Genomic DNA, 113,971 nt, shown 5'->3' on the forward strand with positions numbered 1-113,971 from the left:
TGCAGAGTATTCATAATAAATTTTAAATGGTGTTATATGAGCAATATAGAGTATCCCAAAGGATTGAAAGGAACAATTGATATCCTGTCTCAGGAAAAATCGTATCAATCTGTTTGTCATCGGCATTATCCGGATCAACCGATGCCTTCTGTTTATATTATGGAGGAAATTGTTGATCTTATCCGGGAAATAATCTTTCCCGGGTACTTTGGCAATTCCCCCACCGTCCGGGAAGTGTTCAGTATTACATAGGTGTGAATGTTGAGCTGCTTTATGAAAAACTAAGGCAGCAAATTTATGCCGGTTTGTGCTTTGGATGTTCGGATGCGGATAAGTTTGAAATGATAGAAGCCAAACAGAAAGCAGCTCAGTTGGCGGTAAAATTTATCGATCAATTACCGGATATTCGTTATCAACTTTCGACAGATGTAGAAGCAGCCTTTTTGGGAGATCCCGCTGCACAGAGTAGGGCCGAGGTGATTTTTTGTTATCCGGCTATTAAAGCTATAACCAATTATCGTATTGCCCATGCTCTCCTTCAATTAGGAGTCCCGTTGATCCCCCGGATAATCGCTGAAATGGCCCATTCAGAAACGGGTATTGATATCCATCCAAGGGCCGTGATTGGTAATAGTTTTACCATTGATCACGGAACCGGAGTGGTGATTGGAGCTACTTCCATAATCGGAACCAATGTGAAAATTTATCAGGGCGTTACTTTGGGTGCCAAGAGTTTTCCGTTGGATGACAAGGGCAATCCGATTAAAGGCATAGCCCGTCATCCCATCGTTGAGGACAATGTCATTATTTATGCCCAAGCTACTATTTTGGGGCGAATCACGATTGGTGCCAACTCCATAATAGGGGGAAACGTTTGGATAACATCAGATGTAGCCGCAAATAGTAAGGTGATTCAGGAAAAGTTTAGGTTTGGTGGCTTTGTGGGAGGGGACGGTATTTAATTTAATCCGTTAAAATACTATGTTGATCGTCTGTAATGCTGCGTTAGCCAAATATAGCCCTCCTTTTTGGTGTGATTTGCGTATTAAGGGTAATATTCGTAGACCACAATGATAGGTCATTCTATAAAATTTTTATCTTTGTGATAGTAATGATAAACAGGAAAGATGGGCTTTGATATCGATAAATGGTATTCACAGAAGATGCAGGGGGAGGTAATTCTCAGGTATATGGGGGAGGTAAGCGCCGATAAAATTACTGAGGCTCTCGATGGTATCGAATCAAGTCTTAACCTTAAGAATGAAAAGAATAAGACCAGAAAGAAAGTTTACAACGTCTTTGTGGAATGTATTCAGAATCTTTTTCATCACGTTGATACACCACCGGCAACGGCCAGTGTAGATTTAGTTCCAAAATTTGGTGTAATAATACTTGCCCGGGATAGCTCTTTTTACCGTATATCTACAGGTAATTTTGTTAGATTGGAAAAAGTGAGCATTATTAGAGATCGAATTGATCAGGTCAATTCTTTATCAGATGAAGAACTAAGGTCTATATATCGGGATATTCTTGGTAATGAGGGTATTACCCTGAAAGGTGGTGGTGGTTTGGGCATGTTGGATATTGTTCGTAAAACAGGAAATAAATTAGAGTATGCCCTTTACCCGCATGATGATGAGTATGTTTTTTTCTCAATGGATGTCTATATTAGCTAAATAACTTGGTTTACTACCGATATGGAAACAATAATTCGTGAAGGAAGTCCAAAGACTCCCTATGTAAAATTAGATAGTGAAAAAGGATTAATTGAAATTAAGGGGCGTTCAATTCCTGAAAACTCTGTGGAATTTTATAAGCCTTTGATTGATTGGTTGGATAAGTATGGGACTAGTCCTTTAAACTCTACCAGTGTGAATGTTCAGCTTGAATATTTTAATACCAGTTCGTCAAAATGCATTCTGGATATATTTAAAAAATTGGAACTTATTTATAAAAAAGGAAGCAAAGTTCAAATTAACTGGTATTATGAGGAGGATGATGAAGATATGTTTGAAGCAGGTGAAGATTATCAGTCCATCATCAACATTCCTTTTACCATGATTGAAATGGAGGAGTAAATGAAATGGGTATTGGGTTTAATTAGGATTATTCAAAGAATCGAATCATCTATTCAATCGCTGCTGGAAATCTGATTATCAGAATTTTTATTGGTATAGCGCATGGTAAGAAACTTCTTAAGTGCACCCATATAAAGGAGTATAAATAGTAGCGCATTTAGCACCCAAATAATAATAAGGTTAACAAAGAAAGTGTTGTAGGATTTCTGACCTATGTTTTTGACAGGTGCCAAAAAATGGGCCTTTATAAATGGATGACTGGGTATCATGTAAATAGGATCGAACTTTTGAACCAGCTCATCCTCCAGAACTAAAAGCCTGTCAATAAAAAGATCATTACTTCTACGGACAAATCGTTCCAGGCTTTCATTGAAATAAGTCTCTTTCAATTCCATTAGGTAAGCTTCTCCTTTATCGGCCATCATCTCTTTTTTTCGTGCTTCTATGGCCTCATCGGCTTTGTTGAAGAGTTTAATATAGAAGGTTTTCAAGGTCTTTAGATGGTCTTGTAATCCATTGAAATCTTGTTTTTTAAAACTTTGAGCATCCATTTGTATTTCAACGGGCGTTTCTGTTGAAGCGTATTTTTTATATTTGACCAATTCGTTGAAAATAAGCTGGTCAATGTCTTTTTTCTCATCCGGATCGGTTGTTTGCTCTCGTTTGTTTAGTTGGTTGGTCATCTCAGGAACCCAATAGTCTTTAATGTAGGTGGCTTGACTTTTTATGCGCTCAAAAGTATAAAACTCCTTTTGGTAGGCGTTGTTTGTAAACTGATCAACCGCGATGGCTTCAAAGGCCCATCTGGCTGCAATTAGTTCGCCATACCAGGGAATACCCTTAGTGGAGGATAGCTTAGGATTCAATTGGTCGAAATTGACAAAAACGCCACTTAATATTAATTGAGGAATGATGAGAAATGGAATCAGGATATAAATATTTACCGTCTTTTTAAAACTGTCTGATATATTTAAACCCAGAAGATTGGCAAATACCGAAGATGAAAAAAGTATTAACCAATAATGCCATCCCAGACCCTGAATCTCCATAATTGAATTTCCTACCAAAACAAACAGGGCTGTTTGTACCGCAGAAATGACAGCCAGAAGAATGAATTTGGAGCTTAAATAACTCAAACGACTCAGATTCAGAAATGATTCTCTTTTTAATATTTTACGATCATTGATTATTTCTTCAGCACTCACTGAAAGACCTATGAAAATGGCAATGATGACAGATATGATGATGTAAATAGTGAGATTGGGATTTTGACTGAAAACGTACCCATCTGAGCCTCCTGCGCCTGTTTCAAAATACAAAATCAGGGAGGCTAAAATAAAGGCCAGTAGTGGTGATTCTAACAGGTTGATGATCAAGTATTGGGCATTCGACAGCTTGGCGTGAACGTCTCTTTTAATGAAGATGTAAGCTTGTTTAAGCTTACCCGGAATCTGGAAATTTATCTCGGGCAACTGATCGGGAAGGAATTTTTGCTCTACGCGCTCTGGTTTGGGCGATTGATGAAACATTTCATACCATTCCCTGGCATTAATTCTTCTTTCCCCGGTGGGGTTTCCATACTCATCCAGCATATTACTGCCTACAATGGTCAGGATTTGTTCCGGGCTTACGTTGCCACATACCGGGCATTCACTTTCCTCTCTATTGATATAATTGACACAGTTTTTGAAATGGTTAATGCTTCAACGGCATCGCCATCATAAATAAGGTAGCCACCCGTATCAAGTACCAAGAGTTGGTCAAACATTTTAAAAATATCGGACGATGGCTGGTGGATCACTACAAAGATGAGTTTGCCCTTTAGCGCTAATTCTTTCAATAAATCCATGATGTTTTCCGAGTCTCTGGACGATAGACCAGAGGTAGGCTCATCCATAAACATGACGGCTGGTTCCCTGATGAGTTCCAGGGCTATGTTGAGGCGTTTGCGCTGTCCTCCGCTGATTTTCTTATTCAGTGGATTACCCACTTTCATATCTTTTATATCATATAAACCTAAGGCTTTTAACAAAGAGAGAACTTTTCGTTTAATGTTGGACTTAGAAATATGATCAAAGCAGAGCGTTGCGTTATAATATAGATTTTGATAGACGGTTAAGTCCTCTATGAGTAAATCATCTTGCGAAACATAGCCTATCAGACCCTTTACTTTCTGTGGATTGTTGTGGATGTTTGCGCCATTGATGGTAATTGAGCCCGATTTGGGCTTTAAAATACCTGTTAAAAGGTTAATCAGGGTAGTCTTTCCAGCTCCCGAATCCCCCATAATACCCACCAGGCTACCAGAACCGGAAGAGAAATTCATGGGGTGAAGTCCCACGGCACTTTTGGCATAATTGAAAGAAATATCTTTCGCTTGAAAATGAATGGGTTCTTTTTGCTGACTCTTATAAAACTGGCTGGCAATGGTGGTGTAGGTGATGGGGGTAGAGCGACGATGTCTCAATGAACTTCCCGGCCGCATGAAGTGAATTTTGCCAGGCTGAATAATTTGTCCATTAATGGTTAAATCGCTTGATTTTTTTGATTTAAGCAACATGACGTTGCCCGAATGAATGTTAAGTATGCGGAGTTCGTTCTGTAAATGCTCTCGATAAAGGTAACCCTGTTTCTTCTTATGTTCTTTATCTCCGCTTATTATCAATAGGTTATTGCCGGGCGACTGGTTTTTGAAATTGTCAGTAATAAAAGCATAGATTTCAAGATACTCTTTACTGTTGATGTTAAAGGTCTCGGCAATGGTATTGGCAAACTCAATTTCAATGGCGGAAATTCCCCGGCTACCTGAATTCAGGAACTCGAGTAACTGAATAATAACAATCAGTTTTTGGTAATGGGTGAGTTCCTCATTGATGGCCGTTGCTATTCTGAGAATTTTTACGCTGCTGGCTGCATAACGCTTTTTAAGTTTTGAAGTTTCCCGTAGCTTTATTTCCTGCTCATGAATATATAGATCGAATAAAGACAAATGCTCATCCACCCGTTGCGAATTGAGCTGTAGCGAAAGGTAATTTCGGACCACATTTCTCCGATTCTCTTCATTCTGATTTGGTGATGATACCAAAGCAAAAAGCTGCATTAGTGCTTTAAGGATCTCTTCACTCATCTTTTTGGGGCCGTTTTGGTGGGCGAAATAGAATTGCCTAATTGGTGTCTATTTGCTATCACTGCTTTTAAAACCAATTAAAAGCATAGCCATGCCGGATTCTGCTATTTCATTGTTTAACCGGGCTTCTATAATGCACTCCATGGAGCCCTCCATTTTAAAATCCCATGAACCGGAAGCGCCATATTCGGAACTGGTATATAGCAGGTTTCGGTTGGTGTCATACAAGGAAAATTCGATGAGTCCCTCCTGGTGGCTACATAAAACAATGCGGTAAGTATTACCATTAAATAATGTTGTTCTAAATTCAGCAATCTCCTCTCCTGTTAAAAAGGCTTTTTGTGAACGATCTCCTGCTACAAAGGGTGATTTTAAAGATGTCAAACAATCGTTGACTAATTGTTCTTCCTGAGAGTTTATTCCGGATGGCATAAAAAAGCTAATACAGAATAATGCCGATAGAATGATACCTTTTTTGTTCATCTGTCAAAAATTTGTTTAATTCATAGGTTTGGGTTTGCTGCTTAACTGGTAAAACCCGCTTCACCAAAGTTATTCAAAACCGTTCACAATATAAACATGAGAAGGCATTTTTTTTCTAAAAAGCCGCTTTTATCCGTTAAAGTTAAACCGATGACTTTTGACTGCTTTATGGTTTTGAAGGATTTTGATGATCCCCTTCCGATATAAAGTGTCACTTTGGCGCGTGATTGGATCGGCTTTCTGTCAAATTGACGGTATTTTAAGCATGGCAGTCAATTTGAAGTATGGATGATCTAAACATCTAATAATTTTTACCATGAATTTGAATCAATTTACCATAAAGGCACAAGAGGCGGTTCAGCAAGCCTTTCAGGTGGCTTCCGGACTAAATAATCAAGCCATCGAACCTGGGCATCTTTTGAAAGGAGTGGTGCAGGTCGAAGAGGGCTTAACCCGCTTTATCTTTAATAAGTTGGGCATTGGCAATGTTCTGCCGGTACTTGATAAAATAGTCGAATCCTATCCTAAGGTGAGCGGAGGAGAACCTTATTTGGGACGTGCTGCCAATGATGCCCTTCAAAAGGCTTTGTCAAAAGCCAAAGAGATGGGAGACAGTTTTGCTTCCATTGAGCATCTTTTGATTGGTGTTTTGGCGGGACGGGATGAAGTCGCTAAAATGCTTAAAGATGCAGGTGCTTCGGAGTCTGGAATGCTTCATGCTGTTATGGAGTTACGTAAAGGGAGTAAGGTGGACAGTCAGACAGCCGAGGATAGCTATAATGCCCTCAGTCGATTTGCCATCAATTTGAATGATAGAGCCAGGTCAGGCAAACTCGATCCTGTTATTGGCCGTGATGAGGAGATCCGGCGCATACTGCAAATTTTATCTCGCAGAACAAAAAATAATCCCATATTGATTGGTGAGCCTGGTGTTGGAAAAACGGCCATTGCCGAAGGTTTGGCCCACAGGATTATTAATGGGGATGTCCCGGAGAACTTAAAGAGCAAACAGATTTTTTCTTTGGATATGGGCGCCCTGATTGCAGGGGCCAAATATAAAGGAGAATTTGAGGAGCGCTTAAAGGCTGTTGTTAAGGAAGTTATTGGGAGTGATGGCGAAATTGTTCTATTTATTGATGAAATTCATACCCTGGTTGGAGCTGGAAAGGGGGAAGGAGCTATGGATGCTGCCAACATATTAAAGCCGGCTCTTGCCAGAGGAGAATTAAGGGCCATTGGGGCTACCACCTTGAATGAGTATCAAAAGTTTTTTGAGAAGGATAAAGCTTTGGAACGTCGCTTTCAGTTAGTGATGGTGGATGAACCCGATATCGTATCCTCCATATCCATTCTGAGGGGGTTAAAAGAAAGGTATGAATCGCATCACAAAGTTCGTATCCGGGATGAGGCCATTATTTCTGCTGTTGAATTATCCAAAAGATATATCTCCGATCGCTTTTTGCCGGATAAGGCGATTGATTTAATTGATGAAGCCGCATCGAGGTTAAGGTTGGAGATGAATTCTGTACCGGAAGAAATTGATGAAATTGAACGACGCATTAAGCAGTTGGAAATTGAGCGGGAAGCTATTAAACGCGAGGGGGATAAACTTAAACTCTCTACTTTATCGCGCGAAATTGCTGAACTCAAAGACCAACGGTCTGTTATGCGGTCGAAATGGGAGGAAGAAAGATCCATTATTGAGGAGATTCAAAGGCAAAAATCTGATATTGAAACCTTTAAATTTGAGGCAGATAAAGCGGAACGCGAAGGTTTGTATGAAAAAGTAGCTGAATTACGTTACGGGAAAATAAAAAATGCCGAACAATCGATTGAAGCCTTAAAGGTTAAGTTACAGCAAAAGCAATCAGACCAGCCCATGATTAAGGAGGAAGTTGATGCGGAAGATGTGGCACAGGTGGTGAGCAAGTGGACAGGCATACCGGTCAACAGGATGTTGAGAAGTGAACGCCAGAAATTATTGTCGATAGAAGGTGAGTTGCATAACAGAGTCGTTGGTCAGGATGAAGCAATTTCTGCTGTGGCCAATGCGATCAGAAGGAGCAGGGCCGGATTACAGGATGTCAGAAGACCCATTGGTTCGTTTATTTTTCTGGGCTCTACGGGTGTCGGAAAAACAGAATTGGCAAAGGCCCTGGCCGGGTTTCTGTTTGATGATGAAAATCTGATGACCCGGATTGATATGTCCGAATACCAGGAGCGACACTCGGTATCCCGCTTAGTAGGGGCACCTCCCGGCTATGTGGGCTATGATGAGGGCGGACAGTTAACGGAGGCTGTTCGAAGAAAACCTTACTCCGTTGTGCTTCTCGATGAAATTGAAAAGGCACACCCCGATGTGTTTAATATTTTGCTTCAAGTGCTGGATGATGGTCGCCTGACTGATAACAAAGGTCGATTGGTGGATTTTAAAAACACCATTATCATCATGACTTCAAATCTGGGTTCTTCCATTTTACAGCAAAATATTGAATCGGCCATTGATGGAAATACAGAAATAAGCCGGAAGCCCGTGAGCAGGTAATGGTACTGTTAAAGCAGTCGATAAGGCCAGAATTCATAAATAGGATCGATGAAATTATTATTTTTACGCCTTTGAGTAAAAACGAAATACGAGAGGTCGTGCGCTTACAGTTTAACGGTATTGCCAGAATGCTGTCAGATCAGGGCTTAGAATTGAAAATAACAGATGATGCCATCGATTGGCTGGCTTCAGCAGGGTTTGACCCGGCCTATGGTGCTCGTCCCATTAAAAGGGCCATTCAAAGGTATGTCCTGAATCACCTGTCAGAACTGATTTTGTCTGAAAAAGTTTCCAATGATCAAGCCATTATGGTAGATGTAGAAGCGGATCAATTGACTTTTAGTAACTAAATTTAAGGCTGCCTTAAGGGGCAGCTTAATGATTAACAGGTATCAAAATTTTGTTGAAATAATTGACAAAAAGAAAGCCCCAATTTTTGGGAGGGCTATAACTACTGGTAACAAAAAAAAACATCAGAAAATGGCTCAGCCATTTTCCAAATCATCAAATGCCACCAAAGTCAGTGATCATTAATCCATTTTGAAATCAAAAACTTTATCCAGCTTCATCAAAGTAAGCAGACTGTAAACATCTTTATTGACATTCTGCAAAACAAAAGCGCCTTTGTTTTCGCGAGCGGTTTTAAGGGCTGAAATCAGAACCCCAATACCAGTACTGTCAATGAATCGGATGTTTTGAAGACAAAGGGTAAGGTTGTATCCACTTTTGACCAATTGTTCAGCTAATTCATCTTTAACAACCGCTGCGATGGATGCATTAAGTCTGTCAGTCCCCTCAATCGTTGTCAAATAACGGTTATCTTCTATTTTTTCTGTTTTCAACATGGCAATTAATTTTCTAGTACTGTCTTAAGTTCAACACAGGCAACATTGCAAGCATTTATGAATTTTTCTATGATCAATTCCATGGTTTCCTGAGTGCTGTTTTCTCTTAACCACATCTGTTTTTCATCCGGATAGTTGTTGAGATTTCTCTGAAGGGCATTCAGTTCTTCCTCTTTATTAATATCAAGGCTGCCGGACTTTTCCAGCTCTTTTAATCTAAAGGTTTTGGCGATTAACTCAAGGTTCTTTAAATCAATATTGCCCAATTCATTCATTCCCATGGATAATACGGATGATTTGGCTTTGTGCGCCAAAGCGGCCAATCTTTTCCAATCTTTTTGACTATAGTAAAGTTTAAATCCTTCGGTAAATTCAGAAACCTGGTCCAGGAATATGGTAATCAATTCATTAATGATGCCCTGGTCTCCATCGGCAATGCTTTCCAAATAGGAGAGATCTATTTCCTGATGACTTGATAACATACTATTGGCTTTTGTTTACTGGATGTAAAATTAATGCAAATCTAATACTTTTCACATCATTTTTCAGAAAAAGATGGTTTCCGGTATTTTGATTGATTAAACAAAAATAATATAATCATTGGCTATTCATAACAAATAACAGCTAAATGCGCCATTTATTTTCTTAAATTTACAAATAGAAAACTTTTTGTGTGAATGCTTTTGAATTAAAAGTGAAACAATTTCATCTGGATACGATCATACCTATGCAAAAAACAAGACTTTACGAGGAGCATTTGTCGCTGGGGGCAAAAATGGTTTCCTATTCCGGGTTTCTGATGCCCGTTGAATATTCTGGAATTACAGCCGAGCACATGGCCGTGCGCCATTCGGCGGGGATGTTTGATGTGTCCCATATGGGTGAGTTCTGGGTAAAAGGTCCGGGAGCCTTTGCCTTTTTGCAAAAAATTACCAGCAACAATGTGGCAAAATTAAGCCCGGGAAAGGCACAATATTCATGTTTTCCAAATGGAAAAGGTGGCATTGTGGATGATTTACTGGTCTATCAGTACAGTGAGGAGAAGTATTTACTGGTAGTAAATGCTGGAAACATAAAAAAAGATTGGGATTGGTGCGTCCAAAATAATGACGAAGGTGCAGAATTGGAAAATGCCAGTGACCGGATGTCTTTATTGGCCGTTCAGGGACCTTATGCAGCGGCCATTCTACAAAACCTGACACCCGTTATTCTTGCGGATATACCTTCCTTCAGTTTTGTCACCGGGACGCTGGCAGGGATAGATCAGGTGATGATTTCACATACGGGTTATACCGGTGCGGGCGGATTTGAGTTGTATGTAAATAACGAGGATGCACCGGTTTTATGGCGTAAAATATTGGAGGCCGGTCGTTCGGACGGATTAATACCTGCCGGTTTGGGGGCCAGAGATACCTTGCGCTTAGAGATGGGGTTTTGCCTGTATGGCAACGATATCGATGAAAGCACTTCTCCCATAGAAGCTGGTCTGGGATGGATCACATCCTTTAAGGATAATAAGGTTTTCATTGATAAAGAAAGGTTGTGGAATCAGAAGCAGGCTGGTGTTGAGCGACAATTGAAAGGTTTTGTTTTGCAGGAAAAGGGGATTCCCAGAAATGGGTACGATATAGTGGATGCCAATGGGCATACTATTGGCAAGGTCACTTCAGGAACCATGTCACCCGTGCTAAAGAGAGGCATTGGACTCGGTTATGTGTCTGAAAACCATTGGAAGTCGGGTTCAGAAATTTTTATTCGTATTCGTAATAAGGATATAAGGGCTCAAATTGTGAGGCCGCCATTTATTTGATGCAAGTTAGTTTTGGCATTTTTAAAAAACCGTTTTTAACTTTTTATTTTATTAACCACATAATTTATGTCAGTTTGTAATCAGAAATATCTATTTTTCTTTTAATTTTGTGCATTCAACGACCCATTTGGAGTCTGCTTTCTTTTTTTAATCATTCGCAGGTCTTTATAAAGGTTTTATAATGGCTTGAATTTAAATGAAAAAAGCAGGAAATTGCCAATGGGATGTTCTGAGCATAATTCGAAAAACAGCAAACAAATAAATTCTCATGAAGAAGCACAATTTTTCCGCCGGGCCATCAATTCTTCCCGATTTTACCATTAAAAATACAGCTGAAGCAGTTGTTAATTTTGCCGGAACCGGCTTATCAGTTATGGAAGTATCACATCGTGATAAGGAATTCATGGCTGTTATGGATCAGGCCACTACATTGTTTAAAGAGTTGCTGGATATTCCTTCTGGATATCAGGTTGTATTTTTAGGCGGTGGTGCCAGTATGCAATTTTGCATGGTTCCGTACAATTTGCTTAATAAAAAGGCGGCCTATTTAAATACCGGAACATGGGCTTCCAAGGCCATTAAAGAGGCCAAATTTTTTGGAGATGTTGTTGAAGTAGGATCCTCTAAAGATGAGAATTACTCCTATATCCCCAAAGGCTATACCATTCCTGCAGATGCAGATTACTTTCATATTACCACCAATAATACCATTTTCGGCACTGAGATTCGTGAAGATTTGGACGTGAATGTGCCTTTGGTGGCTGATATGTCATCGGATATTTTTTCCCGCCCCATTGATGTTTCTAAATATGGAATTATTTATGGTGGTGCTCAGAAAAACCTGGCACCTTCAGGGGTTGCTTTTGCCATTGTTAAGGAAGATATCCTTGGCAAAACAGACCGGCCTATTCCTACTATGCTGAATTATAAAACACATATTGATAACGATTCCATGTTTAACACACCACCTGTCTTGCCTGTGTTTTCAGCCTTGCAGACCCTTATATGGCTGAAAGATCAGGGGGGTGTTGCTGCTATGGAAAAACGCAATATTCGAAAGGCGAATATGCTTTACTCCGAAATTGAAAGGAATAAATTATTTAAAGCTACTGTTAAGCATGAAGAAGATCGCTCCGTAATGAATATCTGTTTTGTGATGAATGAGGAATATAAGGAACTGGAAACAGCTTTTAGGGAGTATGCGATATCATTAGGATGATAGGTATAAAAGGCCACCGCTCGGTGGGTGGATTTAGAGCTTCATGTTACAATGCCTTGCCTGAAGAAAGTGTAAAAGCATTGATTGATGCCATGCAGGAGTTTGAGAAAAAGCATTAAAAGTTTATATTTGAAACAAGAAAGGGAGCGAGTGGGGAAGCAATTCACAACCTCCCTTTTTCTATTTTTCGAGATTGGAATGGCCGGTTTCACAATTAATAACAATAAACTGAAATAAAATATGAAGAAAGTTTTGGTAGCTACTGAAAAACCCTTTTCACAAGTAGCAGTAGATGAGATTAGGATCATTGTTGAAGAAGCGGGTTATAAACTTGAACTTCTGGAAAAATACACCTCAGAAGCTGAATTGCTGGATGCTGTTGCTCATGCAGAAGCCCTTATTGTTCGGTCTGATAAGGTTACTTCCAAAGTGTTGGAAGCCGCCAAGGATTTAAAAATTGTAGTCAGGGCAGGAGCAGGTTACGATAATCTGGATTTGGATGCCTGTAATGAGAAGGGTGTAGTGGCTATGAATACGCCGGGACAAAATTCCAATGCCGTTGCAGAGCTGGTATTTGGCATGATGATTTATGGTATCCGTAAACAGTTCAGCGGTGCATCAGGCACGGAATTACGCGGAAAATCATTGGGCATTCATGCCTATGGTAACGTTGGTTACTATGTGGGAAAAATTGCCGAAGGTTTCGGTATGAAGGTATATGGATATGATCCCTATGTAGGTGCTGATCGTATGCAGGCGCATGGTGTTGAACCCCTTTCTTCGGTTGAGGAACTTTACAGGACCTGCGAATTTGTATCCTTGCATATTCCGGCCAATGATATAACCAAAAATTCCATTAACAAGGCTTTGCTTTCTATGATGCCACAAGGTGCCGTATTGATCAATACAGCCCGTAAGGAGGTTATTGCTGAGGATGAGTTGCTTGAAGTAATGGAAGAGCGTCCTGACTTCATGTACCTGTCGGACATTGCCCCTTCAAATGCCCAGGTTATTGCCGAAAAGTTTCCCGATCGCTTTTTCTTTACACCTAAGAAAATGGGTGCTCAAACCGAGGAGGCCAATGTGAATGCAGGAATGGCAGCTGCTCGTCAGATTGTTAGCTACTTTTTGACTGGGGACGAAACCCATCGGGTCAATCGATAACGATTGCCCCGGTATTATCTCATCCTTTTTGGATCAAAAAATGAAACAACCCAAATTATATGGCTATAGTTAAACCTTTCAGAGGTCTTCGTCCTCCCAAAGAAATTGCAAAGGATTTATCCTGTTTACCCTATGATGTGATGAACAGTGAGGAAGCTGCCCAAATGGCAGTGGGAAAACCGCAATCATTGTTGCACATTACCCGTTCTGAAATTGATTGTAAAAGTGATGTGGATGTTCATTCACAAGAAGTGTATGATAAATCTGTTGAGAACTTCAGGTCTTTTAAAGAAAAAGGTTGGTTGGCACCTGACGAGGAGGATCGCTTCTATATTTATGCACAAACCATGGATGGGCGGACGCAATATGGGATTGTGGGTTGTGCCGCCTGTCAGGATTATTTTAATGGTGTGATTAAAAAGCATGAATTAACCAGACCCGAGAAGGAGGAGGACCGAATGGCACATATCCGTATTAATGATGCCAATTTGGAGCCCGTCTTTTTTAGTTATAAGGCGGTTCCCGAGATAGATCAAATGGTGGAAGGGATTGTTGAGAGCCAGGATGCTGAGTATGATTTTGTCAGTGAGGATGGATTTCGTCATCAATTTTGGGTTATATGGGATGCCGGCACCAATTCACGTTTGGAACAACTGTTTGCCGACAAGGTGCCCTGTACCTATGTGGCAGATGGTCACCACCGTACCGCTGCTGCTGCCCGCATTGGTGAAGAGCGAAAAGTAGGGAATCCTGGTCATACCGGCGAGGAGGCCTACAACTATTTTATGGCTGTACATTTTCCGGATAACCAATTGTCAATAATTGATTATAACAGGGTAGTCAAAGACTTGAATGGTTTAAGCGACTCTGATTTCCTGATTGCTCTGGGGCGAAGTTTTGAGGTGACACCCTTGGGGAGGATGCCTACAGGCCTTCCCAATTGCATGAATTTAGTCTCTATCTCTCGGGGAAATGGTACAAATTGGTTGCCCGAAAAGACACCTATAATGACAACGACCCAATTGGCGTGCTGGATGTCACTGTTTTATCCAACTGTGTGTTGGATAAGATATTGAACATTAAAGATCTAAGAACCTCTAAACGAATTGATTTTATTGGAGGTATAAGGGGTTTGGACGAATTAAAAAGAAGGGTTGATTCCGGGGAAATGAAAGCTGCTTTTGCACTATATCCGGTTTCCATGCAACAACTCATTGACATAGCCGATACAGGGAATATTATGCCGCCAAAAACCACCTGGTTTGAACCTAAGTTGCGGTCTGGTTTGGTGATACACGAGTTGGATTAATTCAGTTTTTTTAATTTTTTGAAATTAGTCATACAAAAAGTCGGCAAAGCCGGCTTTTTGCATGACTAACCGAGGCAGTGTGGATAGGGATAACACGCTTTTTTCGTATATTTCGGCCAGAATCAATAAATTTGCACGGAGAACTTGTCAGGCAAATAGTACGCTGAAAAATATTTATTTTTTATTTGAATGAATTATGTCAATAACTGAGAGATTTGAAAGTGTCAAGCAAAACATTCCTGGAAATGTTCTATTAATTGCCGTGACCAAAACACATCCAGTTGAATTGATACAGTCATCATATGATTATGGTTACCGTCACTTTGGAGAGAACAAGGTTCAGGAACTCATCGCCAAAAAAGAGGCTTTGCCAGATGATATTGTATGGCATATGATTGGACATTTACAGTCAAATAAGGTCAAGCTAATAGCTCCTTTTGTCGGGCTTATTCATGGAGTAGATTCTTTAAAGTTGCTTAAAACCATTGATAAAGAAGGGAAAAAAAATCACCGGGTTATTCCTTGCCTTTTACAAATCCATATTGCTGAAGAGCAAACCAAGTTTGGGTTTTCACCGGATGAAATAAGAGCCCTTTTTGAGACCCATCCGTTAAAAGAATTTGAAAATATTGAGATCAGGGGATTGATGGGAATGGCCACCTTTACCGAGGACAAGAATCAGGTTCGACGGGAATTTAAAATATTAAAAACTATTTTTGAAGAGTTGAAACAAACCTGGTTTCTAAACACCCCATATTTCAAAGAACTGAGCATGGGGATGTCGGATGATTATCAGGTGGCCATAGAAGAGGGGTCTACCATGGTCAGAGTGGGTAGTGCTTTATTTGGTGAGCGCGACTACCTTTCTGGTCAGGGTAAATGAAAATTGGAACCATATAACGAACTGTTGACACAAATAAAACTAAGAATATGACGAATCTGGAAACCACTTATTTGGGATTGAAATTGAAAAACCCCATTATTGTTGGAAGTTCGGGGCTTACCAATAGCGTTGAGAAAATCAGGAAACTTCATCAGGCCGGAGCCGGAGCTGTAGTTCTTAAATCATTGTTCGAAGAACAGATCAATCATGATGTCGATCGGACCATCTATCAAGGGGCAGGGATGGATTATCCGGAAGCCATGGACTATATAAAAGCCTATTCGAGAAATAACTCCGTTACCGAGTATCTGGATTTAATTAAAGAAGCTAAAGCCGCCGTTGATATTCCGGTCATTGCCAGTATTAATTGCTATTCTTCAGATGAGTGGATTGATTTTGCTCAACAGATTGAAAAGGCTGGTGCTGATGCTTTGGAATTGAATCTTTTTGTGGTCAATTCCGACAAAAACAGCAACCCTTCAGATTATGAAGAGATGTACTATAAAATAGCCAAAACAGTGAGTCAGGTGATTTCTATCCCTATTGCCATGAAATTGGGACTCTATTTTTCAAACTTGGTGGCAGTCGTGGATAAACTTTCCGTATCAGGTGCCAAAGGAGTGGTGTTGTTCAACCGTTTTTATGAACCGGATATTGATATCAACAACATGACGCTGACAGCTGCCGAGGTATTTAGTTCTCCCGCTGACATAAGACGGTCATTAAGATGGGTGGCCATCGTCAGTGATAAGATCAACAATATTGATGTGGCTGCTTCCACCGGTGTGCATGATGGCGATGCCGTTATTAAGCAATTACTGGCGGGAGCCCGTGCGGTGCAGGTTTGTTCTGCTGTTTACAAGCAGGGACCGGAAATTGTAACCCGTATGCTTGAAAAGCTGGAATCATGGATGAAGGAACAGAAATTTGAGAACATAGACCAGTTCAGAGGGCAAATGAGTTATGGTAAAATGAAGAATCCTGCTGTGTATGAGCGGGCCCAGTTTATGAAATATTTTTCAAAGTTTGAATAATAAAAGATTTAAAGCCGGCTTTGGCCGGCTTTTTTTCTTAACAGACCATTATCCGGAAGGATAAATTTGTCCTTTTGATTTTTTTTTATGAATTTTGTTGGTCTTGTGAAAGTATTATAAAAGATATGATTACTTTTGAGATCATTGCCTTTCTTTAATTAGCCTGATTATGAAACAAATTACCCAAAAGTCCTCTTTGCTATTATTACCTGTATTGGTTTTTATCTTCTCTTTTGGCTGCACCTGTCAACAACAAAAGAGTGAAAAGTCTGCGGAGGATGAGATTGTCCGGTCGGTTACCATCGACGATCAACTACTGGAGGATTTTAATAAATCGAAACTGATATTCTATTCCTTGCCCTCTCCACTTGAAACAGCCATGCTCATTAAGCGGTCGGGAGCCAATTATAATCCGGGGTTATTAAATGATTTGGCCAATGGCTCAAGGTACAACACCAATATGAAAATGGCATTGAATCTTGGTGTCTACAGTGCTGATATGAGTTACTCCAGTTTGTTTGATCAAACCCAAAGCACCATTAACTATATGGGAGGTGCTCGTCAATTGGCCGAGCGTTTGGGTATAATGGAGGCCATTGATGAAGAAACGATCCGACGACTGGAACAGAATATGAACAACCGCGAAGTGGTTATGGATATTATTTCAGAGACATTCATGAATTCCAATGCCTATTTGACCGAGCAGGACCGGCCGGCCATTGCTGTGATGGTTTTGGTTGGCGGCTGGATGGAAGGCCTCTATATTGCGACTCAGTTAACGGAAGGCTCAATGGAAACAAATCCTAAATTGATTGACCGGATTGTTTATCAAAAGCTGGCTTTGCAAACGGTCATTAATTTAATGGAGTCGCACAAAAGCAATGCAGATATCAGTTTTTTAATGGAGCGGTTAAATGAATTGAAGGCCATTTTTGATGAAATTAAAATTGTGACAACTTCTGACGTGGAAGCAGAAACGCATCCCGAACAAAAAATGACTATTTTACGGTCAGAAGCGGAAACCTTTATAACTCAAGATACCTTTGAAAGATTAGTGAAAAAAGTGAGTGAAATTAGAGCCGAATTTGTCTCCTGAGTAATATAATCATAACTAGATGAAGTTAATTGTTCCTTTCCGTTTGATATTGTTTTTCCTTTTTTTGTTTTTGATGATGGGAAGTGTTTCCGGGCAATGTATCAGTTTTGCCCGGAATATTGCTAAACCTCTTTTGGAAGACTATATTCATGACGGAAACTACAATGCTACTTATATGGAGGAGGGAGAAAGTGCAGAGCTTTATAAAACCTTTTTCCAAGATGAAGAGTATCGCTTAGTTGTCTCGGGTGTAGAGAGTTTACCTCAAATACATATTCGCCTATTGGATGATCAGCGTAATGTGATTTTTGACAATGCCAATCATGATTTTGCCCAGGTTTGGGACTTTAAGGCAGAGACTACCGGAACCCTGATTGTCTATTTAAAGATCCCTGATAGTGAGGAGGGAACCCAGATAACAGGCGGATGTATTGCCATTTTATTCGGGGTAGAATCTACCGGGCGCCGTAATTAGATTCACATACAACTCCATGCCGAAGGGATAGCTTTCTTCTGTTGAGAAGGCATTTACCTTTTTAAGATAAATAAGGCATCAGATATTTCCCGGTATAGGATTTGGGTTCTTTGATCAACTTTTCAGGTGTGCCTTCAAATACCAAATAACCGCCCTCATTGCCTCCTTCCGGTCCAAGGTCAATCAGGTGATCTGCCGATTTTATAATTTCCATATTATGCTCCACTACTATTATGGAATGTCCTTTGTCAATCAATGCATTGAAAGCCTTTAACAGTTTATTTATATCGTGAAAGTGCAGGCCGGTTGTAGGTTCATCAAAAATAAACAAGGTGGGTTCGCTCTTTTCTAAAGCTAGAAATGAGGCCAGTTTAACCCGCTGACTCTCCCCTCCACTCAGTGTGCTGGAAGATTGCCCCATATGAACATATCCCAAACCAACATCTGCCAATGGTTTTAGTTTGTTAACTATGCGTTTGGCCGTTGTTGATTCACTTTCCGAGAAGAAGTTGATCGCTTCTTCAATGGTCATTTCAAGAATCTCAAAAACATTTTTATGGCGGTGTCTGATATCTAAAACTTCATTTTTGAAGCGTTTTCCATGGCAACTCTCACAGGTCAATACCAAATCTGCCATGAATTGCATCTCCACTTTTATGGAACCTTCTCCCTGACATTCGTCGCAGCGACCACCATCCACATTGAAGGAGAAGTGGGCCGGTTTGAAGCCTTCCAGTTTGGCCTGCTTTTCATCGGACATGAGTTTTCTGACTTCATCCCAGGCTTTAAGGTAGGTGGCCGGGTTTGAACGGGATGACTTTCCTATTGGATTTTGGTCAATAAACTCTACATCCTTTATCACGTCCAGGTCGCCTCGTAACAAGTCAAAACTACCTGTTTTATCGGCAAAGCTCCCTTTAACTTTTTTAAGGCAGGGTACAGTACTTTTTTAACCAACGATGATTTCCCTGACCCGCTGACACCCGTTATCACCGTCAGGATGTTCAGCGGAAACCGAACAGTCACATTTTTTAAATTGTTTTCTTTAACGCCAGTTACCTCAATGTAAGAGGAGTGCGATCGCCTGCTTTTAGTCACCGGAATAGCTGCCGTACCGGTCAGGTATTGGGTGGTGAGACTTTCAGGGACCGATTTTAGCTTTGAAAATTCTCCCTGAAAAACCACTTCTCCGCCATGTTGGCCAGCCCCTGGTCCGATATCAATTATTTCATCACAGGCCCTGATGATATCCTCGTCGTGCTCAACCACCACTACGGTATTGCCAAGGTGTTGTAGTTTTTTTAATACCCCTATGAGCAGTTCCGTATCCCTGGAATGTAAGCCGATGCTTGGTTCATCTAAAATGTAGAGCGATCCTACCAGGCTGCTTCCCAGGGAGGTAGCCAGGTTTATGCGTTGACTTTCACCGCCCGAAAGTCGAACTCAAACGATTTAAAGTCAGGTAGCCCAACCCAACCTTGTTCAGAAATTCTAATCGGCTGGTTATTTCTATCAGTAAACGTACAGCCACTTTTTGCTCATGGTCTTCTAACTGGAGTGATTTGAAAAAATCGTAAAGTTGATCAACCGGCAAAGTGACCAGTTCATGAATACTTTTATGGCGGACTTTTACCCAGGCAGCCTCCTTTCGTAAGCGTGCTCCATTACATTCAGGGCAGGTTGTTTTGCCCCTGTAGCGGGCCAGCATTACCCTGTTTTGAATTTTGTACAGCTTTTCTTCCAGGTGGCTGAAGAAGTCATCTAATCCTCTGAAAAAAGAATTCCCGGTCCACAGCAAGCGACGCTCTTCCTGGGTCAATTCGTAATAGGGCTTGTGAACCGGAAAGTCAAATTTATGTGCATGACGTACCAAGAGGTTTTTCCATTCACTTAATTTTTCACCTTTCCAGCAGGCAATGGCATCCTCGTATATGGATAAGTTCTTATTGGGAACCACCAGATCCTCGTCAATCCCTATAACACTGCCAAATCCTTCGCATTTAGGGCAAGCGCCCAAGGGACTGTTAAAGGCGAAAAGATGCTCTGTTGGCTCCTCAAAAACAATTCCGTCCGCTTCGAACTTATTGGAGAACACCGAAACGGTGGTTGAGTTTTCCTGAAATACTTTGACGATGCATTCACCACATCCCTCGTAAAAGGCAGTTTGGATGGAGTCCGCCATCCTTGATGCGTTGTCGGCATCATTTGGGTTGACCACTACCCGGTCAATTAAAAGATTTAATTCCGGACAACTGGTGGAAGCATCCTTAAAGGCCTTTAAAAAGTCTTCAATGGATACAAATTCGTTGTTGGATTCAATGCGGCTAAATCCTTGTTTGGCCAGCAGGTCCAGGTGCTCCGAACAATTTCTTCCTTCGGGAGTGAAAATTGGTGCCAAAACTGCTACGCGCGTATTTTCAGGGTGGCTGTTAATAAAGTTGACAACATCTTTAACCTGATGGCGCTTAACTTCCTGACCGGACACCGGAGAAAGCGTTTTCCCAATTCGGGCAAAAAGCAGTTTTAAATAGTCGTATATTTCAGTGGAAGTACCGACTGTTGATCTGGGATTACGGGTATTAACCTTTTGCTCAATGGCTATGGCAGGAGGGATGCCCTTGATGAAATCAACCTCGGGCTTGTCAATTCGCCCCAAAAATTGTCTGGCATACGAACTTAAACTTTCCACATATCGCGTTGCCCCTCCGCATAAAGAGTGTCAAAGGCCAAGGAGCTTTTACCTGAGCCGGATACCCCGGTAATCACGATGAAGCGGTTGCGTGGAATGTTTAAGGAAATGTTCTTCAAGTTGTGTACACGCGCCCCTTTAATTAATATATGGGATTGAGCGTCGACTTTAGATACTGCCATAAGTAAAAAAATGCAAATACAATTATTTATCGATGACAAAGATACCAAACAATATTAACTTGTGATACCATTTTAACAGTCCTTTGGGTTATTTTAAGGAGTTGATAACCAGAAGAATGTGTTTTGATTAACGGTGTGTATAACATCTTATAAATTAATGCTTTGCAGGATTAGAAACCCGTTTTTTAATTTTCATGACAAATGATGAGCATGAGATGCGACAATAAAACGGTTGCAGTGTTAAAAAAGACGAAAAATATTTGGATTTATTGACAATTTTTTATTTATTCGCTGTCTCAACTTTTAAAAACAGGTGCCTATAGAAACATATTTACAAGTTATCCAATAAATATTTGTTATGACAGATTTATTAAACCTGTCGGACGAAGAGCTTGTAAAAAGTTTCGTATCCGGTAATCAAAAATGTTTTGATGTTCTCTTAGAACGTCACAAGCAAAAAGTTTTCTCTTATATTTTTCTGATGGTTCGTAAGCAAGAGTTGGCTGAAGATATTTTTCAGGATGCTTTTCTTAAGGTGTATCATACGATCATGGAGGGCAGATACGCAGAATCAGGACGTTTTGCCTCCTGGGTTATGCGCATTGCTCATAATTTGATTATTGATCATTTCAGAAGACAAAAGCACTTTCCAATGGTGTATAACGACGATCATCCAAAGGATCTTTTTAATCATCCAAGATATTCGGATAGCAATATTGAAGAACAATTGGTCTTTGAAGAGGTGCTGAAAGATGTTTCTGAGTTGGTGGAGCTTTTACCCGACAATCAAAAGGAAGTCGTTAAAATGCGCCATTATTTGGGTTTAAGTTTTAAGGAAATTGCGGAAGAAACCAATGTGAGTATTAATACCGCATTGGGACGTATGCGCTATGCTTTGATTAACTTAAGAAGAATGATGGAGGAGCGTCAACTGACATTAACGGCTTCCTGATGGAAATCAAAAATTTATTGTTTTCTTAATAAAAAGTAGGTTTTCATATACTAAATAGTCTGGTTGGTCGTTTAAAAAGTAAGATTATTGCCAGACTTCATGAGAAATTACACCAATAGGCACATAGCCCTTCTTAACAGAAAAGGGAAACAGTACAGAAAGATGATTCTGCAAATGTCCGATGAGGAGTTGCTGAAAATGTTTCCTGCTCCTTCTGAGAAGGTTTTGATTCAACTAAGACGAAAAGTTGTAAAAACCAACCGTTTGTGGCCAGCTCAGAATTAAAACGCCGGAGGACTACTTGTAGAAATTTTCGTGAAAGGCATGAAATTCCTTTTTTCCAAGTAACTTTCTGGAAATGACCGCTTCAAAAAATCCAAGTCCGTAACCAAAAGTCTGTGTAAAAGCAGCAGGAACCGCCCAAAAGGCGGTTTTTAGCTCTTTGGTTACATGGTGCGCATGAAAGAATAAAACAGTCGGTATAAACATCAGAAGTAAAAGGAACCAGGGATTAAAAAATGCCCCTATCACAATGAGAATATGTCCCAGAACAAACAGAGAGGGAATCCAGTGAACCGGCTTAAGGGTTCCTTTATGCCTTATTTCCAGGTTTATTCGGGCAATTCCTGAATTGTAAACCTGTTTGAAAAAGGAGCGGAAATTATTTCTACGTTTATGAAAGACAAAAGCTTTTTTTATCAGGCGCGTAGAGTATCCTTTTTTGAGCAGACGCATACTAAAGTCCAGGTCTTCACCAAAGCGCATATTTGTAAATCCTTTAAGCGAATTAAATACACTGTTTCGTACGCCCAAATTGTAGCTGCGCGGGTAAAAGATGTCTAAATTTTCTTTGGCACCCCTGATCCCTCCAGTTGTCAATACACTGCTCATGGCATAACCAATGGCTTTTTGAATGGTATTAAAGTCTGGATGAGGCCTGTCTGGTCCACCAAAACAATCAAATTCTTCGCAATCAACTTCCTGGCTGATAATATTTAAGTAGTCATTAGGAAGAATACAATCGGAATCTAAAAAAATCAGCCAACGCCCCTTTGCTTGCTGTGCCCCGGTATTGCGGGCGGGACCAGGTCCCTGATTGGTCTGGTACAAATAATTGATGTGAAACTGCTGCTTATATTGAAAGGTTAACTGCTCACTTTTCATTTCAGACCCATCCTCTACTATAATTACCTCGAAGTCCCTGCATATTTGTCCGGCAACACTATCCAACAGCTCTTTGAGTTCATCCGGCCGGTTGTATACCGGTATAATAATTGAAAAAGTAGGCATATTTTCCATCTGTTTTATATTTCACCAAAGATACAAAAAAGCTGGCACATCCCGAATGGCTTAATTAGAGGATGAAAAGATGGATGTATCCTGCTCCAGTTCAAATATTAAATATTAGTTGGATTAATATTTCAATTTGTAATAATTAAGACTTCAATTTTTTAACTTTGAAAAAATATTCTCAAATTTGCAATTTAATTATAGCATGGGGTTTTAAGAGAAGATTCTTTCCGCTTAATATAGTATCAATTAATAAATACATACATATTTAAAACATCTATCAATGTTAAAAAGTCCACTTCAAATTGCACGGGAAAGCTATGTTCCCAAAATGCCAAAATCACTGAAAGGCATTGTTAAAATCGTAGAAGGGAACAAAACTCAATCCGTTGCCGATCAGGCAGATATTGAAAAAATATTTCCCAATACTTATGGCATGCCCGTTATCACATTTGAAACTGGTAGTGAAGCCAAGCAGTATCCTGTTTATAAAGTAGGGGTGATTCTTTCCGGCGGACAGGCCCCCGGTGGTCATAATGTGATATCAGGTTTGTTTGACGGATTAAAAGCATGTAACCAGGAAAATAAATTATATGGTTTTCAAGGGGCCCCAGTGGCTTAGTCGATAATCAGTTTATCGAGTTGTCCCGTGAAGTTGTTTTGGAGTATCGCAATACAGGAGGTTTCGACATTATTGGCTCGGGACGAACCAAGTTGGAGGAAGAAGCTCAATTCGACAAGGTGATTGAAAATTGTCAAAAGCTGGGCATTAAAGCCCTGGTTGTGATAGGTGGTGATGACTCCAATACCAATGCTTGTGTTTTAGCGGAGTATTTTGCCCAAAAGAAATCCGGTATTCAGGTAATCGGCGTTCCCAAAACCATTGATGGTGATTTGAAAAATGAAGTAGTTGAGACTTCATTTGGTTTTGATACAGCATGCAAAACCTATAGTGAATTGATTGGTAACATCCAGCGGGATGCCAACTCTGCCAAAAAATATTATCACTTTATTCGTCTGATGGGACGTTCCGCTTCGCACATTTGTCTGGAATGCGCTTTGGAAACCCAGCCCAATGTGACCATTATTTCTGAAGAAGTAGAGCAAAAAGGAATGACCTTGGATGATCTGGTAACGGAAATAGCCGATGTGGTCATGAAAAGGGCTGAAAACGGATATAACTTTGGTACCGTTCTTATTCCAGAAGGTGTGGTAGAGTTTGTTCCTGCTATGAAAAAATTGATTGCCTCTTTGAATGATATTTTGGCGAAGTACGAAGCTGAAGTGGCCGTTTTAGAGACTAACCGGGACCGTCGTGATTTTGTTTCCACAAAATTAGATGAGGAATCTGCAGAAGTGTTTACCAGTTTGCCCAATGCTTTTGCCAATCAGTTAATGTTGGATCGTGATCCGCATGGCAATGTGCAGGTATCAATGATTGAGACTGAGAAATTGCTGATAGATATGGTGAAAGCCAAACTAAAGAAACGCAAAAAGGCTGGTGAGTTCAACGGTAAGTTTTCCGGTCAGTCTCACTTCTTTGGCTACGAAGGTCGTTGTGCGACTCCTTCTAACTTTGATGCTGATTATTGCTTTACGCTTGGATATACGGCTTCTTTGCTTATCTCGGAGGGCAAGACAGGTTACATGGCTTCGGTAAAGAACCTAACAGCCCCTGCTGATCAATGGATTCCGGGTGGAGCCCCCATCACCATGATGATGAACATGGAGAGACGTCATGGGGAAATGAAGCCGGTGATTCAAAAAGCTTTGGTGGACTTGAAGGGGCGTCCGTTCTTGAAATTGGTTGAAAACCGCGAAGATTGGGCCATGAATACGCGCTATTTGTATCCGGGTCCCATTCAGTACTTTGGCCCGGCCTCAGTAAGCGATATAACTACTTTTACTTTGCAATTAGAACAAGCAAAATAATCTGCTTATCAGGTCTTTTTAAACAAGAGGTTGTCAAGGTTGGCAGCCTCTTGTTCTGATTTGGCTTTTTCGTATATTTGTCGTTTAATTTTGGTAATCCAATCATTTATAATTTTTTATGTCGAATATAGTAGCCTTGTCGGAAGCAGCATCTATCGGTCTTCACAGTATGGTTTTAATTGCCCGTTCCAACGATACACTAAATGTTGGACAGATTGCCGAAAAAATTCTAAGTTCTCGTCATCACGTGGCTAAAATTCTTCAGCGTTTGGCCAAAAATGGATTTATTTCTTCGAACCGGGGACCTTCCGGGGGATTTATGCTACGCAAAAATCCGGATGAAATTACCCTACTGGATATTTACGAAGCCATTGAAGGCAAATTTCAGGTTCAAAGTTGTCCGGGGGATAAACCAACCTGTCCATTCGGGACCTGCTTGTTGGGTGATATGTCCCACAAAGTGTCGACTGAAATTCGTGATTATTTGGTCAATAAGCGTTTAAGCGACTACTTATAAGAGGTGATTTACCCCTCATTGATTAAGCGCACAATATGACAGGCTGCTATGGCTGCTGTCTCGGTTCTCAACCTTTTTGTCCCCAGCGAGACTGGCTTAAACCCCTGTTCAATGGCCAAGGCTACTTCCTCCTGCTAAAATCGCCTTCTGGTCCAATTAACACAAGTGCATTACGCCCTTTTTGAAGGACGTTTTTCAAATGGGGTTCATGTCCGTTATGGCAATGGGCAATGAATTTATCACCATCGAAGGGTGTTTTTATAAACTCATTAAACGGGGTTAGCCCCTTAAGTGTTGGTCGCCAGTAGCTTCCCGATTGTTTGATGGCTGATGTGATTACTTTCTCCAGTCGGGGCGGTTTAATGGTTTTTCTTTCAGAATTCTTGACAACAATCGGTGTGATCCATTCGATACCTATTTCGGTGCTTTTTTCCAGGAACCATTCCGTGCGGTCAATGTTTTTAGTGGGGGCAATAGCAATGTGGCATTGCACGGATGCCGGTGATTGACTTTTCTGTCCGTTTATTTTAACCGAACAGGCCTTCGGCGAGGCGACGACTATGGTACCTTCAAAAAGATGTCCTTTGCCATCCATAATTTGTATGGAATCACCTGAATGATGCCTCAATACCCGAATGCAGTGCGCCGATTCTTCCGGACTAAGAAGTCCGCCATTGGTAAGAATATCTGGTTCGTAGAAGAGTTGCATAAGTGGCATTTTTAAATTTGAAACAAAAGTAGGAAATTGATTAAAAAAAAGCGCATTAGACGTACATCAAATCAAAAAATGTTGTTCATTTGGTGCATTCAGAATGCCCCATCCTATTTTGAAGGCTGATAGGTTGAAGTGTTTATAAATCAATACGATAAAACAATGAAACTTCACAATTTTGTTCAGATACTACCACAGCCGGACGACATAACTTGTGGTCCAACCAGCTTGCATGCCGTTTACCGGTATTTTGGAATGGAATTGGCGCTGGAAGAAGTAATAGGCACAGTGAAATCTTTGGAAGGGGGTGGGACCCTGGCTGTGATGTTAGGGGTTGATGCCTTGAAACGAGGTTTCGATGCCACCATATACAGTTATAATCTGAAAATGTTTGATCCTTCCTGGAAAAATGATGACAATGACACACTCATTAATAATCTGGAACATCAACTGCAATACAAATCCGGTAAAAAATTTGTTCAGGCCACCAGAGCCTATCAATCGTTTTTGCATTTGGGGGGCCGTATTAAATTTGAAGATTTGCACCGTGATTTGCTAAAGCGTTATCTGGTTCAGAACATCCCCATTCTTACGGGATTAAGCGCCACTTATTTATATGATTCCACCAGAGAGTATACCAATCGCAAGAACCAATCGGTATTTGATCCGATAAAAGGGGAGCCCGTAGGGCATTTTGTTGTATTGTGTGGTATCAAAGGAGCCACGGTCTACGTGGCCGACCCCTATAAGGAAAATCCTTATCGGGAAAAAATTATTACGATGTAGGGCTTAACCGTTTAATGAATGCCATTCTCCTGGGGAGTGTTACATATGATGCCAATTTGTTGATGGTTTTACCCAAAAAAGAGACCTCTTGAAATGGTCCCTCAGGAAGAACAGAAATTTTAAATAAAAACCAAATCGCTCTTTTTTGAAGTAGAATGAAAAAACTAATTGTCATTAACCATCCGCAAAAGTGGACCATCGATATACCTGGTGTTAAAGTTATTTCACCCAAGGTTTATCTTGAAGATGAAGAATACGCCAATATGAAGAATGTGCGTGTTTTCAACCTTTGTTACGATTATGCCTACCAAACTCGGGGCTATTACGTCTCACTTTTGGCCGAGGCACGTGGACAAAAGGTCATACCTTCGGTTAAACACATTTTGGATTTAAAAGCGCATGCCATTGTAAAATCGATTTCTGAAGCGCAGGACGCACTTATTCAGAAAGCTATGAAGCATATAAAGTCTTCAGAATTCATAATGAGCATCTATTTTGGACACAATGTATCGCCGCAGTATGATAAGCTGGCACGTGAATTATATCGCTTGTTTCAAGCCCCCTTGTTACGCGCCCGTTTTGTGCATGATGGCAAAAAATGGGAACTTTCATCGGTAAAAACCATTCCGTACAAAGAAATTCCGGAGCATCACATTCCCTTTGTCAACGGATTTGCCGAAAACTACTTTATGCAAAAGCGTTACGATAACGTCAAAGTGGACAAGTACAAGTATGATCTGGCCATTTTAGTCAATCCGGAAGAAAAGTCTCCGCCATCCAACAAAAAAGCCATTGCCAACTTTGTGGAGGCCGCCGAAAAGCAAGGATGTTATGTCGAATTGATTACCAAAGAGGATTATAGCCGTTTGGGAGAGTTTGATGCTTTATTCATCCGTGAAACAACGGCAGTCAATCACCATACCTACCGCATGTCGCGCAGGGCGCAAAGGGAAGGACTGGCGGTTATTGATTCTCCTGAGTCTATTCTCAAGTGCGCCAATAAAGTCTATTTGGCCGAGATATTAACCTTATCGCGCATTCCCACCCCCAAAACCATTACCATTCATACCGAAAATGTAAAAGGTGTTGAAAACAAGCTGGGTTTTCCCTGTGTACTGAAATTGCCGGATTCTTCGTTTTCACAAGGTGTGGTCAAGGTTTCTTCTCCTGAAGAAATGCGCCTCAAGGTGCGTGAAATGATGAGAATATCTGATCTGATTATTGCTCAGGAATTTCTTCCCACGGCATTTGACTGGCGTGTGGGTATCCTTAATAATGAGGTGCTATTTGTTTGTAAATACTATATGGCCAAAGATCACTGGCAAATCTACAATTGGGGGAGTCAAAAGAAATCGGACGTGACCGGCCATTTTGATATTTTCAAATTGGATGAAGTACCCCCTTACATCATTGAAACCGCCTTAAAAGCCACCCGATTGATTGGAAATGGGCTATATGGGGTGGATGTGAAAGATTTGGATGGTAAAGCCTCGGTGATTGAAATCAATGATAATCCCAACATCGATGCCGGTGTTGAAGATTCCTTGATGGGTGAAAAGCTCTACGCCAGAATTATTTCGCATTTATTGAGTTTGGTTAATCGATGAAAGGCCGGATTGTGGACATAACGAAAGCTGTTTTTAATGACTGGAAATGCCATGAATAGTAAAGAAAAGCGCTATGCGCTTTTTGAAGTGACCGGTGTTGAACTGGAATATATGATTGTAGATGCTGACACACTGGACGTTAAACCTTTGTGTGATGCCATCATGAAAGAGGTTGCCGGTGAAATGGCCAGTGAATACGAAAATGGCGGCATTGCCTGGTCCAATGAATTGGTGAATCATGTGCTTGAACTTAAAACCAACGGACCTGCCATTTCATTAAAAGGTCTGAGCTCCTCTTTTTTTGAAAATGTACAAGCCATCAATCGCTTGTTGTCAAAACACAAGGCTGTTTTGATGCCTACGGGTGCTCATCCCTGGATGGATCCTTTCACAGAGACGGTTTTGTGGCCCCATGAAAACAATGAGATTTATGCCCTCTATAACCGGATTTTTGATTGCAGGGGGCACGGGTGGAGTAATCTGCAAAGTACACACATCAACCTGCCATTTGGCAATGATGCAGAGTTCGGACGCTTACATGCTGCCATTCGCTTATTGTTGCCCCTGTTGCCGGCTATCGCTGCCAGCACACCGCTTTTGGACGGCAGGCCGACCGGCTTTAGTGATAGCCGTCTGGAGACTTATCGCTTTAATCAAAGGAAGATACCATCCATTGCAGGGCAAATAATACCGGAGGCGGTTTTTAGCGAAGCTGAATACCACCGGGTCATTTTTAATCCCATCATTAAGGATATTCGGCCCTATGATGAAGCAGGTGTATTATCCCACCACTTTTTAAATTCACGCGGGGCCATTGCACGGTTTGACCGGGGGGCTGTTGAAATCCGGTTACTGGACATTCAGGAGAGTTCTAAAGCTGATTTGGCCATCGTAGAATTAATTGTGGCCGTATTGCAAAACATGGTGGGCGGGCGCTTCATTTCTTATTGCCAGCAACAGGAATGGCCGGAAGAATTACTTTTTGATATTTTACAAGCCAACATCGTAGGGGGTGAAAAAGCCCTTATTGCCAATAGAAGTTACCTGCAGATGTGGGGCTTAGATAAACCTTCGGCTACAGGAAGCGAGTTGTGGAAACATATTTTCGGGCAGGTAAAGGAAGTATTAAGTGAGGAGTCAAGGGCGGTCATTGAGCACATTCTGGAAGAAGGCACCTTAAGTACACGCATTTTAAACGCTTTAGAGGGTGATTTTTCACGAGCAAATTTGCGACAGGTTTATGGCAGACTTTCAGGAGTGCTCAATAATAATGAATTGTTTTAAGTAGCTATGGTCAAGCTGTTTTTGTCCTGCGAGCATGGTGGTCATCAATTACCACCGCACTACCAACATCTCTTTGTTGGCAGTCGGGAAGTCCTTGAAAGTCACCGGGGCTGGGACATTGGTGCCCTTCCTTTATTTCATGCTTTGAACCGACTACCGGTTCACTTTTCGCTCTACAGTGAAGTGTCCCGCTTATTGGTTGATTTAAACCGTTCGCTGCACAAGCGTTCTCTGTTTTCTGACTATACAAAAGGATTGTCGGATGAGATGAAGCGAAAAATCTTAAACGAATTTTATTTTCCTTTCAGATCCACATTTGCCAAAAAGGTGGAGGAGGTTGTTGACAACAAGCATGAGGTCTTCCATGTCTCTGTGCACTCCTTTACGCCAATTTTGAATGGTGAAGTTAGAAATGCCGATATAGGGCTGTTGTTTAATCCGTCCCATGCAAGGGAGAAGGAAATGGCCCTTAAATGGAAGGCTGTTTTGAATGAAAAATGTCCCTATCTCAAGGTTCGGTTCAATTATCCTTATTTGGGAAAAACCGATGGGCATGTAGCTCCCCTGCGCCAAATATTTGGCAAGGCCTATTCAGGGATTGAATTGGAAATGAACAACAAGCATGCTGAAAAAGTTAAAGTGATGAATGATATCCTCCTGTCATATAGAATCTTAATAGATTCGATGTAACAAAGGCGAGAGCTGTTTTTTATGCACCCGCCAATCACAAGGACCTTTTGAAGTTAAAGTTATGTCTGGCATAACATTAAATAATTGCTCCTCCTAAAATGGCTGTTGTTTAGGCAGGATGGTCAATTATTATAGATTACCATTATCTTTGCCCAAAAATTTTTGGCATGACATTTCCCTGGGGGCACGATCAACGATACAATGATTTTGGCAGATATATGCGACAGCGTTTTAAGGGGCGGGTTCAAAAACTATCTCTGAATGCCGGTTTTACCTGTCCAAACAGAGATGGTAGTAAAGGCACAGGAGGTTGCAGTTTTTGTAACAATGATACCTTTAAACCTGCTTATTGTCAGCCAATAATGTCCGTTTCAGATCAAATTAGAAAAGGCATTGATCTCTTTCGCGTCCGATATCCGGATATCCGGTTTTTGGCTTATTTTCAAGCCTATACGAATACCTACGCGGAGCTTTCTCAACTTAAAAAACTGTATGAAGAAGCACTGGCCATCCCTGATGTGATGGGCCTAATCGTAGGTACCCGGCCCGATTGTCTGCCAGAGCCCTTGCTGGACTATTTTGAAGAATTGCAAAAGCGGGTGTACGTTACTGTAGAGCTGGGCATTGAATCTACCAAGGATTTAACCCTGGAACGGGTTAATCGGGGCCATGATTTTGCCTGCACGCAGGATGCTGTAAGTCGGCTGGCAGATCGGAACATTCTGGTTGGTGCCCATTTAATTCTGGGTTTACCGGGAGAAACCAGAGAAGACATGCTCACCCATGCCGACAAGCTGTCACAGTTGCCCATCCATTATTTGAAAGTCCACCAATTGCAATATGTCCGGGGCTCGGTCATGGGACAGGATTATCTCAACCATCCTGAAAAATACCAGGTGTTTGAATTGGAAGCGTATCTAGATCTGGTGGTTGATTTCATTGAAAGAGTGCGGCCAGATATTGTTCTGGAACGTTTTGCCAGTCAGGCCCCCTTCGAATTACTGCTCGCTCCCAAGTGGGGCGTTAAAAATTTTGAAGTCAGCCGAATGGTTGAAAAGCGATTGGCCGAAAGAAACAGCTGGCAAGGGAAGCTATGGAAGCAGGCACCATGACGTAAAAAAGAGAAGGCCGGTAAAAAAGCCTTCTCTTTTTTGATGCTGATTTTAGCGTTTCCAAATGGTCGATGATCTGCCTGTAAATCTGAAATACAGAGTGCCTGCCAATTTGTTTATTGACCAAAAACGGTATTGAGCAAATCCGTGCCACGGGCTGCCGGATTGGTCCGAATCTGGATCTCCTCTTCGGCAATTTTTAAAAACAGGCCATCCAGCGCCTTATCGGTCAGGTAACCATCCAGTTGCGTGTTCACTGGTTGTAACCCCGCCATTTGTCCCACCAGTGTGTTGGCCACACTATTGAACTGGCCAACCAGGGTTGCCCATAAGCTATTGGTCGAGACATTACCTATCAACTTTTTATCCAGAGAAGCCTGCAATTTGGGTTGATACAAACCAAAAAGCTCCGTGTAGGTGCTGTTCCTTAGGTAGGTAGTAGCCGCATCATTGTCGCCATTTAGAATGGTAAGACCATCCACAATGCTCATGTCCGTAATGGCATTTATGAAAATGGGCGCCGCTTCCCTGGCAGCATCTTCTGCTGAACGGTTGATGCCTAACAATATTTGCTCGATCAATAAATTACCACCCGGGACGAGCGATATGTTATCAACGATGATGTCTGCTTCGGGTGGCAGCATTATCTTTACGGCTTCATCTGCAAAATAACCATCGGCCATTGATAATTGACCGGAAGCAGAATGGGTGCCCAAAACCAACATTTCTTTAAGCCCCTTCACAATGGTTCCATTCGACAGGAAACCGTTCTCTTCATCAAATAATTCATCACAACTGCTAAATAACAAAGTTGAAAGCAGTAATGCCATACGCCACTTTTTCATAATTCTAATTTTGAAGATTATTAATTTTACTTACCAAACACCCGTCGTAAAAGATCTGTCACACGGGCGTTGGCATCGGTTCGTATTTTTTGTTCTTCCACGGCCAGTTTTAAAAACAAGCCTCGAGCGCTTTATCGGTCAGATAGGTATCCAGCTCTACTTCGACCTTGTTTAAACCAGCTACCTGACCGGCCAGACTTCCGGCTAACCGGTTCCACTGAGTGGTGAGGGTTTCCCATGATTGATTGGTGGAGACACCGGCGATCAGTTTTTTATCCAGAGAGGTTTTCAATTTGGGTTGGTACAGGTTGAATAGTTGCTGGTAGGTATTGTTTTTCAAGTAGGAGGTAGCGGCATCCTGTTCTCCGCGCAAAATGCCAAATCCATCCTGAATGCTCATTTGGGTAATGGCCCGATAAAAAACCGGTCCCGCTTCTCTGGCCGCATCTTCTGCCGAACGGTTGATACGTAATATCAGGTCCTCCAGCATTTTTTCTCCACCGGGCAGACGGTGCACATTGTTAACAATAACAGCGGCTTCAGGCGGCAATAGAATTTTGACCGCCTGATCGCCATAGTAGCCATTTTGGCGGGCCAGGCGGGAAGCAGCCGAATCCGTTCCAATCTTTAAGGCTTCCTTCAAACCGCTAACGACCTCTGTTTGTGTGAGCGGTCGTTCGGTATCAATCGTCTGTACAACTTGAAGTAACTCGGCACAACTACTTAACAGAAAAGCTGATAATATGAATAGGTAAATACGTCTTTTCATGGTAGATGGTTTAAATTTGGCCTGGAAATCTTAAGTTATAGATTACTTATACCTGTTTTTGCCGGATAAGGTTTTATTTTTTTTCTCAGATGGCTTACCCTTATCAAACAATAATGGTTCCATTTTTTGGAGCCCCTTGCTATTTAGAATCCTTCTGATTGTTTCGCGGTGTTCCGGCTTATACCAAAAAAAGAAGCTTCTCTGTCGCAGCTTTTCTTCCTTGCTTTTGGCCGTAAATACCGGCTTAAGTGTATAAGGATGGTATCCGGAGTAATAAATGACGGTGGATACCGTCATGGGGGTTGGTGTGAAATCCTGAATCTGTTCGAGATTGAAATCCAACTGCTTGGTTTGAATGGCTAGTTCAGCCATTTCTTGTTCGGTTGAAGCCGGGTGACTGGAAATGAAATAGGGGATAAGTTGCTGTTTAAGTCCCTCCGCCTGATTAATTTCATTGAACAGTCGGTTGAACTGCTGAAATAAGGCAAAAGGCGGTTTACGCATGATGTTTAACACCTTGTCTGATGTGTGCTCCGGGGCCACCTTCAGTCGGCCGGAAACATGTTTGGTAATGAGCTCGTGCGCATAGGTCTGGTGCGACTTTTTTTCTTCATTGGTGGCCTTGGGATTCATAAACAGATCATAACGCACCCCACTGCCAATGAATGACTTTTTAACGCCGGGCAGTTGATCCACTTGTCGGTAAACCTGTAGTAAAGGTTCATGTGAGGTGTTTAAATTACTACATACAGAGGGTAATATACAAGATGGTCTTTTACAACTTTTGCAGATATCCAGATCCCGGCCCCGCATCTTGTACATGTTGGCACTTGGTCCCCCCAGGTCAGAAAAATATCCCTTAAAATCGGCCATTTGGGTAATTTCCCGGGCTTCTCTTACAATGGATTCCGGCGAGCGTGAGGATATGAATTTACCTTGGTGGGCCGAGATGGTGCAAAAGCTACACCCCCCGAAACAACCTCTGTGGAGATTAATCGAATGCTTAATCATTTCATAGGCCGGAATTTCGCCCTTTTTGGCATATTTGGGATGTGGTAAGCGGGTATAGGGCAAATCATAGCTCTTATCCAGTTCTTTTGAATCCATTGGCGGATAAGGCGGATTAACGATGATTCGATGGGAACCACATATCTGTGTCAGACGGGCTGCTTCCAGGCGATTGGATTCTTGTTCGATGTGTTTAAAATTGGCTGCGTATTTTTTGGGGTCGCTGAGGCAATCTTCGTGACTGAAGAGTTCGATGGTGGACCACCTTTTGTGCCGGGGCAAGGCCGCCTCCTTTGCTTGCCTTACGGCAGTCTGGGGGAGGTTGTTCAGCTGACTAAAAGGGACCCCTCGTTGCAGCAAACGCACGAGTTCCCGCAGGGGTGATTCGCCCATGCCATAGACCAATAAATCGGCCTGAGACCAATCTAAAATACTTGATTTCAAATGGTCCTGCCAGTAGTCGTAATGGCTTAACCGACGCAAGGAGGCTTCAATGCCCCCAATAACAACCGGAATGTCCGGGAATTGGGCTTTGAGAATTTGGGAATATACAGCGGTGGCATAATCAGGCCTAAAGCCTGATTTTCCTCCGGGTGTGTAGGCATCGTCCGACCGAAGGCGTCGATTGGCGGTATAATGGTTCACCATCGAGTCCATATTGCCACCGGTCACACCAAAGAAAAGCCGGGGAGGGCCAAATTTTTTAAAATCACGTAAGTCGTCCCGCCAGTTGGGTTGTGGCACAATCACCACTTTAAGTCTCATTGATTCAAGGGTTCTGCCAATGACAGCGGCGCCAAAAGCCGGATGGTCTACGTAAGCATCACCGGAAAACAGAATGACATCGGGTTGATCCCAACCCAATAGCTGCATTTCCTTAACAGAAACCGGCAGCCATTTCTTTGTATCGATATTTTTATCCAAGAAAAAAACTTTGTGCAAAGATAATTTTTTTTCAGTTAATAAAAATGGGGTATTTCCTTTATATTGCGTGGCTTAAAGTTGTATATTGCGCATGGTTTCATTTTTCATGGAAAACAAAAATCAGAAAAGTATATCACTTTTTTTTTTAATTTTAAAACCAATGTTAATTTTGTAAGGGAAATTATATATCATGGTTAATCCGAATAACGACATTATTGCTAATTTAGAGCAGAAAATTGATTTGTTGGTTGACAGGTACCAGGCTGAAAAAGAAGAGAATAAGATGCTAAGAAGCCAGGTGACACAGTTGACGGATCAATTGGATCGAAGTGTATCATCTTATTCTTTACTTGAAGAGAGTTTCGGTAAGTTAAAGGTAGCCAAAACTTTAGAAGCTTCAGGTGAGGATGTGCGGGATACCAAATTAAGGATTAATCAAATAGTGCGGGAAATTGATAAGTGCATTGCCCTGTTGAATCGTTAAAAGCTTAAGATGGACGACAAACTTTCTATACGTGTGAATGTGGCCGATCGTTTCTACCCTTTAAGGGTGGATCGTGACGATGAGGAACGCATTCGAAAAGCAGCGAAGCTCATTAACGATAAAGTATTGCAATACAAACAGCGTTATAACGATAAGGATGTTCAGGATTTTTTAGCCATGGCTGCTTTGCAGTATGTGATTAAAAATCTGGAAATGGAGAATAGTCAGGATGCCTCCCCTTTAGTGAATGCCGTTTCGTTATTGGATCAAAAGCTTGAAAAGATTTTAGCAGAGGAATAGCATTTTTATTACATCGTATATCCCGCATTTTTTTCCTGAAGTAAAGGTCTTTAACCGACTCTTGCTTTGATTTTTATGACAGGAATGAAATGCGTTTTTTATTATATAATGTGAACTAAATGATTAAATAATGGAAATATTAATAGGTGTATTGGCCTTCTTTATAGGTGGGTTGCTGGCCTGGTTTATCATCACGCAGGCATTAAAATCCCGTTCGCGAAAAATTATTCGTGAGGCAGAGGCAGAAGCTGAAGTTATTCGAAAGGATAAGATTCTTCAGGCTAAGGAAAAATTTCTGCAACTTAAAGCAGAGCATGAAAAAGAGATCAACAGCAGAAATGCCAAGGTTCTGGCCATTGAGAATAAAGTTAAGCAAAAAGAAACGGCCGTATCTCAGCGCATAGAGGAGTATCAACGGAAGAAAAAAGAAACGGATGCCATTCGTGAAAATTTAGATCTTCAGTTGGAAATAGTGGAGCGCAAGAGCGAAGAGCTGGAAAGAATGCATAAGCAACAGGTGGAGCATTTAGAATCCATCTCCGGCATGTCGGCTGAAGAAGCGAAGGAAATGTTGACGGAGTCGTTAAAGGCAGAGGCTAAAACGGAGGCCATGTCGTACATCAACGACATTATGGATGACGCCAAAATCAATGCCAATAAGGAAGCCAAGCGCATCGTTCTGAATACAGTTCAAAGAGTGGCCACCGAAACAGCCATAGAAAATGCGGTGACTATTTTTCATATCGATTCTGATGAGATTAAAGGGCGGATCATAGGTCGCGAAGGTCGAAACATCCGCGCTTTGGAGGCTGCCACCGGTGTAGAGATTATTGTGGATGACACACCTGAAGCCATTGTGCTTTCTGCCTTTGATCCCATGCGCAGAGAAATTGCCCGCCTGGCCTTACACCAGTTGGTAACCGATGGACGTATCCACCCCGCCAGGATTGAGGAAGTGGTGAACAAAGTCCGCAAGCAAGTAGAAGAAGAGATTATTGAAACGGGTAAACGAACTTCCATCGATCTCGGCGTACACGGCTTACATCCTGAATTAATCAAACTGGTGGGTAAGATGAAATACCGTTCATCTTACGGTCAGAATTTACTTCAGCACAGTCGGGAAACAGCCAACTTATGTGCCATTATGGCCTCGGAACTGGGCTTGAATGTAAAAAGAGCCAAGCGTGCCGGTTTGCTGCATGATATTGGTAAAGTGTCGGATGAGGATCCTGAATTGCCACATGCTATTTTGGGTATGAAACTGGCTGAGAAGTACAAAGAGAAGCCGGATATCTCCAATGCCATTGGCGCGCATCATGACGAAGTGGAAATGACCACCATGATCGCCCCCATTATTCAGGTATGTGATGCCATATCGGGTGCACGGCCTGGCGCCCGTCGCGAGGTGGTTGAATCCTATATCAAACGATTGAAGGATCTGGAAACGATGGCTTTAAGTTATCCGGGTGTACTTAAGACTTACGCCATTCAGGCCGGTCGGGAGTTACGTGTGATTGTCGGAAGTGAAAAAGTGAACGACAAGGATGCAGAAGAGTTGTCCTACGATATTGCTAAGAAAATCCAGACGGAAATGACCTATCCCGGTCAGGTTAAGATCACTGTAATCAGAGAAACCAGAGCGATCAGTTACGCTAAATAATTCTTTTCAATGGAATAAATCATTAAGGGCTGCCCGATTGGGCGGCCCTTAATGATTTATCAGAGATAAATTTCTTACTTTTGCGTGATAAATAAAGAAACAATGGCCATTATCAAGAATAAAACCGTTCTGGTAACCGGGGGAGCCGGTTTTATAGGATCCAATATCATCGACCGATTATTGATTCAGGAGAATAAAGTTATTTGTCTCGATAATTTTTCGACAGGGAAACGGGAAAACATTGCACAGCACCAATCCCATCCTGATTTTGACCTGATCGAAGGAGACATACGAAATTTAAATACCTGTCATTCCGCTTGTAAAGGTGTTGATATTGTCTTACACCAGGCTGCCCTTGGGTCCGTTCCCAGATCCATCAATGATCCCATCACCACCAATGATGTTAACGTCAGCGGCTTTTTAAACATGCTTGTTGCTGCCAGGGATGCTGGCGTGAATCGTTTTGTTTATGCGGCCAGCAGCTCGACCTATGGGGATAGTAAGGAACTGCCCAAGGTAGAGGAGGTAATAGGCCAGCCTTTATCTCCCTATGCGGTTACAAAATACGTGAATGAGCTTTATGCCTCCGTCTTTGCCCGTACCTATAATATGCAGCTGATTGGTTTAAGGTATTTCAATGTTTTTGGTCCACGTCAGGATCCCAACGGGGCCTATGCGGCAGTGATCCCTTTATTTGTGAAGGCCCTTATTTTGAAACAGTCGCCCAAAATCAATGGCGACGGTAGTTTCTCCAGGGATTTTACTTATGTGGCCAATGTGATTCAGGCCAATGAAAGGGCTGCTACCATTGAAAACCCCGAAGCCATTAATAATGTTTACAATGTGGCATGTGGTGAACGTACCTCGCTGAATGAATTGGTGAGTTTGTTAAAAGAATTTTTATCATCGTATGATGGCAGCATTGCTCAGGTTAATACTGAGTACGGGCCGCAGCGTGCCGGTGACGTTCCTCATTCGCTGGCTACCATTGACAAAGCAGCCCGTCTGCTCCATTACCAGCCCACTCATTTATTTAAGGAGGGCCTCCAGGAAGCCATTAGCTGGTACTGGAAAAGCTTTGGTGAAGCATAATAATACCGCAAAATTGACAATTAACCCCTATATTACTATTAAAAACATAAGATTATCATGGCTAAAACCGCATTAATTTCCGGGGTAACCGGACAAGATGGAGCGTATCTTTCAGAGTACCTCTTAAAGAAAGGCTATAACGTCCATGGTATTAAACGTCGTTCCTCCATGTTTAATACCGATCGCATTGATCACATATACCAGGATCCGCATACTGAAAACCGGAATTTCACCCTGCATTATGGCGACTTAACGGACTCCACCAATCTTATCCGTATTATTCAGGAAACCCAACCAGATGAGATATATAATTTGGCCGCGATGTCACATGTGGGCGTTAGTTTTGACACCCCTGAATATACGGCCAATGCCGATGGTATTGGCACGCTGCGTTTTCTGGAAGCCATTCGCTTGTTGGGACTAACTGAGAAAACCCGGTTTTATCAGGCTTCTACCAGTGAACTTTATGGTTTGGTACAGCAGGTGCCACAAAGTGAGGCAACGCCTTTCTATCCGCGGTCACCCTATGCTGTTGCTAAGTTGTATGCCTACTGGATTACAATAAACTACCGGGAGGCCTACAACATGTACGCGACCAATGGTATTTTATTCAACCACGAGTCGCCCATACGTGGGGAGACTTTTGTGACCCGAAAAATAACCCGTGCCGTTTCGCGTATTGGTTTGGGTCTGCAGGAGAAGGTTTTTCTGGGTAACTTATCGGCTAAACGGGACTGGGGACATGCCAAGGACTATGTTAAGGCGATGTATCTGATACTTCAGCAGGATCAGCCGGACGATTATGTGATTGCCACAGGTGTTACAACAGAGGTACGTGATTTCGTGCGTATGTCCTTTGCCTATCTCAATTGCGAAATTGAATTCCGTGGAGAAGGCGTGGATGAAAAAGGTTATGTGGTAGCCTGTACGAACGAAGCGTTTAATCACCTGGTTGGAAAATGCGTTGTAGAAGTGGATCCCCGCTATTTCAGACCAACGGAGGTGGAGCTTCTAATTGGTGATCCGACAAAGGCCAAAAAGCAATTGGGCTGGGAACCCAAATATGATTTGAAAGGTTTGGTGGATGACATGATGGGCTCTGATTTGAAGTTGATGAAGAAAGATAAGTACCTGAGAGAAGGTGGTTATCAAACACTAAATTATTTCGAGTAATGGATAAGAAAAGTAAAATTTATGTGGCCGGACATCGTGGTTTGGTGGGGTCCGCCATCACCCGTTTTTTACAAGACAAGGGCTTTAATAATTTAGTGCTTCCCGACAGCTCAATTGGATTTGGTCAATCAGGCCCAGGTCGAGGCGTTTTTCAAAAAGGAGCAACCAGAATATGTGTTTCTGGCAGCCGCCAAAGTGGGTGGAATTATGGCCAATAATACCTACCGGGCTGATTTTATCTATGAGAACATCCAAATTCAGAACAACATTATCCACTCGGCTTATCAGTCGGGTGTAAAAAAGCTGTTGTTCCTGGGCAGTTCCTGTATTTATCCCAAGGAATGTCCTCAGCCCATGAAGGAAGAGCATTTATTAACGGGGCCTCTGGAATATACCAACGAGCCCTACGCCATTGCAAAAATTGCCGGAATGAAGCTTTGTGAATCTTACAATCTTCAGTACGGAACGGACTTTGTATCTGTTATGCCCACAAATTTGTATGGTCCCAATGACAACTATAATTTGCACGGTTCTCATGTATTGCCTGCGCTCATCCGAAAAATGCATTTGGGCAAATTATTGATGGACGATGATATGAACGGTGTTCGGGTAGATGTTGAGCACAAACCTATGCGTGGCTTTTCTGCTTCTCAGGACGATAAACAATTGATTCACGCATTGGAGGAGTTTGGTATTTTTAAATCTGGTAATGAGGTGGAAATTAAGCTTTGGGGCAGTGGAACGCCCCGGCGGGAATTTCTTCATTCGGATGACCTCGCTGCTGCCGTTGTTTTTGTTATGCAAAATATCAGCTTTAAGGATGTTGTAGAGGAGCGTGGACTGCAGGAGGTTCGGAACACGCACATCAACATTGGTTCCGGAGTTGATTTGTCCATTGCAGAACTGGCAGAAATGGTTAAAAAAATAACCGGCTTCAAGGGGAAAATCAGCTGGGATGCGGATAAACCCGATGGCACTTATCGGAAGCTGATGGATGTATCCCGTTTACGCGATTTGGGGTGGCAGGCCACCATCGAATTGGAGGCGGGTATCCGAAAAGTGTATCAAGCCTACTGAAAATGATGACTGCCTATTCAAAAGCCCTGTGAACCAAGTTTGCAGGGCTTTGTTGCTTTGGAAAGGGATTTTTTCTTTACTTTTAGATTTCGATTCAAACTCATTCAATAATGACTTTCAAAAATAGTTCAATGTCTCAATTCGACGAAATAATCAACAGAGAAGGAACGCGCGCTCTCAAATTGGAATACAGGGAGCGTTTGTTTGGTAAAGATGATGTGATTCCTTTATGGGTGGCTGATATGGATTTTGCTGCACCACCTGCGGTAAGGGAAGCCTTGAGCAAAAGGATGGAACACCCGATATTTGGCTATACCAACCGGCCCGATGCCTTTTTTAAATCCATCATGGGATGGTTGAAAAGGCGTTTCGACTGGGAAGTTGATCAAGGGTGGATTGAATTTTCTCCAGGGGTAGTTCCCAACCTGGGCTTAGCTGTCCAGGCCTTCACGCAACCGGGAGAGGGAGTGATTATTCAGCCACCGGTCTATCCGCCCTTTTTTGGGGTGGTGAGGGATTTTAACCGGGAGGTGGTTGAAAATCCGCTCAAAGAAACAGATGAGGGGTATGTGATGGACTTTGAGCATTTTGAAAAAGTATGCTCTGTACCTCAAAACAAATTGTTTTTATTGTGCCATCCGCATAATCCGGTAGGCAGGGTATGGACACCGGAAGAACTGTTGAGAATGGGCGATATCTGCCGGCGAAACAAGGTGACCATTATCTCGGATGAGATACATGCGGATCTGGTATTGTTTGGACATCAGCACCGTCCGTTGGCCACCATTTCGCCAGAGATAGCTGACATCACCGTCACTTGCATGGCGCCCAGTAAAACCTTCAATCTGGCGGGATTAAGCACCTCCTACATGATCGCTTCCAATCCTGAATTGTTAAAGGCCATGCGCGGTCAGGTTTTGGGGTATCACTTACACATGGGCAATACCTTTGGCGCTCTGGCCTTGGAGGCGGCTTACAATGCGTCGGAGGACTGGCTGGAGGATCTGAAGACCTATTTGGAGGGCAATTATCACCTCGTGTTGGAATATCTCGAAAAATATCTGCCAGAAGTGAAGGTCCCGCGACTGGAGGCAACCTATCTTTTGTGGATGGATTTTAGAGCCTGGGGCATGAATCAAAATGAACTGAAAAGCTTTATGGCTCAGAAGGCGGGATTGGGATTAAATGACGGCAATACATTTGGACGTGAGGGACGTGGCTTTATGCGCATGAATCTGGCCAGTCCACGGTCCGTTATCGCTGAAGCCATGCAACGCATCGTAGATGCCAGAAATAAGAATTAGCCTGTAAATGCACCAAATTCGGTTTAATAGGTGTTGCTATTAGAGGGCCATGATTTGGTGTTCATTTATTGCGTATCCTATTTCTTCGAAGTACGGGGAAAAGCAATACAGCACCCAAAATAATGAGGGTGCCTGCATAAAAGCCGGTGGACATGCGTTCGGATTCACCAAAAAACAAAAAGGCCATCAAAATGCCATAAACCGGTTCCAGATTAATGGTTAAAACCACTGTGTAAGCCGATAGGGTTTGCATCACTTTAACACTGGCCATATAGGCATAAGCGGTGCATACGATGCCCAATAATAGCAGGTAAAACCAATCCCAATGGGACGGGGTGGCCAATCCGGAAGCAAATGTATTATTGGCCCACAGGTACAGTGTTATCCCTATAAATCCACCGCCCATTTCATAAAAACTGATGGTGGTAGGATGGTAAACACGAATGAATCGCTTGTTTAAAACAGTAAAAAGGGCCGCCAAAAATGCCGAAATTATGCCGGTGACGATGCCTGCCAGATGATCGGGTTCAAATTGAAATATGGTATAAAGTCCTATTATGATGATGAACCCGATAAATACTTCCAATTTTGAGAGTGCCCTTTTAATAAGGGCAGGCTCCAGAAAGCTCGTAAATAAGGTGGTTGTTGCCAGGCAGCCCAGGGCCACTGAGATGGTGGATATTTTTATGGCGTGAAAAAAGGTGACCCAGTGCATGGCCACAATAAAGCCAACGCCAATGAGTTTAAGGATAGGTTTTAAAGGCAGTTGAAACGGCGTTCGAAACAACAACAACATGCCGCCCAGGGCAACAAAGGCAATTAGCATTCTATACCATACCAATTGGGTGGCATCCAGACTAATCAGGCGACCCAGAATGGCCGTAAAGCCATATATGAACACAATAACATGCAGGTGGATCAGATCTTTTGTATGGGTTTTCATCAGATGGTTGGCGATTTTTGGCAAAAATGCGAAAATATTCTTTAACCTTATATGATAAAACCGGGCAATGATGCGAAATATTCACTAAATTAGTGTGATTTACTTGAGCTGGAAATAATAATAATTTGCAAGCAATGAAAAAGAATAAAATAAGTGTGGTATGGCTAATGACAATTTTGCTATCCATATTGGTATGGGCATGTTCTGTGGTGCCCTTTACCGGCAGGAGACAGTTGAGTATGGTGCCCGAATCAGAAATAATGGCCATGAGTTTTAGCCAGTATGATGCGTTTTTGAAAGAAAACGCTTTGTCGAAAAACAAAGCCCAGACCGCTTTGGTAAAAAAAGTCGGGGCCAACATATCTACGGCCGTTGATCGGTATTTTTCAGAAAATGGTCTTGAGGATCAACTATCTAATTTTCAGTGGGAATTTAATTTAGCGGCAGATGATACGCCAAATGCCTGGTGTATGCCCGGAGGAAAGGTGATGGTTTATGAGGGGATTTTACCCATTACGCAAGATGAAAACGGTCTGGCTGTTGTCATGGGGCATGAAATAGCTCATGCCATTGCCAAACATGGCAGTGAACGGATGAGTCAGCAAATGGGCGCCCAGTTAGGCGCTACAGCTCTGAGCGTTGTTTTGGCCGAAAAACCGGAGGAAACAAAAAACCTGTATATGACCGCCTTTGGTGTAGCTACGCAGGTTGGTGTCATTTTGCCTTACTCACGTACCCATGAAACGGAAGCCGACCGGTTGGGATTGATTTTTATGGCCATGGCAGGTTATGATCCGTCTACTGCAGTGGCCTTCTGGAGTAGAATGGCCGAGCAAAGTGGTGGCAGTAACCCCATTCCCTTTTTGAGTACCCACCCAAGTAGTAATTCCCGGATAAGAAATCTGCAAAAAGCTTTGCCGGAAGCCATGAAGTATTACCGGCCTTAAACAACCAGGCAGTCACTAAAAATAAATCCGGAACGGGACATTAGGCGCCCTGCTCCGGATTTTTTTTACAAACTGTTGATGGTGCTTCGAATGGCCGCTAGTCGTGTCATCAAACCTTCCAGCAAATCCAGGCGCAGCATATTGGCCCCATCAGATTTGGCACTGGCCGGATCATGGTGGGTTTCGAGGAAGAAACCATCTACGCCAACAGCTACCCCGGCACGCGCCACCGTCTCAATGAGTTGGGGTTTCCCCCCGGTAACGCCTGACGACTGGTTGGGCTGTTGTAAGGAATGGGTAATGTCCAGAACTACCGGAGCTTCAAATGCCTGCATGGCCGGAATCCCTCTGTAGTCGACGATTAAATCCTGATAACCAAACATGGTTCCCCGGTCGGTAATCATCACCTTCGCATTACCGGCATCCCGGACCTTTTTGACCGCAAATTGCATGGCTTCAGGGGCCAAAAACTGACCTTTTTTGATGTTGACCACTTTGCCGGTTTCGGCGGCAGCGACCAGAAGGTCGGTTTGCCGGCAAAGGAAGGCCGGAATTTGTAATACATCCACATATTCAGCCGCCATAGCGGCTTCATTGGCCGCATGAATATCGGTCACGGTGGGTACATCAAAAGTTTCGCTGACTTTTCGTAGGATTTTTAAAGCTTTTTCATCGCCTATGCCTGCAAAGGAGTCGATACGTGAGCGGTTGGCCTTGCGGTAGGAACCTTTAAAAATAAAAGGTATTTTCAGGCGGTCGGTGACGCGCAAAATCTCTTCGGCAATGCGCAGGGCCATATCTTCGCCTTCAATGGCGCAGGGACCGGCCAGAAGAAAAAACTGCCCGCTATCCGAATGCTTAATTTTTGGAATACTGCTTATCATTTGGTCTCTATTTTGTGTCAATTTGGTGTGAACAATAAAACGGATGAATTCTCAGCCTTTTTTAAGAAAGTGTCAAAGACGAGAAAAAAGTCTACCCCGATTTTTCGGGAGAGTATTGGGCATTTTCTTATTAAGACCATTCAATATTTCTTTTTCCATAAGAATTCCATTCGCTCCCTGAGTTTCGCCTCCTGAGGGTTGTTTTGAGGGGTCCAGAGTTGCTTTTTACTCAACTTTTCAGGCAGAAATTCCTGCTCGGCAAAATTGTTGGGAAAGTCGTGCGAATACTTATAGGCTTTACCATAATCCAACTCTTTCATTAATTGGGTTGGGGCATTTCGTAAATGCAGGGGAACCGGCAGGTTGCCCGTCTCACGTACCAGTGCCTGGGCCTGATTAATGGCCATGTAGGCCGAATTGCTTTTGGGGCAGGTCGCCAAATAAATGGTGACTTCACTCAATATGATTCTGGACTCCGGCCAGCCAACCATTTTGATGGCCTCAAAAGCATTGGTAGCCAGCAAAAGAGCGTTGGGGTTGGCCAGACCAATATCTTCGGCTGCTGAAATGAGCAGTCGGCGTGCAATAAACTTGGGATCTTCGCCACCCTCCACCATACGGGCCAGCCAATAGACGGCGGCATCCGGATCGCTGCCGCGAATGGATTTGATAAAGGCCGAAATGATGTCGTAATGCATTTCGCCGTTCTTATCGTATTGGGCAGGATTTTGCTGCAAAAGTTCGGTTACTTTTTCATTGGTGATGACAATCTCCTCCGCATCATCGTGTGAATTGGTAACGAGCTCGATGATATTCAAAAATTTGCGGGCGTCGCCACCCGCAAATCGCATCAATGCATCCTCTTCTTTCAAAAAAAAAGTTCTGTTCTTCAACACCACATCATTCTTCAAAATGAGGTGGTATAAGTCCATCAAATCCGCGTTTTCCAAAGATTTTAAAACATATACCTGACAACGGGAGAGTAAGGGAGAAATAACTTCAAAAGAGGGGTTTTCTGTAGTGGCGCCGATAAGTGTAACCACTCCTTCTTCGACAGCACCTAAAAGGCTGTCCTGTTGTGATTTGCTGAAACGATGAATTTCATCGATAAACAAAATGGGAGAGGCGCTGTTGAAAAAGCGTGAGTTGCGTGCCTTTTCAATGGCCTCACGCACATCTTTCACACCTGATGAGACAGCAGATAACACATAAAACGGTCTTTCCAACTGATGGGCAATGATTTTGGCCAGTGTGGTTTTTCCCACTCCTGGCGGGCCCCATAGTAAGATGGACGAAATTTTACCCGATTCCAGCATTTTGCGCAACACAGCACCTTCACCGACCAGGTGTTTCTGGCCAATGTAGTCGCTGAGCGACTTAGGGCGCATGCGTTCTGCAAGAGGGGGATAACTACTCATAATGTCGGCACTTTTTGCATGGCAAAGTTAGCTTTTTTTGAATTAGAAACCATGGTGAAGGTGGTCGGACGCGACAGAAGATGGAGAGGTTTTGGTATATTTTTGGTATTTTAGGAGGATAAAAAATAGATGATGGGACAAGCTATAAAAACGGCATTGGTGTCGTACGGTATGAGCGGTAAGGTGTTTCATGCACCTTTGCTAAAGGCTAATGGCGGGTTTGAAGTGGTCAAAGTCATGCAACGAAGCACAAGCACTGCTTTGGAGGTATTTCCAGATGCCTGTATTGTTCAAACTTTTGAGGAATTGTTGAATGATGCGGAGATTGAACTGGTCATTGTCAATACACCTGATGATCTTCACTACAAGCAGGCTAAGGCGGCTTTAGAGGCAGGTAAACATGTGGTGGTGGAGAAGCCTTTTGTGCAATCGGTTAAACAAGGCGAGGAGCTCATTCAGCTGGCTAAGGCGAACAATCTTACACTGACGGTTTTTCAGAATCGGCGATGGGACAATAGTTTCTTAACCGTTCAAAAGGTTTTGGCGGAAAATATGCTGGGCCGCTTGGTCGAATTTGAGGCCCGTTATAACCGTTATCGCACTTTTGTACAGGAATCCTGGAAAGAGGAGCGCCAACGGGGCACCGGTATTTTGCACAATTTGGGGGCACATCTGATTGATCAGGCGCTGTTGCTATTTGGAATGCCCCAAGGGGTCAGTGCCCGTCTGCTGGCTCTGAGAGATGGCTCAGATGTGGATGATCATTTTGATTTAAGATTGATTTATGCCGGGCTTTCAGTAACACTCAAAGCTGGTTATCTGGTGCGGGAAGATACGCCCAGCTACATGCTTCACGGGGTTAAAGGGTCATATGTAAAATATGGGCTCGACCCGCAGGAGGAGGCCTTGAAAAAGGGGATGTGGCCGGATGGTGAGAATTGGGGAACAGATCCAGAAGAGTTATGGGGATGGCTTAACAGTGATGTTAACAATATTCATTTCAAGGGAAAAGTGGAAACTTTACCGGGAAATTATGGATTGTTCTATAGCAATCTTCACGAGGTTATCCGCAAAAATGCCAAAGTCCTGGTTCTGCCATCTGAGGCTTTGAATGTTGTTCGAATAATTGAGGCAGCCATGCAAAGTAATAGCGATCATTGTACGGTTTTTCTTAAAAGTTGATAAACCCTCTTTGTCTTTGTTTGTTATAATGTAAAAACAATCATGAAGAATTACATCATAGGCATCTTGTTGGTGCTTTTCACAAATATTAATAGCATGGCAGAACAAAAAAGCGAGACAGCCATTTTAGGAGGCGGATGCTTCTGGTGTTTAGAGGCGGTTTATCAGCGCGTAAAAGGCGTGGAGAAAGTGGAGTCCGGGTTTAGCGGAGGCTATATTAAGAATCCCGCCTACAGGGAGGTAACCTCGGGAAGGACCGGTCACGCAGAGGTGGTCAAAATTACTTATAATCCGGATATTCTGTCGTTTGAGGTATTGCTATCCATTTTCTTCACCATTCACGACCCAACTACTCTCAATCGGCAGGGAGCCGATGTCGGGACCCACTACCGGTCGGTCATTTTTTTTAACAGTGAAGAACAAAAGAAAGTGGCGCAATCTGTTATGAAGCAACTATCTGAAGAGCAGGTCTACGATGATCCAATCGTCACCCAGTTGGTGGAGGAGGCCCCCTTTTACATAGCAGAAGATTATCATCAGAATTATTTTAATAACAATGCACAGCAGCCTTATTGTCAGGTTGTTGTTGCGCCCAAGGTGCGTAAATTCAGGGAGAAGTTTGCCGAATGGCTGGTGCAATAAAGCAGGTATTCCGGCAATTGTATGAATTAAAACGGTTGGATTTTTTTACCATATAGTTTTATCAGAATCTTTTGGCTGCGACTTTTAAAAGCAGCAGTTCCGTTTTCGTAACCTTCTTGAATGACAGTTTTGAGTTCCTGGCCCAATTCGGGATAGATAGCACACAAATTGCCGATGATTTCCATGGCATTGGCTTTTACAGCTACAGGCGTTTTGGGATTAAGCAACCAGGTAAAGCAGGCATCCACCAATCTGCCATCTTCTAACTCGCTGGCAGGCGCATTGCACAGGATTCGGGTGATGTGCCTTTGAACCCCATGATGGGGTGTCTGTAAAAGGATTTCGGACAATTGCCTGAAGTAGGGCAGAAGGGCACTTTTGTTTTGACGATCAAAATGGTCCAAAACCCAGCCAGCACGCCAGGCTATTGTAGCTTTGACATTTTGCATGGCTTGAATAACCAGGGGAATTTCTTCCGGGTTGTTATCTAAAAGCTTGGCAAAATAAATGCTTTGATCAGCTGATCGGATTTCTTCCAACTCTTTTTCCCAATTTGTATCAGATTTAGTCATGTTTATGGTTGTTCTGGCCATCTTATTCCACATCCCGGTCTATCATAGGAACAAATCTGACGGGCATTAAAGATTCGGTACTAATATGCCCTCCTTTTTTGGTTACTATTTTTAGATATTGCAAGCTGCTGACTGAACCGACTGGTATGACCATTTTTCCACCATCTTTTAATTGGTCAATCAGGTTGGGTGGTATCTCTTCGGGCGCAGCGGTTACAATAATAGCATCGAAAGGTGCCTCTTCGGGCCAGCCCAGAAAACCATTTCCTGCTCTGACATTGACATCTTCGTACTTCAAATGGTGTAGCGTATTAGTGGCACGTTGGGCCAGTTCAGGTATCAGTTCGATGGTAAAAACCTTACAACCTAAATGCGCCAGAACTGCCGCCTGGTAGCCTGATCCTGTGCCAATCTCAAGGACTTTCATGCCCGGTTTTGGTTGTATCTGTTCCGTCATAAAGGCCACAATGTATGGCTGTGATATGGTTTGGTCCATTCCAATTGGGAGGGGACGGTCGTCATAGGCCAGATGTTGAACGGTTTCCGGAATAAAGTGATGACGCGGCACTTCTCTCATGGCATTCAGAACATTGGATGAACGAATGTCCCGACTGCGCAACTGATCGTTGACCATGCGTTCACGCAGTTGAACCCAGTTTTGTGCTTTCATGTGCGTGTTTTGTATCGATGTAGGAAGAATGAGGAGGAAAATTAAAAGCATTGTGGCACATGCTATGTGCCAACAATGCTTAGGATGATTCTTACGGTAGTTACGCATTTTTGTGGTTGTTTTTTTCGAAAAAGCTTTTTACATGTGCAATCATTTGCTTTTCAGTCATTTTATCAGCCGATTCAACAATTAAAGGCTTATGGTTAAAGGATTGATGTTTCTTTATTTCTTTTTCCAATTCGATTTTTGCTTTGGATGGTCCGAATAAGTATAAAGCCTGGGCATCCTCATCAATGGTTTTCATTATCTCATTAAAATAATGGTGTTTTTGTTGCTTTTTACGATTTGTAAGCTTGTTTTCTGCATTGGTTAATAAACTTCCAACCCGTGAAGGTTTTTTCTCACCCGGAAAGCGGGTTCTGGATTCTACTTCTGATTCAAGAATGCTGACGTTCTCATTTTTTCCATCCAATAAACTTACCAACACTGCTTTGTTGGTGTCCAGCCAAATCCCAATTTCTTTTCTCATAGTGAATCAATTGTTTAAGTAAGTAAAACTTTGACAAAATTCAAACTTTTAATATACAAAAGAGGGGGGAAGGAGTCAAGTCAAGCCATCGGTTTAACATTGTTTTATATCTTTACCGAAAACTGAACGGTATGGCAAGATACTTCATGGAATTAGGCTATAAAGGTACCAATTATCATGGTTGGCAAAGGCAACCCAATGGCACTTCTGTTCAGCAGGAGCTCGAAAATGCTTTGAGCACCATTCTGCGAATCCCAACTTCCATAACCGGAGCAGGAAGGACAGATGCATGTGTGCATGCCAAATACATGGTCGCACATTTTGATGTTGAGAACCCCTTGCCTGATCCACAGAAACTATCGGGACAACTCAATCGCTTTTTACCACGCGACATCGTGGTCTATTCCATTGTTCCGGTTAAAAGCGATGCGCATAGCCGCTTCAATGCCATTGCCAGACGCTATGAATACCAGATAACCTTGCACAAAAACCCGTTTTTTCAAAATCTGGCAACAAGGATCGCTTTTCAACCTGATTTTGATCGGATGAATGAGGCTGCTCAAAAATTAATAGCCTATACCGACTTTACCAGCTTTAGCAAATTACACAGCAATAATAAGACCAATTTGTGCCAAATTGAATTTGCATTTTGGGAAAAACAAGGCGAAGTACATGTTTTCCATATTCAAGCCGACCGGTTTTTAAGAAATATGGTGCGGGCCATTGTTGGAACCCTTCTGGAAGTCGGTCGGGGCAAAATGAGTGTAGAAGATTTTTGTGCGGTTATTGAAGCCAAAGACCGTGGGCGGGCTGGCACTTCTGCCCCGGCGGACGGACTCTATTTGGTAGATGTGATTTATCCGGAAAACATTTTGCCTTCAAGGGCCCGAACAGAGAGGTAGTTAGCCTTCTATTCGTTCCATATCGTCCAGGCTTTTTCCGCCTGAAGATGCAGCATTTCCAAACCGTTTTTTACAACTGCCCCATTTTCGGCCGCTTTTTTCATTAAAAGCGTCCTATCCGGATTGTAAATTAAATCGAAAATAAGGTGTTTTTTGGAAATGGCGTCATATGACAGAGGGGGACACTCCTCAACATGGGGATACATACCAACCGGTGAGGTGTTAATGATTAGTTTGTATTCTGAAATGATTTCTGGTGTCAACGCATCATAGCTCACCTGAGCCGTTGTTTGGGGATTACGACTTACATAACGGTAGAGTATGCCCGCCTTCAGGAGTCCATGTGCCACAGCCTTAGAAGCTCCTCCTGAACCAAGTATCAAGCCTTTCCGTGCCAGGGTTGTAGGAGTGGTTTTAATGAATTAAGAAAACCATCCACATCACTGTTATAGCCCTTTAAGATCGGTTTCTTATTTTTCCAGGCAATTTTGATGACGTTGACAGCACCAATCTGTGCTGCCTCATCGTCCAATTCATCCAGAAAGGGAATGACTTGCTCTTTATAGGGGATGGTCACATTCAAACCTGCCAAATAAGGGTGTTGATCCAACAATCCTCTGAAATCATTTATTGAGGCTATCGGGAAGTTCAAATACCGCGCCTCAATGCTTTCTTTTTTAAATTTGTCGCTAAAGTATCCCTGAGAAAAAGAGTGGGACAGTGGATATCCTATGAGTCCGAATGTGCGCATCTGATGTTATTTTTCAGGTTTTGATTGGGCCAAATGTTCCGTGAGGTAAATAGCGGCGATGCCAGCCAGAAATAGAAAGCCTGCCATCCAGAAATTAAAATCCATGGTCGGCCAGTACCAATCATAACTAATAACTTTCACCTTATCACCAAAAGTTTCTGTAATGGCCCGTTTCCAGGGCCATAAAATACCCAATGAACCCATTATAAAACCGGTCAATAAGGCAATGGTTGAATCAGGGAAGCGTTTTAAAAGCCATGAAAGCACATGGGAAAAGGCCAGCAAGCCTATGACCGCACCAGCACCAACAGGGATTAGGATATCTAATCTGAACTGACTGACTGCCTGAATCATCACCAGCTGATAATTGCCCATAAGGATAAGCACAAACGACCCGCTTAAGCCTGGCAGGATCATGCTGCACATGGCAACAATACCACAAATAAAGAGATACCAAATGGCTTCATTTTCAGAAGCAGGCGACATAATGCTGATGGAAGCAGCAATGATGGCTCCGGCCAATAAGGATAAAACAGAACCAGTGTGCCATTTTTTAACCGTCTTTCCCACAAACCATACGGATGCCAGAACCAGTCCGAAGAAAAAGGCCCAGACAAAAACCGGATAATTAAAAAACAGAAATTCAAGCAATTTGGCCAGAGATATAATGGCTGTGCCAATTCCCAGAAAAACCAGAATCAGAAAAGACAAATCAATGTGTTGGGCAAATAAGCTCCATTCCCCTTTAAATAATAGTCGGGCAGCTGTCAGATTGATGTTCTTGATGGCATTGATGAGTCGTTCAAAAATACCGGTGATGAGTGCGATGGTGCCGCCGGATACACCTGGTATTACATTGGCAGCACCCATGGCCATGCCTTTTAATATAAGAGAGATGTACGCCTTAATCATTGTTATTTGCTCTGTCTCCTTCCGGAATAAGTTTGAGTAATGTGGAACTGTGTAATCCCAATCGTTTGGCTTCAAGTGCAATGACATCGTCATGTCCCGCATTGCATAAATTAACATTGGCTCCAAAAAGATTGATCAACTCAATTTGCTGATGTTTTAGGGGAGCATCCCAGACCAGTTTGCTAAGGTCAAGCACATTTTCAGTTTCCCCCGAGGTCAGAAAAGTGGCCAGTCCATCTTTCGATAACAAAGGCATTTGTTCACTTTCCTTGATGATGATGAATTCGGCGCCAGCAGCAAGTTCTTCATTGATGAATGTGACCATCTTGTCGAAACTCAAATGCCCTTGTGGTACAAAGTTGGTGACCTGACTAATGACTTTAAATGCGTCAGAAAAGCGCTGAATGTAAGAAAGCTTTTCTTTTCTTTCCATTTTAATGACACTGTCCGAAATTTCGAGAAACTCAATACCAAAGCGATCGAGGTATTTTTCGTAATCTTCCAGTGCATTTTGGCGGGCAAATACTTCAAATAATGTACCACCAAAATAGCAATTAATGTTCGCTTCACGATAAATATTGAGTTTGGATTCCAGCGAAGGGATGAGTAAACTCGTTCCAAATGCCATCTTTACAAAATCTGTATAAGGCGCATTTCCTTCCGTAAAATTCTCTGTTTCACGAACGCTCAGACCTCTGTCGGTCATGATGGTTAATCCCGACTCACGGGGCTTTTGTATTCTATCCGGTAAAAATGGCAGATTAAAATTCATAAGGAGGATTGTTATCGAGTATGGTGGACAGCTTCTTACTTTTGATAATCATCTTTTCAATTTTCGGAAACAGGTCAATGAAAAAGTCATATTCATCGGCATTTTCGCTCAAAGCGATTTCCAGGTGATAGGCTGCTTGATTCAAATCTCTTTCTTCAAGGAGGTAGAAGGAGGTAGCCAGATAATGGACTGCCGGGGAATCCGGGTAGGATTTAACCCAGTTTTTAATCATGCGTTCCGACTTTTTCCTGGGCGAAACGGTTTTTTGTACCTGATAGAGCTCGTAAATATTTCTCAGACTATCCGGATCTTCCTCAAAACAAAATTGTAAGGCCGGTAAAGCACCATTAAAGTCTCCATTCAGTAACAAAACCCTGGCACGGAGGTACCAAATCTCTCCGACTTCGCTAAAGTGTTTCAATGCTTCGTCTGAAGCTATCAGGGCTTCATCGACCAAAGAGTGATTGATGAGATGTGCCAGGTAGTTGAGCCAGGCAGGCATATACATGAAATCGGCCTTGACCGTTAAACGATAAAACCGAAGCGCCATTTCGTGATTTCCTGTCTGGTCGTAACAATCCGCAATATAATGATAGGGCAATAAAGGGTCGTATCCGAAAGAAATGTATTCGATATAATAATCGATGGCTTCCAAAGGCTGCCCCATGCTGACCAAAGAGTTGGCTTTATTGAACAGGGCCTCGGCATGCTCAGGGTTCAGCGCCAGAGTGTAATCATAACAGGCAATGGCGTTGTCATACTCTTCATTTTTGATGAAGAGTATGCCAAGGTTATACCAGGCGTTTTCAGAAAAGGGATTGAGGGAGAGGAGCTGCTCATAAGTCTCCCTTCCTTTGACCACATTGCCTTCTTTGTCATAGGCATAAGCCAACTCAAAAAGGAGACTTTCGTTAAAGGGATAGGCCTTACAACCTGGCTTGAGAAATGAAATGGTTTGCTTATACTGGTCTTGTTGATTGAGGTAAACGGCAATGTCCAGCAGAATTTCTTCCCGCTCATCAAAAGATTGTTCCAGAGACCGTTTAAAAAACTGAATACTTTCAGAGACCCTATTGTTACGCAAATAGGCCAACCCCAGATTTAGAAACATTTCCGGATTAGATTGTTCAACCCTGATCAGTCGTTCCATCAAACGGATGGCGGTTGGGTCGTCTCCCTTTTCCATTAGCAAAATGGCTTGCTTGGCTTGCAAGGATGTGGCATCTGGATGTTGATGAATGCCAATTAATAAAACGCGTTCTGCCTTATCAAACTGAAATTTGTCCGTATAAAAATCAAAAATATTTTCAATGGTGTGCACATCAAAATAGAAGGTCTTTTCACCACTTTCCATCAATTCAAATCGCTCTATTTCTTCTTTGATGTCGTTATAATTGGTTTGCCAGGATTCATGCATAAAAATTACTCTTTTAACACCACAAAAATACTTATAATGTATGAGCTTCCAATAGATAAACCTTAATATGTTAAGTTTTCCCGTTAGGCTGGTTCAGAAACCTTACTTCACAGGCTGATGCTGTGGTCGAAGCAGATCGTTCACGGTCTTGACCGGGTTAAAGGTTTCAATGGGCACTTCCACAAATAGCGTCAGCCAATTAGCCATGGCGCCATTCCACAAACCGGGAAGCTCCAATGCCTTCAGCGGTTTTCCGTTGAAGGATTTTTCAGAGACAAAACCGGTTTCCGGATCGGTGTATTGGGTCAAATCAAATTTTTCACCCTGAAAATTGTGGGTGGAACAAACCAGGTCAACCGGGTTGAAATGAGTAGCAGCCTTCAGTTGCGCTGCCTGATGCGCATCCGCCATATTGAATTGTGAACTTTCCAGTATTTGAAGACTTTCCTGCCCCGACTTTTCTTTTATCCAAAAGGGGCCACCACCAGGCTCGCCTTCGTTGCGAACCATGCCACAAACCCGAATGGGGCGGTTGAGATAACTGATCAAATAGTCTGCCTGTTCTTTTTGATTCATTTGGGGAAAGCTGGCAGGTAAAGCTGCAAAAAGCTTTGATTTAATGAAATGAGAGATTTCATGGATCAGATCGTCTGTTACCTTTTTATTCAGCTGTTTGACATAGTCGAAAACATGGTTGCGTAATTCCAATAAAATGCCACCCAAAGCCTTTTTATATTCTATGGTGGGTTGTAATAAATGTTGGGGTACCACGTTGTCTATGTTTTTAATGAACACGATCTCAGCGCTTTGTTCATTGAGGTTTTCAATAAGCGCGCCATGTCCACCCGGCCGGAATAATAATTGACCTTCTTCATCTCTGAATGGTTCATTGTCGGGCGTTACTGCCAATGTGTCGGTATGCGGTTTTTGAAAACTAAAAGAGGCATCCAGTCCAATCTCAAATTCATTTTCAATAATGGGACCTTCCTGATAAAGCTTGGCTTTAAAGAATTCCTCGTGTTCCGGACTTATCGTGAAATGTACTTTGACCAAGCCATCCTCACCAGCGGCAAAATTGCTGCCTTCTATCAGATGTTCTTCCATGGCGGTTCGTATGGCATTTTCGTACAGGTGAAAATGAACCAGTCCTTTAGGCAGGAACCCATAATTGAGGCCTGATTCGTCAAGCAAAGTACTGATAATCTCCACAGCTCTGGCTTTTCGAACATGAACATTATTTAGATTGTAGGTCTTCAGCTGATCATACACCAAAGGAAAAAATGCGAATCGGGGAAGCAATTCTATGAATTTGACGATGGGGTGTGCAGGGGATAAGGATTTGATCGGCACCGGATTTTCAATATACTGATATAAATCCTTAAACATTCGGGTAGCAGCACCGGACGCAGGTACAAATTTAGACAGCGTAACGTTTTTTCCAACTTCCGAGGTAAAGTATCTTGTTAATCGCTCCCTGTCTTCGGAATTAAGTTGAAGTACCCCGTCGTTTATCGTTGCCGGACGCAATATTTCTAATGGTTCAAACCCATTTTTAAACCTGGATATTTGTGCATCAACGGCGTCGCTGCTAATACCTTTCTCTCTCAACAGTTTGATATCTTTATCCTTCATTCCAATGTCGTTTATTTATGTTAGTGGTCTAACAGCCCACCCTATTTTTGTAAAGATACAAAATAAGTATAGAATGTATTGTTGGTTTAATTAAAATGTAGAATTGTACCCGATTCTTTTTAACAAAAGACCACATATTCTTTAGACTAATCGACCTAAATGTTCTAATAGTTTTATTATTAAATAGTTAGATGTTTTACAAATAATAAAATTTACTTACATTCGCACGAAGTTTCTCCAACTTCAAAACTCTGATGGGTTTTGGGGATATGTTTTTCTGGTTAATTAAATTTAAAATCAAGTACATGAGACGTTTAATATCATTTTGTTTTATGGCAGTTTTAGCCATGAATGGTTGGGCCGAAGGCTATCAGATTAATCTCCAGGGCGCCCGGCAGATAGGCATGGGGCATACCGGTACCGGTTTGAATTTTGGTGCATCCTCCATTCATTTTAATCCGGGAGCGTTGGGATTCCTTTCCTCAACAACTGAATTTTCTGCAGGTGGAAGTGCCATATTCTCTAATAATACTTTTCAAAAATCAGGTTCCGGCTATCTTCATGAGAGCGATAATCCGGTGGGCACCCCTTTCTATTTTTATGGCGCTTCACGCATCAATGACAGGCTGGTTGCGGGAATTGGCATAACAACGCCATTTGGTAACTCCCTGGTTTGGGGCGATGATTGGGATGGCCGCTATTTGATTCAGGATATCTCCCTGAAAGCCATCTTTTTTCAACCGACTGTTGCATATCAGTTAAACGAATGGATAAGTGTAGGGGCTGGTTTTGTATTGGCATACGGGGATGTGGAACTGCATAAAGCGCTCCCTGTTCAAAATGAAAATGGGGACGGACAGGCAGAACTGACTGGAAAAACCACCGCCTTTGGCTACAATGCCGGAATTTTCTTGCAGGCCACACCGGAATTTTCACTGGGCCTAAGTTATCGTTCAACCATTGATATGGAAATGAGCGAAGGCGAAGCCCGGTTTAAGGTGCCGGCGTCCTTATCGGGACAATTCCCCAAAACATCATTCAATGCAGCCTTGCCCATGCCCGGAGGCATACAATTGGGGGCCGGATGGCAGGCTACAGAAAAGCTTTTAATTGCTGCTGATTTACAATATGTGTTGTGGTCCACTTACGAAGAACTCAATTTTGATTTCGAAGCGGAATCCGTACCTGATTCCTACAATGTGAGAAATTTTGAAAACACACTGATTTATCGGATGGGGGGGAGTACTCAGTGAATGAGCTTTTTACTGCCCGATTGGGATTTGCTTATGACCCCACGCCGATACCATCAGATTATCTGACGCCCGAGACTCCTGGTGCCAATAAACTGAATTATACCGTTGGCGCGTCGCTCAGACTGGCCAGCAACATTTCACTGGATGCATCTCTGCAGTATATTCAGGCTCTGGAGCGTGAGGATGGCTACGCACCAGCAGATTTTTACGCTACCTATAATACCAATGCTGTTATTCCCGGGGTGGGATTAAACATTACATTTTAACCTAAAAAACAACAATCATGCGCAATATAAAATTCTTATATCTGGTGGTATTGGCCACCATCTTTTGGCAGTGCGAACTATCCGTAGATGAGTTTCAACCGACGGCCGGTGAATTAGACCTTTCTTCCTATGTGGCTCTGGGCGACAGTTATTCAGCCGGTTACACGGATGGAGCCCTGGGACATGAAAGTCAATTACAATCTTTACCATCCATCCTTGCACAGCAATTTGCGCTGGCAGGTGGTGGAGAATTTAGGCAACCCTTGATGCCGGAAGGTACCAGTGTGGGGACCACGGTCATTGATCAGGCGGGGAATCTCAATGGATATCTTAAGTTAAATGTGATTGGCGGTACTTTGGCTCCTTTACCAACGTTGGGGAACAAGGCGGTTTTTGCCGACCTGATTGGGGATGAGGGTCCTTTTAACAACATGGCGGTTCCGGGAGCCAAATCCTTTCATTTGTTGGCTTCAGAATTTGGCAATCCCAATTTGGGGCAGGGAAATTATAATCCCTATTATACCCGTTTTGCTTCGCAGCCTGGAATTTCTAACGTTGTTTCGGACGCATTGAGGGCCGGGCCTACTTTTTTCTCTCTTTGGATAGGCGGTAATGATGTGCTCGGTTATGCCCTGACCGGGGGAACTTCGGATGAAATTACTTCAGAAATGTTTTTTTCTGCTTATGTCAATTCGATCGTCAATTCTTTAACCTCCGGAAATACCAATGGGGTTATCGCCAATATTCCGGCCATTGATGCCTTGCCCTATTTCAGCTACTTGACTTCAGGAGAATATACCCCATTTTTAGTGGAGGACGTTTCAGTTGAAGCCGGATACAGACCGCTGACAGCCAAAGAAAAGATTCTGTTACCCGCAGCGGGTTCCCTGGCCACAGGCATGGGGAGTTCTATTGAAAATCCCATCCCTGAGCATTTGTACCTCAGTGAATCTCAGCTGAGTGCCATTAACGATGCCATCTTGGCCTACAATGTTACGCTCAAAGAAATCGCAGAGGAAAACAATCTGGCTTTTGTGGATATGTACAGTTTGATGGAAAAATTGAAAACCGGCCTTGCTTGGATGGAAATGTTTACACCAATGCTTTTATTTCCGGCGGTATTTTTTCTCTGGATGGTATTCATGCCACTTACAGAGGATACGCCATTATTGCCAACGAATTTATTCGGGCCATTAATGCGCAGTATGATGCGCGTATCCCTTTGGTGAATGTTAATGATTATGGAACAGTGGTCTTTCCATAACCCCCTTACCGTTTAAATAAATAAAAAACCCCCGCAAATACCGGGGGTTTTTTATTTTCAACCTATAAGAAATGTCAAGTCGCCCATTGGTGTGGTAATGTCTTAAAAATCATTGTTCTTACCCTATCAAAACAAGGTGCGAATAATAAACTTATTTCTATAAGTGTTGTGTCTTCGCATAAAAAATGATCGTGGTATACTACTTATTTTTAACCGGAGGAGGCGGAATGGACGGCAATTCTTTTCGGTCCTTTAATTGCTCCAAAATCACCTCAATGGCCTTATTCAATTGGGCATCTTCACCCATAAATTCTTTGTAAGGATCGTTTTCTACCTTGATATCCGGCTCCACACCTTCGCCTTCAATCATCCATTGGCCATCCATCGAAATAGATGTAAACTGTGGAATGCGCAGGTCAGTGCCATCCATAAAAGGCAGGGGACCGGTAATACCGACGATGCCACCCCATGAGCGGGTTCCCACCAGGTTCCTAAGCCCAGGGTCTTGAAACCATGCGGGAAGAGGTCACCATCAGAGGCGGAATACTTATCTATCAAAGTGACCATGGGGCCAGCCAGGGCCTGGGCAGGAATGGTAGAGACGGCCGGTGAGTTCCGTCGCATATTGACTCTGTAGGGCTGGCGTGCCAGACGTTCCAATATCATGGGCGAAACATTGCCACCTCCATTGCCCCGGTCATCAATGATCAGCGCTTTTTTGTGCAACTGCGGATAAAAATATTTGACAAACTCATTGAGTCCGTTCGGGCCCATATCCGGAATATGAAGATACCCTACTTGTCCGTTGGTCGCTTCATCTACCTTGCGAATGTTCTCGGATACCCACTCGAAATAATACAAACTGCTTTCATCGGCAATCGGTGTCACTAAAACCTTTCTGGCTCCCTCAATCTGAGGTGTGTCATTGACAGATAGTTCTACAGTTTTTCCGGTGGTATTAAGCAGCAATTGGTAAAGGTCAGTAACGCTGTTGGCGGCTACTCTGTTAACTGCTACAATAAAGTCGCCTTCTTTAACATGAATGCCCGGTGCCTGGAAGGGCGATTGTAAAGATGGACTCCATGGAGCTCCTTTGAGAATTTTGCTGATTTGAAAAAAGCCGGATTCATGGGCGTTTAACTGGGCACCTAATAAGCCAGTGGTAGTGCGTTTGGCTGTTGGCTGATCGCCCGGATTCACATAAGCATGCCCCACATTTAATTCCCCAATCATTTCCCCGATTATGTAGTTCAAATCGGTTCGATGGCTGACGTGTGGCACAAGGGGCTGATATTTTTGGTAGATGGCCTCCCAATCAACGCCATGCATATTTTCTACGTAAAAGAAGTCGCGCATCTGACGCCATGCTTCATCAAAAATTTGTTGCCATTCCTGCGCATAGTTAACCATAACCATCATAGAACTCAAATCGATGCTTTGTTCCAGTTTAATAGTGGAAGTGGGTAAATCCACAACGCCCCATGTCTTATCCTTACCCACCAGCATTTTTTTGTTGTTGGCAGCAAGGGTATAAACAAAGTCACCTAAAAAGGTTTCTTTTTTATCCTTTAAATCATACACCAGTAGCCCATTGCTGCCGTCTTTTTCCTGTACATAGCGGTTATAATAGACTTTATTGTCGACGCAGCTGATGTTGTAATAATTGGCCGGATCAATAGGGATTTCTATCATTCTATTGGCAATGCCTGTATAGTCGATTTTTACATTTGGGATCTCCGGAGTGGGGGCTGAACCATTTTTCTTTTTGTCACCAGGTTCGGATTTTTCTGACTTTTCCTTGCTATTTATGACCGGGTTTTCTGGTGCAAATGGGGAAGGTGTTTCTTCGGCCAGAAGAACCATATAAATTTTGGACATGTTGATATAGGCATGGTTCCATTCCGTGCTGCTGTAAACCGGACTAAAACTCCTTTCAGAAGCGAATAATAAATAGCGGCCATCGGCCGAAAAGGCAGGGCTGTCGGAGTGGTGCCATTGTTCTGTAACTGGAACGGTCTCCCCGTTTTCAACATTGAGTAAGTGGATCATCCCCATTCTGTTTTCTCCGACATCCGTATAGCTGATCCATTTACTGTCGGGGCTCCATGAAAAGTCATTCAGACGACTGTAGTGGCTACTTACCATCTTTTTTGTGCGTCCGGTCTCAACTTCGGTGAGGTAAAGGGAAAAATGCTGGTCGTTCCAGGCAATCATGCTGCCATCCGGACTCCATGACAGGTTAAATTTATAGGTGTCAGCTCCGGAGGTGAGTTGTCTGGGTAAATTTTCGCCATAAACATCACTCAGCCATATTTCATATTCTCCACTTTTATCGGACAGCCAGGCCACTTGCTTGCCATCGGGCGACCATTCTGCATTTCGTTCATGCACATCCGGACTTCTCGATAAGTTGTAGGTAATTCCTTTGTCGGCAGGTAATGAAAAAACCTCACCGCGGGCAGAGAACAAAACCCTTTCTCCATTGAGGGACAAGTCGATGGATGTTAATCTTTTTGAGGCATCCACAAACTCAGTCCTGGCAAAATTTTGATCGTTACGGATCTCAATGCTGATTTTTTCGACTTGTCTGGAAGCGGCATCCATTTTATAGAGATACCCACCTTTTTCGAAGACAATTTGTTGGCCGTTATGCGAAGGGAATTTGATGTCGAAATCGTCGTAATCAGTGACCTTTTCTGTTTTTTTAGTTTGGGTATTATAAACAAACAGATTCATGTGGCGGTCGCGATCAGAAAGGAAAAAAATCTCATCCCCAATCCACATAGGAATGATGTCCTGTGCCGGGTGGTCTGTTATTTGATAAGTTTCCCGGGTTGAAAAATCATGGACCCAAATCTCATCGGCATTCCCCCCCGATAATACTTCCAGGTTCTGAATTCTCTAAAGACCCGGTTGTATGCCATCTTTTGGCCATCGGGTGAGAAGGAAAGAAATCCTCCTTCAGGCAGTTCCAACTGACTGGATAAACCGCCTTCTGCAGGCACTTCAAAGAGTTGACCTTTAAAGGAATTGAATGTCTGCTTTCTGGAGCGATAAATGATGCTGTTATCGGGTGACCACCCCAAAACAATGTTATTGGGACCCATGCGATCGGCCAAATCATCTCGTCCCAGATTGGCCGTGTGGGTTAAGCGCATCGGAATACCTCCGCTGGCGGGGATACGGTACACTTCTGTGTTGCCATCGTACTGACCGGTAAAGGCAATTTGAGTACCATCCGGGGAGAATCGGGGAAACATTTCCAGCCCCTCATGTGAGGTGAGTTTTCGGGCAATGCCACCTTGCGTGGACACGGAGTAAAGATTGCCGGCATAGGAGAAAACGACTTGATTGTCACTAATAGCCGGAAAGCGCATCAGTCGCGCTTCGTCTGCACTTATACTTTTAAAACAAAACCAGAGTAGCGATAGTAAAAATAATCTATTCATCATGTTTTCACGTATTTGGTTATTGAGATATGTATTTCTTTAATAAGCATGGCATTTAAAACCGCTCAACCAAATTTTTGTTGGTTGAAAGGCATTATTTTATTTCCTTGGATTGGGCTGCGTTGACAAAAAGAATATCTCCCATATCTTTAAAACTGGTAAAAAAAGCACCGCCTTTTTCTTTTATCTTTTCATCCCGGAAGCCCATAATGGTCAATGCTGCATTTTTAGAACGCTCGGTGATAATTTCACTGATGGTCTGGTTGCCGCCCGAAGAAATAATTTCTATGTTGGTCAAGGTAATGGGGAGTCTGCCTGAAGCGATTAATTCCTGCAAGTCTTCCAGTGTTTTTTCAGTATGCCCCGGAGAGCAAATACTGAATATTTTAATATGGCTCTTATTCCAATCGGGATGGGCCATAATAATATAACCGAGCAGTATCATCAAATTGGTGTTGATGAGATCGGTTGGTCGGATCCAGACGTGGATGCCATTGTGGAAACGAAGGTTAGAGTTGGCTCCTGCAAATATGCATACATCGAAATTCCCAGCCTTGGTGAGTTTTATATTATCAAGAATACGGTTGATTTCCTCGGGAGCGTTCTTGTCAAATTCGAACATAACCATATTGTTCTCCATTCCTGAGATGGATGGAGCCTGAATCACCTGTGCAATGGCGGATGTGTAGGAAGGAGATATCATGGTATCAATATACAGCGCATTGTCCTCTTCCTTTTGTAAATTAATAAGATCTTGCAGGATCAATCTGGATTCGGTATAGGTTTGTTTGCTGTAGTAACCTTCAATAAAATGAAAATAGGTGCCAAAGCCGTGCTGAAAACTGATCCATTTCATTAAATCCAGAACCTTGTCTCTTTCAAATGAATGGGGTGAAATGCAAACAACTGCCGGACGCCATTCTTCATTTTCCGCCTCACTCTGATTTTTTTGCATATATACCTGAATGGTTCGGTTAAGTTGAAAAAGCGCTCCTTTAAAGATATTGACCAATCCCTTTTGGTTTTTGTTATAGTGTTCCACCACCAGATAAATCATTACGATGAGGACATAGGATAGAATGGTGTAAAGCGGATCAATCATGAACATGACCCATACAGATAACACAAAGCCGGTCAGTGAGAAGTACCAGCGAGATTTAAACTTGGGTCGATAGGATGGAGGAGAACCGAAGTGATTCAGAAAAGAGATGAGACAGAGTGAGCCATAGGTAATCAGGAAAAACATGGAAATGACCTCTGCCACCATATCCACATTGCCAATGGCCACAAACAAAAAGGCAATGCCAAAAGTTACCAAAGAGGCGTTAAAGGGCTCACGGCTTTTTCCTTTCCCTCTGGCCATCATGAGGTTAAACCTTCGAAAGGGAAAGCTCTTATCAGCAGCCAATGCTTGCAGCGTTCTGGGGGCAACCATAACACTCCCCAGTGCCGAGGAGATAGTAGAGGCTGCAAGGCCCAAAGGGATAATCAGAATACCTCCTATGGCAATTTGTGACATAATGAGTTGGTGATCCATCAAATCGGCTTGAGAGGCGGATGTGGAAAATTTCCAGATGACCGCAAAATAAACCAACATACCGACGGCTGTTGCTCCCAATGTTCCAATGGGGATCGACTTACTGGGATTTTTCAGGTCGCCACTCAAACCCACGCCGGCAGTCATGCCTGTAAAGGCAGGAAAACAGATGGCGAACACCAGAAAGAAATTATCGCGGTTAAAAAAGCCAAAATTATTGCCCGGCTGACGAAGTGCTTCATCTGATTCAATGGGGTTACCCATAAAAAACAGGATGAGGGCAATGAACAGAACACCCACCACAAAATAGAGCGCTTTAATGCCCATTCCGGCTCCTTTTCGAAGTATTATAAAAGCCAGGATGCCCAATGCGGGAATGCTGATCGCTTGTCGGGGCAACTCAAAACCAAAATGCATCTGCCACCAATAAAATCCCGATTCAAACGCTTCGGTGAAAGCAATGACATAAAAGGCCACACTAATGGCCTGAGATAGGAAAAGGGCAATACCAATGGTGGATCCTATTTTTAGTCCGAAAGAGCGACTGATTATAAAATACTCACCTCCTCCTTCAACCCTCGTATTGGTCGCCAGCTCAGAAATAGCCAGAGCTGTGGGTATGGTAATCAGGTGGCCCAAAATCACAATAATAATGGCCCCCCAAAAACCTACCGTACCAATGGCGTATCCAAACCTAAGAAACAGTATGGCTCCCAAAATAGTTGAAATAGCAGTGAAAAATACAGGAGCCGTGCCAAACCCACTGTTGTTTATTGTCGATAGTTTACCATTCGCCATAAAGTAGTTCTTCTGAGTAATGCTAAAAATAGAATATTTATTACAAATTAAAAAAGGGAATGAATAAAACTTATCAAGTCAGCCTCCCCAAAAAACAGAAGCAACTTATGTGGTCAATCACTAAAGATTTAAAATGTTTGCTTTGAGGGTTTTGCTGTATCTTCTTAACATTGGCTTAACTTTAAAATAAGGCTGAAGTAATCATTTCTTAAAATTGGCATAACAGCCACCCGTAATTCTAAATGTAAGTTTGTACTGTGAAAATGAACTTAAAGATGATGTTCGTTTTTACGCAACAAAAAAACAAATTAAACACAGGAATTATGAATTTCGCAAAAATCAAAATTGTTGGCGCAATTGCTATTAGCGCTTTGTTGGTAACTGCTTGTGGCGGAAGCCAAAAACGTCAGAACGCCATTCAGATAAGCGGGTCCGACAGTGAGGTTAATATGGTGCAGAATCTGGCAGAAGCCTATATGAAAAAATCTCCAGAGCAATCCATTGCTGTTACCGGTGGTGGTTCCGGAACCGGTATCGCTGCTTTAATTAATCAGCAAACAGACATTGCCAACTCATCGCGTATGATGAACAAAACCGAATACCAACAGGCACGTGATCAAGGCGTGGAACCTGTCGCTATTCCCTTTGCCATTGATGGCCTCGCTGTAATAATCAACCACGAGTTACCCATCACTGAGTTGACCATCGATCAAATAAGTCAAATATATAAAGGTAGCATTACCAATTGGAGTGAATTGGGTGGACCTGATTTGCCCATTACAGTTTATGGCCGTCAGAGTAATTCGGGTACTTACGTTTATTTCCGCGACAATGTGGTGAAAGCGGATTATACCAATAATATGCGCAACATGAACGGGACTGCACAAATTGTGGAGGCTGTAAGATCTGACAACTCTGCCATCGGTTACGTTGGCATCGGTTATATCGTAGATAAAGAGGGAAAGGTAGCCGATCGTTTATCCGTCCTTAATGTGGCAGCCGATGCTGATTCTCCTGCCTACTCGCCTCTGAACAAAGAAAATGTGGCCAGCGGATTGTATCCAATCTCTCGCGCCTTGTATCAATTCACCAATGGCATGCCCGAAGGCCGAATGCTTGATTTTATAAGATTTGAGCTTAGTCCGGAAGGCCAGCAGGTTGTTGTCAATGCCGGATACTATCCATTGGGCCAGTCGTATATGGATGAGCTTAAAGAAATGGGAATTATTGAATAGGGTTGCCGGTTGTAAGCATATCATTATAAGTGATATAAACCTAAAGATTTAAGTTTTGCAAACTTTAGAAGAATAAAGGACAAATTGGTTCGCGGGGTACTGTTTCTTGCAGGCATGTCTGTGATAGTGGTGCTGGGTGGAATATTTGCCATGCTTTTCTATTATGGCATGCATGCCTTTAGCGACATTTCGTTGAGCGAGTTTTTTCTAAGTACCAGCTGGAATCCTTCGGCCTACGGTGAACCAACTTATGGCATATTATCCATGGTGGTGAGTACTTTGTTTGTCTCAGTGGGCGCTATGGTTATTGCCATTCCAATCGGTGTTGGTGCTGCGGCTTATATTTCAGAGATTGCCAAGCCAGCCGTTAGAGAAACCTTGAAGCCGGTTATTGAGATATTGGCCAGTATTCCTTCTGTTGTAGTTGGGTTTTTCGGTATCGTTTTTCTTGGGCCCTTAATTGCGGACACCTTTGGATTATCCTCAGGATTGAATGCCATAAATGGTTCGTTTTTGTTGGCTTTTATGTCGCTGCCTACCATTATCAGTGTTTCTGAAGATGCCATCCATTCGGTACCTGAGGAATATAAGGCGGCATCCATGGCACTTGGGGCAACCAAATGGTACACCCTGGTTAAAGTTATATTGCCGGCAGCAAGTTCAGGTATCATTGCCTCCATTATGCTGGGTTTTGGACGGGCTATTGGAGAAACTATGACCGTCCTGATGGCTACGGGCAATGCATTGAGAATGCCCGGTAACCTTTTTGATTCGGTCAGAACAATGACGGCCAATATTGCCATTGAACTTGGTGAGGTTCCGTTTAACACCACCCATTATTACAGCCTTTTTGCAGTGGGACTAATGCTGTTTTTAATGACCATGTTAGTGAATCTGGCAGCCGAACGAATTACTCAACACATTGGCAGACATAAATTATGAATAAACTACGCAAAATAGAACATTCACTGGGGTACATGATTGTCACTTTATGTGCGGTACTTGTGCTTCTCTTTTTGGCCGTCATTCTTTGGGACATTGTCGCTAAAGGATCGGGCGTTATTAGCTGGAGTTTTGTTTCAGATGCTCCCAGTGAGGGAATGACTGCCGGGGGGGTTTTCCCGGCACTTATGGGAACTTTATTTGTGACACTTATTACCATCATTTTTTCTTTTCCCATAGGAGTTGCGGCAGCCATTTATCTCAACGAATATGCCAAAATGAATTTCTCAACCCGTTTAATCAGGGCTTCCATTCGGAATTTGGCGGGCGTTCCATCCATCGTTTACGGACTTTTTGGTGTAGCGCTCTTTGTACAGGCCATGGGGATGGGACGGTCAATAATGGCATCGGCTTAACACTCGGAATACTAACATTGCCCTGGATAATAACCACTGCCGAGGAGTCCCTGAAGAATATACCGAAATCCTTTCGCGACGGATCTCTGGCCTTGGGGGCCACCAAATGGGAAACCATTCAACACAACGTGTTACCTTATGCTATGCCGGGCATTCTAACCGGAGGAATACTAGGGATATCGCGTGCAGCTGGCGAAACCGCTCCAATACTGTTCACCGGAGTGGCGTTTTTTCTTCCCGATTTACCAGGCTCGCTTTTCGACCAGTTTATGGCCTTACCTTATCATCTTTATATTATGTCGACCCAGCATCACGCCATCGAACTGGTCAGGCCCATCGCTTATGGCACAGCGTTTTTATTAATAGCCCTCGTTTTTGGATTAAATCTGGGCGCCATCATCATTCGTTACCGATTGCGGAAAAAATTTAAAATGTAAACCTCAGAGCCATGGAACTTGTAGCAGAAAGAGAAAAAGTAGCAGAAGGAGAAACAGTCATGAAAATAAAAAAGCCCGTGATAAAGCCAAAACCGCAAGTCGTATACGAATTTGATATCAGTAATATCAATGTGTTTTATGGAGAAGCTCAAATCCTAAAAGACATTAATATGAAAATAGAGCCACGAAGCATAACAGCACTGATAGGACCCAGTGGTTGCGGTAAATCCACCTTCTTGAGAATGCTTAATCGCATGAACGATACCATTGACGGCTTTAGCTTTAACGGAACGGTGTTGCACAAAGGCAGCAATATCTACGATAAGAAAACCCAGGTTGAAGATCTCCGAAAGAAAGTGGGTATGGTATTTCAAAAGCCCAATCCCTTTCCCAAAAGCATTTATGAGAACGTCATTTATGGCTTGCGTCTTAACGGAGTCAGAAACAAAAGCGTGTTAGACGAAGCCGTTGAGAAAGCGCTCAAGCAAGCTGCCTTATGGAATGAGGTAAAGGACGATTTGAAAAAATCGGCTTTGGCCCTTTCAGGCGGCCAGCAACAGAGGTTGTGCATTGCCCGGACCATTGCTGTTGAACCAGAGGTTATCCTCATGGATGAACCGGCTTCGGCTCTCGACCCCATTTCAACGGCAAAAATTGAAGAACTGGTTTTTGACCTTCAACAGAAATATACGTTTATTGTGGTAACCCATAATATGCATCAGGCTTCCCGGATTAGTCAGAAAACAGCCTTTTTTCACATGGGCGACTTAATTGAGTATGGAGACACAGAAACCATTTTTACCAAACCTTCTCAAAAGCTTACGGAAAATTATATCACCGGTCGCTTTGGTTGATGGTTTTTTTAGCACACACACAGGAAAAATGTTTAACACAACAGGAGATATTATTAGGCCCAAATAGTTTTTAAATATGAAGCAATTAGAAGAAGATCTTAAATATATCAAGGATAAAACTATTGATATGTGGGGCTTGGTATCCTCACAAGTAGATAATACCAGAATTGCTCTGCTCGAATTTGACAAACCTCTTGCCAATGAGGTAAGTGCCAAAGAAAAGCGGGTGGATGGCTTTGAACTAAAAATAGACGAGGCTTGTGAAACCTTCCTGGCCCTGCAAAATCCCTTTGCAGCCGATTTAAGAATGGTGATTGCCATTCTTAAAATCAACTATAACCTGGAGCGTATAGGCGACTTTGCCAATGCCATTAGTTTGCTGATTGAAGACCTGGATGAACCCGTTGATGAAGAGATTATTGCACGGTTAAGAATCACAGAGATGTTTCATACCTGCTCACTGATGATGCGTGATGCCTCCAATGCATTCATCAAAGAGGATGGAAAGCTGGCAAGAAGTGTTTTCAAAATGGATAAGGAATTGAATACCATTAACAAAAATGCGGTAGAAACCATTTGTGAATTAATAAAGGAAAAGCCTGAAAAAACGAGGGTTTTGGTAGAAATTCTTTCGGTCGTTCGTAGGTTAGAGCGTGTGGGCGACCACCTCACAAACATTGTTGAAGAAATCATTTTCTCGCTGGAAGCCAAAAAACTTACACACGCCAAGTTTAAGAAAAAAATATCGGAGTAAAATTTATTTTTTTTGATTAATATAGGAGAGATGGCCCCATTGAGTCATCTCTCTTTTTAGCCCGGTACGATTAAGTGTCTGACTTATAGACTTCTTTGTGCTGAGGGTTGCCCTTATTCTTTGGGCCCCTTCAACATCATTTTGGCTTCTTCCCAAATCTCATCCATTTCGGCCAGGCTCATGTCTTTCAGACTGCGACCTTTTTGGATGGTCTTTTTTTCCAGATAATTGAAACGACCGATAAACTTTTGATTGGTGCGTTCGAGGGCGTTTTCAGGATTTACACCATACAGTCTGGCGGTATTAATAAGGGAGAAAAACAGGTCGCCAAACTCATCTTCAATGCCATCCTGGTTGCCTTGCTCTATTTCAACCTGCAGTTCGTTAAACTCTTCTTTTAGCTTATCCCATACCTGTGCACGTTCTTCCCAATCAAAACCTACCCCGCGGACTTTATCCTGAATGCGATTGGCTTTAATCATGGCCGGAAGTGACTTTGGAACGCCGGAAAGAACGGATTTGTTGCCATTTTTCTCTTTTAATTTGAGCTGCTCCCAGTTTTCTTCTACCTCTTTGGCATCCTGCACCTGCACGTCTCCAAAAATATGGGGATGCCGATAAATCAATTTTTCGATCAGTTTTTCCATGACGGTGCCGATATGAAAGGCCCCCTTTTCTTCACCTATTTTAGCGTAAAAAACGATGTGCAACAGCAAATCTCCCAGCTCTTTACTAATGCTTCATCGTCTTTTTCAAGAATGGACTCCGCCAATTCGTAAGTCTCTTCTATGGTCAATGTTCGCAAGGTTTCATTGGTCTGCACTTTATCCCAGGGACATTTTTCACGCAGTTCATCCATCACTTCCAATAAGCGTTGAAAGGTATTCTTTTTAGATTCCATCCTATTTGATTGTTGTCATTTTTATTGGCCCGTAGCCTTACCATCTGCAAAAAATATTGTTAATTTGCATATACAAAAATAGGAATTACCTGCTCTTTATGATAGAAAAACTCATTTATCTTGAGTCCATTGATTTGATAGAGTTTCTGGGCGTCAAAAATGTTAAGCTGGATATTATCAAGGCTCATTTCCCCAAATTAAAAATTGTAGCAAGGGGGAATTGGCTCAAAGCGATGGGCGATGCCGAAGAAGTGGCGGTTTTTGAAGAAAAAGTCAACCAACTCATAGAGCATTATCACCAGCACAATGTGTTGAAAGAGACCGCTGTCATTGAGATGCTCATGGGTTCCGGTCATGGAATAATTGGGGAGAGCGGTCAGGAAAACGACTTCATTCTTTTTGGGGTTAGTGGCAAACCTATAAAAGCAAGGACTGAGAATCAACGGAAAATGGTTGAGGCCTACGATTTTAATGATTTATTATTTGCCGTTGGTCCGGCCGGCAGCGGAAAAACCTACACAGCCATAGCTCTGGCTGTACGGGCATTAAAGCGCAAGGTAGTAAAGCGGATTATTTTAAGTCGTCCGGCCGTTGAAGCCGGTGAAAAACTGGGTTTTTTGCCGGGAGACATGAAAGAAAAAATTGATCCTTATTTGCAACCTTTGTATGATGCCTTGATGGATATGATTCCCGCCGTTAAGCTAAAGGAATACATGGAAAATGGCACCATCCAAATTGCACCACTGGCCTTCATGCGGGGTCGCACCCTGAACAATGCCTTTGTCATTTTAGATGAAGCACAGAACACCACCACCAACCAGCTCAAAATGTTCCTCACACGTATGGGGGATCAGGCCAAGTTCGTCGTGACGGGTGATGTGACACAAATTGATTTGCCCAATCCGCAAAATTCCGGTTTGGTCCAGGCCATGCGCATTCTTAAGGGTATTAAGGGCATTGAACGCATCAAGTTTACGGTGAAGGATATTGTACGGCACCGATTGGTGCAAGATATCGTGGAAGCCTACGATAAAGAGTAAGCAAGAATATTGGGAGCATCATTGATAACAATTGGTCGTTAGGTATTCAAAACAATAACGAACTATTACGATAAAACAATCATCTTTTAACTATTTATAAATACATGGAAAACGCTGTTGTTAAGACCAATTATAATTTTCCCGGGCAAAAATCGCTCTACGAAGGGAAGGTTCGTGATGTTTACAACATCAATGACGAATTCCTGGTCATGATTGCCACCGACCGGATCTCTGCTTTTGACGTGGTTTTGCCTAAAGGAATTCCTTATAAGGGACAAGTACTGAACCAAATTGCGGAAAAGTTTCTGAATGCAACGGCCGACATTGTTCCCAACTGGAAAATAGCAACGCCGGATCCCATGGTGACCGTAGGGATTTTGTGCGAGCCCTTCAAAGTCGAAATGGTCATTCGCGGCTATCTGACCGGGCACGCCTGGCGGGAGTATAAAGCAGGTAAACGTCAGATTTGTGGTGTTTCCATGCCGGATGGCATGGTTGAAAATCAGCGTTTTGAAACACCAATTTTAACACCTACAACCAAGGCCGACCAGGGACATGATGAGGATATTTCCCGGGAAGACATTCTCCGTAAAGGTTTGGTAAGTGAGGAAGATTATCTGCTGTTGGAGAAATATACCCGTGAACTCTATGCAAGGGGTACCGAAATGGCCCAGAAAATGGGTCTCATATTGGTGGACACCAAGTATGAATTTGGTAAAAAAGAAGGGAGCATCTATTTGATAGATGAAATACATACGCCGGATTCCTCGCGCTACTTCTATAGTGAGGACTACGAAGCGCGCCTAAAAAATGGAGAACAACAGCGACAGTTATCCAAGGAGTTTGTCCGTCAATGGCTGATCGAAAACGGTTTTCAGGGAAAAGAAGGACAGGTTATCCCTCACATGGATGAAGCCTACGTCAACAGTGTGTCTGAGCGCTACATTGAACTTTTTGAAAAAATTACGGGTGATACCTTTGTCAAGGCCAACCCTGCTGATGTCCAAGGCCGAATTGAAAAGAATGTGATGGCGTGCCTCAAATCGCTCTGATAACACACTAATAACCATCAATTACCGCGAAGACGCCTATTGGCACAGGACCATCAGGACTTGTGTGGATAGGGGGCTTCGTGGTTTTTGTACAATACGGATTGAATCGATGGCTTTTCAACAATTAAAATCAAGCATTCCGGGATTTATACCCTTGATTATTCTGATTGTGGCAGAATGGGTCTGGGGCATGGTGATTGGACTATGGCTGGCTGTGGCCTATGGCATAGGGGAGATGGCTTATTTTGCCATTCGATATCAGCGTTTTGAAAAACGGACTTTTTGGGATACCGGTCTGCTGGTGGTGCTTGGACTGGTCGCATTGGCCCTGGAGGGGCCATTGCTGGATCGCATACGGCCTTTGATCTATCTGACGATCATGCTTTTGATGGTGGGGATTTCTGCATTTTCGAAACACAATTTGTTAATGGCAGCTTCCGGCCGCTTTTTGAAAAACAGATCATTGGGTCCCTGGGAAATGGCCCAGATGCGAATGACCATGCAGCATTTTTTTTGGTGGATGGCGGGATATTGGCTGATTTTGTTGGCCGCCTTATGGATGCCAGTCTCGTGGGAAGCTTTTCTAAACAGCAGTGGCCTATACTTATTTATCGTATTGGCCATGGGAACGGAACTGCTAATCAAGCGCAGCAAAAATAAAAGGTGGTCTGAAGAAGAGTGGTTGCCCTTGGTCGAAAAGGATGGAAAAGTAATGGGAAGTGCACCACGTTCCGTTGTTCACAATGGACATTCCCGATGGTTGCATCCGGTGGTGCACATACAGTTAATAATGGAGGGTGGTCTGTGGCTGCAAAAACGGCCCATGCACAAACAGGTGCAACCCGGAAAGTGGGACACGGCTGTGGGGGGACACGTCGCCGCTAACGAAACGGTGGAAAGGTCGCTTCAACGTGAGGCGGCGGAAGAAATTGGCGTCCATGTTAAGGAGGTGCATCACCTGGGCCGTTACCACTGGGAAAGTCCCCTTGAGAATGAACTGGTATTGGCCTTTTCTTTGAGGTACAATGGCGAAATTACCCCGCATCCCCATGAGTTGGATGGCGGTCGTGTTTGGTCGTTTGATGAAATTGACGATAATTTGGGTCAGGGTATCTTCACGCCCAATTTTGAGCACGAATACCTGTTGTATAAGGATTCTCTGCGGCAATAATTGCTTCTGCTACCACATTTCCAATCAGCAAAGAGATCGTTTATCCCTGCACAATAAAGATGGTTGGCTTTTTGTGCAATTCAGGTAGTTTTCCTTTCCATTGAGCAATGGTTTTGGTCACCACATATTCATCGGGCATGGTCAGGTTGCAGGCAATGCAGAGCCGTGTTTTAGGCGCGCAGGAGTTGATAATATCCTGGGCCAGGTGGTTATTTCTAAAGGGGGTTTCAATAAACAGTTGGGATTGGTGCTCATTGCGGGAGCGATTCTCCAACTGTTTGATCATTTTTAAGCGGTCTTCTTTTTTGATGGGAATGTAGCCCACGAAAGCAAAACTTTGTCCATTCATGCCCGAAGCCATCATGGCCAGCAAAATAGAGGAGGGGCCTACCATCGGAACAACCTGAATACCTGCTTCGTGCGCCATTTTTACCACCTCTGCGCCCGGGTCAGCTACGCCGGGGCAACCGGCTTCGGAAATAATGCCCACATCGTGGCCGGCCTTCAGTGGTTTGAGGTATTCCGACCATTGAGCAGGGGAGGTACGCTTATTTAGCATGAAAAATTGCGACCCGTCAATATCCATTTGGCGGTCGAGCAACCTCAGGTAACGTCGTGCGGTGCGCAAATCTTCGACAATAAAGTGACGCAATTTAACAGCCATTTGCGCCACTTCGGACGGAATGGTTTGACCTGTTTCAGCAGATCCAAGCGTATTGGGTATCAGATATAGTTTCCCTGGCATAATTCTTTCTTTTTTATTCGTCGCAAAGATAGAAAAAAGAATCAAGGCTGGTGGTTCCTGCGACAAGGTCCTTTGAAATGGTTCTAATCGGATAAAAAGATATAAAAATCAATTATTAGCTTTGTACTCACATCAAATTTTGCGATTTTTGCAGGCTAAATTTTAAACAATGCGTAAACGTTCCTTCAATCTACATAAAATTATTGAAAAGCGGGTTTTAACCGACTCTACCTTTGTGCTCCGGATGGAGCGCAACGGGCTCGACTTTGTGGCCGGTCAACACATTCAGGTAGGGCCTCCCAATGGCATTCATACCAGGGAGTATTCCATTTACAGTGGACCGGCCGATGATTACATAGAGATACTGGTGCGGGAAGTGGAAGATGGACTGGTTACTCCGGCGCTCAAAAAACTCGATGTGGAGGATGGGGTGGTCATCAATGATGCCGTGGCTACTTCACCATAGAAAAAGAGGTGACCGCCGGGCTTCCCTTTTTATTTGTGGCCAGTGGCACAGGCATTTCACCCTTTCATAGCTTTGTGAAGCAATATGAGGGTTTGGATTACCAGGTGCTTCATGGCGTTCGACTGGCCGAAGAAAGTTATGAAAGAGAAGAGTACGAATCCGGTCGCTATATCGCTTGTACTTCACAGGACGAAAAGGGCGATTTTCATGGCCGGGTGACCGACTACCTAATAGCCAACCCAGTAAATTCCGATACTTTGTGTTATCTTTGCGGCAATTGCGATATGATTCACGATGTGTTTGATATCCTTGAAAAACAGGGCGTAAAGTCGGAAAACATCTTAACGGAAGTCTATTTTTAGTGCCCGGGTAGTCTAATTGGATGAAGAAGGAATCGTCTTTTTTAATGATGATTCACAAAACTATCAGTCGCTTGATTACCTGTCATTATATCGATAAGAAATATTTATGAAGTACCATTTAGTTACATTAGGATGCCAGATGAATCATGCCGACGCAGAGCGCGTTCAGGCAGTGATGGCAAAGTTGGGTTATGGCGTGACCGATAAGGAGGAGGAAGCGGATGTGATTGGTATCATTGCCTGTTCTGTCCGGCAAAAAGCCATTGATAAGGTCTATTCCAAAATTTCCAAATGGAACAAGTGGAAAAATAAAAAGAACCTGGTGACTTTTGTGAGCGGCTGTATTTTGCCGGATGACCAGCAGAAATTTTTGAAACTCTTCGATTTGGTATTTGATATGAAGGAGTTGTCCTCTTTCCCCATCATGCTGAGTCAATATGGCGTTACAACGCCCGTCTCCAATACCCCTCGGGTGCACGATGCGGATATGGAAGAGGTGGCCCGACCGGCCAGCGTTGCTGAAAAGCTTAATTTGGCCGGTGCACGTCCGGTTTCCAAAGTGGCCGCACCACCACAGACCTGGGAGGTGGAGCCGGTATATAACAGTTCTTTTGAGGCTTTTATTCCCATTCAGAATGGGTGTAACAAGTTTTGCACTTTTTGTGCGGTGCCATATACCCGCGGACGTGAGGTGAGCAGACCCTCGGCCGATATTTTGGAAGAGGCACGCAATTTGATTGAAAAGGGCTATAAGAGTATTACTTTGTTGGGTCAGAATGTCAACTCTTACGGACTGGACAAAAAGGGGGAAGAAATCTCTTTTGCCGCTTTGCTGGATCGCCTGGGAGGGATGGCCGATGCTTCGGGACAGGACGTTTGGATTTACTATACCTCGCCGCATCCGCGCGATATGACCCGCGATGTGATTGAAGCCATGGCCCGTCACCGGTCTCTGGCCAAGCAGGTGCATTTGCCGGTGCAGTCGGGCGACGACAAAGTGTTGATTCGCATGAATCGTAAGCACAGCATGGCGCGTTACCGGGAGGTCGTTGGCTGGATCCACGATTTATTACCCACTGCCACGCTATTTACGGATGTGATTGTGGGCTTTACCGGGGAGACCGATGAACAATTTGAGAAGACCCGTGCAGCCATGCGTGAATTTAAATACAACATGGCCTACATTGCCATGTATTCGCCCCGTCCCGGCGCAGCTTCCTTTGCCTGGCAGGATGACATTCCGCACACAGTCAAGAAGGAACGCTATGCGCAGCTGACGGAGGATCTGGAGAAGGAGGCCATCGTGCACACAAAAAAAATGAAGGACCAGATGATTCGCATATTGGTGCGCGGCAAAGATCGCAAAGACGGTTATTTGAGTGGTCACACCGAAGGGAAAATTGTGGTGCGTTTTGCATCGGATGATGAAAGTCTGATTGGAACCTTTGTGGATGTTAAAATTGAGTCGGTACGCCCCTTCAGTGTTGAAGGAGAACTGGTCACTGAAAAGGTGGCCATCTAAAGAAAATTTATAGTCGAATGAAGGTAGCATTTAAAACATTGGGCTGTCGCCTTAACCAGTATGAAACCGATGCCTTGGCGGCGCAGTTCAAAGGCAATGGTTATGAGGTGTCGGAGCAGGAGGAAGGTGCCGATGTGGTAGTGGTGAATACCTGTACCGTGACCAATCAGAGTAACCACAAATCAAGATATGTGATCAGCCATGCCGGTCGGGTTAACCCCGATGCCCGCATGGTCATTACCGGCTGCATGGCCGAAAGCCATGCCAGTCAGTTACAAAAGAAATTTCCGGAAGCCACCGTGATCAATAACAAAGGAAAAAGCGGTATTTTTCAAAGTGTGGATGCCCTGGTGAAGACCGGAAAAGCGGATTTATCCGATAAAGATTTCGATTTATTCAGCTACCAGTCGTTCACCGAAATGTTTCACACCCGCAGCCTCATTAAAATACAGGATGGTTGCGATAATTTTTGCACTTTTTGCATTATTCCCTTTGTCAGGGGCCGAGCTGTTAGTCGGCCAGTTCGTCAGGTACTCGACAATGTAAAGGATGTGATTGCCAAAGGCGCCAAAGAAATCGTCCTGACGGGTGTCAATATCAGTCGCTATGAAAGTGATGGGGTTGTGTTTTCAGGTCTGCTAGAGCAAATACTCGATTTGGAGGGCGACTTTAGGGTGCGCATTTCATCCATTGAACCGGACCGCTTCGATGACCATTTTTTTACACTGATTGGCCATCCCAAATTGGCACCCCACCTGCATCTCTGCCTGCAAAGTGGTTCAGAACGTATTTTATTACAAATGCGACGAATGTATACGGTAAAGGATTTTTTGGGCATTGTGGAACGGGTTCGTGCCAAGGATCCCCAGTTTAATTTCACCACGGATGTCATCGTGGGCTTTCCCGCCGAGACGGAGGAGGAGTTTGAAGAGACCATGAATGTGGCCAGGCGGGTGGGTTTTGGACACATGCACATTTTTAAGTATTCGGTGCGTGAAGGCACACGCGCCCAGCGTATGCCAGGTCAAATTCCCGACAAAATTAAAACCGAACGCAGTCAACGCATGCATGCCTTGGCTGAAGAACTTCAGGCTGCCTACAGGGCCCCCTTCGACAACACCGAACAGCGGGTTTTGATTGAAAAGTGGCAAAATGGCGTGGCTTCCGGCTACAACGATTACTATGTGCCCATGGAAATCATTTCGGCGGACAAAAAGCGAAATCGCTTTGCAATGGAAAGGGCCAGAGTCAAAGACTTTGAGGAAGTTTAATTGTTGCAACTGCATTCATTCAGCTCGCTCGACTCTCCTGGGGAATGACTTTGTTAATCTTTGTTTCGTTGATGTAAATTTTCCTGCAAGAAGTTCATCTTTATTTCGTAGATAGTCGCTGAAATTGTACTTTTGATATCAAAATTACTACTGTGTCATTACGTGTAACCATATTAGGCTCGGGGACTTCCCTGGGCGTCCCAATGATTGCCTGCCCCTGCATGGTTTGTCAATCTTCCAACCCCAAAGACAAGCGTCTGCGTTCCTCTGTCCTTGTTCAATCGGGCGAGACCAATCTGGTGATTGATACGGGACCGGATTTTCGCATGCAGATGCTGCAATCGGGTACAACCCACCTCGAAGGCATTCTGATCACGCATTGCCACAAGGATCATACGGCGGGACTCGATGATGTGAGGGCTTTTAACTGGATCAATAACACCAAGGCCCATGTCTATGCAGAGGCATCTGTTATTAAAAGTCTCCGGCAGGAATTTGCCTATGCTTTCTCGGAATCCAAGTATCCTGGTTTGCCTGATATTATTCTCAACAAAATAGATGAGCAGCCCTTCGAAGTGGAAGGCCTACCCGTTATTCCCATTCGGGTGATGCACCATCTCTTACCGGTCCTTGGCTTTCGAATTGGAGATTTTTGTTACCTGACCGATACCAATCATGTTCCTGAAAATCAATTCTCGAAAATCAGAGGATCCAAAGTCCTGGTGGTGGATGCTTGCGCCACGAAACGCACATTTCACATTTTAATTTATCACAGGCACTTGAACTCATTGCGGAATTGAAACCGGATAAGGCTTATATCACGCATATCAGTCACCAATTGGGATTACACGATGAAATTAATCCCACCTTACCGTCCAATGTTGAATTGGCTTACGACGGATTGGTTTTTGAACTTTAGTTACAGAAGCACTCCTTTCTACCTTCGTCTGATTTGACTATCTTCGTGCATCCATTCCAAAAAAAGGAAAAACCGATGAAGGTCTGTATTGCCGAGAAACCCAGTGTTGCAAAGGAGTTGGCCCGTATTTTGGGCGCTACGTCCCGTAAAGATGGCTATTACGAAGGTAATGGTTATCAGGTAACGTGGACGTTTGGTCATTTGTGTACCCTGAAAGAGCCGCATGACTACCTGCCGGATTGGAAGCGCTGGTCGCTGGGAACTTTACCCATCATTCCTTCGCGCTTTGGCATTAAGCTCATCGATGATCAGGGCGTCATCAAACAATTCAGAGCCATTGCGGGGATTGTGAAAAATGCCGATTTGGTCATCAATTGCGGGGATGCCGGGCAGGAGGGGGAGGTCATTCAACGCTGGGTATTGCAAAAAGCCAACTGTCAGTGTCCCGTTAAACGATTGTGGATTTCTTCCCTGACCGAAGAGGCCATTCGTGAAGGTTTTGAGAAGTTGCATGAAGGCTCTGACTTTGATGCCCTGTACGCTGCCGGAAGTGCCCGGGCCATTGGCGACTGGCTTTTGGGCATCAATGGCACCCGCTTATATACCTTAAAATACGGTCAACAAGGGCAAGTGCTATCGATCGGACGCGTGCAAACGCCCACACTCGCTTTGATTGTGGAGCGACAAAAAGAGATCGACCATTTTGTGCCCCAGCCTTACTGGGAGCTCAAAACGGTTTATAAGGAGGTGACCTTCAACAATACAGAAGGCCGCTTCACCAATAAAGAGGAGGCTGAAAAGGCCATTGAACTGATACGCGGGAAGGTCTTTGAAATAACCGGTTTTGGCCGGAAAAAAGGCAAAGAGGCCCCACCGCGCCTTTTTGATTTAACTTCCCTTCAGGTGGATTGCAACCGAAAATTTGGTCTTTCGGCCGATGAAACCTTGAAAACCATTCAGTTGCTGTACGAAAAGAAACTGACCACCTATCCGCGTGTGGATACCACTTTTCTGAGTAATGATATGTATCCCAAGGTGGCCGGTATCATGAAAGGGTTAAAGCCTTATGAGGCTTTAACCGCGCCTGTTCTGGCTCAAAAAATTCCCAAATCAAAGAAAGTGTTCGATGATACCAAAGTCACCGATCACCATGCCATTATTCCCACAGGTCAAAATCCGCCCGCTTCCTTAACACGCGATGAAAAATTGGTCTTTGACATGGTGGCCCGTCGTTTTATCGCGGCCTTTTATCCCGATGCCATCATCCATACCACCACTGTGGAAGGCCGGGTGGAGACCGTTAATTTCAAAGCCACAGGCAAGCAAATTCTGGATCCGGGCTGGCGTGTGGTGCTGAAAATGGGGCAAGGCAAGGGCGAGGAGGCCATTTTGCCGGAATTCACCAAAGGAGAACAGGGGCCGCATGAACCCGACCTCCAGGAAAAGGAGACGCAACCACCTAAACCTTTTACCGAAGCTACGCTGCTCCGAGCCATGGAGACAGCAGGTAAGCAGGTGGATGATGAAGAATTGCGGGATGTGATGAAGGAGAATGGCATTGGCCGGCCATCCACCCGCGCAGCCATCATTGAGACCCTTTTTAAGCGAAAATACATCACCAAAAACCGCAAGAGTCTGGCCCCAACCATCACCGGTACACAGTTGATTGATGCCATTCGTAATGAGTCGGTAAAATCTGCCGAACTCACCGGACAATGGGAAAAAAAGTTACGGGAAATTGAGAAAGGGACTTACGATCCGCTGGCATTCATGAATGACCTCAAGCAGATGGTGTCAGACATTGTGCATACGGTTCTGCGAGAACCAACCATTCCCATGATCTCGGTGGTGGATGACGCCAGTCAAAATGACAAAAAGACGACGCCGGATAAAAGTGCCCGCGAGGAAGCAGAAGCGATCCAATGTCCCCGTTGTGGAGAAGGAACGATGTTAAAAGGCAAGCATGCCTGGGGTTGTTCCCGTTTTAAAGAGGGATGCCAGACTGTCGTTCCTTTTACCTATTTGGGCAAACAACTGACCGGGAACCAAATTGAAATCCTGTTGAGAAAGGGTAAGAGTCCCCTAATCAAAGGTTTTGAGCTGAAAGGCGAAAAGGTGGATGGTGTGCTTTCCCTCGACGATAACTATCAGTTGCGCCTCGAAAAAGAGGAGCAGGAACCCTGGCATTGCCCAAAGTGCAAGGAAGGATTAATGATTAAAGGACGATCTGCCTATGGATGTGAACGCTACACGCAGGGTTGCAAGGTTGTGGTTCCCTTTGAATTTATGGGTAAAAAACTATCGGAGCGCCAAATTGGCGATCTCATTCTAAAAGGTAAAACCAATACTCTGAAAGGCTTTATGGATGCCGGGGGGGCGGAAAAAAGCGGCAAATTGGCCTGGGATGACGATTTTAGGGTGGTATTAACCTAATGTGTCTGAAGTCATCAGTTGGGCGCCTATCCGCCGCAATTCCTCAAAAGCCTTTTGGGTGTCATCTGCCTGCATATTAACACCGCGTGTGGCGTCTGTCAGCAAATAGGTTTCATAGCCGAGCAGAACGGCATCTTTAACCGTATAATAAACACAGTAATCAGCCGCCAGTCCGGTTACATAAAGGGTTGTAATACCATTGCGTTTAAGATAGGCATGCAGGCCCGTTTCCTTCAGATGGCCATTGTCGTAAAAGGCGCTGTACGAGTCGATATCGGGGTCTGATCCCTTAAATATCACATTGTTAATCAGCGCCTGGTTGAGAAGCGGGGAAATCTCCGCACCGGGACTGCCCTGCACACAATGGTCGGGCCATAAAATTTGCGATTGACCGTGCAAGCGAATCATTTCACCAGGCTTTTTGCGGCATGGTTAGAGGCGAAGCTGCCATGATTCACGGGGTGCCAGTCACGTGTGGCGACAATAAGGCGAAAATATTTCTGAATATTATTAATAACCGGGATAATCCTGTCTCCTTCAGGCACCTGTAAAGCGCCGCCGGGCAAAAAATCATTCTGTACATCTACAATTAATAAAGCCTTCATAAATAGGTTTGTTAGCTGACTTGGTGAAAAATGGGATACCGCGTCAAGCGGTATTTAATTATAACAAATATAGCTGGTAGGAAGTTGTGGGACAAATGCATTCAGTATTCTTTTCAACTCCTGTTCAGAAGGATGGATCCCGGTTTCGCATTTTTTTATGTCATCCATCCTTTTTTATAGAAACAGAAAGGCCACAGGAACAGCTATTTTAATACTTTTGTAAGACGAAAATAAATTTCACATGATTCATCCCCGAAAAAACTGGATCCCGGCTTCCGTGTCCACCTTGTTCCTTTACATGTTCAAGTGGATTTTAATTTGCGGATTAATAGGCGTTTTAGTCGGCAGTGCGTCTGCATTTTTTCTGTGGGGATTGGATTGGGCGACCAATTGGCGGGAAAGCCATGTCTGGATCATTGCTCTGCTGCCCCTTGGCGGGCTTATTATTGGCCTGACGTATCATTATTGGGGAGAGACTGTTGTGAAGGGCAACAACCAGTTGCTGGAGGAGTTTCATTCACCTAAGAAGGTCATTCCTTTGCGCATGGCGCCACTGGTACTTTTTGGCACCATAGCCACCCATTTGTTTGGAGGGTCTGCCGGTCGTGAAGGAACCGCCGTTCAGATGGGAGGAGCCATAGCCGACCAGTTTACAAAAATATTCCGTTTGCGGCCACGCGACCGTAAAGTTTTACTGTCCGCCGGGGTTAGTGCCGGGTTTGCTTCTGTATTTGGCACTCCTTTGGCAGGCGCCATTTTTGCCCTGGAAGTCTTTGTGGTGGGGAAAGTCCGCTACGAAGGGTTGTTACCGGTTTTTTTAGCGGCCTTTGTGGCCGACTGGATGTGCCACGCCTGGGGCATTCCTCATACCGTTTATGCCATACCCTTTGTGCCGGCATTAACACCCTTGAATTTATTAATGGCTATTGGCGTCGGCATCCTTTTTGGGTTTACGGCCCGGTCCTTTTCTTTTTTGGCTCGTTACTGGACCGCCATTTTTAAGCGCCTGGCTGCCTGGCCGCCTTTGCGACCGGTTATTGGCGGAGCGTCATTGCCCTGGCTGTCTGGCTGATGGGCGACACGCGCTACGTCGGCTTGGGTATTCCCGTTATTGTCGATGCCTTCTCCGAGGATATCCCTTTCTATGATTTTGCGGCCAAAATACTTTTTACCACCTTCACCTTGGGGGCTGGATTTAAAGGGGGTGAGGTAACACCGCTGTTTTTTATCGGTGCTACACTGGGCAATGCATTGGCCCTCTTTGTGCCGCTGCCCATTGCCTTACTTGCCGGAATGGGGTTTGTGGCCGTTTTTGCGGGTGCGACCAACACGCCCCTGGCCTGTATTTTTATGGGGATGGAGTTATTTGGGGTGGAAAGTGGCGTATTTATTGCGATAGCAGTCGTAATGGCCTACCTTTTTTCAGGCCATACGGGCATCTATGGCAGCCAAATAATTGGCAGTCCCAAACATATTTTACTGGGGCGGGAGCGGGGGAAAACCCTGGGTGAAGTGTAGGGCACTCAGGTTAACTCCTCACTGTAGATATCCCATTGATAGTCCTTTTGCTTGGGAATAATCTTGAGGTGGTTGTCTCCTCTGACAACCGTGCTTTTGGAGGGGATTTCGCCAGAAATCACACAACCGGCACCAATGGTGACCTCATTGCCAATAATGGTGCCGGGGAGAAGGGTGCAATTGGCACCTATCCAGACATTGTTACCAATGATGATACCCTTTTTCTTTCCGGTTTTTCGATGATCGTACTTATCATGGTTGGTGGTAACAACGACGGTATTCGAAGCAATCCCCACATTGTCCCCCATTTTAAGTCCCCCATAGGCATTGATATAAAGTCCAGGATTATCACCCGGGTCACACATGATTCCCTTTTCGATACACTCCCACCCCCGGATTTTGCTTCTGAAATCCACCGGCCAGGGCACCCGGCGGTTAAAACCCATAACCTTCTGCATAAAAAAGTACTGCCCCAACACCTGATAGTGTTTCAGGTAGCCGGTTCTGGGACGTTGGTATTGCGGATAAACGATTCTAACCAACCACCTGCAGAGGGTTTGATCCAAAAAAGTGACCATGTTCTTAATTAACTGCATACCATTTTATTTGAACAGTTTTCAAAGTTACTACAGGAAATGATTAAAACCATCTTTTAGTCCCCCGGCTATTGATTGGTGGTCTTTGGTCCATTTGAGTTGTTGGTCGCTTGTTATAAAGCCAATGGCATATAAATCCGCACCCAAAGCCTCTTTATAGGAAGCAGCCGTTTCCTGAAAGCTGTCCGCTTCAACGGTCAATAAAAGGCAATAATCTTCACCACCGGAAGTGGCCAGTTCAAAAGCATTGAGTTGATGTTGAGCCGAAAATGCCTTGAGCTGATCGGAGAGAGGGAGCTGTGACAATTCGATACCCGCGCCTAGTCCGGAAGCCTTGAGGATGTGTTTCATGTCCGAGGCAATGCCATCGCTCACATCCATCATAGCATGTACGCTGCGCTGACGACCTAACCAAAGGCCTTGTTCAATATGGGGGTGGGGACGGACATGCTTCTCAATCAAATAAGAGCTTTCAGGGTTGGCTGAAAGGTTGTTAATGAGGGCGTGGAGGCCGGCAGCGGAATCGCCCAACATACCGGTAACTGCAACTACATCACCTTCTTGTGCAGCAGAACGCAATTTGGCTGTTCCTTTAGCCACCCTGCCCACTACACTGATATTAAGCACCAGTTTGTGCGGCGATCGTGTAGTGTCCCCACCCATCAATGGCAACTGGTAGCGCTCACTGAGTTGATGATAACCTTCCATTAATTGATCCAGATACTCCACGTCAATGCCGTGAGGGATGGCGATGGATAAGAAGGAGCCGACAGGCCGGGCGCCCATAGCTGCCACATCACTTAAGTTGACGGCCAAAGCTTTATGTCCTAAATCTAGCGGCGAAATTTTGTCGCGTATGAAATGAATGTCCTCTACCAGCATGTCGGTGGTTAAAACGAGATCGTGATCATCCCCAGCCGGAATGATGGCACAATCGTCCCCAATGCCCATGGCATTGGGAGCCAGTAAATCTTCAAAACGATGCGCGAATCGTTCAATAAAACCAAATTCCCCTATTTCAGATAGCTTCATTTTTCAAATATACTTAAACAAAAATAGACAAAAGTGCCGCCAAACAGATATCTTCCACCGTGGAAGCCTTTTTTTAAGATCTCCTTATGGAATTAAAAACGGGAAAAACGATGATAGACGCTTTTCCCGTTTTAGGTGTCCTACAAAAAGAATTATTTTTTAGGTATCTCAATCATTTTAAGTTTGTCGCCTGTTTCATCCACAATGCGCTTGTAATAGCCTTCATCATAACCCGGGAATTGGGCGGGCTTGGGGTTGCCATGCTCATTGCGCAGGAAGATGCCATCCTCTTCCTCGTGAAGGTTACCATCCAGATATTTCACCATCAGAAACTCCCCCAGTTTTTTCCATCTTTCTACCGCTATGCGTGATTGGTTGTGCACATAATCGGTCAGGAAAACTTTCGCCATTTCAGGATCTTCCTCGTACAAAGTCAGAGCCGCCTGATCGATGGCCGGTGTATAAGCCTCATATCTGTCTTCGAGTTCTGTTTGAACCTTACGAATATCCTCAATCATATAACTGTATCGGTAATACGCCTGGTTGGCGACCCAGTTGAACACCCAAAAAGCTGAATTCCAAGAGAATTCAAGCATGTGGCCATTGCCTTGGGCAAAGTTTTCGGGGATGTCATTCATGCCCATATACATCGGGAGGTAAACCGTCATGTTGGCATCATCCACGCCAAACCAAAGAATGCCGCCAATGGGATCGGGCATCCAGTTGCGCATTTGGGCGACAAAAGAAAAGGCGGTTTGTTGGGTCGCAATGGCCCGCTCATTAAAATACTCCACGCCATCCACTTCCCATGTCAGAGGTCTGAAACGATATGGTTTTCCGTAAGGTCCGGCACCAGGGTCCTGGGTCATTGAAAGCGGGGTTCCTTCATAGTAATCACGCATGATGTTTTGAACATCCCTGACGCTTACTTTTTTATCGGGTTTGATGAACAAAGGCATTCTTTCATCAGATTCACCTTCTATAAATGAAACGTACTTGTCCATTTCCGGATTCATCAACCGGAAGGCACTCCATACGCGGGCCTCGCAAAAACGAATCGCTCCAAAATCCAGGGGTGCATAGGTGTCGGCAAAACTGAAATCTTTGTTTTTTCCGTCAAAAAAGCCGCTTTCCCTGGCAAAAGAAACCACATCATTCGAATAGAGCACATTTTCTTTGTCGTTTAAATCAAAGGTGGTAATGCGAGCCTGATTGGCATGCGCAGAAACATAGCCGTCGGGCACCTTCACTGCCACCCAAACAGCACCTTTGTTGTTGGGACCTTTGCCTATCATCTCCATTATCCAGACTTCGTTGGGATCGGCAATGGAAAAGGACTCTCCGGAACTGTAGTAGCCATGATCTTCGACCAGTTGGGTCATTACTTTAATGGCCTCCCGAGCCGTTTTAGAACGTTGAAGGGCCACGTAAATCAGGCTGCCATAATCCATAATGCCGGTTGAATCCCGTAATTCAGGACGCCCCCCAAAGGTGGTCTCAGCAATGGTCACCTGGTGTTCGTTCATATTGCCGATAACGGTATGCGTACGATCTATTTGCGGAATTTGTCCCAGATTTTTACCGGTGTCCCATTCTTTGATATTCAGCATGGTTCCCTCCGGAAATTCCTGTCCCGGCCAATAATACAACTCCCCATATAAATCATGTGAATCAGCCGCGTAAGTAATAAATGTAGAACCATCGGCAGAGGCGCCTCTGGTCACCAAAACATTGGTACAAGCCATACTGCTTTGTAATCCTCCAAATAGTCCTGCCACCAGTAAGGTCAGGACCGTCCATTTTTTCTTTGTCATCATCAAATTGCGTTTTTATTTTTCAGGTGGTGAGTCCGGGTAATTGATACAATTGTAAATAGTTATATACTTGCAAATATAATCGTTTTATTTTCCAGGCACAATCCTATTTTCAGGTTTAAGCTTATCATCCAGTTGCTCTATGGACAACCATCCTTCGTCACATAGTCATTTAAATATACCCTGACACGGTCTGAAGAGCTTTTTTTTCTGGGAACAAATCACACTCAGTGCATGTCGACCTTCAGAAGCTTTTGAATGGGTGCCTAAAAATACCTGTTAGAACCCTTAGATTAAATGACGGATGTTAGTCATTCGTGATAATCTTAGGCGGGTTCCACCGAAACAAAGTGACTTTCATTAATGATGTCCTCGCCACTCCAGCGGTAGGCCACCAAACGGCCATTTCCGGCTACGCAACCATCCATGCAACAGACATTGGGTGCGGGCGCCAGGGGTGCTGATCCAATGCAATAATGGCCAAAAAACACAAGGGGTTGATCGGGTCCATATACTTCAAAAGGAAACAAAATCTGTTCGGGAACCGTGTAATCTGGCAGGACAAAGCGATTGCCGTAGCTTAAATGGCGAAAAGTCTGACCATGCGGAGATTCCCACCACAGAATCCGGAAGTTGGTCCGACGAATGTTCTTCGCATCCTTGATAATTAAATCCTTTGGCAAATTAAGCTCGATACCCCGGGTCGTTTGTCGCACAGCATGAGCAAATTCGCTTTTCCCTTTAACAATTTCCTTGATTAATTTCTTCGTCAACCGTCCGCGGGTAAGGGTCTGATTGATTAACTGAATATGCTTTTCACTCCAATAAGCATGTACCACCCTTATGGGGCCAAAGTTTAAATAAAAAGGTAACTCTTTCAGCCAATTCACATAATCGTCCAATTCGCCTTCACTATCTGCAAACTGTGCGCGAATACGTTCCATTTGTATTTTGTTGGATGGGGGAGGCTGGTAGTAGGGTTGGCCTCGCTTATCCAATGAAAAATAGCCAATCACATTTAATTCATGGTTGCCCAGCACGGCATAGCCACTTCCATTATCTACCATACTTCGAACCGTTTTCATCACAGCCCGGGTATCGGGGCCGCGACTGACAAAATCACCTACAAACACCGCTTTTCGCTCAGAATGTTTCCATGTCCCGTTTTCAATCGTATACCCCATAAGGCTTAGCAGACTGTTTAACTCAGCATTATAACCATGAATATCACCGATAATATCGTAGTATTCATCCGTATCATAGGAAATCGAACGGGATCTTTGAAGGTTAAACAGTTGTTTCAGTCTCGATATCACCATAAAGTATTTTCAATTTCTAAAAAATAATCTCAGTTGGAAGGAAAATAATAAATGATTCCAGCTTGTGCGTGTAATTTGGCAAAAAATTCTTTTACTTGTTACAATATTGAGAAACTTTTAAACTGTCCATGTGTTTTTAATGATGGGAAACACCCTTAATGGATTTAAAATTAGACAGGTCAAGGGATGTATTTCCTGACTCAAAAATTGAAAACAAAGTATCAAATTTAAAAATAATGAAAAAAGTTAATTGGGGGATCATAGGTTGTGGTGATGTTACAGAAAAGAAAAGTGGACCGGCTTTTAATAAAGTAGATGGGTCCCGGTTAATGGCCGTCATGCGTAGAAATGGTCAATTGGCAGCAGATTACGCTGCCCGTCACAAGGTACCTAAATGGTATGATGATGCCGACCTGCTTATAGCAGATGAAGCATTAATGCCATATACGTGGCTACACCCCCTTCAACCCATGCTGAATATGCCATAAAGGCCATGAGAGCGGGTAAAGCGGTATATGTTGAGAAACCCATGGCAGCTACCTATGCCCAATGTCAGGAGATGATACGGGTGTCAGATGAAACGGGTGTCCCTCTTTTTGTGGCCTACTACCGAAGAAGTCTGCCCGGCTTCCTCAAAGTCAAAGAGCTGGTGGAGGAAGGGCATGTCGGTACCCCTCTTATGGCCAACATTCGACTGACACGCCCCCCATTGCCGCAGGAAATGGATGGAGAAGCTCCCATTTGGCGTGTGGATCCGAAAGTGGCCGGAGGAGGCATTTTTTACGATTTGGCTTCGCATCAGCTGGACTTTCTCAGTTTTGTGTTTGGAGACCTTACAGACATCCATGGTTTTGCCACCAATGGTGGCAAAATCTATCCGGCTGAAGATACGGTAACAGCTGTCTTTCAATTTAAAAATGGACTGACTGGCACTGGCACTTGGAGCTTTGTGACCGATCCATCTGCCCGGGAGGATGTGATGGAAATTATTGGTACCAAAGGAAAAATTGTTTTTTCAGGTTTTGGTCATGAACCGGTCATGCTCTACAATGAAAAGGGAGAACTGGAGTTTCCGTATATGAATCCCGAAAACATTCAATATAATATGATTAAACAGGTGGTTCAGGAACTCTTGCATCATAAACCCTGCGTCAGCAGTGCACATTCCGCCGCCAAGGTGAATTGGGCCATGGAAAAGGTGGTTTATGGTACGTAATTTCTGCCTTAAATCGCCTTTTCTCCACATTTTTTTGCTATTTTTGCGGCAAATTAAAATGGAGCCAATAAGATGTTTGATAATCTCTCGGAAAAGCTTGAACGATCGTTTAAACTGCTGAAAGGGCAGGGTAAAATCACTGAAATAAATGTAGCAGAAACGCTCAAAGATATTCGTCGGGCTCTGTTGGATGCCGACGTTAACTTCAAAACGGCTAAAACTTTTACTGAAAAGGTAAAGGAAGAGGCTTTGGGACAGGATGTGCTTTCGGCCGTAAAGCCGGAGCAGATGATGGTGAAGATTGTTCACGATGAGTTGACCAAACTCATGGGTGGCGCTTCTACCGATATCAACCTCAAAGGTGAACCGGCCATTATTTTAATTGCTGGTCTGCAAGGTTCCGGTAAGACGACTTTCACAGGAAAGTTGGCCAGTTTTCTGAAGACCAAGCGATCCAAGAATCCTTTATTGGTGGCCGGTGACGTATACCGTCCCGCCGCCATCAACCAGCTGCAGGTGCTGGGCGAACAGATTAGTGTCCCGGTTTTTACCCAGGAAGGCAGCAAAGACCCGGTTCAGATTGCCAAAGATGCCATTAAGGAGGCCAAACAAAAAGGATTTGATTTGGTCATCATTGATACGGCCGGTCGATTGGCCGTGGATGCAGAGATGATGAACGAAATTTCGGCCATCAAAAATGCGGTTAAGCCACATGAGATTTTGTTTGTGGTGGATTCCATGACCGGACAAGATGCCGTCAATACCGCTAAGGAGTTCAATGATCGTCTGGATTTTGATGGTGTGGTGCTGACCAAGTTGGATGGTGATACCCGCGGTGGGGCAGCGCTGTCTATTCGCAGTGTGGTCAACAAACCCATTAAATTTGTCGGTACCGGCGAAAAGATGGATGCGCTGGATGTGTTTCACCCCAGCAGGATGGCCGATCGTATTTTAGGAATGGGTGATATCGTGTCGCTGGTTGAGCGTGCACAAGAACAGTTCGATGAGGGAGAAGCCCGCAAACTGCAGAAAAAAATTGCTAAAAACCAATTTAGTTTCAATGATTTTCTGAGCCAGATTCAGCAGATAAAAAAGATGGGTAGCCTGAAAGATTTGGCCGGCATGATTCCGGGCATGGGTAAAGCCATTAAGGATATGGATTTTGATGATGACGCTTTTAAAGAAGTGGAAGCCATTATCTTTTCAATGACACCCGCTGAAAGAGAAACGCCGGAATTACTCAATGGCAGTCGACGCAAGCGGATAGCTGCCGGAAGCGGTACTTCTATTCAGGAAGTGAACCGATTGATTAAACAATTTGAAGATACACGCAAGGTCATGAAAATGATGGGGCAGGGCAAGAACCTCTCCAAGCTCATGGCCAATATGCCCATGGGACGGCGTTAAAAACTCAATTATCAAAAAAGGCAGTAGCATTTAAAGCTTCTGCCTTTTTTATTAGCTTTATGGTGTGTAGATCTGAACCAATAAACAAAATACTGTTATGCAACTGATTGACGGAAAAAAAACATCTCAGGCAGTTAAGCTGGAAATTGCCGAAGAGGTTAAACAAATGATTTCAGCCGGCATGAAGCAGCCACACCTGGCTGCAGTTCTGGTTGGCAATGATGGGGGCAGTGAAACATACGTGGCTGCTAAAATCAAATCGTGCGAGGAAGTGGGATTTGCTTCTTCACTCATCCGCTTTGGTAACGATGTCACCGAAGAGGAATTGCTGAGTGCCGTTAAGAAACTGAATGAAGATGCGGATGTGGATGGCTTTATTGTTCAATTACCGCTACCCAAACATATTTCAGAAGAAAAGGTCACAGAGGCCATTGACCCTAAAAAAGATGTGGACGGTTTTCATCCTCAAAACCTGGGACGCATGATTACCGGTGCCGATGCTTTTGTTTCCGCCACTCCGCAAGGTATCATGGAACTGTTAAAGCGCTACAATATTGAAACCAAAGGTAAACATGCTGTAATCATTGGTCGTAGCAATATCGTAGGCCGCCCCATGAGTATCTTGCTCTCATTAAAAGGCCATCCGGGCGATGCTACGGTTACCGTATGTCATAGTCGCACAGCCAATTTGAAAGAAATTTGTCTGCAAGCCGACATCCTTGTGGCGGCCCTCGGTATTCCCGAGTTCTTAAAGGCAGATATGGTCAAGGAAGGTGCTGTGGTCATTGATGTGGGAACCACCCGCGTACCATCTACCGAAACTAAAAGCGGATGGCGCCTGAAAGGGGATGTGGATTTTCTCAACGTATCTCCCAAATGTAGTTTTATTACGCCTGTGCCTGGTGGGGTCGGACCTATGACGATCGTATCCCTGCTGTTAAATACTTTGAAGGCGGCCCGACAGAAGTAGGACATATCAGTGTCAAAAAACTAGAAACAGCCTCTCCGGACATTAGTGACCGGAGAGGCTGTTTGTATCAGCGTTTGTGGCAGACTGGGTGCTTATTCCAAACTGCCTGAAAGTCTTTTTTACTCGATCTTATTTACCTTGCCGCCCAGGCTGGTGTGCACGTCGACTTTGGCCGGATTCCCGGTGTATTCGATGCTGGCACCGGATCCTGCCCGTGCATTCAGCTCATCCGTTACCCAGACTTGCGCACTGGCGCCGGTATTGGCCCTTATATTGGTCACCTTACCCTGCAGATTGGCACCCAGAAAGCGCCCGCCTGTAGTGGCGTTTATTTCCATATTTTGAGCACTACCCATGACATCTATCCGGGAAGCGGAGGCAGATGCCTCTAGCTTGTTGACTTCAATTTCTAATTGAATAGAAGCATCGGTTCCGGTTTCCAGTTTGAGAAAATCAGTTTCCAACAGATCTTCCGAATAGACACTTGCGCCGCTGCTTACTGAAATTTCGTTGATATTCTGGTAATACAAATAGACATTTATGGCACATCTTTGTAAATGCGGGCACGCATCCGAATGGTGAGGTCCTTGTTCGACTGTTCCAATAACACATCGTCAATGGGGGCATTTTTGATATGTATTTCTGCTTTAGGAGCGTCCCCTTCTACCAAAGTCACATTGATGCCACGAGAAACTTTCAGGTTTTCAAATGGCGCCAGCTGTCTGGATTCCACGATAACTTCAGCATTGTTTTCTTCTTCCTGCGCCATCAATGGCCAGCTCATCAACAGAGTGGCTGCAATAAATAGTAGTTTTCTCATAATGTCTGTTTTTATTAGCAATAGTTCGTTAAACTTTTTTATTCACTTAATTTACAAGCAGTTATGATCCGGCTGTGTGTGTAATTAACTTATAATTAAGGACTTGCTCCTCCCTATTACCTAATGACCTAATAATCTAACGACCTGTTTTTATAGGATGAATTATCAATAATTAAGCCAAAAACACAAGCCATCTTAGCTAAAAAGTTCCAGTATCTCTTCCTGACTAAGGTCGGTCAGGGGGTTGTTGTTATTGACAAACACATCGGCTAACTGAGATTTTTTTTGCTGTAACCGGGCAATCTTGTCTTCAATGGTGCCCGAAGATAAAAAGCGGTATACAAATACATTCCTGGTCTGTCCAATTCGATGGGCGCGGTTAATGGCCTGTGATTCAGCCGCAGGATTCCACCAGGGATTTAACATGAATACATAATCAGCCTTAGTGAGGTTGAGGCCCACTCCACCCGCTTTTAAGGATATAAGAAATATGGATGCCTTATCGTTGAATTCCTGAATAACCTTATCGCGTTCGCGCGTTGAACCAATGAGTTTTGTGAAGGACAACTTTTTGATTTGTAATTCTTTTTGGAGCAATTCCAAGTCTTTGACAAAGGAAGAAAAAACCAACACATTGTGGCCTTCTGCCACAATGCTTTCCAACTTGTCCACAATTTGTTCAAATTTCCCCGACGAGCCTTGGTAGCTTTCATCAACCATTACCGGGTGATTCGCAATTTGTCGCAAACGGGTCAAGGCCTGTAAGGCCATAATGGCCGATTGCTCAGGGGTTTTATGCTCAAAAACCTGATAAATGCTGTTACGAATACCTGATTTTTCACGTTCGTAAAATTTTTCCTGTTCCGGCGTCATGTCGCAATACAGAACCTGTTCCATAATGGGGGGCAAGTCTTTGGCGACTTTTTCTTTGGTACGTCTCAATAAAAAAGGTTGTATCAGTTTCTGCAATTTAACCTCCTTATCTTCAGCTTTGTGACGGGTGATGGGTTGAACAAAATGGCGTTTAAAAAAGGCCAGCGATCCTAAAAGACCTTTGTTGACAAGGTTCATCTGGGCCCATAAATCGACCAAAGAATTCTCTATGGGCGTACCCGTCAACGTTAAACGGTGTTTCGACTGGATCTGTTTGACCGCCTCATAAACCTTTGAAGTTGGGTTTTTAACGTATTGACTTTCGTCCAGGATGAAATAATGAAAGGTATAATTGGCCATTAATTCAATGTCATTCCTGAGTACCCCATAGGAGGTTAATACAATGTGGTAGTGCTGAAAAATTTTCCCGATATCCTTCGATCGCAACCTGTTGGTACCGGTGTAGTTATAAATACGCATGCCAGGCGAAAACTTACTCAGTTCATCCTGCCAATTGTGGACCAAGGATGTGGGCATAACAATAAGGGAGGCTGGAATGCCCGTTTTATTAAAGGTTTTAACAGCCGGGGCTCCAAATAAGGATAATTGTTGCGCCCGCTCTTCTGCAGTCTCTTCAGGCGTCATCAATGCCTCCTGAGGGTCGATGGTTTGACGCTCAATATTGTCGTATATTTTCTGTAGCAAAGTAATGGTTTGAAGGGTTTTACCCAAGCCCATATCGTCGGCCAAAATACCTCCATATCCATTTTCCATCAAAAAGTTTAGCCAGGCATATCCTTCTGTTTGATAAGGCCTTAACTTGGCCTGGATGCCTTCAGGAATCTCCACTTGCGGGAATACTATTTTTGGTACGTCCGTTTTTTTATCAATTTGGCCCACACCATATTTCACCCGCTCCATTATTTGGAAATGAGAGCGGGGCAAACGGATCGAGTTCTTATCCACCTTGGCATAATCAAATAATTCACTAAAACGGGTGAACCATTCCGGAGGAATCATGAAGGTTTGACCATTGGGTAGCTCAAACTCGGGATTTTCCTCAATCAAATTTTTTCTGAATTTGAAAAAGGGGAGATTAAATTCTCCTATTTGCACCCTGACTTTGATTTCAAACCAGTCATTGTCTTCACTGCTGTCAACTTTAAGTGTTGCTTTGCCGACAAAGATATTTCGGTTATCAAAGTTCGTTTCTATGGAAAATCCTTCCTTGTTAAGTTGCTCCTTGTTCAAATTTATCCAATCGGCCATGAAGGCCAACATTTGCGTTGCTGTCTTTTTTGAAGTACAAGCTTCCGGCTGGAAGAGGGCGTCCCCGGTTTTTACCAACCCCAATTCGTTCAGCCGGTTAATGATGCTCAATTCAAAATCAAAATCACGTACTATTTTATGAAAGGCATAACCTTGTTCGCTCTTGACATACTCCACATAAACCGGTGCCAGCCTGTCGGCCAAAAAAATACGATTCCCATATTTAAAGTGCAAGCCCAGAACCGGCAAATGTTTGAGGTCTTTAATGAGTGCTAAATGGGGCAAAGGCTGTTCCTTTTTTTCAATGACTTCAAAACCTTTACCGGTTACATCGAAGTTTCTGATACATTTACTGACAAATCCTTCCATATAAATATCTACCTGACGCATGGGAACATGTATGGTCGATTTGTCCAGGAAAGGCTTGAATTTATTACTGTCAATATTCTTAAAATAGTAGATGTTATGGTGAATTTTTAAAACGGCCGTTTCCCGGCTTATAAATTCAACGTCTCTTCCCAGGAGTGCAAATTCTTTGTCGGGTTTATTATCCTCCAGTGCTTGCCTGACTTTCAGGGAATACTCGAGGCCTTCACTGGTGAGCGTGAAATCAAAAACCGGCTGAGCTGGTGTTTCTCGTATAATGAGGCGATCCGACTGGTAAACATTACTGAATGTTCCGTCCTTGTAATAGGCTTTTAAACCACTCTGCCCCAGCAAATAAATCGCCGAATAGATGGTCCGGTCAATAAAGGGTAAGATTTCCTTTTCAAAATGGGGATGAACCTGCAATTGGTCCATAAATGTTTTTAAAGATTCTTTTTTTCCATAGCGTCGGTGCAAATTGTGTTCGCTAATCTTGGTCAAAAGCAAAATCATCTCCTTTTGCTGATCTGAAAAACGTTCAGGTTCAGCTCTAATATGCTCAGGGGTGGCATGTTCATGAAGCGTTATCGGCTGATTTTCATTGAATGTTGCAAAATAGGGAATTGCTGTGAGGCCGATATTTCGTTTGGATGTGAAAACTGCAATGAGTTGTTCCATTCTTTACTGTTTGCTTAGTTTTTAAACTCTCAAAGATACTAAATAGAAGTCGAAAAGACAGAGCAGAAGCGTTGGGAACTCGGATCTAAATCGTTTTTTATTGAAACCCGATAAGGATCCACGCCTTTTAATGATAATTAAGGAAACAAAATAAGCTGGTGATACGTTTTCTTTTCAGAATTTAGATATGTTAATATTTTACTATTATGACACATTTGATTATTTCCGCGCACCCCTCTGATAAAAGTTTCAGCAACTATTTGGCAAAAGCACTGAGGCAGCAATATGAACTGTTGGGTTGGAAAGTGATATGGCGCAACCTTTATGAAAAGGATTTCAGCGTTGTATTGTCCCCTGCTGACCTGGAGGCATTAAAGTCGGGCACGGTGCCAGCAGACATTGAGGCTGAACAGAAGTTGATGCAGGAAGCAGATCTGATTTCGGTCGTTTATCCACTTTGGTGGGCCAGCTTTCCGGCCGTTCTGAAGGGATATATTGACCGCGTATTGACCAATGGTTTTGCTTTTAAATATGGTAGGGGCGGAGCAACCGGCCTCCTGACCGACAAGCGGGTGATTTTGCACACGACAATGGGGAATACGGTTGAAGAGTACGATGATAAGGGGCTCATTGAAGCTTTTAGAACCATCCAGGGGCAGGAGGTATTTGGCTTCTGTGGTATGCAAATCATCGGACACCACTTCTATCCGCAAATCACCCTTGCGGATGAAAAACAAAGGGAGCACTATCTGCAAAAAGCGCTCAACAGTTATCCGGAAATTTTTGCCCGGATATGAAACTAACCAAACGCTTCCGAAGCTTCCTGCAATCAACTCATTTTTTTTGGTAAATTTGTATTTGCTCCCAAAAAATGAACTTATTATGTTGTTGGATGATGTCTATAAAACGATTGATGGCCCTGCGCAGGGATTATATAAAGAGAAAGGAAGCAAGTTCTTGGCCTTCGCATGGCCCGTTCAATCTGAGGAAGAAATTAAGAATTATATTACAGAACTCAAAACTGAATATTACGATGCCCGCCATCATTGTTATGCCTGGCAGATAGGTTTGGATGGGACAAATCATCGTGCCAATGACGACGGTGAACCTTCAGGTACGGCAGGAAAACCGATTCACGGCCAAATTCGTTCATTTGAACTAACCCATATTTTAATCGTGGTAGTGCGTTATTTTGGGGGCACTAAACTAGGAACCAGTGGGTTAATTCACGCGTATAAAACGGCTGCTGCTGATGCCATTAATCAGGCAGCTATTGTTGAAAAAACGTTAGATGGTCAGATAGATTTTAAGTTTCCTTACAAAGCGATGAACGATGTTATGAGGGTAATTAAAGAAGAGGCGCCCGATATCATCTGTCAAAATTTTGATCTAACATGTGCCATGACTCTCTCTATTAGACAAAGCAAGATGGAATTGCTCTTATCCCGACTTGAAAAGATTGATCACCTGATAATGGATTGACCTTTTACCTTGTTTCCAATTGATGGTAAATCTGAAAGGTTGTTTCACCCGGCTGGATGGTGACATTTACGCTGTCGGTACTCAAACCACCGCCTATCCGTTGTTGCTCAAGGATTAAGTTGTGGTCGCCCGCAGAGAGCGGAATACGTGTATAGTGCAAAGCGTAGGGCAATGACTGCCAATTACGGGTGTCGGCCTTTTCTGTCATCGCATTTACAATGCTGACAACCGCTCCTAAGTTTTTGTTTTCATGGCGGCTTAACTGTTCCATGGCCTGTTTGGTGGCTAAGCGAAGCAGATTACTGCCTATTTCGCGTAACATACGGTCCTTGAGCGATTGAAAAGCTATTTTATTAATGTTTTGAGCCAATTCCAAAGAATAGCTTTTTTGATTGGCCTTCAGTACCGCGCTTTGATACATGGGCGGGCGTTCGATGTATTTAGGAAATGCCACCCGGATTACAGATAAATTTTTGAATTGCGCTTGTTGTCCTTGTGATTGATTTCCCAAGGATACAGGGAAGGAGGTACCTAGCTCATCACTACCAAAAAGCAGGGTGCCATTGCTTGTGCCCATGTTGGTTAAATTTAGACTCCATTCTGCTTTTACCGGACCCAGACCGTTCATCCAGATATAAACCAGATCGCCATCCTCTTGTTGGATATCAGACACGGAAAGACCAAATTTTTCTTCATAGAACCGGACTTCATCATGGAAACCGATCCGTCGGGCACTCATCAATAAATCTTCTTTTAACTGCTGAGGCGGCGCCACATTGAAAAGCTCACGGTAATCATTTTCATATATTTCCAAGGCATTTCGGTAGGCAATAAAGGCATTGTTATCATCACCTGCCGCTTGATAGACAATCCCCATCAGGTTGTGCGCAAAAGCATCCCGTGCGTATTTGTTCTTATGTTCTTTATATTTTTCATTGAATTGTTGAAGCCGGATGTTCACACGCCTGCACTCAACCAGGGCACTTTCATAATCTTTCAGGACAATAAAGTTCAGTGCCTTGTAGTAATGAATCATTATGGCTTCAAAATCTTCGGGTCGGTAGGGCCGCACCATAGGATTTGAAATCAGTGCCAAAGCTTCAGAACCAATGTTTTTCTGAAAATCTTCGGTGTAATAATCAGCCAGATTGAAATAATGATTGCTTTGTTCATGTTCTCCCATCATAAAAAGCACCATTCCCCTGTTCATGAAATAGAGCACCCGATGGTTGTTTTCTGCCCACTTTTTATCCTTTTCCAGCTCCTTGTTGGCCTGTTCAAAATTTCCGCTCGCAATATTTTCCTGCACTACCATTGTACGCTGGTAAAAGGTAGCGCACCCGGTTGCCATTAAAACCCAAAGAATGGATATTAATGGCAACCAAAGGCTATTTTGTCTTTTTTTCAATTAATTACGGATGTATTTTCGAATTTTCTTTTCTCCAATCCATACGACTTCACTGCTCTCAATATCAGTCAATTCGAGATTAACCTGATAGTAAGTCACTTTTTCACGTTGGTAAGTGTCCACAATGGAATTAATGTCACCATTGAGCATGTAGTCTGCACCCAGTTCCAATCCCCAGGCTTTGGCGGTCTCCACAGATGCAAAATCTTGTTGGGAAGCACGCTCCCTGCGCAACTCCTCACGCTTATCACCTGCTTGCACCAACCTGACGCGGCCACTGTTAATAAAGGCACGTTCAACGTCTTTAATAAAAGTTTCGGCGCTGATGTGCTCATGTGATTTGTTATAAACCAGACCTACAATGACGACAGGGCGTTCTCCGGTAGCTCTTACGTGATTATCGAGCCAGGCACTGCCCAAAATTTGTTCTACCATGGCTTCTGCGTCATGCGGGAATCTGAATCATTCCATCGACCGCTTAAATCAATGGTTTCTTCGGTTCCAATCCTTTCAATTTTGCGGGTGTTACAACTTTGAAAGGCCAATGCCAATATCAAAGCTGTTGTTAGTAATAAAGATTTCATAGGTCTGTTTATTTGTGTTAATTGTGTTAGACGATATTTGCCATAAATCAAACTTTATACCAAATTTTAAATCTTCACCTGTCAACTATTCAATTGTCCCAAATAGTGTTTCAATTCTTTTAGTAACTTTTCCAGCGAGTCTTCCTGTAAATCAATCATAAAATCCAACGATGCATCATAATCACCTGATTTTCCAGCCTTAAATTTAGCCATGGACATGGAACTGATCCATTCTATCGGAAAATGATAATGGGTGTCCAGCACCAACAATAAATCCAACTTATTATTACAAAATTGTTGGATGGACTCAGTTTTTGGCTGCATAAAAAAGTCACAATCCTTTTCCGAAAAAAAAGACCATGTTTTATCACTGATATAATTGTTTTCTATCTTGTGATCCGGAATAAAACCTATAGCAGAAAATTGAAGGTCTCCTATCGGCCAGGATTTAATAAACTCCTTTATTTGTTTTTGATTATCTTCCTTTGAAGCGTCAAATATTATTCCCAGTGTTGCTACCTTATTCAGGCCCACAGCTGCCACTTCTCTTTTTCGCTTTTTTAGACCCGATTTTAATAGCATGGTGCCAATTTTAATTCGGGTTGCTTTAAAAAAATCCATTTGAATCGGGTTTATGCTTTTATCATTTCTAAAAATTCTTCCTCCGAAAGAATAGGGATACGCAGCTTTTGTGCCTTTTCATATTTAGCTGGCCCCATGTTTTCACCTGCCAACACATAATTGGTTTTACCGGTTATGGAGGAGACATTTTTTCCGCCATGTGCCTCAATCAAGGCTTTAAGATCATCGCGTGACCGGGAAAATACCCCACTCACAACAATGGATAATCCATCCAAAGTATTTGAAAGTACCTTGTCTTCTGATCCTTCTTCCTCAAATTTCAACCCAAAATTACGCAATTGTGCAATCATCTGACGGTTTTCCTCGGAAGAAAAATAGGATAGGATACTGGAAGCAATTTTATCGCCAATTTCATCAATCTCTAACAATTCTTGTCTGGAGGCATTCTGAATGCGGTCGATGGTTTTCATGGCTGCTACCAATTTTTTAGCAACGGTTTCACCTACAAATCTGATTCCCAGAGCAAATAAAACCCTCGAGAAAGGGATGTCTTTCGACTTTTGAATCCCTGCGACCATGTTGGCAGCCGATTTTTCACCCAAGCGGTCGAGTGAGGAGAGTTGCGATGGCTTTAGCCGGTAAAGGTCTGTAATATCGGTAAGCAGATTATTTTCGTAGAGCAAATGAATGGTTTCACTTCCTAGTCCATCAATATCCATGGCCCGACGGCTAATGAAATGTTGAATGCGGCCCTTAATTTGAGGGGGACAACTTAAGGCATTGGGGCAGTAGTGGCTGCCTCGCCTTCAATACGGACCAATTGGGTGCCACATTCGGGACAGTTGGTCACAAACTCAATTTTTTACCATTAACCGGGCGCTGAGCCAAATCAACTGCTGTTATTTTGGGTATGATCTCACCGCCTTTTTCAACCGAAACCATGTCATTGAGATGCAAATCCAGACCATCGATAATATCAGCGTTGTGCAATGAGGCTCTTTTGACCGTTGTTCCGGCCAATGGTACCGGTTCCAAATTGGCAACCGGGGTTACAGCTCCGGTGCGTCCCACCTGAAAATCAACAGATATCAACCGGGTATATGCCGCTTCAGCTTTGAATTTATATGAAATGGCCCAGCGAGGGGATTTGGCCGTATAGCCCAGTTCTTCCCGTAAGCAAATGGTCCACCTTTATGACCACCCCATCAATTTCAAAAGGCAGGCTTTTGCGGGCTTCATCCCAATAATTCACAAATTGGTGAATTTCTTCGAAATTCTGACATAACTGAAAATGCGGAGAAATACGTAATCCCCAGGAGGAAGCCGCTTTTAGGTTTGCAAAATGACTGTCGTGCGGCAGTCCCTCACCCAAAAAATGGTATAAATAGCATTCTAATGGACGTTTGGCTACCAGTGAACTGTTTTGTAGTTTAAGGGATCCGGCAGCCGCATTCCTGGGATTGGCAAAAAGGGCCTCTCCAGCCTCTTCTCTTGTCTGATTGAGTTGTTCAAAATTCTTACGGGAAATAAAGATTTCCCCTCTGGCTTCTAACTGCGGGGGATAATCCCCCTGAAGCTGTAGTGGAATGCTTTGGATGGTTTTAACATTTTGGGTAACATCGTCTCCGGTTACACCATCACCACGCGTTACGCCTCTTGTTAAACGGCCGTTTTCATAACTCAATGCTATAGCCGTACCATCATATTTGAGTTCACAAACAAAGGGGATATTATGTCCGACTGTTTTTACTACCCGGTTGACAAAATCCCGCAATTCTCCTTCCGAATAAGTATTTCCAAGCGAAAGCATCGGATATTTGTGCCGGATGGATTGAAAGTCCTGACTTAAATCGCTCCCCACACGTACTGAGGGACTGTTTGGATCCTTCAATTCCGGGTGTTTGGATTCTAACTCAATCAAATCAGTCATTTTCAGATCATAAGCATAATCTGAAATTTCAGGATGATTAAGAATATAATATTGGTAGTTATGATGATGCAGTTCTTCCCGCAACTGCCGGATAGAATCCTGAACACTTTTTTGTTCCATATATTCGCCCGCTTTCCTTTACAATAGATCGTTAGGTTATTAGATCATTGGGTTGAATTACCTTTATTAACTGAAACAAAAATACAATTTTATGAAACATCTGTGGCTTTCCGTTCGGGATATTTCAATATTCTACCGGCTGGAACGTCCTTTGATGAAATTTTCGACCCACTGACGCAAAGATGCTGACAAAGGCTTTACCCATTGACGGGCAACGGCTCCTAAAAGTCGAACCGGGCTAAAGATATCGCTCAACTCCATCAGGGATAAGTCCAGTTTTTTACGGGTCAATCTTACTTCGTAAGATAAACGGGTTAGCTCTTCACGCAGTTGCTTGAAAGAGCTTATATACGTATAATCACTATCTCTGTTAGGCCTCATCCTTATCAAATTTAGGAAAGAAAATTTTTATGAATGCTTTGATAACGGGTTTTTGAACCCAAATTCGTCGCATCAAAATAAAAATGAGGACAAAAATCAGGTAAACCCCTGCTACAATAACAAATCCCAGACCGTCGGAATCCAGAATATCACCGAGAAAAAAGGCGCTTGCCAGTGAAATAAACATCAAGGCGAAGAATAGCAAGTACAACACCCCCAGTTTCACTGTAAAGCTGGCGGTAAATCTCGACAATTCCTCAACCAAATGAAGTTTTAACAAGTCCACCCGTTTATCAACGTAGCTTTCAAAATCTTCTTTAACATCGGACAAATGCTCTTTTAAATCCTCTTGAAACATATTAGATGTTTTTTAATGTGGAAGTAACACATAAACGTTGCCTAAATATAGGCAATTGCTCATAAAAAATGCTGCCCCGTAACAAAAGATGTTAGTGGAACAGCACTAATTTATTTATTTGGTAAGGATTATTGACTATTTAGCTTTCGCCTCGGCCGGCTTTTTATATTCGTTCACCAAATTCTCAATGCGTCCCTCCACATCCTGAATTTTCTTTTTCATATCATCTTTCAGTTCGCCACCTTTTTCTTTTAACTTACCTTTCAGCGAATCCAATTCATCTTCAAGTTCGTTCATTTTTTTCCGGATGTCTTTTCTGGTATCATCTCCTGTCTGAGGGGCATATAACAATGCAATGGTAGCTCCTAAGGCAGCACCTGCCAATAATCCGCCAATAAAATTTCCTGCTGATTTCATACTATATGTTTTTAAAGGTTCAACATTAATTAGTTTCTAATTCTAACTATAATCCTAAATATAGCCTTTTGTTGTCAAAAAGTCAAATAGGAATAACTAATCCCTTTTACTGCTTCAGCACTTTTATTTAAACACCTTGTGAGTCAACATGTTTACTATAAAATCAAAAAACCACAAATTTTTATAAAATACATTAACCCTGATTCATGCCCGTATTAAAACCCTTCAATTTAATCTGTTTAAAATCTGTGATTTATGATATAGTCACTCATAACAGGCCAGGGTGAAAACGGGGTATCGAAAATTAAGGGTGCTGCCATCTTTATCAGGTTTATTTTATCTTTACCTTAATTAATACGTAGTGTATATGGAGAGCAGACTAGATAATTTACCGCTGAAAGACCGTCGTGAAATATTAACCAGCTATCGGAATTTACTGCGTTCCAGTGCGGGTATTCTTCAATGGGCGGATGTCAGGCAAATCCGTAAAGCCATTGAACTTTCCATGCAAAAATCGGGGTTTGAGCGCCACGCCTCAGGGAAGCTGGCCATTGTTCATTCGCTTGAGGTAGGTCGGATTACCGTGGAAGAGGTAGGCCTGGGAAAGACCTCTTTAATATGTGCACTCCTCTATGAAATTGTGAGACAATCGGGTGCTTCCATCGATGAAATCAGAGAGGAGTTTGGTGACCAGGAAGCCAATATTTTGGATGGTTTGATCAAAGTGTTTAACCTGTACCAAACCAATGCCTCCATACAATCAGAAAATTTCCGTAAGCTGTTGCTTACTTTTGCCCAGGATGTAAGGGTGATTTTGATCCTGTTAGCTGATCGTTTGCATACCATGCGATCACTTGGGAGTTATAGCCGGGAGGCGCAACAGACGATTTCATCTGAAGTATCCTATTTATATGCCCCAATGGCGCATCGTTTAGGATTGTATACCATCAAATCAGAGATGGAAGATTTGGTTATGAAATTCACAGATCGTGAAATGTATTCTTTCATTGCCAAAAAACTTAACGAAACCAAACGCGCCAGAGATAAATACATCAAAGCGTTTATTGAACCGATAAAAAAAGAACTTGAAACCCATGATTTGAAGTTTGATATTAAAGGGCGTACAAAAACCATCCATTCCATCCATAATAAAATGAAGAAACAAAAGGTCGAATTTGAACAAGTTTACGACCTTTTCGCTATTCGGGTAATTATAGATAGTGAATTGAAAAATGAAAAAGCAGATTGCTGGAAGGTGTATTCTGTTGTGGCTGATAAATACCAACCCAATCCACGCCGAATGCGTGATTGGCTGTCTGTTCCCAAAAGCAATGGCTATGAATCCCTGCATACCACGGTATTGGGGCCGGAAAAAAAATGGGTAGAGGTACAAATTCGGTCCAAAAGAATGGATGAAATTGCAGAACGTGGCTTAGCCGCGCATTGGAAATATAAGGGGGTTAAAGGTGATCGGGGACTTGATCTGTGGCTGGAAAATATTCGGGATGTGCTTGAAAATCCGGAGCTTAATGCCATTGATTTTATTGATGACTTCAAGTTGAATCTTTACGATGAGGAAGTCTTCATCTTTACCCCAAAAGGTGATTTAATACGACTTCCTAAAGGAGCAACGGTTCTTGATTTTGCTTTTGATATCCACTCTGAAGTCGGTAAGAAATGTTCCGGAGCCAAAGTCAATAATAAAAATGTATCTATCAAACATGTTTTGCAGAATGGTGATCATGTAGAAATATTGACCACCTCCACACAAGTGCCGAAGCAGGATTGGCTCAGCGTGGTAATTACCTCCCGGGCTAAAACCAAATTGAAACAAGCCTTGCGTGAAATCCAATACAAAGAATCTGAAATTGGAAGAGAGACTTTAGTTAGACGATTAAAGAACTGGAAAATAGATATAAACGATCAACTGATTGGACAGTTGGTTAAACATTTTAAATACAAGAGTGTCCATGACTTCTTCAGAGACATCGCCATTGAAAAAATAGATGTGGTGGCTATTAAGGAATTCATTCAAAGTCAGACACGTAAAGACAATGAGCGGGACCAGGCAGAGAGCGCACAAACCATCAGAAGCGCTGAGAACTTTATTTCCCCTCCTGTTGAAGAAGCAGACTCAACAGATGGGGAAGTTTTGCTGATAGATAAAAGCCTGACCAATGTAGACTACAAATTGGCCAGGTGTTGCAACCCCATATTTGGTGACGATATATTCGGGTTTGTGGCCGTGTCGGGTGGCATTCGAATACACCGGGCCAATTGTCCCAATGCCCCGGACATGCTAAAGAAATACAGTTACCGCATTGTAAAGGCTCAATGGACCGGAGAAGCAAGTGGGAATTATTTAACAGCTGTAAAAGTGGTCGGGGAGGATGATATCGGCATCGTTAGCAATATATCACAAATTATTTCTAAAGAATTAAAAATTAAGATGCGGGCCATTACCGTTGAAAGTCATGAAGGTTTGTTTGAAGGAACTGTCTCAGTATTTGTTAATAATAATCAGATATTAAATACTTTAATAAAAAAAATAAAGGCTGTCAGGGGTGTTTTATCGGTTTCCCGAATTGATGGCATAGACAGATAATCCGAATCTTTTTCAGGTTGGCTCTCGTATGATCACTGAAAATAAAACCAGTCTGTTGGATGGTTTTAGTGTGTACTTACTCCTTTTGTTATGATCTTTTTATTTTTTCTTCTGGCCTTACTAACCTTAGCGACAGCGCTCATTGTCTTTTTTTTCCAAAAGCGTCTGAATCAGTGTTCTGAAGAGCTGAAAGATGAAAAATGGATGCGCGAAGCTTTGGAAGCAGAAGCTGTTAATAACATAGGTGAAAAATGGCAAAAGGAATCACTTATAGCACTCTATCATCATATCATTACCCGTTATCGCCTCATCGAAGAGCGGCTGGAACAACTCTCTTATAAGTACATGAAAACCAATCCTGAAGTGCATCAGGATCTTCAATCAGAATTGTCCAATCTGAAAAGTGAATTTATTTCTATGTTGCCGGATTTGATTCATGATGATTTGTTTTACGCTTTCATTAATATTCCGCAACACATTCCATTAACCATAGTAGAAAAAACCATTTTATTTCTTCTCTACTCAAACATCCCAACAAAGCAAGTCGCTACCATTCTTGCCATCAATAGTGGAAATTTAAGGGTGAAGCGTCTGAATCTGCGCAGAAAACTTCAAAATTATGCTTCTGAAATTGAAAATCTCAATGAATTATTGGCCATCATCTAAATGTAGTAGCGTTAAATAGTGATTTGTAAGTAGTATATTAACAATGCATTACAATATTGGATGCCGTTAAAAACTGGAAATGCAGCCTGAAAGATGAATCAGGTAGCCATATCCTGGCTACATTTGTACTGTACACACTAAGATACATTATCTGTTAATAATTGCTCATAGGCACTATTTGTTCAGATAGTAATTAATATAAACGATTACCCTCCCCCTGATAAAGCCAAAATCACCGGATCATAGGTGGTTTTGGCCTTTATCTTTTTTATTTGTTTTTCTTTTGGTCTTTTCGTAATTTAATGTGGTCATGCAACATTAAATTTAAGACGTTATGGAAGAAAAAATAATCACATTGGCCACCAATACCTATCAACATGCTCAGGTTTTAAGAAACATACTTGAGTCGGAAGGTGTTGAATGTTTTCTTCAGAATGCGAACTTGATAGAGGGCTCCTTCAACTCCAGTGTCCGTATTCGAATCAGAGAGACTGACCTTGAAAAAGCCATGAAGATTATGGCGCATATTGTTGAACCCGGGATTGAAAAAATGGCTGATACAAAACCGGGACGACCTCCGAAACCACGCATTTTACTTCCCATCGACTTTAGTGATTATTCCGAAAAAGCGGCTGATATGGCCCTTGATTGGGCCATGCGCTTAAATGCAGAAATCACTGTGTTAAACGTCTATTTTAATCCAATTATTAATACCTTACCATTCTCAGAGGCTTATGTTTACGATACCAGTCTTGACGAAATGATGGTTGATATGGAAGAGCAGGCGGAATCTGATATGCAGGCCTTTTTAAAATCCTTTAAGGAGAAGGCCAGAAACAATGGCGACGAAAAGGTGTCCATTAAACATCAATTGGTCAGAGGGGTAGCTGAGGAAGAAATCCTTCGGTTTAGCGTTGATTACCAGCCGACGGTTATCATCATGGGAACCAGGGGAAAGGACCGAAAGGCCGCCGATTTAATTGGCAGTGTAACGGCCGAAGTGATGGAAATGGCCAGAGTGCCTGTTTTAGCTGTTCCTGAGGATTTCAATTATCAGGGCATAGACAAGATTAAGAATGTGCTCTACGCTACCAATTTTGAGGAGTCCGACTTTGAGGCTTTGGATAAGTTGGAGCGAATAGTGAAGCCCCTTGAAGTGAAAATATTTTTTGTCCATGTTGGCCCACAGGTGGACAACAAATGGGACAAACTTAAATTGGATGGTCTTAAGAAACATATGGAAGAGCGGTTTCCCAATACGCCCATTGTTTGTGATTTTATTGAAAATGAGGATTTTTGGGTGGGGCTGGAAGGCTTTATTCAAAAGGAAAAAATTGATATCATTAGCTTGACCACCCGGCGACGAAATCTGATTGCACGACTCATAAATCCTTCCGTGGGTAAGAAAATGTTGTTCCATACAAATACCCCAATGCTCGTTTTTCACGCATAGATATTTGGTTTAATTACTATCTTTGTTTGAAAAGAAAAGGATCTATGAATCACAGAGGATTTGCCAGTGACAACAATGCTGGTGTTTTGCCGGAGATTATGACAGCTTTGGCCAATGTCAATACTGGCCACACCACCGGATATGGAGGCGATCCATACACGGAACTGGCCATCAAGTTATTTAAGAGGGAAACAAGTCCCTCTGCTGAGGTGTTTTTTGTCTATAATGCACCGGTGCCAATGTCATCGCTATTCAGGCTATGGCTCGTCCATTTGAAGCGGTTATTTGTGCCGAGACGGCCCACATCAATGTAGACGAATGTGGTGCACCCGAAAAGCATTCCGGTTGTAAACTCATTGATATTCCCACCCCGAATGGAAAACTAACGCCACAACTCATTCTACCTTATTTACATGGATTTGGTTTTGAGCACCATGTTCAACCCAAAGTTATTTCCATCACCCAGAGCACTGAAATGGGTACCCTGTACTCCGTTGAGGAAGTTCAGAAGATATGTCAATTTGCACACGAAAACGGCTTGCTTGTGCATATGGATGGCGCACGCATTTCAAATGCGGCGGCCTCACTTAACTGCTCTTTGGCTGAAATAACGGCTAATGCAGGGGTGGATGTTTTATCGTTTGGGGGAACAAAGAACGGGATGATGTTTGGTGAAGCCGTTTTGGTTTTTAACCCGGACCTGACAGCTTCTCTTAAGTATATTAGAAAACAGACGGCGCAACTGCACAGCAAAATGCGCTTTATTTCTGCTCAGTTTACGGCCTTCCTGACGGATGAATTATGGCGAAAACATGCCTTGCACGCCAATAAAATGGCCCAATTATTAGCCCGGGAGGCACAAAAAGTGGAAGGCGTTGAAATTACGCAAAAGGTCCAGGCCAATGGCGTTTTTGCCATTATTCCGCCTTCCTGGATAGAATTGCTACAGAAAAAGTATTTCTTTTATATGTGGGACCAAAATCGATCAGAGGTGCGCTGGATGACCGCTTTTGATACAACCGAAGAGGATATTTATGACTTTGTGGCCCAAATTAATGAGATTGCCAAAAGATAGGTCGTTTTAGACCTGTAAAAACCATGGTTCATGTTCAAATTTGTCGGGAGTCATCAAAAGCCGGAAAAACGAAGATTCATTCACAGTCTGGTATTACCGGTGCTCATGCTTGTGGTGATGTTTTCGGTGAGGTTGTTGGCCTGGCTCGAAAATTGGGATCTGGCTTTTTTAGGTGTAAAACCGCTGGCTCCTGAGGGACTGCCGGGTATCTTATTCTCTCCCTTTATCCATTCCGGTTGGCAGCATTTTTTCAACAATGCTGTGTCATTCATGATCCTATCGGTAACACTCTTTTACTTTTATCGTCAGATAGCCTACCGGGTCTTTGCCGTTATTTATGTTTTGGCCGGAGTATGGCTTTGGTTTGGCGGACGAGATGCCTGGCACATTGGCGCCAGTGGTCTGGTATACGGTTTGACAGCATTTTTATTGTTGAGTGGTATTATTCGTCGTCACATTCCCTTAATGGCGGTTGCTCTTTTTGTCATTTTCCTCTATGGGAGTTTGGTCTGGGGTATGTTTCCTTTGGCCGACAATATGCCCCATTCATGGGAAGGCCATTTGTGGGGATTTTTAGCTGGTTTAGCCGCTGCTGTAGTCTATCGGAAAGAAGGGCCGCAAAAGCCACCGCTGCCTTTTGAAGAGGAAGAAGAGGAGGAGGAGGAAAATGCTTTTTGGAAGACATCTCCTCAGGAGGAACCTTAGAATTTCTTTAAGCGTTTTTGGGAAACAGTCGTTGGTTCCAATGTTTGATGACGTTCCGGGCTTCATCAAAACTATTGACTTGCATCATTTGGTGACGAAAATCGACAGCTCCCTGAAAATCGGAGATGTAAATTTTAAAAAAACGGCGAAGAATAGAGAAATGACGCGTATTATCCCAGCATTTTTCAAAAAGTTCAAGATGAAGTTTCAGGGTTTCAATCCGTTGGACAAGTGAAATCTCTTTTGATTCCGGTTGAAATAACCAGGGGTTTTTAAATATTCCCCGGCCAATCATGGTACCATCCACACCGTATTTTTCTGACTTTTCGAGGGCTTCATTTATGGAATCAACATCTCCGTTGCCTATGATTTTAATGTCGGGAGCCAACTGGTCTCTCAGCTGAACAGCTTTGGCAATTTCCTTCCAATCGGCTATGCCTTCCGACATTTGCTTTTGTATCCGTCCGTGAAGAATGATGGCGTCGAGCGGTTGTTTAAGTAAAAAGGTCATCCAGCGTTCGGTATCCACCTTTTTTAAGCCCATTCGGGTTTTTACGCTGATGGGCAAATGGGTTGCTGCACGGGAGGCGGCAATGATTTCATGCGCCAAAGGCTCCTGGTTGATAAGGGCCGAACAGCTACCATGTGCCACCACATTTTTGACGGGACAACCCATATTGATGTCTATGCCGTCAAATGCATAGTTTTCAGTGATATGTTGAACAGCCTCAGCGAACTTTTCTGGCTTGTTTCCCCAAATTTGAGCAATTAGTTTTACCCCATTTTTTTGTAGAAGTTCTCGTTCGCCGTCGGATACTTTTAAACGGTAGGATACTTTTTCGCGACCTACCGGATGGCCGAGGCCATCGGTAGAGGTAAATTCTGTGAAAAGAATATGGAGATGGCCTGGTGCCGACGACCTTAGTATCAGTTCACGAAATGCGGTATCGGTCACATCCTCCATGGGGGCCAGCATCATTAAAGGGCCTTGTGTGGTGTGCCAGAAATTGGTCTCTGATTGGCCGCCAGGGCTCTTTTGCATCATAGATTACAACCTAATTGATTTGACTTCAGGTGGAGTTGTTGGTGCTTATGTCTCTCAGGATGTTGCTGAAGGTCCTCAAAACACTCATCACTGCAGCACCCTGCATATTTTTGGTGACAGGCCTCACACTGAATAACCAAATCGTGACACGGATCATAGGCACAGTTTACGTGGGTGTCACATGGCTGGCCACATTGGTGGCAGCGACTCAGAATATGAGGGGTAACGCGTTCCCCAAGGCGCTCATCGAAGACAAAGTTTTTCCCAATAAAACGCGGTTCCAGGCCTTGTTGTTTGACTTCTGAAACATAAGCAATAACGCCTCCGTGTAATTGGTTAACATCTTTAAAACCATGATGTTTCAACCAGGCGCTGGCTTTTTCACACCGAACGCCACCGGTGCAATAAAGCAATATTTTTTGATTTTTCTTATCCGCCAACTCCTTCACCACCATTTCCACCTCTTCCCGAAAAGTTTCTGCATCGGGACAAAGAGCATTGACAAATCTGCCAACCTCGCTTTCGTAGTTATTACGCATATCCACAACCAGAACATCCTCTTTTTGGGACAGCCTGTGAAATTCCATCGGAGAGAGCCTTGTTCCAACATTGGTCGTGTCGAAAACCGTATCGGATAATCCGTCCGCCACAATTTTTGGACGGACTCTGACAATAAGTTTTAAAAAAGAACGGCCGTCGTCTTCCAGTGCCCATTTCAATGGCGTATGGGCCAGTTCAGGCACCGTAGCATAAAGGAAAGAAAGCGGTCAAGGTTATGCTCAGGGACATTCATTTGTGCATTAATCCCTTCCTGGGCCACATAAATGCGGCCATTGCATTGCAATTGATCCAAGGCCAAATAAAGGGTGTTTCTAAACTCTTCCGGCTCCTCAATGTTTACATAACGGTAAAACGATAGGGTGCGCCGCTTAAATGTTTCTCCGTTTAAGCGTGCTACCAACTCAGGTCGGCTTAGTTTGTTATACAACGACATTTTTTTTTGCAAAGATAACTTTTTTAGGATAAATTTATCCGAAACAAAACCAGAAATTGATCTAAAACCAAATTGAAAAGTACAGAAATACTCATAGTCGGTCATGGATTGGCGGGCTCACTTATGGCCTGGGAGCTGCGACAGGCTGGCATTGATTGTGTGGTCATGAATGCGCCATTCATGCACCGTTCGTCAGATGTGGCGGGTGGATTATTTAATCCCCTGATGTTCCGTAAGCTTCGGCTTTCGCGAATGGTGGGGGACTTGTGGCCGGTCATGCAATCGACTTACGCAGCCATTGAGCAATCGTACAACATTAAATTATTACATGATAAGTTATCGGTTAAATTACTGTCAGATAGCGAACTGTCAGAGTGGGAGCAAGGGCAAAAAAAGATCACCGCACCCTATATTCATGCCATCGAAAAAGGAATGGTTGTTAAGGGATTAAAGAAGACTCCTGCACTGGGATATATCTCTTCATCCGGCCATTTAGACATTGCCGGGTGGCTGAAAGTATCCCAAAGGGACCTTGCTGAAAAGGGCCGGTTTTTTGAGCAGGCGTTGCTTTACGAAGATCTGGTAATTTCCAGGGACAGAATTGTTGTTGGTAAATTGCTGGAAGCGAGAAAAATAATATTTTGTGAAGGAGCCGCCGCCATTAATAATCCGTGGTTCCAGGGGGATTGGTTAACGCCCAATAAAGGTGAATTATTGGAAATCAGGGCACACGATCTGGAGGAAAAACACATATTACGGGATGATGTTTTTATTTTACCGCTCGGAAATCAGCGCTTTAAGGTAGGAGCGACCTATAGTCATGATGCCATAAACACACAGCCCACTAAAGAAGCCAGAAATGAACTCATTAGAAAATTGGAAAGAATGATTTCCGTGTCCTACGAAATTGTTGCGCATTATGCAGGAGTGCGTCCTGCCATTAAAGACCGCATGCCCGTTATAGGCGCCTATGCGGACCGCAATAATACTTTCATTTTTAATGGTCTTGGATCCCGTGGGGTTGTATGGGCGCCCTACTGTGCTAAAGTGTTGGTTAAAAGCTTATTGTTTAATAATGAGCCTATTCCTGAAATCCTGAATATCCGACGATTCTCTCGATGGCCGTATTAATTCGCAAATTTGACAGCGATGTTTTGAACCACAATGGCAACTACTTGTTAATAGATAGAAGATGGCGTGACCCAATTGCCGGTGTAGTCATGGCTGATTTCGACGGCACTCAAGGATCACGCCATTCTTTTTAGTTTTTTGCCGGTTGAATACCAAACCATTCAATTTATCCTGCCGGATGATTTGGGGATTTCTGTGATGCACGGGATAGACAATAAAGTTGGTGAATTTTTATCAGAATTTTTCGAAAAACCTCAAATTTAACACTCCTTATCATTTATGGAAATGCAGTCAGAATAATAAAAATATTTTGGCATCTTTACATTTTGGCAAAATGGAAAGGATTTTGCAAATCATACATTATCTTTGTAAAAAAAACAGATGAGGAATCGTCCGGACTTTAATTATCTTACTATTCTCGGCTTGTCGCTTACGGTGGTTATTGCCATGCAGAAAGGGGACAGTTGTCAGGACAGTGTGAGAATAAAGTTGTCTGATGCCGATGGTCATCATGTTTGTTTTTTATCGGTTGATGCTGTCAGGGATGCTTTTATGGCTGTCTCGAACGAGAAATCGTCCTTTGTTTTCGGCCAACATTCATCCACTTTTGTTGCCTTATCCACCCCAATAAATGTTTGGGTTGATGGAAAAGGGTTAAACTTTACAGGCCTTACCTGTAGGGGGCACATTATTCCTGTAGAACAAAAAACCAGAGAGCATATTTCTGACCTTCATGATTTACTCTCACTTTCACTGTTTCACGGTATAAAATTAAAAGGTTCGAACATTGGAGAGGACTCCCGAATCGCTTTTTATGATTCTTCTGTTCGATGGA

At 43.2% G+C, this 113,971-nt stretch carries 119 protein-coding genes and 6 pseudogenes (1 of these 125 cut by a window edge); 71 read left to right on the top strand and 54 right to left on the bottom strand.

Annotated features, from left to right (window positions below; genetic code table 11):
• The first annotated feature begins 36 nt into the window (after positions 1-36).
• The 4 genes from JCM15548_RS22730 (at position 37) to JCM15548_RS03140 (ending at position 2,078) form a co-directional block, all read left to right on the top strand.
• Positions 37-252 (top strand): hypothetical protein, encoded by a 216-nt coding sequence (locus tag JCM15548_RS22730; RefSeq protein ID WP_227625377.1) that lies wholly within the window; start codon positions 37-39, stop codon positions 250-252.
• 2 nt (positions 253-254) lie between these two features.
• A complete protein-coding gene (epsC, locus tag JCM15548_RS03130; RefSeq protein ID WP_227625378.1) occupies positions 255-962 on the top strand; it encodes a serine O-acetyltransferase EpsC in 708 nt (235 codons plus the stop codon).
• A 165-nt stretch (positions 963-1,127) separates the two neighbouring features.
• Positions 1,128-1,676 carry a SiaB family protein kinase gene (locus JCM15548_RS03135; RefSeq protein ID WP_062122419.1) on the top strand — a complete coding sequence of 183 codons (549 nt, stop codon included), beginning with the start codon at positions 1,128-1,130 and terminating at the stop codon, positions 1,674-1,676.
• 21 nt (positions 1,677-1,697) lie between these two features.
• Positions 1,698-2,078, top strand: coding sequence for a DUF1987 domain-containing protein (locus JCM15548_RS03140; RefSeq protein ID WP_062122420.1), 381 nt, complete (start codon positions 1,698-1,700; stop codon positions 2,076-2,078).
• Between the two features lie 53 nt (positions 2,079-2,131).
• Here the strand turns inward: JCM15548_RS03140 and JCM15548_RS22735 are convergent, their stop codons facing one another.
• From JCM15548_RS22735 to JCM15548_RS03150, 3 genes are read right to left on the bottom strand one after another with little or no spacing between them, the layout of a single operon-like run.
• Positions 2,132-3,670, bottom strand: coding sequence for an ABC transporter permease (locus JCM15548_RS22735; protein ID WP_227625379.1), 1,539 nt, complete (start codon positions 3,668-3,670; stop codon positions 2,132-2,134).
• 35 nt (positions 3,671-3,705) lie between these two features.
• Positions 3,706-5,205, bottom strand: a complete 1,500-nt coding sequence (locus JCM15548_RS22740; RefSeq protein ID WP_227625380.1) for an ATP-binding cassette domain-containing protein — start codon at positions 5,203-5,205, stop codon at positions 3,706-3,708.
• A 48-nt stretch (positions 5,206-5,253) separates the two neighbouring features.
• On the bottom strand, positions 5,254-5,688 hold the full coding sequence (locus JCM15548_RS03150) for a hypothetical protein (protein ID WP_062122421.1): 435 nt from the start codon (positions 5,686-5,688) through the stop codon (positions 5,254-5,256).
• Between the two features lie 316 nt (positions 5,689-6,004).
• Between JCM15548_RS03150 and JCM15548_RS03155 the strand changes: the two genes are divergently transcribed.
• Together JCM15548_RS03155 and JCM15548_RS26555 are read left to right on the top strand one after the other, a co-directional pair.
• A complete protein-coding gene (locus tag JCM15548_RS03155; protein WP_227625381.1) occupies positions 6,005-8,233 on the top strand; it encodes an ATP-dependent Clp protease ATP-binding subunit in 2,229 nt (742 codons plus the stop codon).
• 71 nt (positions 8,234-8,304) lie between these two features.
• Positions 8,305-8,583 (top strand): ClpB D2-like domain containing protein, encoded by a 279-nt coding sequence (locus tag JCM15548_RS26555; RefSeq protein ID WP_227625382.1) that lies wholly within the window; start codon positions 8,305-8,307, stop codon positions 8,581-8,583.
• Positions 8,584-8,763: 180 nt separating this feature from the next.
• On the opposite strand, the gene JCM15548_RS03160 is transcribed toward JCM15548_RS26555, so the two are convergent.
• Together JCM15548_RS03160 and JCM15548_RS03165 are read right to left on the bottom strand one after the other, a co-directional pair.
• On the bottom strand, positions 8,764-9,078 hold the full coding sequence (locus JCM15548_RS03160) for an STAS domain-containing protein (protein ID WP_062122422.1): 315 nt from the start codon (positions 9,076-9,078) through the stop codon (positions 8,764-8,766).
• A 5-nt stretch (positions 9,079-9,083) separates the two neighbouring features.
• Positions 9,084-9,560, bottom strand: coding sequence for an Hpt domain-containing protein (locus JCM15548_RS03165; RefSeq protein ID WP_062122423.1), 477 nt, complete (start codon positions 9,558-9,560; stop codon positions 9,084-9,086).
• Positions 9,561-9,751: 191 nt separating this feature from the next.
• Here JCM15548_RS03165 and gcvT point away from each other — a divergent pair, with 191 nt between their 5' ends.
• The 10 genes from gcvT to JCM15548_RS03205 all read left to right on the top strand — a co-directional run bounded on the left by gcvT (position 9,752) and on the right by JCM15548_RS03205 (position 18,068).
• Positions 9,752-10,888, top strand: a complete 1,137-nt coding sequence (gene gcvT / locus JCM15548_RS03170) for a glycine cleavage system aminomethyltransferase GcvT (RefSeq protein WP_227625383.1) — start codon at positions 9,752-9,754, stop codon at positions 10,886-10,888.
• Positions 10,889-11,156: 268 nt separating this feature from the next.
• Positions 11,157-12,107, top strand: coding sequence for a 3-phosphoserine/phosphohydroxythreonine transaminase (gene serC, locus JCM15548_RS03175; protein ID WP_227625384.1), 951 nt, complete (start codon positions 11,157-11,159; stop codon positions 12,105-12,107).
• Positions 12,104-12,226 (top strand): hypothetical protein, encoded by a 123-nt coding sequence (locus tag JCM15548_RS24970; RefSeq protein ID WP_262486864.1) that lies wholly within the window; start codon positions 12,104-12,106, stop codon positions 12,224-12,226. Before serC ends, JCM15548_RS24970 begins: the two co-directional genes overlap by 4 nt.
• Before the next feature lie 121 nt (positions 12,227-12,347).
• Positions 12,348-13,271, top strand: coding sequence for a 3-phosphoglycerate dehydrogenase (locus JCM15548_RS03180; RefSeq protein WP_062122424.1), 924 nt, complete (start codon positions 12,348-12,350; stop codon positions 13,269-13,271).
• 59 nt (positions 13,272-13,330) lie between these two features.
• A complete protein-coding gene (locus JCM15548_RS03185) occupies positions 13,331-14,347 on the top strand; it encodes a DUF1015 domain-containing protein (protein WP_227625385.1) in 1,017 nt (338 codons plus the stop codon).
• Between the two features lie 92 nt (positions 14,348-14,439).
• Positions 14,440-14,580, top strand: coding sequence for a hypothetical protein (locus JCM15548_RS22750; RefSeq protein ID WP_227625386.1), 141 nt, complete (start codon positions 14,440-14,442; stop codon positions 14,578-14,580).
• A 196-nt stretch (positions 14,581-14,776) separates the two neighbouring features.
• Positions 14,777-15,463, top strand: coding sequence for a YggS family pyridoxal phosphate-dependent enzyme (locus JCM15548_RS03190; protein ID WP_062122425.1), 687 nt, complete (start codon positions 14,777-14,779; stop codon positions 15,461-15,463).
• 47 nt (positions 15,464-15,510) lie between these two features.
• Entirely contained in the window at positions 15,511-16,497 is a 987-nt protein-coding gene (locus tag JCM15548_RS03195; protein WP_062122426.1) for a dihydroorotate dehydrogenase-like protein, read from the top strand.
• Between the two features lie 169 nt (positions 16,498-16,666).
• Entirely contained in the window at positions 16,667-17,593 is a 927-nt protein-coding gene (locus tag JCM15548_RS03200) for a hypothetical protein (RefSeq protein ID WP_062122427.1), read from the top strand.
• A 19-nt stretch (positions 17,594-17,612) separates the two neighbouring features.
• Positions 17,613-18,068 (top strand): hypothetical protein, encoded by a 456-nt coding sequence (locus JCM15548_RS03205; protein WP_062122428.1) that lies wholly within the window; start codon positions 17,613-17,615, stop codon positions 18,066-18,068.
• Between the two features lie 61 nt (positions 18,069-18,129).
• Here the strand turns inward: JCM15548_RS03205 and JCM15548_RS22755 are convergent, their stop codons facing one another.
• The 4 genes from JCM15548_RS22755 to JCM15548_RS22770 all read right to left on the bottom strand — a co-directional run bounded on the left by JCM15548_RS22755 (position 18,130) and on the right by JCM15548_RS22770 (position 20,939).
• The gene (locus JCM15548_RS22755) at positions 18,130-18,951 is read right to left on the bottom strand and encodes an ATP-binding cassette domain-containing protein (protein WP_227625387.1); all 822 of its coding nucleotides are present in this window, start codon (positions 18,949-18,951) and stop codon (positions 18,130-18,132) included.
• A complete protein-coding gene (locus tag JCM15548_RS22760) occupies positions 18,927-19,337 on the bottom strand; it encodes a hypothetical protein (RefSeq protein WP_227625388.1) in 411 nt (136 codons plus the stop codon). Before JCM15548_RS22760 ends, JCM15548_RS22755 begins: the two co-directional genes overlap by 25 nt.
• 154 nt (positions 19,338-19,491) lie before the next feature.
• A complete protein-coding gene (locus JCM15548_RS22765) occupies positions 19,492-20,757 on the bottom strand; it encodes an excinuclease ABC subunit UvrA (RefSeq protein WP_227625389.1) in 1,266 nt (421 codons plus the stop codon).
• Complete coding sequence (locus tag JCM15548_RS22770; RefSeq protein WP_227625390.1) at positions 20,745-20,939, bottom strand: hypothetical protein; 195 nt, start codon at positions 20,937-20,939, stop codon at positions 20,745-20,747. Before JCM15548_RS22770 ends, JCM15548_RS22765 begins: the two co-directional genes overlap by 13 nt.
• Before the next feature lie 358 nt (positions 20,940-21,297).
• On the opposite strand from JCM15548_RS22770, the gene JCM15548_RS03215 reads away from it, so the two are divergent.
• Together JCM15548_RS03215 and JCM15548_RS03220 are read left to right on the top strand one after the other, a co-directional pair.
• Positions 21,298-21,891 carry an RNA polymerase sigma factor gene (locus JCM15548_RS03215; RefSeq protein WP_062122429.1) on the top strand — a complete coding sequence of 198 codons (594 nt, stop codon included), beginning with the start codon at positions 21,298-21,300 and terminating at the stop codon, positions 21,889-21,891.
• A gap of 99 nt (positions 21,892-21,990) precedes the next feature.
• Positions 21,991-22,176: a hypothetical protein gene (locus JCM15548_RS03220; protein WP_062122430.1), complete on the top strand. Its 186-nt coding sequence runs from the start codon at positions 21,991-21,993 to the stop codon at positions 22,174-22,176.
• Positions 22,177-22,188: 12 nt separating this feature from the next.
• Here JCM15548_RS03220 and JCM15548_RS03225 read toward each other — a convergent pair whose 3' ends face one another.
• Complete coding sequence (locus JCM15548_RS03225; RefSeq protein ID WP_062122536.1) at positions 22,189-23,181, bottom strand: glycosyltransferase family 2 protein; 993 nt, start codon at positions 23,179-23,181, stop codon at positions 22,189-22,191.
• Between the two features lie 283 nt (positions 23,182-23,464).
• Between JCM15548_RS03225 and JCM15548_RS22775 the strand changes: the two genes are divergently transcribed.
• The 3 genes from JCM15548_RS22775 to JCM15548_RS03235 all read left to right on the top strand — a co-directional run bounded on the left by JCM15548_RS22775 (position 23,465) and on the right by JCM15548_RS03235 (position 25,630).
• Positions 23,465-23,803, top strand: a complete 339-nt coding sequence (locus JCM15548_RS22775) for a hypothetical protein (RefSeq protein ID WP_227625391.1) — start codon at positions 23,465-23,467, stop codon at positions 23,801-23,803.
• Between the two features lie 20 nt (positions 23,804-23,823).
• Positions 23,824-25,113, top strand: coding sequence for a diphosphate--fructose-6-phosphate 1-phosphotransferase (locus JCM15548_RS03230; RefSeq protein WP_262486865.1), 1,290 nt, complete (start codon positions 23,824-23,826; stop codon positions 25,111-25,113).
• Positions 25,114-25,231: 118 nt separating this feature from the next.
• The gene (locus JCM15548_RS03235) at positions 25,232-25,630 is read left to right on the top strand and encodes an RrF2 family transcriptional regulator (protein ID WP_062122431.1); all 399 of its coding nucleotides are present in this window, start codon (positions 25,232-25,234) and stop codon (positions 25,628-25,630) included.
• Positions 25,631-25,638: 8 nt separating this feature from the next.
• Here JCM15548_RS03235 and JCM15548_RS03240 read toward each other — a convergent pair.
• Positions 25,639-26,348, bottom strand: a pseudogene (locus JCM15548_RS03240) (16S rRNA (uracil(1498)-N(3))-methyltransferase).
• 156 nt (positions 26,349-26,504) lie between these two features.
• Between JCM15548_RS03240 and JCM15548_RS03245 the strand changes: the two are divergent.
• From JCM15548_RS03245 to mnmL, 5 genes are all read left to right on the top strand, one after another.
• Entirely contained in the window at positions 26,505-27,128 is a 624-nt protein-coding gene (locus JCM15548_RS03245) for a C39 family peptidase (protein ID WP_227625392.1), read from the top strand.
• Between the two features lie 155 nt (positions 27,129-27,283).
• The gene (locus JCM15548_RS03250; protein ID WP_062122432.1) at positions 27,284-28,735 is read left to right on the top strand and encodes a RimK family ATP-grasp domain-containing protein; all 1,452 of its coding nucleotides are present in this window, start codon (positions 27,284-27,286) and stop codon (positions 28,733-28,735) included.
• 51 nt (positions 28,736-28,786) lie between these two features.
• A complete protein-coding gene (locus JCM15548_RS03255; protein ID WP_062122537.1) occupies positions 28,787-30,019 on the top strand; it encodes a glutamate-cysteine ligase family protein in 1,233 nt (410 codons plus the stop codon).
• Between the two features lie 6 nt (positions 30,020-30,025).
• A complete protein-coding gene (locus JCM15548_RS03260; protein ID WP_062122433.1) occupies positions 30,026-30,709 on the top strand; it encodes an N-formylglutamate amidohydrolase in 684 nt (227 codons plus the stop codon).
• Positions 30,710-30,876: 167 nt separating this feature from the next.
• Entirely contained in the window at positions 30,877-31,821 is a 945-nt protein-coding gene (gene mnmL / locus JCM15548_RS03265; protein ID WP_062122434.1) for a tRNA modification radical SAM protein MnmL/YtqA, read from the top strand.
• Between the two features lie 116 nt (positions 31,822-31,937).
• Here the strand turns inward: mnmL and JCM15548_RS03270 are convergent, their stop codons facing one another.
• The 3 genes and pseudogenes from JCM15548_RS03270 to JCM15548_RS03280 form a co-directional block, all read right to left on the bottom strand.
• Entirely contained in the window at positions 31,938-32,666 is a 729-nt protein-coding gene (locus JCM15548_RS03270; protein WP_062122435.1) for a DUF4197 domain-containing protein, read from the bottom strand.
• 26 nt (positions 32,667-32,692) lie between these two features.
• Positions 32,693-33,435, bottom strand: a pseudogene (locus tag JCM15548_RS03275) (DUF4197 domain-containing protein).
• Positions 33,436-33,477: 42 nt separating this feature from the next.
• Entirely contained in the window at positions 33,478-35,367 is a 1,890-nt protein-coding gene (locus tag JCM15548_RS03280; protein ID WP_227625393.1) for a YgiQ family radical SAM protein, read from the bottom strand.
• Positions 35,368-35,557: 190 nt separating this feature from the next.
• Here JCM15548_RS03280 and JCM15548_RS03285 point away from each other — a divergent pair, with 190 nt between their 5' ends.
• From JCM15548_RS03285 to JCM15548_RS03315, 8 genes are all read left to right on the top strand, one after another.
• Positions 35,558-35,851 (top strand): coiled-coil domain-containing protein, encoded by a 294-nt coding sequence (locus tag JCM15548_RS03285; protein WP_062122436.1) that lies wholly within the window; start codon positions 35,558-35,560, stop codon positions 35,849-35,851.
• Positions 35,852-35,860: 9 nt separating this feature from the next.
• Positions 35,861-36,151, top strand: a complete 291-nt coding sequence (locus tag JCM15548_RS03290) for a cell division protein ZapA (RefSeq protein ID WP_062122437.1) — start codon at positions 35,861-35,863, stop codon at positions 36,149-36,151.
• Positions 36,152-36,281: 130 nt separating this feature from the next.
• Positions 36,282-37,811 (top strand): ribonuclease Y, encoded by a 1,530-nt coding sequence (gene rny, locus JCM15548_RS03295; RefSeq protein ID WP_062122438.1) that lies wholly within the window; start codon positions 36,282-36,284, stop codon positions 37,809-37,811.
• A 102-nt stretch (positions 37,812-37,913) separates the two neighbouring features.
• Entirely contained in the window at positions 37,914-38,903 is a 990-nt protein-coding gene (locus JCM15548_RS03300; protein ID WP_062122439.1) for an SDR family oxidoreductase, read from the top strand.
• Positions 38,904-38,960: 57 nt separating this feature from the next.
• Positions 38,961-40,076: a GDP-mannose 4,6-dehydratase gene (gene gmd / locus JCM15548_RS03305; RefSeq protein WP_062122440.1), complete on the top strand. Its 1,116-nt coding sequence runs from the start codon at positions 38,961-38,963 to the stop codon at positions 40,074-40,076.
• A complete protein-coding gene (locus JCM15548_RS25935) occupies positions 40,076-40,294 on the top strand; it encodes an NAD-dependent epimerase/dehydratase family protein (RefSeq protein WP_305047371.1) in 219 nt (72 codons plus the stop codon). The genes gmd and JCM15548_RS25935 overlap by 1 nt, the downstream gene beginning before the upstream one ends.
• Positions 40,197-41,153, top strand: a complete 957-nt coding sequence (locus tag JCM15548_RS03310; RefSeq protein WP_305047369.1) for a GDP-L-fucose synthase family protein — start codon at positions 40,197-40,199, stop codon at positions 41,151-41,153. The genes JCM15548_RS25935 and JCM15548_RS03310 overlap by 98 nt, the downstream gene beginning before the upstream one ends.
• Positions 41,154-41,284: 131 nt before the next feature.
• Complete coding sequence (locus JCM15548_RS03315; protein WP_062122441.1) at positions 41,285-42,457, top strand: MalY/PatB family protein; 1,173 nt, start codon at positions 41,285-41,287, stop codon at positions 42,455-42,457.
• A 61-nt stretch (positions 42,458-42,518) separates the two neighbouring features.
• Here the strand turns inward: JCM15548_RS03315 and JCM15548_RS03320 are convergent, their stop codons facing one another.
• Positions 42,519-43,400, bottom strand: coding sequence for a DMT family transporter (locus tag JCM15548_RS03320; protein ID WP_062122442.1), 882 nt, complete (start codon positions 43,398-43,400; stop codon positions 42,519-42,521).
• Between the two features lie 134 nt (positions 43,401-43,534).
• Here JCM15548_RS03320 and JCM15548_RS03325 point away from each other — a divergent pair, with 134 nt between their 5' ends.
• Positions 43,535-44,347, top strand: a complete 813-nt coding sequence (locus JCM15548_RS03325; RefSeq protein ID WP_062122443.1) for a M48 family metallopeptidase — start codon at positions 43,535-43,537, stop codon at positions 44,345-44,347.
• A gap of 65 nt (positions 44,348-44,412) precedes the next feature.
• Here JCM15548_RS03325 and kdsA read toward each other — a convergent pair whose 3' ends face one another.
• Both kdsA and JCM15548_RS03335 read right to left on the bottom strand, forming a co-directional pair.
• Positions 44,413-45,231: a 3-deoxy-8-phosphooctulonate synthase gene (gene kdsA, locus JCM15548_RS03330; protein ID WP_062122444.1), complete on the bottom strand. Its 819-nt coding sequence runs from the start codon at positions 45,229-45,231 to the stop codon at positions 44,413-44,415.
• A 140-nt stretch (positions 45,232-45,371) separates the two neighbouring features.
• Positions 45,372-46,649, bottom strand: a complete 1,278-nt coding sequence (locus tag JCM15548_RS03335) for a replication-associated recombination protein A (protein WP_062122445.1) — start codon at positions 46,647-46,649, stop codon at positions 45,372-45,374.
• Between the two features lie 129 nt (positions 46,650-46,778).
• Between JCM15548_RS03335 and JCM15548_RS03340 the strand changes: the two genes are divergently transcribed.
• Together JCM15548_RS03340 and msrA are read left to right on the top strand one after the other, a co-directional pair.
• Positions 46,779-47,831 (top strand): Gfo/Idh/MocA family oxidoreductase, encoded by a 1,053-nt coding sequence (locus JCM15548_RS03340; RefSeq protein ID WP_227625394.1) that lies wholly within the window; start codon positions 46,779-46,781, stop codon positions 47,829-47,831.
• A 96-nt stretch (positions 47,832-47,927) separates the two neighbouring features.
• Positions 47,928-48,473, top strand: coding sequence for a peptide-methionine (S)-S-oxide reductase MsrA (gene msrA, locus JCM15548_RS03345; RefSeq protein WP_062122539.1), 546 nt, complete (start codon positions 47,928-47,930; stop codon positions 48,471-48,473).
• Between the two features lie 26 nt (positions 48,474-48,499).
• Here msrA and JCM15548_RS03350 read toward each other — a convergent pair whose 3' ends face one another.
• The 3 genes from JCM15548_RS03350 to JCM15548_RS03360 form a co-directional block, all read right to left on the bottom strand.
• Complete coding sequence (locus tag JCM15548_RS03350) at positions 48,500-49,045, bottom strand: HEAT-like fold family protein (protein WP_157482384.1); 546 nt, start codon at positions 49,043-49,045, stop codon at positions 48,500-48,502.
• 22 nt (positions 49,046-49,067) lie between these two features.
• A complete protein-coding gene (locus JCM15548_RS03355) occupies positions 49,068-49,715 on the bottom strand; it encodes a protein-L-isoaspartate(D-aspartate) O-methyltransferase (RefSeq protein WP_227625395.1) in 648 nt (215 codons plus the stop codon).
• Between the two features lie 100 nt (positions 49,716-49,815).
• Positions 49,816-50,244 (bottom strand): hypothetical protein, encoded by a 429-nt coding sequence (locus tag JCM15548_RS03360; RefSeq protein WP_062122449.1) that lies wholly within the window; start codon positions 50,242-50,244, stop codon positions 49,816-49,818.
• Between the two features lie 131 nt (positions 50,245-50,375).
• On the opposite strand from JCM15548_RS03360, the gene truA reads away from it, so the two are divergent.
• Complete coding sequence (gene truA / locus JCM15548_RS03365) at positions 50,376-51,146, top strand: tRNA pseudouridine(38-40) synthase TruA (protein WP_062122450.1); 771 nt, start codon at positions 50,376-50,378, stop codon at positions 51,144-51,146.
• 8 nt (positions 51,147-51,154) lie between these two features.
• On the opposite strand, the gene JCM15548_RS22780 is transcribed toward truA, so the two are convergent.
• From JCM15548_RS22780 to JCM15548_RS03390, 6 genes are all read right to left on the bottom strand, one after another.
• The gene (locus tag JCM15548_RS22780; RefSeq protein ID WP_227625396.1) at positions 51,155-51,529 is read right to left on the bottom strand and encodes a shikimate dehydrogenase family protein; all 375 of its coding nucleotides are present in this window, start codon (positions 51,527-51,529) and stop codon (positions 51,155-51,157) included.
• Positions 51,526-51,897 (bottom strand): shikimate dehydrogenase family protein, encoded by a 372-nt coding sequence (locus JCM15548_RS22785; protein ID WP_227625397.1) that lies wholly within the window; start codon positions 51,895-51,897, stop codon positions 51,526-51,528. Before JCM15548_RS22785 ends, JCM15548_RS22780 begins: the two co-directional genes overlap by 4 nt.
• A gap of 6 nt (positions 51,898-51,903) precedes the next feature.
• Complete coding sequence (locus JCM15548_RS03375; RefSeq protein WP_062122451.1) at positions 51,904-52,809, bottom strand: DUF368 domain-containing protein; 906 nt, start codon at positions 52,807-52,809, stop codon at positions 51,904-51,906.
• Positions 52,802-53,581 carry a phosphosulfolactate synthase gene (locus JCM15548_RS03380; protein WP_062122452.1) on the bottom strand — a complete coding sequence of 260 codons (780 nt, stop codon included), beginning with the start codon at positions 53,579-53,581 and terminating at the stop codon, positions 52,802-52,804. The genes JCM15548_RS03375 and JCM15548_RS03380 overlap by 8 nt, the downstream gene beginning before the upstream one ends.
• Positions 53,571-54,998, bottom strand: a complete 1,428-nt coding sequence (locus JCM15548_RS03385) for a tetratricopeptide repeat protein (RefSeq protein WP_062122453.1) — start codon at positions 54,996-54,998, stop codon at positions 53,571-53,573. The genes JCM15548_RS03380 and JCM15548_RS03385 overlap by 11 nt, the downstream gene beginning before the upstream one ends.
• A 102-nt stretch (positions 54,999-55,100) precedes the next feature.
• Positions 55,101-56,630 carry a DUF4301 family protein gene (locus JCM15548_RS03390; RefSeq protein ID WP_062122454.1) on the bottom strand — a complete coding sequence of 510 codons (1,530 nt, stop codon included), beginning with the start codon at positions 56,628-56,630 and terminating at the stop codon, positions 55,101-55,103.
• Positions 56,631-56,977: 347 nt separating this feature from the next.
• On the opposite strand from JCM15548_RS03390, the pseudogene JCM15548_RS03395 reads away from it, so the two are divergent.
• Positions 56,978-58,149 (top strand): annotated as a pseudogene (locus JCM15548_RS03395) (OmpP1/FadL family transporter).
• Between the two features lie 17 nt (positions 58,150-58,166).
• On the top strand, positions 58,167-59,378 hold the full coding sequence (locus JCM15548_RS03400; protein ID WP_062122455.1) for an SGNH/GDSL hydrolase family protein: 1,212 nt from the start codon (positions 58,167-58,169) through the stop codon (positions 59,376-59,378).
• Between the two features lie 234 nt (positions 59,379-59,612).
• Here JCM15548_RS03400 and JCM15548_RS24975 read toward each other — a convergent pair whose 3' ends face one another.
• The 3 genes and pseudogenes from JCM15548_RS24975 to JCM15548_RS03410 all read right to left on the bottom strand — a co-directional run bounded on the left by JCM15548_RS24975 (position 59,613) and on the right by JCM15548_RS03410 (position 65,197).
• Entirely contained in the window at positions 59,613-59,798 is a 186-nt protein-coding gene (locus JCM15548_RS24975; protein ID WP_369403671.1) for a hypothetical protein, read from the bottom strand.
• A 6-nt stretch (positions 59,799-59,804) separates the two neighbouring features.
• Positions 59,805-62,865: pseudogene (locus tag JCM15548_RS24980) on the bottom strand (S41 family peptidase); the annotation flags it as partial.
• Positions 62,866-62,956: 91 nt separating this feature from the next.
• Positions 62,957-65,197, bottom strand: a complete 2,241-nt coding sequence (locus JCM15548_RS03410; RefSeq protein WP_062122456.1) for an amino acid permease — start codon at positions 65,195-65,197, stop codon at positions 62,957-62,959.
• Between the two features lie 323 nt (positions 65,198-65,520).
• Between JCM15548_RS03410 and JCM15548_RS03415 the strand changes: the two genes are divergently transcribed.
• The 6 genes from JCM15548_RS03415 (at position 65,521) to phoU (ending at position 69,835) form a co-directional block, all read left to right on the top strand.
• Positions 65,521-66,432 carry a phosphate ABC transporter substrate-binding protein gene (locus JCM15548_RS03415; RefSeq protein WP_062122540.1) on the top strand — a complete coding sequence of 304 codons (912 nt, stop codon included), beginning with the start codon at positions 65,521-65,523 and terminating at the stop codon, positions 66,430-66,432.
• Between the two features lie 84 nt (positions 66,433-66,516).
• Entirely contained in the window at positions 66,517-67,374 is an 858-nt protein-coding gene (gene pstC, locus JCM15548_RS03420) for a phosphate ABC transporter permease subunit PstC (protein ID WP_227625399.1), read from the top strand.
• On the top strand, positions 67,371-67,790 hold the full coding sequence (locus JCM15548_RS22805) for a PstA family ABC transporter permease (RefSeq protein WP_227625400.1): 420 nt from the start codon (positions 67,371-67,373) through the stop codon (positions 67,788-67,790). The genes pstC and JCM15548_RS22805 overlap by 4 nt, the downstream gene beginning before the upstream one ends.
• Before the next feature lie 17 nt (positions 67,791-67,807).
• The gene (locus JCM15548_RS22810; RefSeq protein ID WP_262486869.1) at positions 67,808-68,227 is read left to right on the top strand and encodes a PstA family ABC transporter permease; all 420 of its coding nucleotides are present in this window, start codon (positions 67,808-67,810) and stop codon (positions 68,225-68,227) included.
• An 11-nt stretch (positions 68,228-68,238) separates the two neighbouring features.
• Positions 68,239-69,081 (top strand): phosphate ABC transporter ATP-binding protein PstB, encoded by an 843-nt coding sequence (gene pstB / locus JCM15548_RS03430; RefSeq protein ID WP_083984949.1) that lies wholly within the window; start codon positions 68,239-68,241, stop codon positions 69,079-69,081.
• Between the two features lie 76 nt (positions 69,082-69,157).
• Entirely contained in the window at positions 69,158-69,835 is a 678-nt protein-coding gene (gene phoU / locus JCM15548_RS03435) for a phosphate signaling complex protein PhoU (protein WP_062122458.1), read from the top strand.
• A 113-nt stretch (positions 69,836-69,948) separates the two neighbouring features.
• On the opposite strand, the pseudogene mazG reads toward phoU, so the two are convergent.
• Positions 69,949-70,736 (bottom strand): annotated as a pseudogene (gene mazG, locus JCM15548_RS03440) (nucleoside triphosphate pyrophosphohydrolase).
• Positions 70,737-70,834: 98 nt separating this feature from the next.
• Here mazG and JCM15548_RS03445 point away from each other — a divergent pair.
• The 3 genes from JCM15548_RS03445 to JCM15548_RS22820 all read left to right on the top strand — a co-directional run bounded on the left by JCM15548_RS03445 (position 70,835) and on the right by JCM15548_RS22820 (position 73,999).
• Positions 70,835-71,776: a PhoH family protein gene (locus JCM15548_RS03445; RefSeq protein WP_062122459.1), complete on the top strand. Its 942-nt coding sequence runs from the start codon at positions 70,835-70,837 to the stop codon at positions 71,774-71,776.
• Between the two features lie 104 nt (positions 71,777-71,880).
• Positions 71,881-72,828, top strand: a complete 948-nt coding sequence (locus JCM15548_RS03450) for a phosphoribosylaminoimidazolesuccinocarboxamide synthase (RefSeq protein WP_062122460.1) — start codon at positions 71,881-71,883, stop codon at positions 72,826-72,828.
• A gap of 109 nt (positions 72,829-72,937) precedes the next feature.
• The gene (locus tag JCM15548_RS22820; RefSeq protein WP_227625402.1) at positions 72,938-73,999 is read left to right on the top strand and encodes an NUDIX hydrolase; all 1,062 of its coding nucleotides are present in this window, start codon (positions 72,938-72,940) and stop codon (positions 73,997-73,999) included.
• Positions 74,000-74,039: 40 nt separating this feature from the next.
• Here the strand turns inward: JCM15548_RS22820 and JCM15548_RS03460 are convergent, their stop codons facing one another.
• On the bottom strand, positions 74,040-74,744 hold the full coding sequence (locus JCM15548_RS03460; RefSeq protein WP_062122461.1) for an SAM-dependent methyltransferase: 705 nt from the start codon (positions 74,742-74,744) through the stop codon (positions 74,040-74,042).
• Between the two features lie 169 nt (positions 74,745-74,913).
• Between JCM15548_RS03460 and JCM15548_RS22825 the strand changes: the two genes are divergently transcribed.
• From JCM15548_RS22825 to JCM15548_RS03485, 7 genes are all read left to right on the top strand, one after another.
• On the top strand, positions 74,914-75,210 hold the full coding sequence (locus tag JCM15548_RS22825) for an FAD-binding oxidoreductase (RefSeq protein ID WP_227625403.1): 297 nt from the start codon (positions 74,914-74,916) through the stop codon (positions 75,208-75,210).
• 8 nt (positions 75,211-75,218) lie between these two features.
• Entirely contained in the window at positions 75,219-75,572 is a 354-nt protein-coding gene (locus JCM15548_RS22830) for a ferredoxin reductase domain-containing protein (protein ID WP_227625404.1), read from the top strand.
• 106 nt (positions 75,573-75,678) lie between these two features.
• A complete protein-coding gene (locus JCM15548_RS03470) occupies positions 75,679-77,094 on the top strand; it encodes a MiaB/RimO family radical SAM methylthiotransferase (protein WP_062122462.1) in 1,416 nt (471 codons plus the stop codon).
• Between the two features lie 17 nt (positions 77,095-77,111).
• A complete protein-coding gene (gene mtaB, locus JCM15548_RS03475) occupies positions 77,112-78,365 on the top strand; it encodes a tRNA (N(6)-L-threonylcarbamoyladenosine(37)-C(2))-methylthiotransferase MtaB (RefSeq protein WP_062122463.1) in 1,254 nt (417 codons plus the stop codon).
• Between the two features lie 152 nt (positions 78,366-78,517).
• The gene (locus JCM15548_RS03480; RefSeq protein ID WP_227625405.1) at positions 78,518-79,165 is read left to right on the top strand and encodes an MBL fold metallo-hydrolase; all 648 of its coding nucleotides are present in this window, start codon (positions 78,518-78,520) and stop codon (positions 79,163-79,165) included.
• Positions 79,162-79,284, top strand: coding sequence for a hypothetical protein (locus tag JCM15548_RS24985; RefSeq protein ID WP_262486870.1), 123 nt, complete (start codon positions 79,162-79,164; stop codon positions 79,282-79,284). Before JCM15548_RS03480 ends, JCM15548_RS24985 begins: the two co-directional genes overlap by 4 nt.
• 75 nt (positions 79,285-79,359) lie before the next feature.
• Entirely contained in the window at positions 79,360-81,717 is a 2,358-nt protein-coding gene (locus JCM15548_RS03485) for a type IA DNA topoisomerase (RefSeq protein ID WP_062122464.1), read from the top strand.
• Here JCM15548_RS03485 and pncA read toward each other — a convergent pair.
• Entirely contained in the window at positions 81,709-82,125 is a 417-nt protein-coding gene (gene pncA, locus JCM15548_RS03490) for a bifunctional nicotinamidase/pyrazinamidase (RefSeq protein ID WP_262486871.1), read from the bottom strand. The genes JCM15548_RS03485 and pncA overlap by 9 nt on opposite strands.
• A complete protein-coding gene (locus JCM15548_RS24990) occupies positions 82,122-82,322 on the bottom strand; it encodes a cysteine hydrolase family protein (RefSeq protein ID WP_262486872.1) in 201 nt (66 codons plus the stop codon). Before JCM15548_RS24990 ends, pncA begins: the two co-directional genes overlap by 4 nt.
• A gap of 298 nt (positions 82,323-82,620) precedes the next feature.
• Between JCM15548_RS24990 and JCM15548_RS26120 the strand changes: the two are divergent.
• Positions 82,621-83,840, top strand: a pseudogene (locus JCM15548_RS26120) (voltage-gated chloride channel family protein).
• A gap of 5 nt (positions 83,841-83,845) precedes the next feature.
• On the opposite strand, the gene JCM15548_RS03500 reads toward JCM15548_RS26120, so the two are convergent.
• From JCM15548_RS03500 to JCM15548_RS03515, 4 genes are all read right to left on the bottom strand, one after another.
• On the bottom strand, positions 83,846-84,436 hold the full coding sequence (locus JCM15548_RS03500; protein WP_062122465.1) for an acyltransferase: 591 nt from the start codon (positions 84,434-84,436) through the stop codon (positions 83,846-83,848).
• A 30-nt stretch (positions 84,437-84,466) separates the two neighbouring features.
• Entirely contained in the window at positions 84,467-85,468 is a 1,002-nt protein-coding gene (thiL, locus tag JCM15548_RS03505) for a thiamine-phosphate kinase (RefSeq protein ID WP_062122466.1), read from the bottom strand.
• 152 nt (positions 85,469-85,620) lie between these two features.
• Entirely contained in the window at positions 85,621-87,285 is a 1,665-nt protein-coding gene (locus JCM15548_RS03510) for a dipeptidase (protein ID WP_227625406.1), read from the bottom strand.
• 323 nt (positions 87,286-87,608) lie between these two features.
• Positions 87,609-88,601 (bottom strand): metallophosphoesterase, encoded by a 993-nt coding sequence (locus JCM15548_RS03515; RefSeq protein ID WP_062122467.1) that lies wholly within the window; start codon positions 88,599-88,601, stop codon positions 87,609-87,611.
• Positions 88,602-88,837: 236 nt separating this feature from the next.
• Between JCM15548_RS03515 and JCM15548_RS22835 the strand changes: the two genes are divergently transcribed.
• The 4 genes from JCM15548_RS22835 (at position 88,838) to JCM15548_RS03530 (ending at position 92,194) form a co-directional block, all read left to right on the top strand.
• On the top strand, positions 88,838-89,089 hold the full coding sequence (locus JCM15548_RS22835) for a Gfo/Idh/MocA family oxidoreductase (protein WP_227625407.1): 252 nt from the start codon (positions 88,838-88,840) through the stop codon (positions 89,087-89,089).
• Positions 89,050-89,817 carry a Gfo/Idh/MocA family protein gene (locus JCM15548_RS03520; RefSeq protein WP_227625408.1) on the top strand — a complete coding sequence of 256 codons (768 nt, stop codon included), beginning with the start codon at positions 89,050-89,052 and terminating at the stop codon, positions 89,815-89,817. The genes JCM15548_RS22835 and JCM15548_RS03520 overlap by 40 nt, the downstream gene beginning before the upstream one ends.
• A gap of 72 nt (positions 89,818-89,889) precedes the next feature.
• Positions 89,890-91,224 carry a signal recognition particle protein gene (ffh, locus tag JCM15548_RS03525; protein ID WP_062122468.1) on the top strand — a complete coding sequence of 445 codons (1,335 nt, stop codon included), beginning with the start codon at positions 89,890-89,892 and terminating at the stop codon, positions 91,222-91,224.
• A 97-nt stretch (positions 91,225-91,321) separates the two neighbouring features.
• A complete protein-coding gene (locus JCM15548_RS03530; RefSeq protein WP_062122469.1) occupies positions 91,322-92,194 on the top strand; it encodes a bifunctional 5,10-methylenetetrahydrofolate dehydrogenase/5,10-methenyltetrahydrofolate cyclohydrolase in 873 nt (290 codons plus the stop codon).
• Between the two features lie 119 nt (positions 92,195-92,313).
• Here JCM15548_RS03530 and JCM15548_RS03535 read toward each other — a convergent pair whose 3' ends face one another.
• The 3 genes from JCM15548_RS03535 to JCM15548_RS03545 form a co-directional block, all read right to left on the bottom strand.
• Positions 92,314-92,724 (bottom strand): GIN domain-containing protein, encoded by a 411-nt coding sequence (locus tag JCM15548_RS03535; RefSeq protein WP_062122470.1) that lies wholly within the window; start codon positions 92,722-92,724, stop codon positions 92,314-92,316.
• An 8-nt stretch (positions 92,725-92,732) separates the two neighbouring features.
• Positions 92,733-93,014 carry a head GIN domain-containing protein gene (locus JCM15548_RS03540; protein WP_062122471.1) on the bottom strand — a complete coding sequence of 94 codons (282 nt, stop codon included), beginning with the start codon at positions 93,012-93,014 and terminating at the stop codon, positions 92,733-92,735.
• A 195-nt stretch (positions 93,015-93,209) separates the two neighbouring features.
• A complete protein-coding gene (locus tag JCM15548_RS03545; RefSeq protein WP_062122472.1) occupies positions 93,210-96,200 on the bottom strand; it encodes a DEAD/DEAH box helicase in 2,991 nt (996 codons plus the stop codon).
• 206 nt (positions 96,201-96,406) lie between these two features.
• On the opposite strand from JCM15548_RS03545, the gene JCM15548_RS03550 reads away from it, so the two are divergent.
• Positions 96,407-96,997 (top strand): NAD(P)H-dependent oxidoreductase, encoded by a 591-nt coding sequence (locus JCM15548_RS03550; RefSeq protein ID WP_062122473.1) that lies wholly within the window; start codon positions 96,407-96,409, stop codon positions 96,995-96,997.
• Positions 96,927-97,682, top strand: a complete 756-nt coding sequence (locus JCM15548_RS03555) for an IMPACT family protein (protein WP_227625409.1) — start codon at positions 96,927-96,929, stop codon at positions 97,680-97,682. The genes JCM15548_RS03550 and JCM15548_RS03555 overlap by 71 nt, the downstream gene beginning before the upstream one ends.
• Positions 97,683-97,686: 4 nt before the next feature.
• Here the strand turns inward: JCM15548_RS03555 and JCM15548_RS03560 are convergent, their stop codons facing one another.
• From JCM15548_RS03560 to JCM15548_RS03590, 11 genes are all read right to left on the bottom strand, one after another.
• Positions 97,687-98,997, bottom strand: a complete 1,311-nt coding sequence (locus tag JCM15548_RS03560) for a COG3014 family protein (protein WP_227625410.1) — start codon at positions 98,995-98,997, stop codon at positions 97,687-97,689.
• A 93-nt stretch (positions 98,998-99,090) separates the two neighbouring features.
• Positions 99,091-99,525: a penicillin-binding protein activator LpoB gene (locus JCM15548_RS03565; protein WP_227625411.1), complete on the bottom strand. Its 435-nt coding sequence runs from the start codon at positions 99,523-99,525 to the stop codon at positions 99,091-99,093.
• Complete coding sequence (locus tag JCM15548_RS22840; protein WP_227625412.1) at positions 99,519-99,674, bottom strand: hypothetical protein; 156 nt, start codon at positions 99,672-99,674, stop codon at positions 99,519-99,521. Before JCM15548_RS22840 ends, JCM15548_RS03565 begins: the two co-directional genes overlap by 7 nt.
• Before the next feature lie 81 nt (positions 99,675-99,755).
• Positions 99,756-100,295 carry a DUF6913 domain-containing protein gene (locus tag JCM15548_RS03570; protein ID WP_062122474.1) on the bottom strand — a complete coding sequence of 180 codons (540 nt, stop codon included), beginning with the start codon at positions 100,293-100,295 and terminating at the stop codon, positions 99,756-99,758.
• Positions 100,296-100,306: 11 nt separating this feature from the next.
• Positions 100,307-100,975: a helix-hairpin-helix domain-containing protein gene (locus JCM15548_RS22845; RefSeq protein ID WP_227625413.1), complete on the bottom strand. Its 669-nt coding sequence runs from the start codon at positions 100,973-100,975 to the stop codon at positions 100,307-100,309.
• 53 nt (positions 100,976-101,028) lie between these two features.
• Positions 101,029-101,106, bottom strand: a complete 78-nt coding sequence (locus tag JCM15548_RS26125; protein WP_227625434.1) for a hypothetical protein — start codon at positions 101,104-101,106, stop codon at positions 101,029-101,031.
• Positions 101,103-101,438, bottom strand: a complete 336-nt coding sequence (locus JCM15548_RS22855; RefSeq protein WP_369403670.1) for a hypothetical protein — start codon at positions 101,436-101,438, stop codon at positions 101,103-101,105. The genes JCM15548_RS26125 and JCM15548_RS22855 overlap by 4 nt, the downstream gene beginning before the upstream one ends.
• A complete protein-coding gene (locus JCM15548_RS22860; protein ID WP_262486875.1) occupies positions 101,377-102,306 on the bottom strand; it encodes a DNA ligase LigA-related protein in 930 nt (309 codons plus the stop codon). Before JCM15548_RS22860 ends, JCM15548_RS22855 begins: the two co-directional genes overlap by 62 nt.
• 132 nt (positions 102,307-102,438) lie before the next feature.
• Complete coding sequence (locus JCM15548_RS03580) at positions 102,439-102,687, bottom strand: hypothetical protein (RefSeq protein WP_062122475.1); 249 nt, start codon at positions 102,685-102,687, stop codon at positions 102,439-102,441.
• The gene (locus JCM15548_RS03585; protein ID WP_062122476.1) at positions 102,677-103,045 is read right to left on the bottom strand and encodes a phage holin family protein; all 369 of its coding nucleotides are present in this window, start codon (positions 103,043-103,045) and stop codon (positions 102,677-102,679) included. Before JCM15548_RS03585 ends, JCM15548_RS03580 begins: the two co-directional genes overlap by 11 nt.
• Before the next feature lie 135 nt (positions 103,046-103,180).
• Positions 103,181-103,462: a YtxH domain-containing protein gene (locus JCM15548_RS03590; protein ID WP_062122477.1), complete on the bottom strand. Its 282-nt coding sequence runs from the start codon at positions 103,460-103,462 to the stop codon at positions 103,181-103,183.
• Positions 103,463-103,829: 367 nt separating this feature from the next.
• On the opposite strand from JCM15548_RS03590, the gene JCM15548_RS03595 reads away from it, so the two are divergent.
• From JCM15548_RS03595 to JCM15548_RS03615, 6 genes are all read left to right on the top strand, one after another.
• The gene (locus JCM15548_RS03595; RefSeq protein WP_062122478.1) at positions 103,830-106,067 is read left to right on the top strand and encodes a RelA/SpoT family protein; all 2,238 of its coding nucleotides are present in this window, start codon (positions 103,830-103,832) and stop codon (positions 106,065-106,067) included.
• Positions 106,068-106,157: 90 nt separating this feature from the next.
• The gene (locus JCM15548_RS03600; RefSeq protein WP_062122479.1) at positions 106,158-106,733 is read left to right on the top strand and encodes a hypothetical protein; all 576 of its coding nucleotides are present in this window, start codon (positions 106,158-106,160) and stop codon (positions 106,731-106,733) included.
• 334 nt (positions 106,734-107,067) lie between these two features.
• The gene (locus JCM15548_RS03605) at positions 107,068-108,186 is read left to right on the top strand and encodes a universal stress protein (protein WP_062122480.1); all 1,119 of its coding nucleotides are present in this window, start codon (positions 107,068-107,070) and stop codon (positions 108,184-108,186) included.
• Between the two features lie 44 nt (positions 108,187-108,230).
• Positions 108,231-108,500, top strand: coding sequence for a hypothetical protein (locus tag JCM15548_RS22865; RefSeq protein WP_227625414.1), 270 nt, complete (start codon positions 108,231-108,233; stop codon positions 108,498-108,500).
• Positions 108,446-109,261, top strand: coding sequence for a threonine aldolase family protein (locus JCM15548_RS03610; RefSeq protein WP_262486876.1), 816 nt, complete (start codon positions 108,446-108,448; stop codon positions 109,259-109,261). The genes JCM15548_RS22865 and JCM15548_RS03610 overlap by 55 nt, the downstream gene beginning before the upstream one ends.
• Before the next feature lie 30 nt (positions 109,262-109,291).
• Positions 109,292-109,966, top strand: coding sequence for a rhomboid family intramembrane serine protease (locus tag JCM15548_RS03615; RefSeq protein ID WP_062122481.1), 675 nt, complete (start codon positions 109,292-109,294; stop codon positions 109,964-109,966).
• A gap of 7 nt (positions 109,967-109,973) precedes the next feature.
• On the opposite strand, the gene JCM15548_RS03620 is transcribed toward JCM15548_RS03615, so the two are convergent.
• The 3 genes from JCM15548_RS03620 to JCM15548_RS22870 are packed head-to-tail and all read right to left on the bottom strand — an operon-like array spanning position 109,974 to position 111,999.
• Complete coding sequence (locus tag JCM15548_RS03620; protein WP_227625415.1) at positions 109,974-111,011, bottom strand: tRNA dihydrouridine synthase; 1,038 nt, start codon at positions 111,009-111,011, stop codon at positions 109,974-109,976.
• Positions 111,008-111,730: an oxygen-dependent tRNA uridine(34) hydroxylase TrhO gene (gene trhO / locus JCM15548_RS03625; RefSeq protein WP_227625416.1), complete on the bottom strand. Its 723-nt coding sequence runs from the start codon at positions 111,728-111,730 to the stop codon at positions 111,008-111,010. The genes JCM15548_RS03620 and trhO overlap by 4 nt, the downstream gene beginning before the upstream one ends.
• A complete protein-coding gene (locus JCM15548_RS22870; protein ID WP_227625417.1) occupies positions 111,727-111,999 on the bottom strand; it encodes a rhodanese domain-containing protein in 273 nt (90 codons plus the stop codon). The genes trhO and JCM15548_RS22870 overlap by 4 nt, the downstream gene beginning before the upstream one ends.
• Before the next feature lie 78 nt (positions 112,000-112,077).
• On the opposite strand from JCM15548_RS22870, the gene JCM15548_RS03630 reads away from it, so the two are divergent.
• A complete protein-coding gene (locus JCM15548_RS03630) occupies positions 112,078-113,136 on the top strand; it encodes an NAD(P)/FAD-dependent oxidoreductase (protein WP_062122482.1) in 1,059 nt (352 codons plus the stop codon).
• Between the two features lie 381 nt (positions 113,137-113,517).
• Positions 113,518-113,971 carry the 5' portion of a hypothetical protein gene (locus tag JCM15548_RS03635; protein WP_062122483.1) on the top strand. It continues 38 nt past the right edge of the window, so 454 of the gene's 492 nt are visible here — the first part of the coding sequence; its start codon is at positions 113,518-113,520; the stop codon falls past the right edge of the window.

Source organism: Geofilum rubicundum JCM 15548, assembly GCF_000974365.1.
In the GTDB taxonomy this organism is placed as follows: Bacteria; Bacteroidota; Bacteroidia; order Bacteroidales; family Marinilabiliaceae; genus Geofilum; species Geofilum rubicundum.

What these genes read in the sequence shown, in the direction of transcription:
- JCM15548_RS22730 (WP_227625377.1), top strand. Translation starts at nt 37, where the DNA reads ATGAGCAATATAGAGTATCCCAAAGGATTGAAAGGAACAATTGATATC.
- JCM15548_RS03135 (WP_062122419.1), top strand. Translation starts at nt 1,128, where the DNA reads ATGGGCTTTGATATCGATAAATGGTATTCACAGAAGATGCAGGGGGAG.
- JCM15548_RS03140 (WP_062122420.1), top strand. Translation starts at nt 1,698, where the DNA reads ATGGAAACAATAATTCGTGAAGGAAGTCCAAAGACTCCCTATGTAAAA.
- JCM15548_RS22735 (WP_227625379.1), bottom strand. Translation starts at nt 3,670, where the DNA reads ATGCTGGATGAGTATGGAAACCCCACCGGGGAAAGAAGAATTAATGCC.
- JCM15548_RS22740 (WP_227625380.1), bottom strand. Translation starts at nt 5,205, where the DNA reads ATGAGTGAAGAGATCCTTAAAGCACTAATGCAGCTTTTTGCTTTGGTA.
- JCM15548_RS03150 (WP_062122421.1), bottom strand. Translation starts at nt 5,688, where the DNA reads ATGAACAAAAAAGGTATCATTCTATCGGCATTATTCTGTATTAGCTTT.
- JCM15548_RS03155 (WP_227625381.1), top strand. Translation starts at nt 6,005, where the DNA reads ATGAATTTGAATCAATTTACCATAAAGGCACAAGAGGCGGTTCAGCAA.
- JCM15548_RS03160 (WP_062122422.1), bottom strand. Translation starts at nt 9,078, where the DNA reads ATGTTGAAAACAGAAAAAATAGAAGATAACCGTTATTTGACAACGATT.
- JCM15548_RS03165 (WP_062122423.1), bottom strand. Translation starts at nt 9,560, where the DNA reads ATGTTATCAAGTCATCAGGAAATAGATCTCTCCTATTTGGAAAGCATT.
- serC (WP_227625384.1), top strand. Translation starts at nt 11,157, where the DNA reads ATGAAGAAGCACAATTTTTCCGCCGGGCCATCAATTCTTCCCGATTTT.
- JCM15548_RS24970 (WP_262486864.1), top strand. Translation starts at nt 12,104, where the DNA reads ATGATAGGTATAAAAGGCCACCGCTCGGTGGGTGGATTTAGAGCTTCA.
- JCM15548_RS03180 (WP_062122424.1), top strand. Translation starts at nt 12,348, where the DNA reads ATGAAGAAAGTTTTGGTAGCTACTGAAAAACCCTTTTCACAAGTAGCA.
- JCM15548_RS03185 (WP_227625385.1), top strand. Translation starts at nt 13,331, where the DNA reads ATGGCTATAGTTAAACCTTTCAGAGGTCTTCGTCCTCCCAAAGAAATT.
- JCM15548_RS22750 (WP_227625386.1), top strand. Translation starts at nt 14,440, where the DNA reads ATGAAAGCTGCTTTTGCACTATATCCGGTTTCCATGCAACAACTCATT.
- JCM15548_RS03190 (WP_062122425.1), top strand. Translation starts at nt 14,777, where the DNA reads ATGTCAATAACTGAGAGATTTGAAAGTGTCAAGCAAAACATTCCTGGA.
- JCM15548_RS03195 (WP_062122426.1), top strand. Translation starts at nt 15,511, where the DNA reads ATGACGAATCTGGAAACCACTTATTTGGGATTGAAATTGAAAAACCCC.
- JCM15548_RS03200 (WP_062122427.1), top strand. Translation starts at nt 16,667, where the DNA reads ATGAAACAAATTACCCAAAAGTCCTCTTTGCTATTATTACCTGTATTG.
- JCM15548_RS03205 (WP_062122428.1), top strand. Translation starts at nt 17,613, where the DNA reads ATGAAGTTAATTGTTCCTTTCCGTTTGATATTGTTTTTCCTTTTTTTG.
- JCM15548_RS22770 (WP_227625390.1), bottom strand. Translation starts at nt 20,939, where the DNA reads ATGGCAGTATCTAAAGTCGACGCTCAATCCCATATATTAATTAAAGGG.
- JCM15548_RS03215 (WP_062122429.1), top strand. Translation starts at nt 21,298, where the DNA reads ATGACAGATTTATTAAACCTGTCGGACGAAGAGCTTGTAAAAAGTTTC.
- JCM15548_RS03220 (WP_062122430.1), top strand. Translation starts at nt 21,991, where the DNA reads ATGAGAAATTACACCAATAGGCACATAGCCCTTCTTAACAGAAAAGGG.
- JCM15548_RS03225 (WP_062122536.1), bottom strand. Translation starts at nt 23,181, where the DNA reads ATGCCTACTTTTTCAATTATTATACCGGTATACAACCGGCCGGATGAA.
- JCM15548_RS22775 (WP_227625391.1), top strand. Translation starts at nt 23,465, where the DNA reads ATGTTAAAAAGTCCACTTCAAATTGCACGGGAAAGCTATGTTCCCAAA.
- JCM15548_RS03235 (WP_062122431.1), top strand. Translation starts at nt 25,232, where the DNA reads ATGTCGAATATAGTAGCCTTGTCGGAAGCAGCATCTATCGGTCTTCAC.
- JCM15548_RS03245 (WP_227625392.1), top strand. Translation starts at nt 26,505, where the DNA reads ATGAAACTTCACAATTTTGTTCAGATACTACCACAGCCGGACGACATA.
- JCM15548_RS03250 (WP_062122432.1), top strand. Translation starts at nt 27,284, where the DNA reads ATGAAAAAACTAATTGTCATTAACCATCCGCAAAAGTGGACCATCGAT.
- JCM15548_RS03255 (WP_062122537.1), top strand. Translation starts at nt 28,787, where the DNA reads ATGAATAGTAAAGAAAAGCGCTATGCGCTTTTTGAAGTGACCGGTGTT.
- JCM15548_RS03260 (WP_062122433.1), top strand. Translation starts at nt 30,026, where the DNA reads ATGGTCAAGCTGTTTTTGTCCTGCGAGCATGGTGGTCATCAATTACCA.
- mnmL (WP_062122434.1), top strand. Translation starts at nt 30,877, where the DNA reads ATGACATTTCCCTGGGGGCACGATCAACGATACAATGATTTTGGCAGA.
- JCM15548_RS03270 (WP_062122435.1), bottom strand. Translation starts at nt 32,666, where the DNA reads ATGAAAAAGTGGCGTATGGCATTACTGCTTTCAACTTTGTTATTTAGC.
- JCM15548_RS03285 (WP_062122436.1), top strand. Translation starts at nt 35,558, where the DNA reads ATGGTTAATCCGAATAACGACATTATTGCTAATTTAGAGCAGAAAATT.
- JCM15548_RS03290 (WP_062122437.1), top strand. Translation starts at nt 35,861, where the DNA reads ATGGACGACAAACTTTCTATACGTGTGAATGTGGCCGATCGTTTCTAC.
- rny (WP_062122438.1), top strand. Translation starts at nt 36,282, where the DNA reads ATGGAAATATTAATAGGTGTATTGGCCTTCTTTATAGGTGGGTTGCTG.
- JCM15548_RS03300 (WP_062122439.1), top strand. Translation starts at nt 37,914, where the DNA reads ATGGCCATTATCAAGAATAAAACCGTTCTGGTAACCGGGGGAGCCGGT.
- gmd (WP_062122440.1), top strand. Translation starts at nt 38,961, where the DNA reads ATGGCTAAAACCGCATTAATTTCCGGGGTAACCGGACAAGATGGAGCG.
- JCM15548_RS25935 (WP_305047371.1), top strand. Translation starts at nt 40,076, where the DNA reads ATGGATAAGAAAAGTAAAATTTATGTGGCCGGACATCGTGGTTTGGTG.
- JCM15548_RS03315 (WP_062122441.1), top strand. Translation starts at nt 41,285, where the DNA reads ATGTCTCAATTCGACGAAATAATCAACAGAGAAGGAACGCGCGCTCTC.
- JCM15548_RS03320 (WP_062122442.1), bottom strand. Translation starts at nt 43,400, where the DNA reads ATGAAAACCCATACAAAAGATCTGATCCACCTGCATGTTATTGTGTTC.
- JCM15548_RS03325 (WP_062122443.1), top strand. Translation starts at nt 43,535, where the DNA reads ATGAAAAAGAATAAAATAAGTGTGGTATGGCTAATGACAATTTTGCTA.
- kdsA (WP_062122444.1), bottom strand. Translation starts at nt 45,231, where the DNA reads ATGATAAGCAGTATTCCAAAAATTAAGCATTCGGATAGCGGGCAGTTT.
- JCM15548_RS03335 (WP_062122445.1), bottom strand. Translation starts at nt 46,649, where the DNA reads ATGAGTAGTTATCCCCCTCTTGCAGAACGCATGCGCCCTAAGTCGCTC.
- JCM15548_RS03340 (WP_227625394.1), top strand. Translation starts at nt 46,779, where the DNA reads ATGATGGGACAAGCTATAAAAACGGCATTGGTGTCGTACGGTATGAGC.
- msrA (WP_062122539.1), top strand. Translation starts at nt 47,928, where the DNA reads ATGGCAGAACAAAAAAGCGAGACAGCCATTTTAGGAGGCGGATGCTTC.
- JCM15548_RS03350 (WP_157482384.1), bottom strand. Translation starts at nt 49,045, where the DNA reads ATGACTAAATCTGATACAAATTGGGAAAAAGAGTTGGAAGAAATCCGA.
- JCM15548_RS03355 (WP_227625395.1), bottom strand. Translation starts at nt 49,715, where the DNA reads ATGAAAGCACAAAACTGGGTTCAACTGCGTGAACGCATGGTCAACGAT.
- JCM15548_RS03360 (WP_062122449.1), bottom strand. Translation starts at nt 50,244, where the DNA reads ATGAGAAAAGAAATTGGGATTTGGCTGGACACCAACAAAGCAGTGTTG.
- truA (WP_062122450.1), top strand. Translation starts at nt 50,376, where the DNA reads ATGGCAAGATACTTCATGGAATTAGGCTATAAAGGTACCAATTATCAT.
- JCM15548_RS22785 (WP_227625397.1), bottom strand. Translation starts at nt 51,897, where the DNA reads ATGCGCACATTCGGACTCATAGGATATCCACTGTCCCACTCTTTTTCT.
- JCM15548_RS03375 (WP_062122451.1), bottom strand. Translation starts at nt 52,809, where the DNA reads ATGATTAAGGCGTACATCTCTCTTATATTAAAAGGCATGGCCATGGGT.
- JCM15548_RS03380 (WP_062122452.1), bottom strand. Translation starts at nt 53,581, where the DNA reads ATGAATTTTAATCTGCCATTTTTACCGGATAGAATACAAAAGCCCCGT.
- JCM15548_RS03385 (WP_062122453.1), bottom strand. Translation starts at nt 54,998, where the DNA reads ATGCATGAATCCTGGCAAACCAATTATAACGACATCAAAGAAGAAATA.
- JCM15548_RS03390 (WP_062122454.1), bottom strand. Translation starts at nt 56,630, where the DNA reads ATGAAGGATAAAGATATCAAACTGTTGAGAGAGAAAGGTATTAGCAGC.
- JCM15548_RS03400 (WP_062122455.1), top strand. Translation starts at nt 58,167, where the DNA reads ATGCGCAATATAAAATTCTTATATCTGGTGGTATTGGCCACCATCTTT.
- JCM15548_RS24975 (WP_369403671.1), bottom strand. Translation starts at nt 59,798, where the DNA reads ATGGATGGCCAATGGATGATTGAAGGCGAAGGTGTGGAGCCGGATATC.
- JCM15548_RS03410 (WP_062122456.1), bottom strand. Translation starts at nt 65,197, where the DNA reads ATGGCGAATGGTAAACTATCGACAATAAACAACAGTGGGTTTGGCACG.
- JCM15548_RS03415 (WP_062122540.1), top strand. Translation starts at nt 65,521, where the DNA reads ATGAATTTCGCAAAAATCAAAATTGTTGGCGCAATTGCTATTAGCGCT.
- JCM15548_RS22805 (WP_227625400.1), top strand. Translation starts at nt 67,371, where the DNA reads ATGAATAAACTACGCAAAATAGAACATTCACTGGGGTACATGATTGTC.
- pstB (WP_083984949.1), top strand. Translation starts at nt 68,239, where the DNA reads ATGGAACTTGTAGCAGAAAGAGAAAAAGTAGCAGAAGGAGAAACAGTC.
- phoU (WP_062122458.1), top strand. Translation starts at nt 69,158, where the DNA reads ATGAAGCAATTAGAAGAAGATCTTAAATATATCAAGGATAAAACTATT.
- JCM15548_RS03445 (WP_062122459.1), top strand. Translation starts at nt 70,835, where the DNA reads ATGATAGAAAAACTCATTTATCTTGAGTCCATTGATTTGATAGAGTTT.
- JCM15548_RS03450 (WP_062122460.1), top strand. Translation starts at nt 71,881, where the DNA reads ATGGAAAACGCTGTTGTTAAGACCAATTATAATTTTCCCGGGCAAAAA.
- JCM15548_RS22820 (WP_227625402.1), top strand. Translation starts at nt 72,938, where the DNA reads ATGGCTTTTCAACAATTAAAATCAAGCATTCCGGGATTTATACCCTTG.
- JCM15548_RS03460 (WP_062122461.1), bottom strand. Translation starts at nt 74,744, where the DNA reads ATGCCAGGGAAACTATATCTGATACCCAATACGCTTGGATCTGCTGAA.
- JCM15548_RS22825 (WP_227625403.1), top strand. Translation starts at nt 74,914, where the DNA reads ATGCGTAAACGTTCCTTCAATCTACATAAAATTATTGAAAAGCGGGTT.
- JCM15548_RS03470 (WP_062122462.1), top strand. Translation starts at nt 75,679, where the DNA reads ATGAAGTACCATTTAGTTACATTAGGATGCCAGATGAATCATGCCGAC.
- mtaB (WP_062122463.1), top strand. Translation starts at nt 77,112, where the DNA reads ATGAAGGTAGCATTTAAAACATTGGGCTGTCGCCTTAACCAGTATGAA.
- JCM15548_RS03485 (WP_062122464.1), top strand. Translation starts at nt 79,360, where the DNA reads ATGAAGGTCTGTATTGCCGAGAAACCCAGTGTTGCAAAGGAGTTGGCC.
- pncA (WP_262486871.1), bottom strand. Translation starts at nt 82,125, where the DNA reads ATGATTCGCTTGCACGGTCAATCGCAAATTTTATGGCCCGACCATTGT.
- JCM15548_RS24990 (WP_262486872.1), bottom strand. Translation starts at nt 82,322, where the DNA reads ATGAAGGCTTTATTAATTGTAGATGTACAGAATGATTTTTTGCCCGGC.
- JCM15548_RS03500 (WP_062122465.1), bottom strand. Translation starts at nt 84,436, where the DNA reads ATGCAGTTAATTAAGAACATGGTCACTTTTTTGGATCAAACCCTCTGC.
- thiL (WP_062122466.1), bottom strand. Translation starts at nt 85,468, where the DNA reads ATGAAGCTATCTGAAATAGGGGAATTTGGTTTTATTGAACGATTCGCG.
- JCM15548_RS03510 (WP_227625406.1), bottom strand. Translation starts at nt 87,285, where the DNA reads ATGATGACAAAGAAAAAATGGACGGTCCTGACCTTACTGGTGGCAGGA.
- JCM15548_RS03515 (WP_062122467.1), bottom strand. Translation starts at nt 88,601, where the DNA reads ATGGTGATATCGAGACTGAAACAACTGTTTAACCTTCAAAGATCCCGT.
- JCM15548_RS22835 (WP_227625407.1), top strand. Translation starts at nt 88,838, where the DNA reads ATGAAAAAAGTTAATTGGGGGATCATAGGTTGTGGTGATGTTACAGAA.
- ffh (WP_062122468.1), top strand. Translation starts at nt 89,890, where the DNA reads ATGTTTGATAATCTCTCGGAAAAGCTTGAACGATCGTTTAAACTGCTG.
- JCM15548_RS03530 (WP_062122469.1), top strand. Translation starts at nt 91,322, where the DNA reads ATGCAACTGATTGACGGAAAAAAAACATCTCAGGCAGTTAAGCTGGAA.
- JCM15548_RS03540 (WP_062122471.1), bottom strand. Translation starts at nt 93,014, where the DNA reads ATGAGAAAACTACTATTTATTGCAGCCACTCTGTTGATGAGCTGGCCA.
- JCM15548_RS03545 (WP_062122472.1), bottom strand. Translation starts at nt 96,200, where the DNA reads ATGGAACAACTCATTGCAGTTTTCACATCCAAACGAAATATCGGCCTC.
- JCM15548_RS03550 (WP_062122473.1), top strand. Translation starts at nt 96,407, where the DNA reads ATGACACATTTGATTATTTCCGCGCACCCCTCTGATAAAAGTTTCAGC.
- JCM15548_RS03555 (WP_227625409.1), top strand. Translation starts at nt 96,927, where the DNA reads ATGAAAAACAAAGGGAGCACTATCTGCAAAAAGCGCTCAACAGTTATC.
- JCM15548_RS03560 (WP_227625410.1), bottom strand. Translation starts at nt 98,997, where the DNA reads ATGGTAGTGCAGGAAAATATTGCGAGCGGAAATTTTGAACAGGCCAAC.
- JCM15548_RS03565 (WP_227625411.1), bottom strand. Translation starts at nt 99,525, where the DNA reads ATGGTAGAACAAATTTTGGGCAGTGCCTGGCTCGATAATCACGTAAGA.
- JCM15548_RS22840 (WP_227625412.1), bottom strand. Translation starts at nt 99,674, where the DNA reads ATGAAATCTTTATTACTAACAACAGCTTTGATATTGGCATTGGCCTTT.
- JCM15548_RS03570 (WP_062122474.1), bottom strand. Translation starts at nt 100,295, where the DNA reads ATGGATTTTTTTAAAGCAACCCGAATTAAAATTGGCACCATGCTATTA.
- JCM15548_RS22845 (WP_227625413.1), bottom strand. Translation starts at nt 100,975, where the DNA reads ATGGATATTGATGGACTAGGAAGTGAAACCATTCATTTGCTCTACGAA.
- JCM15548_RS22860 (WP_262486875.1), bottom strand. Translation starts at nt 102,306, where the DNA reads ATGGAACAAAAAAGTGTTCAGGATTCTATCCGGCAGTTGCGGGAAGAA.
- JCM15548_RS03580 (WP_062122475.1), bottom strand. Translation starts at nt 102,687, where the DNA reads ATGAGGCCTAACAGAGATAGTGATTATACGTATATAAGCTCTTTCAAG.
- JCM15548_RS03585 (WP_062122476.1), bottom strand. Translation starts at nt 103,045, where the DNA reads ATGTTTCAAGAGGATTTAAAAGAGCATTTGTCCGATGTTAAAGAAGAT.
- JCM15548_RS03590 (WP_062122477.1), bottom strand. Translation starts at nt 103,462, where the DNA reads ATGAAATCAGCAGGAAATTTTATTGGCGGATTATTGGCAGGTGCTGCC.
- JCM15548_RS03595 (WP_062122478.1), top strand. Translation starts at nt 103,830, where the DNA reads ATGGAGAGCAGACTAGATAATTTACCGCTGAAAGACCGTCGTGAAATA.
- JCM15548_RS03600 (WP_062122479.1), top strand. Translation starts at nt 106,158, where the DNA reads ATGATCTTTTTATTTTTTCTTCTGGCCTTACTAACCTTAGCGACAGCG.
- JCM15548_RS03605 (WP_062122480.1), top strand. Translation starts at nt 107,068, where the DNA reads ATGGAAGAAAAAATAATCACATTGGCCACCAATACCTATCAACATGCT.
- JCM15548_RS22865 (WP_227625414.1), top strand. Translation starts at nt 108,231, where the DNA reads ATGAATCACAGAGGATTTGCCAGTGACAACAATGCTGGTGTTTTGCCG.
- JCM15548_RS03610 (WP_262486876.1), top strand. Translation starts at nt 108,446, where the DNA reads ATGGCTCGTCCATTTGAAGCGGTTATTTGTGCCGAGACGGCCCACATC.
- JCM15548_RS03615 (WP_062122481.1), top strand. Translation starts at nt 109,292, where the DNA reads ATGTTCAAATTTGTCGGGAGTCATCAAAAGCCGGAAAAACGAAGATTC.
- JCM15548_RS03620 (WP_227625415.1), bottom strand. Translation starts at nt 111,011, where the DNA reads ATGATGCAAAAGAGCCCTGGCGGCCAATCAGAGACCAATTTCTGGCAC.